The organism is Massilia sp. MS-15 (assembly GCF_020176695.1).
Classification (GTDB): domain Bacteria; phylum Pseudomonadota; class Gammaproteobacteria; order Burkholderiales; family Burkholderiaceae_D; genus Telluria; species Telluria hydrophila.
In genome coordinates, this window is record NZ_JAIWIA010000018.1 from 57,672 (window position 1) to 171,949 (window position 114,278).

Genomic DNA, 114,278 nt, shown 5'->3' on the forward strand with positions numbered 1-114,278 from the left:
AAGTTTCTGTGTAGAATGTGGGCATGAAAGCTGAGCTCAACCATTCCCGCTCGTACCGTGGATTGACCCAGGACGAGCGGCGCGCCGAGCGCCGGGCCCGCCTGGTCACGGCCGCCATTGCCGTATATGGCGAGCGCGGCTATCACCAGGCCACCGTCAAGGCGGTCTGCGAAGCTGCCGGCCTGACCGAACGCTATTTCTACGAATCCTTCGTCAACAGCGAAGCCCTGCTGATCGATTCCTTCAACCTGGTCACCTATTCGGTGCTGGGGGACGTGAAGCGGGCCGCGCGCGAAGCCGGCCGGGGACGCGTCGCGCGCCTGCGCGCCATGCTGCACGCTTATTTCTCCTCGCTGCAGCGCGAGCCGCAATCTGCGCGCGTGTTCCTGGTCGAGATCCGCGGCGTCAGCCGGGCGGTGGACCTGGCCTTCGACGCCGCCCTGCGCGCGATCGGGCACGAGGTGGCGCGCATCGTTGCCCCGCCCGGGCAACCCGGGGACGAATTGCTGCAGGCCGGCGTGGTCGGCGGCGTCATGCACATTGCGCTGCGCTGGATCGATGCGGGCTACCGGCCCGGGATCGAGAGCGTGGTCGATTCCGCACTGCAGCTGGGCATGCTGCTGTCGGCCAGGCCGGCGCGCGGCGCGCGGGCGCGCGCCGCCGGTGCGCTTACTGCGCCTGCTCCATCTGCGTGATGGTAGCGCGCATCTCGGTGTCGAACGCCGCCGGATCGGTCGCGCCATCCACCTTCGCCATCATGGCACGCCCCAGCCGGTTGTCGGCTTCGCCACGGTAGAGCGTGGCGCCATCGGGACGCCCGGCCAGCATGCCGGTGAAGCGGGTCGCCACCGCGACCTTGCCGGCCAGCGTGCCCGGATCCTTGTGCTGGGCCCCCAACATGATTGCCAGTGCCGCGTCGGAGCGCGAGATCACGCCCTTGTCGAGCGCCTGGACCCAGTAGTCCAGGCCGGCCGGATCCGCCTCGCGCTGGAACAGGTTGCGGTACAGGCCGGCAATGAATTCTTTGGCGCTGCCGGAGGTGTCGCGCGCTTCCGCGCTGTTGGCGAAGGCGTCCAGCATGGCGCGCACGCCCGGATTGTCGCGGTACTGGCTGGCCAGCGCGGCCGGCTCGGTGGCCGCCGACGATGCCGCCAGCTGGCGGCCCCAGTGTTCCAGTCCGGCCGGGTCGGCCGGGCAGCCGAAGTAGGCCAGGTAGACGTGCTGCAGGACCGGAGTGTACGGCTGCCAGGCCACGTTCGTGGCCGGTGCGCCGGGCGCGGCTTCGGCGGCAGGCTGGGCGCCGGGGGGCGCCTCGCGCTTGCCGCAGGCGGCAAACAGCAGCGGCAGGGCGATGGCGAGGGCAAGGGTGGCGGCGCGGCGCGGCGAAGTTGCCGAGCGGGCCGAGGGAGCGGAAGTCGCGGAAAAAGCGGAAAAAGCGGCTGGCTGCATGGAAGTCCGGTGTGGTTGAGATGCCGGAAGTATACGGGTCTTTTTGCTTCTTGCATGCAGGAATGTAGGAAAGATGGCGGCGCAGCCTGCGCCGCCATTCCTGGCCAGGGGTTTAGAACTGGTAGGACACGCCGGCGCTCAGGTTGGTCGCGTCGCTGGCAGGCTTTTGCACTTCGACGCGGGCCGAGACGGCCGGATTGAAGGCGTAGCTGAGGCCGACGCCGTACAGGGCCTTGGTGTCATGTTCTTTCGAGCGCCAGTTGTCGATGCTGGCCTTGGCTTCCAGGCGGTTCACGCCCAGGCGGCCGTACACGCTGACGCTTTCGCCCACCGGCAGGCTGCCGATCACCGACAGCGACAGCTGGTCCACCTTGGCGCTGGCGCGCACGGCGCCCGAGCGGTAGTCTTCGTCGAGCAGGCGACGATAGCCGCCTTCGACGGCGAAGTTCTGGTGGAAGTTGTAACCGACGAAGGCGCCGGCGCTGGTGTCGCGCTCGCCGATATCGTCGACCTTGGTGCGGCCGACATCGGCACCCGCATAGAAGGTATTGGGCTGGGCGGCGAAAGCGGCCGAGGAAGCGAGGACGAGGGCGGTGGCGGCTGCGATTTTCTTGAACATGTCATGCCTTTCTTGTTAGTGTGCGCTGGGGTTGATTCCCGAGCGCGAGGCGATTATTGCACTCAGGATAAACTTAACCTAGGCACAATTTGCAAATATTGTTTGCAAATGTAACCATGTATGCATGGATCGTTTGCCGATTGGGCAGGCTTGGCAAAGATTTAACGGCAGCGCGTCAATAAAAAAACCGCCCCGAAGGGCGGTCTGCGGTCCATAGGGTGGGCGGTCCCCCGCCCACGCGGTCCCCACTCAGATGTGCAGCGCATGTCCCAGCGCGCGCAGGCAGGCTTCCTGCACCGCCTCGCCCAGCGTCGGGTGGGCATGGATGGTGCCGGCCACGTCCTCCAGCAGGGCGCCCAGTTCGATCGACTGGGTAAAGCCGGCCGCCAGTTCCGAGACGGCGCCCCCCACGGCCTGCCAGCCGATGATGCGGTGGTCGCCCTTCCTGGCCACCACGCGCACGAAGCCATCCGTGCTGTCGATCGTCATGGCGCGCCCGTTGGCGCTGAACGGGAAGCTGGCGGTGATGATCTCGATACCCGCCTTGTCCGCATCCAGCGGCGACATGCCGACCACCACGATTTCCGGATCGGTGAAGCAGACGGCCGGAATCGCTGCCGGGGCGAAGTGGCGCCGCTTGCCCGATACGATCTCGGCCACCATCTCGCCCTGCGCCATCGCGCGGTGCGCCAGCATCGGCTCGCCGGCCAGGTCGCCGATCGCCCATACGTTGCGCATCGAGGTGCGGCACTGGTCGTCCACCTTGACCGCGCGGCCGTCCATGTCGAGCATCAGGTTTTCCAGGCCCCAGCCGGTCGTGGCAGGCTTGCGGCCCACGGCCACCAGCACGCGGTCCGCTTCCAGCACCGCATCCACCCCGGACGCGTCGCGTACCCGTACCCGGCCTTCCTCGTCGAGTCCCTGCACCGAGCAGCCCAGGCGCAGTTCGACGCCCAGGCGTCCCAGCGCCGCCGCCACCGGCTTGACCAGGTCGGCGTCGTAGGCGGGCAGGATACGGTCGGCCGCTTCGACCACCGTCACCTGGCTGCCCAGCTTGCGGTAGGCGGTGCCCAGTTCCAGGCCGATGTAGCCGGCGCCGACCACCACCAGGCGTGGCGGGATGCTGGCGGGGGACAGCGCCTCGGTAGACGAGATCACCGCTCCGCCGAAGGGCATGAAGGGCAGTTCGACGGGTTGCGAGCCGGTGGCCAGCAGCATGTGCTCGCAGCGGATGCGCACGCTGGCCTGCTGCTCGCCGTCCTGGCGCACCTCGACCGTCTTGCCGTCGAGGATGGTGGCCCAGCCGTTTACCAGCCTGACCCCGTTCTTCTTGAGCAGGGCGCCAACCCCGCCGGTGAGCTTCTTGACGATGCCGTCCTTCCAGGCCACCGTGCGCTCCAGGTCGATGCGCGGTTCGCTGGTGGTGATCCCCAGCGGCGAGGTCTCGGCCGCATAGCTGCGCGCCTTGCAGAATTCCTCGGCGGCGTGGATCAGGGCCTTGGACGGGATGCAGCCGATGTTCAGGCAGGTGCCGCCGGGCGAGGCGCCCTCGACCAGCACGGTCTGCACGCCGAGCTGGCCGGCGCGGATCCCGGCCACGTAGCCGCCGGGACCGCCGCCGATGATCAGGAGGGTGGTATTGATGGTCTCCATGCGCCTTTACTCCACGAAGATGGTGGCCGGGGTTTCGAGATAACCGCGGATGGTCTGGATGAACTTCGCCGCCACCTGGCCGTCGATGACGCGGTGGTCGAACGACGAGGACAGGTTCATCATCTTGCGCGCCACCATGGCGCCATCCTTGATGACCGGACGGTCGACGATGCGGTTGGGGCCGATGATCGCCACTTCCGGACGGTTCAGCACCGGGGTGGTGACGATGCCTCCCAGCGGGCCCAGGCTGGTGATGGTGATGGTGGAACCGGTCAGCTCCTCGCGCGTGGCGCGGCCGGCGCGCGCGGCATCGGCCAGGCGCGCCACTTCGGCGCTGGCTGCCCACGGGTCGAGCGTCTCGGCATGGCGCACCACCGGCACCATCAGGCCGGCCTCGGTCTGGGCCGCGATGCCCAGCTGGACGCCGTCGTACTGGGTCAGCATGTTGTTGGCGTCATCGTAGCGCGCGTTCATCATCGGGTACTGGCGGATGGCCAGCACCACGGCGCGCATCAGGAGCGGCAGGAAGGTCAGCTTGCCGCGCTCGGCGCCATACCTGGCGTTGAGCTGGGTGCGCAGGGCTTCCAGTTCGGTGACGTCGACTTCTTCCACATAGGTGAAGTGCGGGATGTTGCGCTTGGCTTCCTGCATCTTCTCGGCGATCTTGCGGCGCAGGCCGATCACCGGTGTGGCGCGCTCGCCTTCCAGCTTCGCGTAGCGGTTGTCGCGTCCGCCGGCCTGGGCGCTGCCGCGGTGGCCCGCCACGTGGGCGTCCAGGTCGGCGTGCGTGATGCGTCCGGCCGGGCCGGAGCCATGCACGAACTGCAGTTCGACGCCCAGGTCCCAGGCACGCTGGCGCACGGCCGGCGCCGCCAGCGGCTTCTCGCCTTCGGCGCGCAGCGGCACCGGGCCCTTCTGGTAGGCCTGCGTTTGCGGGCCCGCGGGCTTCGCCGGCGGCGGGGCCACAGGCGCCGGGGAGGGCGCGGCCCTGGCGGACGTGCCCTGGGCCGCTTCGGCCTGCGCCACCGCTGCCAGTTGTGGATCGCCCACTTCCTCGGCCGGGGCGGTGGCGGCGGCGGACTTCACCGGCTCCTGCCTTGCCTTCTCGGCCGCGCTCTTGCCAGTGAAATTCCCGGCGCCTTCGACCTCGAGGCGGATCAGCTCCGCGCCCACGGCGAGCGACTGGCCCACGGCGCCGCCCAGCGAGGTGATGACCCCCGCCACCGGCGAGGGAATCTCGACGGTGGCCTTGTCGGTCATGACATCGGCCAGCACCTGGTCTTCCTTGACCGTATCGCCCGGCTGCACGTGCCAGGCCACGACTTCGACTTCGGCGATGCCTTCGCCGAGGTCCGGCATCTTAATGACGTGAATCCCCATCGGTTCAACCCTCCATCGCACGTTTCAGGGCCGCGCCGACACGGTCGGGGCCCGGGAAATAAGCCCATTCCTGCGCATGCGGATACGGGGTGTCCCAGCCGGTGACGCGCTCGATCGGCGCCTCCAGCTGGTAAAAGCAGTGTTCCTGGACCAGGGCCGCCAGCTCGGCGCCGAAGCCGCTGGTACGGGTGGCTTCGTGCACGATCACGCAGCGGCCGGTCTTCTTGACCGAATTGACGATGGTCTCGAGGTCGAGCGGCCAGATGCTGCGCAGGTCGATCACTTCGGCGTCGACACCGCTCTCGCGTGCCGCCGCTTCCGACACCCAGACCATGGTGCCGTAGGCCAGCACGGTGACGTCGTTGCCCGGGCGGACGATGGCGGCCTTGTCCAGGTCGACCTTGTAGTAGCCGGTCGGGACGTTGCCGGCCGCATGGCCGGACCAGGGCACGACCGGACGGTCGTGGTGGCCGTCGAACGGGCCGTTGTACAGACGCTTCGGTTCCAGGAAGATCACCGGATCGTCGTTCTCGATCGAGGCGATGAGAAGGCCCTTGGCATCGTAGGGATTGGACGGCATCACGGTGCGCAGTCCGCACACGTGGGTGAAGAAGGCTTCCGGACTCTGGCTGTGGGTCTGGCCGCCGTAGATGCCGCCGCCGCAGGGCATGCGGATCACCATCGAGGAAGTGAACTCGCCCGCCGAGCGGTAGCGCAGGCGCGCCGCTTCCGACACGATCTGGTCGGTCGCCGGATAGAAATAGTCGGCGAACTGGATCTCGACCACCGGGCGCAGGCCGTAGGCCGCCATGCCGACGGCGGTGCCGACGATGCCGCCTTCCGAGATCGGCGCGTCGAACACGCGCGACTTGCCGTATTTCGCTTGCAGGCCATCCGTGACGCGGAACACGCCGCCGAAGTAGCCGACGTCCTGGCCGTACACGACGACGTTGCCGTCGCGTTCCATCATCACGTCCATGGCCGAGCGCAGCGCCTGGATCATGGTCATCGGCATGCTGTTGCTGGCCTGGGCCTGGTGCTGGTCCCGGTCCTTCTCATTCGCTTGATCATCGCGCGCCATGCTCATACTCCCAGTTCCTGACGCTGCCGGCGCAAGTGCTCCGGCATGTCCTTGTAAACGTCCTCGAACATCGTGGCCGCGCTCGGGGCGCGCTCGTCGCCCAGGATGCCGTAGGATTCGGCTTCCTTCTGCGCGGCGAGGATCTCGGCCTCGAGTTCGGCCTGCACCCTGTCGTGCTCTTGGTCCGACCACCAGCCCTGTTTCGTGAGGTACTGGCGCAGGCGCTGGATCGGGTCGCCCAGCGGGAAGTGCTGGAAGTCGTCGGCCGGGCGGTAGCGCGAAGGATCGTCCGAGGTCGAGTGCGGACCGGCGCGGTAGGTGACCCATTCGATCAGGGTCGGGCCGAGGTTGGAGCGGGCCCGTTCGGCGGCCCAGCGCGAGGCGGAGAGCACGGCCAGGAAGTCGTTGCCGTCCACGCGCAGCGACGCAATGCCGCTGCCGATGCCGCGGGTGGCGAAGGTGACGCTCTCGCCGCCGGCGATGGCCTGGAAGGTCGAGATCGCCCACTGGTTGTTCACCACGTTCATGATCACCGGCGCGCGGTACACGTGGGCGAAGGTGAGGGCGGTGGAGAAATCGGATTCGGCGGTGGCGCCGTCGCCGATCCAGGCCGAGGCGATTTTTGTATCGCCCTTGATGGCCGAGGCCATGGCCCAGCCCACGGCTTGCGGGTACTGGGTGGCGAGGTTGCCGGAAATCGTGAAGAAGCCGGCGCGGCGCACCGAGTACATGACCGGCAGCTGGCGGCCCTTGAGCGGATCGCGCTCGTTGGACAGCAGCTGGCAGATCATCTCGACCAGCGGCACCTGCTTGGCCATCAGGAGGCTTTGCTGGCGGTAGGTCGGGAAGTGCATGTCGCCGTCTTCCAGGGCCAGGGCCTGGGCCGTGCCCAGGGCTTCCTCGCCGAGCGACAGCATGTAGAAGGACATCTTCTTCTGGCGCTGGGCGATCACCATGCGCGCATCAAAAATGCGGGTCTTCATCATGGTGCGCAGGCCGAAGCGCAGTAGTTCGGGCTCGACCTCGGGCACCCACGGACCGACGGCGTCGCCGTTCTCGTCCAGGACGCGGATCAGGCCATTGGCGATGTCGCTGGTGTCGAGCGGCGCGACGTCGATGGGTGGACGCCGGACCGAACCGGCGGGACTCAACTGCAGATACGAAAAATCGGTCTTGCATCCCGGGCGGCCGGTAGGCTCCGGTACATGCAGCGACAGAGGCTTACTCTGACTCATAAACGCTACCCCTTTGTAAGGTGAATTGCGGCAAGCATGATACGGCGAACGGCCGCGCACACGAAGCTTTTGACCAAGTATTTTTATTTTGCTGTGCAGCATAACTGGCGCGCCCAGCCGGGGGAGCAGCGCCCGATTGCCGGGGGCGTGCGGCGTCTGTAGTATGGGACTGTGCAGCACAACGCCCATGCCCGGGCTCACACTCGATATGCCGGAAGTCATGCAGAAAACCGCGGTCATGTTGCTGACGCTGCTGATGGCGCTGGCGGGGATCGGCTTGCCGATCTGGCTGGCGATCGAGGAATCCGAGCGCCAGGCCTTCAAGGCCGAAAGCGCGCATGCCCTCGGCTACGCGCGCGACGTCGTGCTGCGCGCCAACGAGACCGGCCAGCAGGTGCAGAACATGGGGGAGCGGCTGGCCCCGCATGCGGCTGCGCCATGCGCGCAGGCCAGCCTGGACGAGATGCGCGAAATCGACCTCGGATCGACCTATATCCAGGCGGTCGGCTACGTGCAGGGCGACAGCATGCCCTGTTCCTCGATCCTCGGCACGGCGCGCCGGCTCGACCTGGGACCGCCCGACTACGTGAGCGCCGACGGCGCCCGGATATGGCGCGCGGCGCGCTTCCCGTTCGCGCCGCAGGAACGCTTCCTGGTGCTGCAGAACGGGATGTTCGCCGCCATCCTGCACGCCCAGCTGGCGCTCGACACCGCCAAGAGCGAGCCGGACGTGGCGCTGGCCGTGCTGCCCTTCGACTTCCCGCAGCCGGTCAGCGCGCGCGGCGCGGTCGACCCGGCCTGGCTGGCGCGCCTGGGCAAGGCGCGCGAGGCGGTGTTCGTGGACGGCGAGCAGCTGGTGGCCGTGGTGCGCTCGGACCGGTTCCGGGTGGCCGGGGTGGCGGCGCTGCCGCTGCACTACGTGCAGGGACGGTCGGAGGCACTGGCGATGCGCCTGGTGCCGGCCGGGCTGGCGGCCGGCGTGGTGCTGAGCCTGGCGATCCTCTACCTGGCGCGCCTGCAGATGGCCTTGCCGTATGCCGTCAGGAACGCGCTGCGCCGGCACGAACTGTTCCTCGAGTACCAGCCGGTCGTGGACCTGGCCACCGGCGCCTGGATGGGGGTCGAGGCGCTGGTACGCTGGCGCCGGCCCACCGGCGAGATCGTGATGCCGGACCTGTTCATCCCGATCGCCGAGCAGAACGCGCTGATCGTGCGCCTGACGCGCCAGGTGCTGGACCGGGTCTGCCGGGACACCGGCTTCTATCTCGAGATGCACCCCGACTTCCACATCGGCATCAACGTCGCGCCGGCCGATTTCCACTCCCCCGGCTTCGTCGAGCTCCTGCAGGAGACGCTGGGGCGGATGGGCGCGCGCCCTTCCAACCTGATCCTGGAAGTGACCGAGCGCGGCCTGCTCGACCCGGTGGTGGCGCGCCAGACCTCGGGTGCGCTGCGCCGGCTCGGCTTCGCGCTGGCGATCGACGACTTCGGCACCGGCTATTCGAGCCTGTCCTACCTGGAGTCGCTGGAGCTGGATTTCCTGAAGATCGACCGCAGCTTCATCGAGGCAATCGGCACCGGCGCGCCCACCAGCCAGGTGGTCGGGCACATCATCCGCATGGCCAAGGACCTCGGCCTGCGCATGATCGCGGAAGGGGTGGAGAGCCATGCCCAGGCCGATTTCCTGCGCGCCCAGGGCGTGCAGTATGGGCAGGGCTGGCTGTTCGGGCGGCCGATGTCCTTCGTCGAGGTGGTGCGGCAGATGGAAGACATGGCGCGCGCGCAGCCGGTCCACGCCACCGGCTGAACCGGGCAGCCATCTTCCCGGAAGGGGGGAGGATGCAGGGGGATGCGCCCGGCGCCGGGCGGGGGCACCACCCAGCCATGCATCCACTCTTCATCGATGGACATGGTCGGCGCCGGAAAACCGGGGCCCTCCTTGCCGTTCTGGTCCTAGCGCAGCACCGGCAACTCGATGTAGCTCGGGTTGGCCGCATCGTGGTGCAGGGCATTGTCGGCCACCACGCCGTCCTTCTCGCGCTCGTTCGGGCCGCCCGTGTTCAGGTTGCGCACGAACTTCGGAAAGTTCGACGAGCTCACCTCGACGCGGATCCGGTGCCCCGCGCCGAACTGGATCGCGGTCGCGATCGGGCTCGGGCGGATGGTGGCGACCTCGCCGGCCTTGAGCGGTTCCGGACGCTCGAAGCCGTTGCGGTAGCGGGCCCGGAAGATGGTGTCGCCGATGATCCAGGCGGTGCCGTCCGGCGCGACGTCGACCAGCTTGACGGCGAAATCGGTGTCCTTCGCGTTCGACGAGACCTTCAGCACCGCGTCCACGAAGCCGGCCACGCTCACCGCTTGCGGCAGCGGGTCGCTGGTGTAGACCAGCACGTCGTTGCGGACCTCGACCGGGCGCTGGTCGAAGGCGCCGGGCACCACGATGCCGCCGTTGCAGCAGTCGCCGCCGCCGATCGTCTGCACCGGGTTCATCGGGTCGTAGCGGTAGCGGTCCGGCGCTTCGCCCGCCGCCGGCGCTTCCATGCTGAGCCGGCCGTCGCCGTGCAGCGAATTGGCCCGGCCGCCGGAGCGCAGGTAGAGGCGCATCGGCCTGGCGTTCTGCGGCGGCCAGGTACTGGCGCCCTGCCAGCGGTTGGCGCCCATCTCGTAGTAGCGCACGTGCGGGGTGCTGGCCGGGAAGGCCTTGGCGTCGCCCTTCAGCCAGCGGTCGAACCAGCCGTACACGGCGCCGTCGACGTCGAAGCTGGTGTCGCCCATGGCGCGCGCGCCGACCGTGGTGTCGGGCCCCATGCGGGAATAGGCGCAGTGCGGGATCGGTGCCACCACCGCGTACTGGTTGGCGCTCGCCTCCTTGTCGGTGCCGGCGGCGCGCGCATGGTTGAACAGTTCCAGGTTGGGGCCGATCGAGACGTCGTACCAGCTGTTGAACCACAGGGCCGGCACGCCCCAGCCCATGCCTTCGTGGTACAGCCCGCCCTGGCGCCAGCCCTGATCGGCGGGGCTGCGTCCGATGAACTGTTCGAAGGTGGCGGGCGGCTCGCCCAGCGAGGACAGCATCTGGTCCACCGGCAGGTGCCTGACCTGCTTGTTCCAGTCGACCGGCGGCTTGCTCGGATGCAGGTCGTTGTAGGCCTCGACCCGGGCGCGCAGGCGCTCGTCCTGGATGGCGGCAGGCAGGCGCGCGCGCAGCGGGTTGTCGACCCCGTACAGCCAGACGAAGAACAGGTTGCGCGGCACGCCGCCGGTGTACCAGTTGCCCTGTTCCTGGAAGCGTCCGACCTTGCCGATGCCGGCCCCGGCCGACATCGGCACCATGGCCGCATGCGCCGGGTGGTTCAGGCCGGCCAGGGCCAGCTGCCATTCGGCCGAGGACGAGCAGCCCAGGGTGCCCACCTTGCCGTTCGACCAGGGCTGTTGGGCGATCCAGGACAGGGTGTCGTAGCCGTCGGTCTGCGGGTTGCCGAGGATCTGCCAGTCGCCTTCCGAAAAATAGCGCCCGCGCTCGCTCTGGACGATGAAGACGTAGCCGCGCTTGACCGACTCCAGCACGTAGCGCTGGGTCGAGCCTTTCAGCTTGCCCTCGTTGTAGGGCGTCTTCCACAGGATGACCGGCAGGCGGCCGGTGGCGTTCTTCGGCAGGTAGATGTCGGTCGAGAGCCTGACCCCGTCGCGCATCGGCACCATCACGGACAGCTGCTTGCCGGCGATGCGCGCCAGTTCGCGCTCCATGGCCTCGGGACTGTATTTCGCGTAGTCCTGGGCCAGGGCCAGGGTGGTGGCGTCGCCGGCCAGCAGGGCCAGGGCAGTCAGGGTGGCGGCAAACTTCTTCAAAGGCGGTCTCCTCGGGTGGAATGGACGTTGCGATGCGTAGACACTTTAGCAAGCGCGCGCCAGGCAGGCCAGCGCCGCGTGCAGCGCCACCCCCGCGCTGCGGCTATTTGGCGTCTTTACCCGCGCGGCGCAGCCGGTAGCCCAGGCCCAGCAGGAGCAGCCAGGCCGGCATCATCCACACCGATACCCGCAGGCCCGGGGTCAGGTACATCACCAGCACGATCCCGGCCAGGAACGCCAGGCACAGGTAGTTAGTGAGCGGGAACAGCGGGCTGGGGAAGGCGGTGGCCTGGCTGGCGGCGGCCCTGGCGCGGCGGAAGCGCAGGTGGCTCCAGCAGATCATGCCCCAGTTGATGACCAGGGCGGCCACGGCCAGGCCCATCAGCATGCCGAAGGCTTCGCGCGGCAGGAAGTAGTTGATGCAGATGCAGATGCCGGTGGCCAGCGCCGACACGCCCAGCGCCGCCAGCGGCACGCCGCGCCGCGACAGCTTGAGCAGGGCGCGCGGCGCATTGCCCTGTTCGGCCAGGCCGAACAGCATGCGGCTGTTGGCGTACACGCAGCCGTTGTAGACCGACAGGGCGGCGGTGAGGACCACCAGGTTCAGCACATTGGCCACCAGGGTGCTGTCGAGGGCGGCGAAGATCAGCACGAAGGGGCTGCCCCCCAGCACCACCTTCTGCCACGGGTAGAGCATCAGGAGCACGGCCAGCGCGCCGACGTAGAAGATGGCGATGCGCCAGATGGCCTGGTTGATCGCGCGCGGGATGGTGCGGCCCGGGTCGTCGGCTTCGGCAGCGGTGATGCCGATCATTTCCAGCCCGCCGAAGGAGAACATGATCACCGCCATCGACAGTGCCAGGCCGGCGAAGCCGTTCGGGAAGAAGCCGCCGTGGCGCCACAGGTTGTCCACGCCCGCCTGCGGGCCGGCGCTGTCGCTGAGCAGCAGGTAGCAGCCGAACACGATCATGCCGACCACCGCCGCCACCTTGATGATCGCGAACCAGAATTCGAGCTCGCCGAAGGCCTTCACGTTGAGCAGGCTGAGCGCGTTGACCAGGCAGAAGAAGCCGAGCGCCGAGACCCAGGTGGGAATCTCCGGGAACCAGTACTGGACGTAGATGCCGAGCGCCGACAGCTCGGCCATGCTGACGAGGATGTACATCACCCAGTAGTTCCAGCCGGAGACGAAGCCGGCCATCGGACTGCCGTACTTGCTGGCGAAGTGGCCGAAGGAGCCGGCCACCGGCTCCTCGACGATCATCTCGCCCATCTGGCGCATGATCAGAAAGGCGACCAGGCCGGCCAGCGCATAGCCGAGCAGGGCCGAAGGGCCGGCCTGCTGGATGGTCTGGGCCACGCCCAGGAACAGGCCGGTGCCGATGGCGCCGCCGAGGGCGATCAGCTGGATGTGGCGGTTCTTGAGGCCACGCTTGAGGGTGGCGCCGCCTGGTTCGGCAAGGGTGTGCTGCAGTTTGTCCATCGTCGGCCTTAAGGTGGGTGCTGCGAAAGTTGCCTTAAAGCCAGCGATTCTACTGCATCGCGCGCCGACGTGGACGCCGGGCCGGCGCAAAGCCGCCGCCGGCCGGCGCCGGGCCCGGCCGCGCCGGTTCAGTAGCGGCGGTAGCCGCCACGGCCGAGCGGATAGCGGCGCGCCATGCGGCCGCCGAACTTCTTCCAGAGCAGGCCTGCAAGGGCCATCATGATCATCTTGCGCATGTGGTTCTCCTTCGCGAAAACGGGCCGCGCGGCGCGCGGCATCGGAACCAGCCTAGCAGGAAGGCGGACCGCGTGGCGCAGGCCTTCAGCCCGGCATCGTGAAGAAGGCCAGCATGCCAACCATGGCCGCGCCCAGCATCAGCAGCACGAAGCCGGACAGGCGCGCCAGCGCGCCGAGGCGGGCGCCCTGCGGGCGGCTGCGCAGCAGGTAGAGCCCGATCCCGAGCGGCGCCGCCGCCACCACCGCCGAACTCATCCAGCGCGAACGGCGGTACAGGCGCGCTTCGCTGTCGAGGCGGTACCAGTAGTAGGGCAGGAAGCTGAGCAGGAAGGCGCAGAGCAGGGTCCACCAGGCCGGCAGGTGCAGGCGGGTGGCGCCGGACAGGGCTTCGGTCATGCCGCAGGCAAACATCAACATCAACAGCGCGTACAGGGTGTTCTTGGGAGTCATTGCAATGAATCTGGAGCGAAGGCGCCGAGCATAGCACCCGGCGCGGGGCACGAAATTCAACAAAACTCACCACCGCGCACGAATATGCATATTGCCTACGATGCGGCCATTTCCGCATCGCGCAGGGGCAGGGCGCGCCGCGCGGCCCAGGCCTGGCGCGGTCGCATGTCGATGCGCCCACCGTCCGGCGATTCGTGGGCCGCTTCCGCTGCGCCCGCAGGTGCAGCGTAACGACCTGCACGCAGTATAGGAAGATACGACCGGCGGATCTGCCCCCTCGGCGGGGGGAAGGCGCGCGCTGGGACCACCCGCCGCGCCGCCCGGCACGCCAGTGCCCGGTTCAGGCGCCTGGCGTCGCCGCGGCGCCGAGCGTGGCCAGCACCTCGTCCAGCGGCGCCGGACGCGCGAACAGGTAGCCCTGCATGCAGGGACAGCCGTGCCGCACCAGGTAGTCGGCCTGGTGTTCGGTCTCGATGCCTTCGGCCACCACGCGCAGGCCGAGGTGGTCGGCCATCGCCAGGATCGACTGGACGATGGCGGTGCCGTTGACATCGTTCGGCGTGTCGCGGATGAAGCTGCGGTCGATCTTCAGCTCGTACAGCGGCATCTTCTTCAGGTAGGCCAGGTTCGAATAGCCGGTGCCGAAGTCGTCCACCGAGAAGCGGATCCCGAGCGCGGCCAGCGCGTGCATGCGGGCGATGGTCTGGTCCAGGTCCGACACCAGCAGGCCCTCGGTGACTTCGAAGATCAGCTGGCGCGCCGGGGCGCCGGTCTCGCGCAGCACCGCGGCGACCTGCTCGACGAAGCCGGGCTGGCGGAACTGGGCCGGGCTGACGTTGATCGACAGCGGCAGCGGGTGGCCGGCGCGCTCGAGGCGCAGCCACGCCTCGCAGGCCTGGCGCAGCACCCAGTTCCCCAGCTCGACGATCAGGCCGCTCGCCTCGGCGATCGGGATGAAGCTGTCCGGCGCCACCATGGTGCCGTCCGCGCGGCGCCAGCGCATCAGGAGTTCGGCGCCGACCGGCTGCCGGCGCTGGTCCACCTGCAGCTGCAGGTGCATGGCCAGCTCGCCGTTGGCGAGTGCGCGCGCCAGGTCGCGCTCGATGCCGAGTTTCTGCTCGGCCTCGGCCAGCATGCCCTGTTCGAACAGGGCGACCCCGTGGCGTCCGGCCGCCTTGGCCTGGTACATGGCGACGTCGGCCTCGCGCAGCAGGTCGTTCGCGCCTTGTGCGCAGCGCTGCAGCAGGGTCACGCCGATGCTGCCCGAGGGACGGTAGTAGTGTTCGCCGATCGCCACTTCCTCGCCGAGCGCGCCCAGCACCTTGTGCGCGATGCGCATCGCGGTGCCGCTAGCGGTCTCCGGGTCCTTGCCCAGACCGCCCAGCAGGATCACGAACTCGTCCCCGCCCAGGCGGGCCACGGTGTCGTCGGCGCGCACGCTCGCCACCAAGCGCGCCGCGGCGTGCTTGAGCAGGGCGTCGCCGGTGGCGTGGCCGCGTGCGTCGTTGACCTGCTTGAAGTTGTCGAGGTCGATGAACAGCACCGCGCCCAGGGCGCCGCCGCGCTGGCGCGCCGCCACCAGCGCTTCCAGGCGCTCGGTCAGCAGGCGCCGATTGGGCAGGCCGGTCAGGCCGTCGTAGAAGGCCAGCCGGTGGATCGCCTTGGCCGAGTTGCGGCGCTCGGTGATGTCGCGTCCCACCACGACCCAGTGGGTATTGCGCCCGCCCTCGCTGGCGAAGGGCACCATCTCCACTTCCAGCCAGTAGGGTTCGCCGGCCCGGTCGTAGCTCACCAGTTCGGCGCGCACCGCCTCGCTGCGCGCCAGCGCGGCCTGGATGCGGGCGACTTCGGCGGGGTCGGTGTCGGGCCCGGCCAGGATCTGCATGCTCTGGCCGACGATGTCCTCGCGCCGGTAGCCGGTGCGGCGCTCGAAGGCTTCGTTGGCGAAGATGATTGGCTGGGTCACGCCTTCGCCTTCGACCGCGCGTGCAATCAGCACCATGTCGTTCAGGCGCGCCACCGCGGCCGAGGTCAGGCGCAGCTCGGCGTTCAGTTCGACCAGCCTGGCCTGCTTGGCCTCGAGCGCGGCGGCGCCGCTGCGTACCTCGTCCAGGGTCTGGGCCAGTCCCTTGAGCAGGGCGCCGCAGCAGACCGTGAGGACGGCGCCCACGCACAGGTAGTTCAGCGCCACGGCGATGCTCGGCAGCAGGGCGCCGTCCGGCACGCCGTTGACCAGGAAGCGCGCCTGGCCGGTGATGCCCAGCACCAGGATGGTGGCGCCGCACAGGCCCAGGATGGCCAGCGCCGGGCGGATGCCGAGCAGGATCACCGCCAGCACCGGCGGCCCGATCAGGTAGAGCTGGCTGACGCCGCCCACGCTCAGCATCAGGCCAACGCCGACCAGGTACATGATGGCCAGCAGGTGCAACACGCGCCAGGCGTAGGCCAGGTGCCTGCTGCGCCAGACGCCGAACAGCCAGGCCAAGGCCAGCATGTCCATCAGCGCGATCGGCCACAGGCCCTGGACCAGCGCGAAGGCGGCGCTTGGAATGGCGGCCGCCGTTCCCAGCGCCAGGGTGGCGCCGATCAGGGTCGCGAAAATGCGTGAGCGCCAGTGCGCCAGGTCGTGGTTCTCAGTCATGCGTTGCAGCGTACGCATGCCGGATGGTTCTTCAGCGCACTATGATTTGGTTAGGGGAAACAAGATATCTGAAGTCATCGGCCGGCACCGAGGATCCGGGACGATTGTCGCACGTCCCTTATGGCGGCCGCAGCCGCTATCGTGCGCTGTCCGGGCGCCGCGTGGCGGCCGGCTCAGGCCTTATGCGGCAGGCCGAGCTGGCGGTTGGCCGGCACCGCGATGTCGATCAGCTTCGGGGGCGGCAGGTTCAGGGCGCCCATCAGGGCCACGAAGTCCTTGCGCGAGCGTGCGGCCAGGCGTGCGTTGTGGCGCTTTTCCCAGCCGATGGTGGTCACCGACTGGCCCTTGTAGTCGTGGCCCGGCCAGACCCTGGTGGCCTCGTCCAGGGTGAACAGCTTGCGCGTGATGCTGTCGTACAGGGCGGACGCGGAGCCGCCCTGGAAGTCGGTGCGCCCGCAGCCGTCGACCAGCAGGGTATCGCCCGAGAACAGGTTGCCGCGCCACAGGTAGCACATGCTGCCGGCCGTATGGCCCGGCGTGTGGATGACGGCGATCTCTTCGCCGGCGCCGAAGGCGATCCGGTCGCCGTCCTCGAGCTGGATCTCGGCCGGCGCAATGCCGCAGCCGCTCGGCACGCAGGCCCGGGCGCCGGTCAGGGCGCGCAGGCGGCCGGCCGAGGTGACATGGTCGGCATGGGCATGGGTTTCCAGCACGTGGCTCAGGCGCAGCCCGAGGCGCTCGATGTGGGCCAGGTCGCGCTGCCAGTGGCGGTCGACCGGATCGATGATCGCCGCCCCGGCGTCGCCCGGCGCCGCCAGGATGTAGGTATAGGTCGAGGATTCGGCGTCGAACAGCTGGATCGGATTGACTTGCATGGGCTTCTCCTGGGTGCGCCGACGTTGTACCACAGCTTGCGGGCCGGGGGAAGACGCCGGAGGTTCAGCGCCGCGCGGGTTCCGGCGCCGGCGCCGGCGCCGGCGCACCCTGGCGCGAGACCAGGATGCGGTCGATGCGGTTGCCGTCCATGTCCATCACTTCGAAGCGGAAGCCCTCCCAGTCCACCAGGTCGGACGGCTTCGGGATGTAGCCCAGCTGGTAGAGCAGGAAGCCGGCCAGCGTGTGGTAGGCGCCTTCATCCTCGCCCGGGAAGGCGAGCCCGGTCTCGAGCAGGTCGCGGAAGCGGTCGAGCGCCACGCCGCCATCGAGCAGCCAGCTGCCGTCGGCGCGCTGCACCGCGTCCGCATCGTACTCTTCGCCCGCCACGGTGACGTCGCCCACCAGCGCGCTCATCACGTCGCTCAGCGTGACCATGCCTTGGATGTCGCCGTACTCGTCGACGATCAGGGCCAGTTCGGCGCGGTTCTTCTTGAACATCTCGAGCAGGGCCATCGCGCTTACGGTCTCCGGCACGTACAGCAGTTCCTGCACCGCGCCGTCGAGGTCGATGGTATCGAAGCTGCCAGTGCGCACCGCCTGCCCGAACAGGTCGCGCGCCGTCACGTAGCCGAGGATGTGCGAGCGGTCGCCGCGGCAGACGGGAAAGCGGCTGTAGGGATTGGCGGCGATGGTTTCCAGGTTGTGGCGGCGCGCGTCCTCGAGGTCGAGGATCACCAGGTCCACGCGCGGCGTCATCAGGGATTTCAGGTGCTGGTCGTCCAGGCGCAGCGCGCGCTGCACGATGTCGTACTCGGTCTTCTCGAACACGCCGGTGTCGGCGCCTTCCTTGATCATGCCGGTGATGTCTTCCTCGGTCGGCGCTTCCTCCTTCGCCTCATGGATGCCGACCAGGCGCACGATGGCGTTGGTGCTCATGGAGAGGAAAGCCACGAAGGGCGACATCAGCACCGACAGCAGGCGCAGCGGCTGGGCGATCAGGATCGCCATGGTTTCCGGGAAGGCCATGGCGATGCGCTTCGGGACCAGTTCGCCGAAGATGATCGAGGCCACCGTAATTACCAGCACCACCGTCGCCAGCGCCGCTTCGCGCGCATACGGCCCGACTACGGGCAGCTGCTCGAACTGCGGGGTCAGGTGGCTGACCAGCGAGGCTTCGCCGAAGGCGCCGTTGAAAATGCCGATCAGGGTGATGCCGACCTGCACCGTGGACAGGAAGTGGCTGGGGTCGTCGGCCAGCTTGAGCGCGGCGCGTGCGCGCCGGCTGCCTTCCTCCGCGCGCCGCTCGAGGCGGATGCGCTTGGCCGAGACCAGTGCCAACTCGCTCATGGCGAACACTCCATTCGTCAGGATCAGAAGGGAGATGATCAGTATGTCGGTCAGCACGGGCGCGGGGCCTCCGTCGGACAAACCGGGCCGCGGCCGGGCACGCCAGGAGCGGCGCACGCCGCATCATCGCATGCCGGCCGCGCTTCGCGCCACACGAATTGCCAAATCAGCATCAAGGGCCGCGCGCCCGGAATCAGGGACGGGTGGGATCGAACTGCTTCGCGATCCCGGCCCAGCAGGCCTGGTAGTCGCCCTGCAGCTGGGGCGAGGCCAGGGCCGCCGCGGTCGGGACCAGCACGTTGCGGGTCTCGAACATGAAGGCCATGGTGTCCAGCACCTTGTGCGGGCGGCTGGTGTCGGCGCTGCTGGCCTTGTCGAAGGTGGCGGCGTCCGGGCCGTGCCCGCTCATGCAGTTGTGCAGGCTGGCGCCGCCGGGCACGAAGCCCTCGGCCTTGGCGTCGTAGGCGCCGTGGATCAGGCCCATGAACTCGCTCGCCACGTTGCGGTGGAACCAGGGTGGGCGGAAGGTGTCCTCGCCCACCAGCCAGCGCGGCGGGAAGATCACGAAGTCGAGCGTGTCCACGCCTGGCGTATCGCTGGGCGCCTGCAGCACCAGGAAGATCGACGGGTCCGGGTGGTCGTAGCTGATCGAACCGATCGTGTTGAAGTGGCGCAGGTCGTACTTGTAGGGCACGTAGTTGCCGTGCCAGGCCACCACGTCCAGCGGCGAATGCCCGATCGGGGCGCGCCACAGGCCGCCGCAGAACTTGGCCACCAGCTCGAACTCGCCTTCCAGGTCTTCATAGCGGGCGACCGGGGTCAGGAAGTCGCGCGGGTTGGCCAGGCCGTTCGAGCCGATCGGCCCCATGTCCGGCAGGCGCAGCAGCGCGCCGAAGTTCTCGCAGAGGTAGCCGCGCGCCTCGCCGTCCGGCAGGCTGACCTGGAAGCGCACCCCGCGCGGGATCACGGCGATTTCCTGTGGCGCGATCTCGAGCAGGCCGAATTCGGTGGCGATCGCCAGCCGGCCCTGCTGTGGCACCACCAGCAGCTCGCCGTCGGCGCTGTAGAAGTAGCGCCCCGCCATGTCGCGGTTGGCGGCATACAGGTGGATCGCGCAGCCGCTCATCGCCTCGGCCGAGCCGTTGCCGGCCATGGTCACCCAGCCCTCGATGAAGTCGGTGGGCACGCCCGGCATTGGCAGCGGGCTCCAGCGCATCTGGCTGGGCGGCGCCGGGGTGTCGAAGCGCGATACGATGCGGCCGGCCGCCAGCGGACTGAAGCTGCCATGCACGGCGCCCGGGCGGATCCGGTACAGCCAGGAGCGGCGGTTATGGGCGCGCGGGGCGGTGAAGGCGGTGCCGGAGAGCTGCTCGGCGTACAGGCCGTAGGCGACGCGCTGGGGCGAATTGCGGTGCGCGGGCAGGGCGCCGGGCAGGGCCTCGGTGGCGAATTCGTTGCCGAAGCCGCTCATGTAGGCACTGGCGGCCGGCGCGCGTTCGACGGACTGGCTCATGGGAGTTCTCCTGGTTGGGAATCGCCGCCACTGTAGAAGAAATCAAGGGGTTTTACGAGATGAATAGAAGAATGTAGACTATTCATATACTAAATACTACTGGCAGCGCAGGCGGGCCGCGCCCACAATGCATCCTGCCCGCACATCCATGATCGAACCGCATGCCATCGACCTGAACCTGCTGGCGGTGTTCCAGGAAGTCTATCGGGAACGGCAGATCTCCTCGGCCGCGCGCAGGCTGGGCCTGAGCCAGTCGGCGGTCAGCAATGCGCTGGCCCGGCTGCGCCGCGCCTTCGGCGACGAGCTGTTCGTGCGCACGGCGAGCGGCATGCAGCCGACGCCGCTGGCGGCCCAGATGGCCGAGCCGATCGGGGCGGCGATGGCGCAGGTGGCGCTGGCGCTCAACCAGCGCAGCCGTTTCGACCCGGCCAGCAGCCGGCGCCGCTTCGTGCGGGCCATGACCGACGTCGGGGAGATCCATTTCATGCCGGCCCTGACCGAGCGCTGCCGGGCCCTGGCGCCGCAGGTCGAGATCAGCTCCCTGCGCGCCGGGGCGCTGGCCTTGAAGGAAGCGATGGAAAGCGGGCGGGTGGACCTGGCGGTGGGACCCTTCGAGGATATCTCGGAAGCGCTGTACCAGCGCCAGCTGTTCCGCCAGCCCTATGTGACGATGATGCGCAGGGGCCATCCGCTCGCCCGGGGTGAGCTGAGCCTGGAGCGCTTCGTGCAGGCCGAGCACCTGTTGGTCGATGCGAGCGAAAGCCCCTACGACCGCATCAACGCGCTGCTGGCGCGCGCCGGCGTGGGAGGCGAGCGGGGTGCCGCCGTGCGCTTCCGGGTGCCGCATTTCACCGCGGTGCCCTACATGGTGGCAGGCTCGGACCTGGTGGTCACGGTGCCGCAGAAGCTGGCCGAGCGCGCCGCCCAGCCCTTCGGCCTGGAATGGGTGCTGCCGCCGCTGGAGCTGCCCGCGCTGCAGACCAACGTGTTCTGGCACCGGCGCTACAACCAGGACCCGGGCAACCAGTGGCTGCGCGGGCTGCTGGCCGAGCTGTTCGCCGAATAGCAACATCGCATTACCCCGGCCGCCAGGAGACGGTGGCCACCCGACAACGTCATACAAGGAACAAGAAATGGCAGACCTGTTTGAGAATCCGATGGGATTGGATGGCTTCGAGTTCGTCGAGTTCGCCTCGCCCACCCCGGGCGTGCTGGAACCGGTATTCGAAGCGCTCGGCTTCACCAAGGTGGCGCTGCACCGCTCCAAGCAAGTGGTGCTGTACCGCCAGGGAGGCATCAACTTCATCGTCAACAACGAGCCGAAGAGCTTCGCGTCCTACTTCGCCGCCGAGCATGGTCCGTCCGCGTGCGGCATGGCCTTCCGCGTGAAGGATGCGCACAAGGCGTATGCGCGTGCGCTCGAACTCGGCGCCCAGGCGATCGAGATCCCGACCGGCCCGATGGAACTGCGCCTGCCGGCCATCAAGGGCATCGGCGGCGCGCCGCTGTACCTGATCGACCGCTACGACGAAGGCGGCAGCACCGGCAAGTCGATCTATGACATCGACTTCGAATGGATCGAAGGCGTCGAGCGCAACCCGGTCGGCCACGGCCTCTCGATCATCGACCACCTGACCCACAACGTCTACCGCGGCCGCATGGCCTTCTGGGCCGGCTTCTACGAGAAGCTGTTCAACTTCCGCGAGATCCGCTACTTCGACATCAAGGGCGAATACACCGGCCTGACCTCGAAGGCGATGACGGCGCCGGACGGCAAGATCCGCATCCCGCTGAACGAAGAGGGCAAGGCCGGCGGCGGCCAGATCGAGGAATTCCTGATGCAGTTCAACGGCGAAGGCATCCAGCACATCGCCCTGCTGACCGACGACCTGATCGCCACCGTCGACAAGCTGCGCGCGGCCGGCGTGCCCCTGATGGCGCCGCCGCCGGACACCTATTACGAGATGCTCGACGAGCGCATCCCGGGCCACGGCCAGGACGCCGCGGCGCTCAAGATGCGCGGCCTGCTGCTCGACGGCGCGGTCCAGGATGGCAAGGCGCGCCTGCTGGTGCAGATCTTCGGGGTGCCGCAGCTGGGCCCGGTGTTCTTCGAGTTCATCCAGCGCAAGGGCGACGACGGCTTCGGCGAAGGCAACTTCAAGGCGCTGTTCGAGTCGATCGAGCGCGACCAGCTGCGCCGCGGCGCGATCGCGGGCGCCCCGGCTACCGCCTGAGCCAGGCACGGACGCGCGGCGGGCGCACGCCGGCCGCGCGCTTTTGCTATGCTGGACCTTTTGCGCCCGTCCAGTCCATGCTCGCCGCCTTCACCATCCTGCTGCTGTTCCAATGCCTCGGCGAAGGCATCGTCTTCCTGTTCCAGCTCCCGATTCCCGGCCCGGTGGCCGGCATGCTGCTCCTGATGGCGGCACTGGCCGCCTGGCCGCCCTTGCAGGCCAGGATCGAAGAGGCAGCCGATGCGCTGCTGTCCCACCTGTCCCTGCTGTTCGTGCCGGCCGGGGTCGGGATCGTCGCCACCGCCGCCCGTGGCAGCGGCCACTGGCTCGCCATCCTTGCCTCGCTGGCCGCGAGCACCGTGCTGACCCTGGCCGTCACCGCACTGCTGCTGCGCGGGCTGGGAAAGGACGGCGATGCCTGACCTGCCCGCCTTCGGCGAACTGGCCCGCTTCTGGGTCTACCTGTCCGCCTCGCCCTTGCTGGGGCTGACCATGACCCTGTGCGCCTACCTGGCGGCCTACCGCATCACCGCCGTTTTCAAGGGCGCGCCGCTGGCCAATCCGGTGGCGATCGCGATCGGCCTGCTGGCCCTGGCCCTGTGGCTGTCCGGCATGTCCTACCAGACCTATTTCGCCGGCGCCCAATTCGTCCATTTCCTGCTCGGTCCGGCCACGGTGGCGCTGGCGCTGCCCCTGGTGCGCCAGTTGCCGCGCCTGCGCCGCTCCCTGCTGCCACTGTCGTGCGCGCTGTTATGCGGCTGCGTGGTGGCGATCGTGTCCAGCGTCGCCGTGGCGCTGCTGCTGGGCGCCACGCCCGAGCTGGCGGCCACGCTCGGTCCGAAGTCGGCCACCTCGCCGATCGCGATGGCGGTGTCCGAGCGCCTGGGCGGGATCCCGGCCCTGAGCGCGGCGCTGGTGATCGGGACCGGCATCTTCGGTGCCATGACCGGCCCCTGGCTGTTCGACCGCCTGCGCATCGCCTCGCCGGCGGCGCGCGGTTTCGCACTTGGCCTGTCGGCGCACGGCGTCGGCACCGCGCGCGCATTCCAGACCAGCGCCGAGACGGGCGCGTTCGCAGGCCTGGCCATGGGGTTGAACGGCGCCCTGACGGCACTGCTGGCCCCCTGGCTGGTGCCACGCGTGATGGCCTGGTTCGCCTGAAGGAGGGGTGCCCGGGAAAGGGACGCAAAAAAGCCGGCCGCGATGGCGGCCGGCGGCATCCGGCTTGCCCGCAGCGGGGGGCTCAGGCGGGGTTCGACTTCCAGGTCTTCTTCGGTGCGAAGGCCTTGGCGGCGAACAGCGCGCTGGCCAGGCCGACCACCACCGCGGCGGTGCTGCCCGAGAAACCGACCACGTGTTCCTTGGCCAGCTTGCCGGCCTTCGGTCCCACCAGTTCCATGCGGCGGCGGGTCATCTTGGCGCCCATATCGGTCAGCATTTCGCGGCTCAGCTTGGCCTCGGCGTGGGGCAGCAGGGTGGTTTCCTCGTCGGCCACGTGATGCATCACGTCGCGCATCAGTTCCATCACCAGCTTGTCGTGGCGCGGATCGGCGCCGCTGGTGCGGCGCAGTTCGGCGATCAGGCGGCGCATCTCGTCGTGCTCCGGTTCGGCCTTGTGCATGAAGGGTTCGCCCGCATCGCGCTGGCGCATCACCGGGTAGAAGATCTCTTCCTCGAGCGTGGCGTGGATCTCGAGCGCATCGCAGATCGTGTCCGCCAGCGCCTTCTTCACCCGCGCCGGCTTGTCCTTCTCGTACTGGTGGAAGGTGACCATCACGTGCGAATGGTCGAAGCGGATCATGTTGGTGATCGTCGGGCTCAGCTTGTTCAGGTTAAACATCGGTACCCCCTGTATGGTCATATAGCCAACATGGTAGTGCGCCGTGGCGCGTGCTTACTGTAGGAGCGCATGCCGCGCCCATGTCAGCATGGAGCGAAGGGCGCTGCGGGTGCAGGCTCGCGCCCTCGTTATAAAAATCTTCCCTCTCCTTGATCAGATTCAACAATTTCAGCGACATCGTTAATTGTCGCCCTAGTCCTACACCGGCACGCGCGAACACCTGATCCCCACTGCCGGGCCACGCTGCGAAGATGAATCCATGGGTTGCCGGACACGGCGACACCCGACGGGCGACGCTCCGGCGCGCCGTTTCACTCATCAACGGAGGAATTGTTCATGTTTGCACATAACAAACGCCTGCAATATACGGTCCGCGTCAGCGAGCCGAATCCGGCCCTGGCCAACCTGATGCTGGAGCAGTTTGGCGGACCGCAGGGCGAACTAGCCGCGGCCATGCGCTACTTCACCCAGGCCGTATCCGAGGACGATCCAGGCCGCAAGGACATGCTGTACGACATCGCCACCGAAGAGCTGAGCCACCTGGAAATCATCGGCCACATCGTCGCGATGTTGAACAAGGGGGCCAAGGGCCGCCTGGCCGAGGCTGTCGACAGCGAGGCCGACATGTACAAGGCGATCACCGGCCCCGGCAACGACAGCCACATCACCCAGGTACTGTACGGGGCCGGCACGCCACTGGTCAACTCGGCCGGGGTCCCCTGGACCGCCGCCTACATCGATTCGATCACCGAGCCGACCGCCGACCTGCGCTCGAACATTGCCGCCGAGGCGCGCGCGAAGATCGTCTACGAGCGCCTGATCGCGCTAACCGACGACCCGGGCGTGAAGGAAGCGCTGGGCTTCCTGATGACGCGCGAAGTGGCGCACCAGAAATCCTTTGAAAAGGCGCTGTACGCCATCGAGCCGAATTTCCCGCCGGGAAAAATGCCGGCCGATCCGCGCTTCGCCAGCGTGTACTACAACATGTCGCAGGGTCCGGGCGAGATGCGCGGTCCCTGGAACCAGGGCGCCGACTGGGACTTCGTCACCGACCGCGAGAAGCAGCAGGCGGTGGACGGCGGCTCCGGCGAAGCCGAGGTGGCGCTGCCGAGCGGCGACATCGACATCCTCAAGCAGATGGCGATGCGCACCATGTCCGACCCGATGTCGACCCCGCGCACCGGTGCGGAACTGGGCATGAGCATGCAATCGGACAGCAGTGCTACGATGGGCGGGACGTCGGGCAATGCGATGGGCCGGGCGACCACCACCAGCAAGGGCGGCGAGCTGGATGACACCGGCATGAGCCATCCGGTCGACAAGGGCGTGTCCAAGTCGATGAAGGCGATGAAGTCAGGCAAGAAATAGGAAAGCGCCGCGCGCGCCGGGCCCAGCCTGTCGCGCGCGGCCGAAACTGGATAGTGCATGGATTCTCATACGGACAAGTACCATGACAGGCGCCTGATGTCCTTGCGCGGCCTGCTGCGCGTGCTCAGCCTCCGGCGCGTGCTCGGCTTCCTGGTGTGCGGCGTCGGCGGCGTCCTCCTTCTTGGCAGCCTGGCCGAACAGGTCATGAACGCCGATCCGCGCATGCACCGCGCCCTGCTGGGTGGCGCCACGGCGGCGGCGGCGACGGCGCTCGGGACCTTGCCCGTCCTGCTGGCGCAGAATTTTTCAAAACGCGCCTACGATTCCTTCCTCGGCTTCGGCGCCGGCGTGATGCTGGGCGCCACCGCGTTCTCGCTCGTCATTCCCGCGATCGCCGCGGCCCGTTCGGCCGGCGCGGGCAGCTGGGAAGCGAGCCTGATGGCGGGCGCCGGCATCATGGCCGGGGCCGGCGCCATTCTGCTGCTCGGGCGCGCCGTACACGCCGAGGGACTCCTGGCCGAAGGCGAGGCAGGCGTCTCACTGCGGCGCGCCTGGCTGTTCGTGTGGGCGGTGGCCCTGCACAACCTGCCGGAAGGCCTGGCGATCGGCGTCGGCTACGCCGGCATCGACCTGGAAAAGGCGAATGCCCTGGCCACCGGGATCTCGATCCAGGACGTGCCGGAAGGCCTGGTGGTTGCGCTGGCCCTGCGCACGGTGGGCTACAGCCGCTTGAGCGCGGTCGCGATGGGCGCGGCCTCGGGCCTGATCGAGCCGGTCGCGGCCGTCGTCGGCGTGGCCCTGATCGGCATCGCGTCCGGCATGCTGCCCTTCGCGCTGGCGGCCGCGGGCGGCGCCATGCTGCTGGTGATCGCCAACGACGTGATTCCGGAGATGCGCCAGAACGGCAACGGGACCGTGGCCAGTATCGCGCTGGTGTTCGGTTTCGTCCTGATGACCGTGCTCGATACTGCTCTCTCCTGAAAACATTGACGTGCAGAATATGATGAGCGTAATATGATGATCGTCATATTTACTCTTGCCCGTCCATGAGCCTCTCGTCCAAATCCAGCAAGCGCGAGCAATCCCATCACCGCATCGTCGAAGTTGCCAGCCGGGCGGTGCGCCGCCATGGCTGCGCCGGCGTTGGCGTGGCCGAGGTCATGAAGGAGGCCGGCCTGACCCACGGCGGTTTCTATGCCCATTTCGGCTCGCGCGACGCGCTGCTGGTCGAGGCGATCGAGCATGCGGGCGGCGTCAGCAGTGCGATGCTGGACGAGCGCATCGCCACCCGCGTGCAAGAGGGGGAGGCGCCGCTGCGGGCCCTGATCGCGCTTTATTTGTCGGACGAACAATTGACTCGGCCTGAGGAGGGCTGCGTGGTGGCCGCGCTGGTAGGAGAGATGCCGCGCCTGGACGAAGTAGTGCGCGCCGCGGCCGGCCAGCGCCTGGACCGGCTGGTGCGGCGCGTCGCCGCCGCCTTGCCCGAGGGCGCGCAGCCGGCGCTCGCTGGCGTGATCGCCGGCGCATTGCTCGGGAATCTTCAGCTGGCGCGGGTGCATGGCGATACCCAGGAGGGTCGGGCGGCGCTGGCGGCGGCAAGGGAGCTTCTTGTCTCGCTGTTCATTCCCGCTGGCGAAACCTGACCCGCAGCGCTGGTCGTATCACTTTGCTTCGGGGATTGGAATATGATGGTGATCATATGACGGGTTTCATATTTATCGAATGGCAGTCTGGTGTAGCTTGTCGTATCGAACCAGGCGCAAAAACGCCCCGCAGCGACAGGCGCTGCGGGGCGTGGTGAACTGAAACGGGCGCGGCCTTGCCGCGCCGCCGCCTTAGTCCCGGATCTCCAGCGCCCGGTTCAGGCTCAGCGCCGCCAGCGAACCGACCGCGCCCGACAGCAGGTAGAGCGACACATAGCCGAGGCCGAAGTTGGCCGACAGTCCCAGCGCAACCAGCGGCGCGAAGGCGGCGCCCACCAGCCAGGCCAGGTCCGAGGTCAGGGCGGCCCCGGTATAGCGGTATCGCTGCTTGAAGTTGGCGGTCACGGCGCCGGCCGCCTGTCCATAGGACAGGCCAAGCAGGGTGAAGCCCACCAGGATGAAGATGTTCTGGCCGGTTTCGCCGCCATCCATCAGCGATGGCACGAAGCCGGAGAAGATCGCGATCAGCGCCGCCAGGGTGCCCAGCGTGGTACGGCGGCCGACCTTGTCGGCGATCAGGCCCGAGACGGCGATCGCGATCGCCGCCAGCACCGCGCCCCACATCTGGATCTGCAGGAATTCGCCCATCGGACGGGTGTCGTAGAGCTGGATCCAGGACAGCGGGAACACCGTCACCAGGTGGAACAGTGCATAGCTGGCGAGCGCGGCCAGGGCGCCGATGGCGATGTTGCTGCCCTGCGATTTCACCAGTTCGCCGACCGGGGCCGGATCCAGTTCATGCGCATCCAGCAGGCGCGAGTATTCGCTGGTCGAGACCAGGCGCAACCTGGCAAACAGGGCCACCACGTTGATCGCGAAGGCGCAGAAGAAGGGGAAGCGCCAGCCCCAGACCAGGAAGTCGTCCTGCGACAGGTTGGCCACCAGGTAGGCGAACAGGCCGGCCGCGATCAGGAAGCCGACTGGCGCCGCCAGCTGGCCCAGCATTGCATACCAGCCGCGCTTGTTTTCCGGCGCCGACAGGGCCAGCAGCGACGGCAGGCCGTCCCAGGAACCGCCCTGGGCGATGCCCTGGCCGATGCGCATCAGGGACAGGATGACGATCGAGGCCACGCCGATGCGGCTATAGGTTGGCAGGAAAGCGATCACGCAGGTGCAGGTGCCCATCAGGAACAGCGCGATGGTGAGTTTGATTTCTCGGCTGAAACGCGTCTGCAGCCACATGAACATCACGGTACCGAAGGGGCGCGCGATGAATGCGAACGAAAAAATCGTAAATGAGTATAGTGTCGCTTCCAGCCGGTCAGCCCACGGGAAAAATACCGCGGGAAAAACCAGGACGGAAGCGATGGCGTAGACGAAGAATTCGAAATATTCCGAGGCGCGGCCAATGACCACGCCAACGGCGATTTCTCCCGGATGGATTTCGCCGTCCCGGGCATTGATGTTGCGGGCCCCGCTGGCAGGGTGGGTAATGGGAGCGGCACCTGCGCCGCCGTACGTCGTCGTGCTTTGCATATCTTCGTCTCCTTGGGTCTGCCCGGCCTGCAGTAGCCTGTGCGCACCCTGTTTTTATTTGCCATGCGCTTGTTAAATACGGCAATGCCGTAATTGCAATATAGCAAGGGTGGGACAAAGTGTCCAATGGCTGCCGTAGGCCGTTGGCGTTACAGTAGCATGTTCTTATTCCCATGTAACGTTAGATACCTAGCATGATTCCTAAAATTGTCCGCCGCGGACTACCATTACTCCCGCTTGCGCTGCTATCCGGCTGCAATACGGTCGTCATGAATCCCACCGGCGATATTGCAAAACAGCAGGCAGACCTGATCACGATCTCGGTGCTGCTCATGTTGATCATCATCGTGCCGGTGATGATCCTGACGGTCCTGTTCGCCTGGCGCTACCGCAAGGGCGCCAACGCGAAATACGAGCCGGACTGGGACCACTCGACCAAGCTCGAGCTCGTGATCTGGGGCGCGCCGCTCCTGATCATCATCGTGCTCGGCCTGATCACCTGGGTCTCGACCCACAAGCTGGACCCGTACCGTCCGCTCGACCGCATCGACGAGCACCGCCCGATCCCGGCATCGACCAAGCCGCTCGAAGTGCAGGTCGTGGCGCTCGACTGGAAGTGGCTGTTCATCTATCCGGAGCAGGGCATCGCATCGGTGAACGAACTGGTCACCCCGGTGGACGTGCCGATCCGCTTCAAGATCACCTCGTCGACCGTGATGAACACCTTCTACATCCCGACGCTGGCCGGCATGATCTATGCGATGCCGGGCATGGAAACAACCCTGAACGCCGTGCTGAACAAGCCGGGCGACTACAAGGGCCTGTCGGCCAACTTCAGCGGCGAAGGCTTCTCGCACATGCACTTCGGCTACAAGGGTGTGAGCGCGGGCGAGTTCGACGCCTGGGTCGCGAAGATGAAGACCAATCCGGGCGTGCTCGACCGTGCCGACTACCTGAACCTGGAAAAGCCCTCCGTGCGCGAGCCGGTGCGCTACTACGGCCAGGTGGAGACCGCGCTGTTCAACCGCGTGCTGAACCGTTGCGTGGCCGAAGGCAGCGTCTGCATGAACGAGCAGATGGCCAGGGACCACAAGCGCAACGAGGTCGCCGCCGCCGTGCGCAAGCTGCCGAAGGACGGCGCGGGCGCACAGATCGCCGGTCTGGAAGTGTGCGAAATCCCGGAAGCGGCGGCAGTGGCCGGTGCAACCAATAACATTTCTGTGAAGAAGTAACCATGCAAGACTCATTCGACTTGACGAAGCTTATCTTCGGTCGGCTCAGCTGGGACGCGATTCCGTTCCACGAGCCGATTCTGCTCGCGACCTTCGCCGGCGTGATCGTGGGCGGCGTGGCCCTGGCGGCCCTGATCACCTACTTCCGCCAGTGGGGCAACTTGTGGAACAACTGGTTTACCAGTATCGACCACAAGAAAATCGGTATCATGTACATGATCCTGGGCATCATCATGTTCCTGCGCGGTTTCGCCGACGCACTCATGATGCGCGCCCAGCAGGCGTTCGCCTTCGGCTCCAACCATGGCTTCCTGCCGCCGGACCACTACGACCAGATCTTCACCGCCCACGGCGTGATCATGATCTTCTTCGTGGCGATGCCGTTCGTGACGGGCCTGATGAACTATGTCGTGCCGCTGCAGATCGGCGCGCGCGACGTGGCCTTCCCGTTCCTGAACAATTTCTCGTTCTGGATGACCACGATGGGCGCCGTGCTGGTCATGGCCTCGCTGTTCGTGGGTGAATTCGCACGTACCGGCTGGCTGGCCTATCCGCCGCTGTCGGGCATCCTGGCAAGTCCGGGTGTCGGCGTCGACTACTACATCTGGTCGCTCCAGATCGCGGGCGTCGGTACCTTGCTGTCCGGCGTCAACCTGATCGTCACCATCGTCAAGATGCGCGCGCCGGGCATGGGCCTGATGAAGATGCCTGTCTTCGTCTGGACTTCGCTGTGCACCAACATCCTGATCGTGATCACCTTCCCGATCCTGACCGCCGTGCTGGCCATGCTGGGCATGGACCGCCTGTTCGACACCGCGTTCTTCACGAACGACCGTGGCGGCAACGCGATGATGTACGTGAACCTGATCTGGATCTGGGGCCACCCGGAAGTCTACATCCTGATCCTGCCGGCCTTCGGCATCTTCTCGGAAGTCGTCTCGACCTTCTGCGGCAAGCGCCTGTTCGGCTACACCTCGATGGTGTACGCGACCTGCGTCATCATGGTCCTGTCCTACCTGGTGTGGCTGCACCACTTCTTCACCATGGGCAGCGGCGCGAGCGTGAACTCGTTCTTCGGCATCACCACGATGATCATCTCGATCCCGACCGGCGCGAAGATCTTCAACTGGCTGTTCACCATGTACCGCGGCCGTATCCGCTTCGAACTGCCGATGATGTGGACCGTGTCCTTCATGCTTACTTTTGTTATCGGCGGCATGACCGGCGTGATGCTGGCGATTCCCGCGGCCGACTTCGTGCTGCACAACTCGCTGTTCCTGATCGCCCACTTCCACAACGTGATCATCGGCGGCGTCGTGTTCGGCCTGTTCGCCGGCTTCAACTACTGGGCACCGAAGATGTTCGGCGTCAAGCTGAACCAGTTCTGGGGCAAGGTCTCGTTCTGGCTGTGGTCGATCGGCTTCTGGGTCGCCTTCACCCCGCCGTACATCCTGGGCTTCATGGGCTATACCCGCCGCATGAGCCATTTCGAGGACCAGTCGGTGCAATGGCTGTTCCAGATCTCGCTGGTCGGTACCCTGATGATCGCCGGCGGTATCGGTGCGCTGCTGCTGCAATGCTTCTTCACCTGGAAAGACCGCGCCAAGCTGCGCGACGTCACCGGTGACCCGTGGGATGGCCGTACGCTGGAGTGGGCGACTTCGTCGCCGCCGCCGGACTACAACTTCGCCTTTACCCCGGTGGTGCACGACAACGACACCTTCGCCGACATGAAGAAGAACGGCTACCAGCGTCCGCTGAAGGACTTCGTGCCGATCCACATGCCCAAGAACACCTGGGCCGGCTTTGGCATCTCGGCACTGTCGATGGTGGTTGGTTTCGGCATCATCTGGCACATGTGGCTGCTGGTCGGCCTGTCCTTCGTCGCCATGATGGCCGCGATCATCGTCCACACGTTCAACTACAAGCGCGATTTCTACATTCCTGCGGAAGAAGTGGCCCGCACCGAAGAAGCGCATACCCGTCTGCTGAAGAGCTACGTCTGAAACAACCATGGCAAATAATGCAACCATTCCCGGCGGTCTGACCGCCGACGAGGTGACCGCGCGCTACCTGGTGCGCGAGCACCATCCGGAGCACGGCACCCTGCTGGGCTTCTGGATCTACCTGATGAGCGACTGCCTCATCTTCGCGTCCCTGTTCGCCACCTATGCGGTGCTGGGCCGTAACTACGCCGGCGGTCCGACCGGCGCCGAGCTGTTCGACCTGACGCTGATCGCCATTAACACCGGCTTCCTGCTGCTGTCGTCGATCACCTTCGGCTTCGCGATGATCGCGGCCCAGGCCAAGAAACTGAAAGCGACCCTGCTCTGGATGGGCGTGACCGGCCTGCTGGGCGCAGCCTTCCTGTCGCTGGAACTGTACGAGTTCTACCACCTGATCCACCAGGGTGCGGGCCCGCAGCGCAGCGGCTTCCTGACCGCGTTCTTCGCGCTAGTCGGTACCCACGGCCTGCACGTGTTCTTCGGCGCGATCTGGCTGGTGACCCTGATGGTGCAGCTGAAGAAGCACGGCCTGACCATGGAAAACTTCCGTCGCCTGCAGTGCCTGTCGCTGTTCTGGCACTTCCTGGACGTCGTCTGGATCGGCGTGTTTACCTTTGTCTACCTGATGGGAGTGCTGCCATGAGCGACCACATCCACCACCACGAGCACGACCACGATGGTCACACCAGCTTCGTCACGCACTACGCGATGAAGGACTACGCGATCGGCTTCGTGCTGTCGCTGATCCTGACCGCGATCCCGTTCTGGCTCGTGATGGGCCACGTGCTGCCGCCTGAAACGACGAAGTACGTGATCATGGGCTTCGCCGCCGTGCAGTTCGTCGTGCAGATGATCTACTTCCTGCACATGAACTCGAAGTCGGAAGGCGGCTGGAACATGATGGCGCTGATCCTGACCGTCGTGCTGCTGGTGATCGTGCTGGCCGGTTCGATCTGGGTCATGACCCACATGAACGCCAACATGATGCCTTCCATGGGTGGCGCAAGCGATACCACCCACGGCATGCACGATATGCAGTAAGTGCAGCAGGCACGGTAGTCAATGCAGCACCCGCGCGCCCAGCAGGCAGGCCCTGCCGCCCACCCACCCCGCAGCGCATTCGCGCGGCGCGCGGTGGCGGTAGCAAGCCTGCTGCTGGCCGCGCTTTTTCTTGCGCTCGGCACCTGGCAGGTCGTCCGTCTCCAGTGGAAGCTGGCGCTGATCGAGCGCGTCGAATCGCGCGTGCATGCGGCGCCCGTCGCCGCACCCGCTCCTGCGCAGTGGGCGCAGGTTGCCAAGGAGTCCCACGAATACCGGCGCGTACGCCTGGCCGGGCACTACCTCTACGAATTCACCGCTCCCGTCCAGGCGCTGTCCGAACTGGGCGCGGGCTTCTGGCTGCTCACGCCGTTCTGCACGGACGAGGGCCATATCGTCTTCATCAACCGCGGCTTCATTCCCGCGGCCAGCAACAAACCGGGCACCTATCCGGCCCGCCGCGCCGCTGCCGATCCCTGCGCGAACGGCGGAGCGCGCGTCGAGATCAGCGGCCTGCTGCGCATCAGCGAGCCTGGCGGCGGCTTCCTGCGCGAGAACGATCCGGTCAACAACCGCTGGTACTCGCGCGACGTGCGGGCCCTGGCGGCCGCGCGCGGGCTGCCACAGGTGGCGCCGAACGGCGCTCCTGTGGTCGCCCCGTTCTTCGTCGATGCCGGCAAGGGCCAGGATCCGGCCGGTGCGCCCGAGCGCGCCGTCGGCGGCCTGACCGTCATTGCGTTCACCAACAATCACCTGGTCTATGCCCTGACCTGGTATGCGCTGGCCCTGATGGTGCTGGGCGCGTGGTTGTGGGTCCGCCGTCACGGCGCCGCAGTCGGCGACGACTAGTGCGCGACGACTGACCAACGGGGCAAGACATGATCCAGAACCCCCTCGATTTCTTCGCCAAGGCAGGGCGCAGCTCGCCGCAGGCCGCCGCCGCCAGCGTCGAGTTCGCCGCCGGGCACAAGAACATGCTGCAGCTGATCGAGCTGCGCTGGATCGCCGTGATCGGCCAGATCACCACGATCGCCGCGGCGATCCTGATCTTCGGCATCGCGCTGCCGCTGCTGCCCATGCTGCAGGTGCTGGCCTGCCTGATCGCGTTCAACGTCGCCAGCCACCTGCGCTGGCACGAGCGGCGTCCGGTCTCGAACGGCGAGGTATTCATGGCCCTGCTGGTCGATGTCGCCAGCCTGACGGTGCTGCTCTACCTGTCGGGCGGTACCACCAACCCCTTCGCCTTCCTTTACCTGCTGCAGGTGATCCTGTCGGCCGTGCTGCTGGAAGCGCTCTGGACCTGGACCATCGTGCTGGTCACCATCGCCTGCATGGCCGGCCTGGCCATGTTCGCCCAGCCGCTGGCCCTGCCGTTCGACCACGCGCGCGGTATCGCCAGCCTCTACATCCAGGGCCTGCTGGTGTGCTTCGGCTTGAACGCGGCGCTGCTGGTGATGTTCATCTCGCGCATCTCCGACACCCTGCGCCAGAAGGCCGCCCAGCTGGCCTCGCTGCGCCAGCACGCGGTGGAGGAAGAACACATCGTACGCATGGGCCTGCTGGCCTCGGGCGCGGCCCACGAACTGGGCACCCCGCTGGCGACCGTCTCGGTGATCCTGGGCGACTGGAAGCGCATGCCGCAGTTCCGCCAGGACCCGGGCCTGCTGGAAGAGATCGCCGAAATGCAGACCCAGATCCAGCGCTGCAAGACCATCGTCAGCGGCATCCTGCTCTCGGCCGGCGAGGCGCGCGGCGAATCGGCGGTGCGCACCACGGTGCGCAACTTCCTCGACGGACTGGTCGAGGCCTGGCGCGCGAGCCGTCCGGTCGCCGCCTTCCAGTACAATAACCGTATCCTGGAAGACCGTCCGGTCGCGTCCGACTCGGCGCTCAAGCAGACCATCGACAACCTGCTCGACAATGCGCTGGAGGCCTCGCCCGGCTGGGTCGGGCTGGATGCCTGGATCGCGGACGGCAGCCTGTTCGTCGCCGTGACCGACCGCGGTCCCGGTTTCGCACCCGAGATGCTCGGCCAGATCGGCAAGCCCTACCAGTCCACCAAGACCAAGCCCGGTCACGGCCTGGGGCTGTTCCTGGCCGTGAACGTGGTGCGCAAGCTGGGCGGCTCGGTGACGGCCGTGAACCGGGAGCAGGGCGGGGCCCAGGTAACGCTGAGCCTGCCGCTGTCGGGCATCGAACTGGAAGAGGAAGACATTTGACGGATAATTTCGAGCGCCTGCTGCTCATCATCGAGGACGACGAGGCGTTCGCGCGTACCCTGAGCCGCTCTTTCGAGCGGCGCGGCTACCGGGTGCTGGTGGCGCCCGGACAGGACGAAGCGGCGGCACTGCTGGAAGCGCATACGCCCGGCTACGCCGTGGTCGACCTCAAGCTGAAGGGACAGTCCTCCGGCCTGGCCTGCGTCCAGCTGCTGCACGAGCACGACCCCGACATGCTGATCGTGGTGCTGACCGGCTTCGCCAGCATCGCCACCGCGGTCGAGGCGATCAAGCTGGGCGCGGTCCAGTACCTGGCCAAGCCGTCCAATACGGACGACATCGAGGCCGCCTTCGGCCACGTGGCCGGCAATACCGAGGTCGAGGTCACCAAGCGCTCGACCTCGATCAAGACCCTGGAGTGGGAACGCATCCATGCGGTACTGGCCGAGACCGACTTCAACATCTCGGAAGCGGCGCGCCGCCTCGGGCTGCACCGGCGCACGCTGGCGCGCAAGCTCGAGAAGCAACGGGTGAAATAGGGAGCGGCATGCGCGCCTGGCTGCTTCTCCCGCTGGCATTGCTGTTCGTTGCCGCGCCGCCGCGGGCGGCCGCCGCGCCCCAGTCCGATGCCCTGGAAGCGGGCCGCAAGGCCTTCAAGCGCTGCGCTTCCTGCCACCAGGTCGGGCCCGGCGCGCGCAGCCAGTTCGCGCCCCACCTGAACGGCATCGTCGGGCGCCGCGCCGGCGCCCTGCCGGACTTCGCCTATTCCCCCGCCATGAAGCGGGCCGGTTTCGTCTGGACCGAAGCGCGCCTGCGCGCCTTCCTGGCCGACCCGGACAAGATAGTGCCGGGCAATAAGATGCGTTTCTGGAACATCATGGGCGAGCGCCAGGTCGGCGATCTGGCCGCCTACCTGGCGACGCTGCCGCCGGCCGGCGATGCCCGGCGCTGAAGACCGGCTGGCCGGCCGGGTCGTGGGGCTGGCGCTGCGCCCGCCCGGTTCGGCGGCACCGGTAGCGTCCACCCACGTGCTTGCCTGCGCCGGGACTGGCCTGGTAGGCGACCGGCACGCCGACGCCCGCTCCCCGCGCCAGGTATTGCTGGCCGCCAGCGCCGCCTATGGCGAACTCGGACTGGCCCCGCTGGCCCTGCGCGAAAACATCCTGGTGGACGTCGATGTCGCGCGCTTGCCCTCGGGCAGCTTGCTGCGCATCGGTGCGCATGCCATCCTGCGACTGAGCTTCCAGTGCGAGGCCTGCGGCGCGCTCGAGCGGCAGCGCCTGGGGCTGGCGCGCGCGCTCGGGACGCGGCGCGGCATGCTGGCCAGTGTCGCCACGGGCGGCGAGATCCGGCTGGGCGACCCGGTGCGGATTCTGGCGCAGCGCCTGCCGGCCCTGGCCGAAGACTGGCGCACCCGGGTGTTGCAGGTGCTGGCCGCCGTCCCGGAGGGAATGGTGGTCGACTATGCGCTGCTGGCCCGCCTGGCCGGCATCCAGTCCAGTTATTGCCGCGCGTTTCCGCGGCTGCTGGGCCGTCCATGGCCTCGCCGCCAGGGCGCTGCCGGCGCAAACGCTGCGCCATGCAGCGAAGGCCGGGACAGTGCCGCCGCGCTGGGATGGCGCCGGCTGGCACGGTGTGCCGCCCGCCGGCTGGGCGCCGGGCGATTGAACCCGGGCAGTTCGCTCATCCGCCGAGCTTGCTGAGCGCGAACGCCGCGAGGAAACCGGCCACGGTGATCAGCCCGGCGAAGTCGTGGGTCTCCTCGAAGGCCTCGGGGATCATGGTATCGACCAGCATCGCCAGGATGGCGCCCGCCGCCACCGCCGTGGTCGCGGCCACGACCTGGGGCGAGAAGTGGCGGAACACCGCATAGCCGACCAGGGCCGCCACGCCGGAGGCGAGGGCGATACCACCCCAGATGCCGAAGATGTAGCCTGCCTTGCGGCCCGCGCGCTTCATGCCGGCCGCGCTTGAAATGCCTTCCGGGATGTTGGAAACGAAGATCGCCGCTAACGTCGCCATGCTGACCTTGCCGCCATCGAGCATCGACAGGCCGATCACGATCGATTCCGGGATCCCGTCGAGCAGGGCGCCGACCGCGATCGCACGCCCGCTGCCGTCGCCGCCCCCGGCCGGTGGCTGGCGGCCGGAGCGCTTGCGGTGGCGCGCGCCGTGCCGGGACAGCAGGCGGTTGACCAGCGTGTAGACGGTGGCGCCGCCCAGGAAGCCGGCGGCGGTCGAGACAAAGCCGCCGGTCTGGAAGGCGTGTTCCATCAGTTCGAACGAGAGCGCCGCGATCAGTACGCCGCTGCCGAAGGCCATGATGGCGGCGATCAGCCGCTGCGGCAGCGGCAGCCGGTAGCCGGCCAGCGCCCCAAGCAGCAGCGCGCCGCCCGCCAGCAGGCCCCAGCCCCCCGCTTGCAGCCAGTGTGGCATCCACGTTCTCCCTCGTATCGGTCCAGCCTGGCCTCCAGCCGTGTTTGCAATGATACGTCCGCAAGCTGCCGTGGATGAGGCACAATTGACATTTTGTACAACTTCGACTGCCGATGGACAGTATCCGCCTCTCCACCCCCGACGACAGCGCCGCGCTGGCGGCGATCTGGCGCGCCAGCGTGCGCGCGACCCACGATTTTCTGTCCGAACAGGATTTCCAGGACCTCGACCGCCTGGTGAGCCGCGACTACCTGCCGGCGACGGCGGTCTGGGTCGCCCTCGACGCCGCCGGCAGGCCGCAGGGCTTCCTGGGGCTGAGCGGCGCGCATGTGGATGCCCTGTTCATCGACCCTGCCTGCCGTGGCCAGGGGATCGGGCGCCGCCTCCTGGCGCACGCGGAGGCGCTGGCAGGTCGGCTCAGCGTCGACGTCAACGAACAGAACGCGGCGGCGCTCGGCTTCTACCGGCACCTGGGCTTTCATGCCACCGGCCGCTCGCCACGCGACGATGCGGGCCGCCCCTATCCCTTGCTGCACCTGCGCCAGGCCTGAGCGCAGCAAGACCCTTGCGTGGATGTGTCAACAAGTACATTCGAACAAATTGGGTTGCCTTCAGAATATTTTTAGTCCATCATAGCCGGGTGGCGCCAGTCTGCGACAGCCCGGCGCCCGATCAGCGATGAGGCGGTTGAGTCCGTTTCTTTACGTCCCCCGCGTCATGCCGGGGGACTTTTTTCGGTGCCGCGGCCATGCCCGCCGCGGCTGGCGCCACGCGGCGCCTGCCGGCCCACCGCCAGCCGCGCGCCCGGTGCGCCGGCGTGCGACCCACCGGAGGAAACTTGAGCGAACCATTCCCCGATCTATCTTCCAGGACGACCGCAGTTTCAGACACACGCCGCCTCGTCTCCCTGCTGGCCGGTTCCACCCTGCTGGCCGCCGGCAGTCTGGTGCAGGCCGCGCCCGGGCCCGCGAAGTCCGCGCTGCCGGCAGTGGCCGACTTCCAGAAGCTGAGCGGCTCGCGTGCCGCGCGCTGCAGCGTCGCGCTCGAGCCCGCCCTGCGCAGCCTCGGTACGCCGGCCCTGCGCCAGTGCGCGTGGAGCGGACGGGTCGAGATGCTGTACTGGCAGGACATCGCCGACATCCCGCATAGCTGCCTGCCGACCGCCGCCATCGCCTGGCACCGTCTCGGCGCCGGCGCGCACGCGGTGCTGCGTCCGTGGAGCGGCAGCTGGAGCGGCCAGTCGCTGCAGCTGCAGTACAACGGCGTCGAGCATGCCGGCATGGTGTGGCGCCAGCCCGATGGCGGCTGGTCCGCCGTCCTGTGGCGCTGGCGGCCGTCCGAGCGGCTGGCCACCCGCAACTGGCAGCGTGGCCACTGGAAGGACGTGGCGGCCGCCGTGCGCGCGGTCGACGCGGCCAATCCGGCGCCGCCGCGCACGCCCCTGATGATGGCCTGGCTGGATGCGACCAATGGCAAGCCGCGCGCCATCGACGGCGATGCCTGGCGCTGGGTCAGCGCCGATGCCTGCCTGTCCCTCCAGACCGCCAGCCTCGGCCAGGCCCAGCTGCACCTGCCGCATTCGCGCGACGATGCCCGTCTGGAACAGCGCAGCGCGATGCAGGTCCAGCTGGCGCGCCGCTTCCCGCAGGCGCAATGGCTGCGGCCGTTCACCCTGGTCGAGCCGGCGATTTCCGGCGACCGCACTGGCGCCAAGTTCCTGGCGGTATGGCAGGAAGGCGCGGCGGTGCGGGGCCAGTTGTGGATTCCGCTGCGCGACCAGGGCGGCATCGTGCGCGCCCGTATCTCCAGCGCGCTGCCCGCGGCCGGCGGCACGCGCGCGGCCGAGTCCGGCAAGGCGCGCGCGGCCCTGATCGAACGCGAGCTCGGTGCGCTTGCCCATGCCTGGGAGGCACGCCATGAGTGACGAACTGACCACGCCCCTGTGGCTGCTCTCGCCGCTGGCGGTCCTGGGCGCCGGCCTGATGCTGGCCCTGGTGGCGGGCATGCTGCTGCAGCGGCTGCGGATTCCGAAGCTGTACGGCGCGGTGCTGGCTGGGCTGCTGCTGGGCGCCACCGGCGCCGAGCTGATCGACCGTGCCTTGCTGGCCCAGTTCCAGGAACTGCTCAATGCCGCCGCGGCCCTGGTGCTGTTCGAAGTCGGACGCAAGATGGATCTGGCCTGGCTGCTGCGCAGCGGACGCCAGGGCGGCAGCCTGCTGCTGGCGACTTTCGCGCGCCTGGTGGCGGTGGCGCTCACGATTCGCCTGCTGGGCCTGCCCTGGGGTGCGGCCATCTTCATCGCCTCGATCCTGATCGCGGTGAACCCGGTGATCGTCAATTCGATGGTGGCCGACGAAAACGCCAGCGGCACCAGCACCTTCGCCACCGCCAACATGGTGGGCCTGAGCAGCCTGGTGGCCCTCCTGGTGCTGGCCCTGACCATGGCCTGGACCCGCAGCCAGGGGCTGGACGCCGGTACCAGCTTCGGCGAAGAGCTGATGCGCCAGGGCGGCAAGCTGGTGCTGGGCGCCGGCATTGCGCTGCTGTCCTATGGCCTGTACGCGGCCGCCACCCGGCTGTGCAAGGTGCCGGCCACGCTGCGTCCCGGCATGCTGCTGGCGGCGCTGCTGATCGACCTCGGCCTGTGCTCGATCTCGTCCTCGAGCGCGCTGCTGTCCCTGTTGCTGATGGGCCTGCTGCTGCGCAACGTCGAGCGCCGCGACAACGTGTTCCAGGCCCAGCTCAAGACCGCGCAGGACATCGGCTACGTGCTGCTGTTCCTGATGTCGGCGGCCCTGGTCGACCTGCAGGGGCTGGCGCAGGGCTGGACGCTGCTCGGCGCGCTGGCCGTGTTCGCGGTGCGTATCGGCGCCACCCGCCTGGCCCTGTGGCCGGGCAGCGCCTGGGACCGCAACAAGAAGCATGCGATGGCGCTCTCCATGTGCTCGCTGGTGAGCTACGGCGGGCTGGTGGTCGACACCACCCTCAATGCCTACACCGGCCTGGACCAGGCCTCCACCGAACTGATGGGCGCGCTACTGGCCCTGAACGTGCTGCTCGCCCCGGGCCTGACCTGGCTCGGCCTGCGCATGGCGGGCGAAACCTACCGCCCGCTGGGCGAATCGAGGAAGGACGGGGTGCATCCATGAGCGAGATCCTGATCAACGACGAGGCCGCGCGCCGCCTGCTGGAAGCGCAGGCCCAGGCGGTATCGGGCAAGGGGCCGGCATTCCTGCCCGACTTCACGCCTTCGACCGTGGGCACCATGGGCATCGAGCTGGAGCTGATGGTGCTCGACCGCCTCACCTACGACCTGTTCCCCGCCGCGCCCGACATCCTGCGCGTACTCGACAAGCAGGACAAGCCCTGGGTGCACACGCCCGAGATCACCACCTCGATGCTGGAAGTGGCGACCTCGATCCTGGGCTCCTTCGGCGAGGCCGAGGAGCAGCTGGAGCATATCCGCGCGACCGTGCAGCGCGCCGCCTTCGACGTGGGCGCCTCGGTCTCCGGCGGCGGCGCCCATCCGTTCCAGCGCTGGAACGAGCAGCGCATCTACCCGAAGGAGCGCTACTTCGAGTCGGAGCGCAAGTACGGCTACCTGGCCAAGCTGTTTACCGTGTTCGGCATGCATGTGCACATCGGCGCCGGCAGCGCCGACGAAGCGATCCGCCTGTGCGCCTGGCTCACCCAGCGCGCGCCGCTGTTCATCGCGCTGTCCGCGAATTCCGTGTGCTGGCAGGGCGAGGTATCGGGGTTTTGCAGTTCGCGCAGCAACGTGGTGGGCGCCTTCCCGATGAGCGGCATCCAGCCGCACGACTTCCGCAGCTGGCAGGACTTCCGCGACTATTTCGACCGGCTGGCCGGCTTTGGCATCGTCAACAGCATCAAGGATTTCTACTGGGACGTGCGGCCCAAGCCCGAGTACGGCACCATCGAGCTGCGCGTGCTCGACACCCCGCTCAAGCCGGTGTACGCGGCCGCGCTGGCCTGCTATGCGCGCGAGCTGTGCCTGGAATTCGCCGACCAGGCCGGCGCCTGGCCGACCAACGGCAGCCGCGAGCTGTACACCTGGAACCGTTTCAACGCTGCGCGCGACGGCGTCGTTGCCGTGTACATCGATCCGGAAACCGGCGCCTCGACGCCGGTGGCCGAAGTCATCCGCGCCGACCTGGAACGCCTGGGCCGGCGCTCCAGCGATCCGGGCTTCGCGCGGGCGCGCGAGGTGATTGGCGACCTGATGCGCGATGGCGGCCAGGCCGGCCTGTTGCGGCGCCACCTGGCGGCTGGCGGCGGCATGAATGACCTGGCCCGGGTCGCCAGCGAGATCTTCGAGGCCAGGCCCGCGCCAGCGCGCGCCTGACGCGGCCGGCCGGCTACAGCTGGGCCAGCGGCAGGCTGCCGGCCGCCTCGTCCACGCCCAGCTGGGCGATCAGGCGGTCGAGGTTACGCTCCAGCTGCAGCAGGGTTTCCAGGTCGAGGCTGGCGAGGGCGTCCGGCAGCACGCCGGCGAAGGGCAGCGGCGCGCGCCGCAGGATGTCGGTGCCCGCCGGCAGCACCTGCAGCGCCACGTTGCGCCGGTCGGTGCCCGCCCGGCTGCCGCTCACATAGCCGCGCTCGACCAGGGCGCGCACCAGGTTGCTGGCGGTGGACTGGTGGATATCGAGCTCGCGCGCCAGTCCGGTTGCGCCGATGCCGGGATGGCGCTCGATCACCGACAGCGCCCACAGCTGGGCGCCGCCGAGTCCTGCTTCGCGCTCGACCTGGCGGAAATGGGTCTTGACGGCATTGAACACGATGCGGAACTGGCGCAGTACGCGCATCGGACGATCGTCGGCGATGGCGGGCGCTGCGGGACCGGTGGAAAGCGCGGGAGTGGCGCTGGGGTCGGGGGTGGCGGACATGGCGAGATCATAGCGGAAATCCGGCCCCGGCGGGCGCCGGCCCCGTCCTTTGCGCCGCCGAAACGTGGCGCGGCGGCGGCGGCCTTTTGCTAGGATGACCGCATGAAACGCCTGCTCGCCCATCCGCTGTTCCAGCGGTGGCGCGTGGTGTCGCGCGCCGCTGTCGCGACTTCCCTGGCCGGGTTCGCGCTGACCGCAATCCTGTTCGGCGTGGCGCGCCAGTTGGAGGGGGAAGGCGCGCGCGCCGAGTTCGAACAGCGCACGGCGGTGCGCATGGCAGCGGTCACGCGGGCGTTCGACGACGCGCTGCGCGACCTGCGCGCGCTGAACCTGCTGTTCGCGGCCAGCGGCGGTGCGATCACGCGCGCAAGTTTCGATGCCTTCGCCCGCCCGCTGGCGGCGCGCAATGCCTATCTGCTGGCGCTCGAGTACCAGCGATTCATCACGCATGCCGAGCGGCCCGCCTTCGAGGCCGCGCGGCGCCGCCTGTGGCCGGACTACGCGGTGCGCGAACGGCTGCCTTCGGGCGCCCTGGCCAGGGCCGGCGTGCGGGCGCGCTACCTGGTCACCGATTACGTGGCGCCGATCTCCGGCAATGGCGACGCGTTCGGCTACGACGCCTGGTCCGGCGCCGAAGAGCGCGCCACGACCGAGCGCGCGATCGACAGCGGCGCGCCGACCGCCACCCCGGTCCTGCGCCTGCTCCAGGGTGAAGGCGCGCTGCGCGGGGTGCTCCTGATCATGCCGGTCTACCGTGCCGGCGCCGTGCCGGCGGAAGTACGCGCGCGCCGCGCCGCCGCCCTCGGCACGACCCTGGCCGTGCTGGATGCGGGCATGCTGGTCGGCACCAGCCTGGAGGATGCGCGCCTGCTGTCCGGCGGCGATGGGCTGGTGCTGCACGGACGCGACATTCGGGGCGCGCGGGTGCCCGTGTTCAGCCACCCGGCTTCGCAGCCCAGGCTGGCGCCCTGGGAGCGCTGGCTGGGCGGGGGCGCGGACACGCTCACGCGCAGCTTCGAGGTCGGCGGCGTGCGCTGGGAGCTGACCGCGCTGCGTCCGCCGCGGACGCTGGACAGCCAGGTCGGCTCGCTGTCGATCCTCGGCTACGGCTGCGTGCTGACACTGGCGGCGGCCGCCCTGGTGCAGCAGCGCAGCGTGCGCACCCGCCGCATCGAATCCCTGGTCGAGCGCCGCAGCGCCGACCTGGCCCGGGCCGCCGGCGCGCTGCGCCTGCACCAGCGCGCGATCGAGTCGGCCGCCAACCCGATCCTCCTGATCAGCGCCACGCGCCCCGGCTACCCGATCGAATACGCCAACCCGGCCTGCGAACGCCTCCTGGGCTACGGGCCCGGCGAACTGCTCGGCAGGCCGCTGGCGGTGCTGGCGCGCCCCGGCAGCGACGAGCCGGGACTGGAAGAATTGCGCCAGGCATTGCACGCATGCCGCAAGGGCCACGCCCTGGTGCGCCAGGCCACCCGCGACGAGCGCGAGCTGGTCAGCGAGGTGTACATCGCCCCGGTCAATAACGAGCATGGCCTCACCGAGCATTTCGTGGTCACCACCTACGACGTCACGGTGGCCAAGCGCTACGAGGCGGAACTGGCGCACCAGGCGCGCTACGACACCCTGACCGGACTGGCCAACCGCGCGCTGCTGGCCGACCGCATCGAGCGCGCCATCGCGGCCGCCGGCAGCCTGCCGGTGTGGGCGGTGGCGCTCGACATCGACCATTTCAAGCTGGTCAACGATACGCTCGGCCGCCGTCTCGGCGACGAAGCCCTGCGCGCCCTGGCCACCCGCATCGCCGCCGCACTGCGCCAGACCGACACCGCGGCGCGCGCCGGCGGCGACGACTTCATGCTGGTGCTGACCGGCTGCAGCGACGAGCGCCAGGCGGCGGCCCGGCTGCAGGCCGTGCGCGAGGCCATCGCCGAACCGCTGCAGGTCGACGGCCACACCCTGGTGTTCGGTTCCAGCGCCGGCGTGGCCGGCTATCCGGCGGACGGGCGGGATCCGGAAACCCTGGTCAAGCATGCCGAAGTCGCCATGTACCGCGCCAAGCAGACCGGCCGCAACGCGGTCCAGTTCTATGCGCCCCACATGAACGCCCACGCCACCGACCGCCTGGCGCTGGAGGGGGCGCTGCGCGGGGCGCTGCGCGAGGACCAGTTCGTGCTGCACTTCCAGCCGCAGGTGGAACTCGGCAGCGGGCGGGTGGTGGGGACCGAGGCCCTGATCCGCTGGCGCCACCCGCAGTTCGGCACCGTGCGCCCGGAACGCTTCATCGCGCTGGCCGAGGAGACCGGCCTGATCGTCCCGATCGGCGCCTGGGTCCTGCGCGCCGCCTGCCGCCAGAACGTCGACTGGCAGCGCGCGGGACTGGGGCGGCTGCGAATCGGCGTCAACCTGTCGGCACGCCAGTTTTCGGAACCCGACCTGGTGCAGACGGTGCGCCAGGTGCTGGACGAGACCGGGCTGCCGCCCGACTCGCTCGAGATCGAGCTGACCGAAAGCATGATGATGGCCGACGTCGAGGCCGCGATCGAGACCATGCGCTGCCTGAAGGCGATGGGCGTGAAGCTGTCGATCGACGATTTCGGCACCGGCTACTCGAGCCTGTCCTACCTGAGGCGCCTGCCCGTCGACGTGCTCAAGATCGACCGCTGCTTCGTGCGCGACATCGCGGGCAGCGCCGATGGCGCGGCCATGGTCGGCGCCATCATTTCGCTCGCCCATGGCCTGCGCATGCAGGTGATCGCCGAAGGCGTCGAAACCCTGGCCCAGCTCGACTACCTGCGCGGCTGCGGCTGCGACGAGGTCCAGGGCCACATCTTCAGCCGTCCGGAACCGGTGCACGCGGTCGAGCGCCTGCTGCGCCTGGGCAGGGTCGAGCCCAGTGGGCTGCAGGCCTGAACGGTCGGGGGCATCACACAGGCGTGGCAAGCGAAGCGGACCGTGCGTACGGCCCCGGTCGGCTATACTTGCCGCATACACAAGGCGGGCCGGACGGCCGCCCCGTTGGCATTCGCAGCAAGGAACCATAGTGGACCAGGATAACAATACCGAACCCCGCATCGAGCCCGCGCCGGGCAGGCAGGCGGGCCCGCAGCGTCCTCAGCCCGGGCAGGACCAGCGCCCCGGCCAGCGTGGCCGCGCCATGTTCGAGGATGCCCGGGCCCGGGCCAGGTCCGGCTACGCCATGGCGCAGGCACGCCTGCGCGACCGGCCGCGCGCCGAGCAGGCGCTCTTGATCGGACTGTGGACCCTGGCCGCCGGCCTGATGGCCTTCTTCCTGTACCTGGTGATCCTGATCCCGCTCACCCCCGGCATCGACGACCTGCGCCAGGCCAGTACAGCGCGTCCCAGCGTGATCCTCTCGAGCGACGGCAAGGAACTCGGCACCTTCGAGAAGGGCCTGCAGGAACGGATCAAGCTGTCGCAGATCTCACCGCACGTGATCAAGGCCCTGATCTCGACCGAGGACCACCGCTTCTACGACCATCACGGCGTGGACTTCCGGCGCGTGGCCGGCGCGCTGCTGGCCACCCTGAAGGGCGATGCACAGGGCGGCTCGACCATCACGCAGCAGCTGGCGCGCAACATGTTCCCCGACGAGATCGGCCGCGCGCGCAGCATCAACCGCAAGATGAAGGAACTGATCACGGCGATCAAGATCGAGAACACCTACAGCAAGACCGAGATCCTGGAAGCCTACCTGAACACGGTGCCTTTCCTGTACAACGCCTACGGCATCGAGATGGCCGCGCGCACCTATTTCGGCAAGCCGGCGGCCAAGCTCGATGTGCTGGAGTCGGCCACCCTGGTCGGCATGCTCAAGGGCACCCATTACTACAATCCGGTGGCCAATCCGGAACGCTCGAAGACGCGCCGCAACGTGGTGCTGTCGCAGATGGCCAAGCACGGCGCCTTTAGCGAAGCGCGCTATCGCCAGCTGGCCAAACGGCCGCTGCGGGTGCGCTTCGCGCGCCAGAACGACCGCAGCGGCCGCGACGACCACTTCACCGCCTACGTGCGCAAGTGGCTGCTCGACTGGGCCGAGGAAAACGACTACGACCTCCAGCTCGACGGCCTGGTGGTGCACACCACACTCGATTCGGAACTGCAGGCGGCGGCGGAGCGCGCGGTGGAGCGCCAGGCGAATACCCTGCAGGCGATCGCCGACGTCGAATGGGCGCAGTCCGGGATGCCGCGCTCGACCTCGGCCGGCATGTACACGGCCATGCGCAGCGAGGTGAATCCCTTCGCCTACTACTGGAGCACGCACGCGCGCGAACTCGACGCCTTCGTGCGCGAGAGCGGCGAGTACCGGCGCGCGGTGGAGGACGGCGAAGCCCCGGCCGCGGCGCTCACGCGCCTGAAGGCCGACCGCGCATTCCTGCGCGAGCTGAAGGCCGCCAAGTCGCGCCTGGAGGCCGGCTTCGTCGCCATGGACCCGCACAGCGGCGAAGTACGGGCCTGGGTCGGCAGCCGCAGCTTCGAGCGCGACCAGTTCGACCACGTGGTCCAGGCCGCGCGCCAGCCGGGTTCGACCTTCAAGCCGGTCGTGTATGCCGCCGCGCTGGAAGCCGGCATCCCGCCCGAGCAGACCTACCGCGACGTGGTGCAGGACATCCGGGTCGGCGGCACGGTGTGGCGCCCGACCGACATGTCGGGCAGCAGCGGCGGCCTGATGACGATGCGCGACGGCCTGGTGTTCTCGAAGAACACCATTACCGCCCAGGTGATGCAGCAGGTCGGCGTTTCGCCGATCGTGCGCCTGGCCCAGGGCATGGGGATCCGCCAGAGCAAGCTGGAGGCCGTGCCCTCGCTGGCCCTGGGCACCAGTCCGGTGACCCTGCTGGAAATGGTCAGCACCTACAGCACCATCGCCGCCCAGGGCGAATACCGCAAGCCGGTGTTCGTGCGCCGGATTACCGACCGCGAAGGCAAGACGGTTGCCGATTTCGCCCCGGAGGCGCCGCAGCAGGTCCTGTCGCAGAATGCGGCGCTGGCCCTGGTGGACATGCTGCGCGGGGTGGTCAACCGCGGCACCGGCGGCGGGGTGCGCTACCGCTTCGGCATCCGCGGCGACGTGGCGGGCAAGACCGGCACCACCCAGAACAACACCGACGGCTGGTTCATCCTGATGCACCCGAACCTGGTGGCCGGGGCCTGGGTGGGCTTCAACGACAACCGCGTACGCATGCGCAGCAGCTACTGGGGGCAGGGCGGCCACAACGCGCTGCTGCTGGTGGGCGACTTCATGCGCGCCGCCCTCGACAGCGGGCGGATCGACGAGGAGGCCCTGCTGCCGGGCGGCCGCACGGCGCCGCCGCCGCGCCCGGCCGAGGAGCTGGAAGACATCGAGGAAGGCCCGGGCGAACTCGAGATCGAAGGCACAGTGCCGTTCGAGGGCGAGGTGGCCGATCCGGAACCGATCGAGGACGAGCCGGCGCCACCGCCCCAGCTGTCGCCGCCGCCGGCTCCGGTGCCGGCCCAGCCGGTTCCGGTACAGCCGGTACCGCTGCCCGAGATCGCCCCGCCGCCGACCAGCGTCGAGGGCGCCGAGCGCGAGGCGGAGATCATCATCTAGCGCGCCGCCCGGCTGCGCCCCGCGTCGCCTGGCTTGGGCGGCCCGGACCGCAGCAGCGGATACGGGTTGAGCGCGCCGTTCACACCGTACACGCCGTAGTGCAGATGGGGCGGGGTAGTGCGGGCATTGCCGGTATTGCCGACGTAGCCCAGCACGCGCCCCTGCTCGACCCGCATGCCGGGCGCCACGTCCGAGAAGCGGTCGAGGTGCGCGTAGTAGTGGCGCTGGCCGCCCGGCCCCAGCATCCACACCACCTGGCCGCCGAGGCGGTTGGTCCCGACCCGCAGCACGATGCCTTCGGTGCTGGCACGCACCGCCGTGCCGCGCGCGGCGAAGATATCGATGCCTTCATGGCGCCGTCCGCCGCCGCGGGCGGCGTGCCAGGTATCGCGCAGGGCGGCCGGCCGCAGCCCGGCGACCGGCATGGCCAGCGCGGACGGGGCCGGCATCGCGGCCAGGCGCATGGCATAGCCGGCCTGGCGCAGCCACGGGCCAAGCAGTCCCCATGCCAGCAGCAGGAGGACGGCAAGCAGCAGGCTACGCAGGAAGCTTCGCATGGCGGGGTGCGGGTTCGTGTCCGATCCCTCCCAGGTTGGGACGGGAGCGTGGAATAACAGGGTGCCCTGGCTGCGCCGGCGCAGCCAGCGGCGGCGTCAGTCAGCGCCGAGCGCCGCGGTGCTGGCGCGCACCGCGCCGCCGGGAGCGCCACCCGGTCGCAGCGGGAAGGCCAGGGTAAAGGTGCAGCCCTGCCCCTGGCCCGGGCTGTGCACCGAGACCCGCCCGCCATGCAGGGCGCTGAGCTCCTTGACCAGGGCCAGGCCCAAGCCCAGGCCGCCCTGGGCGCGGTCGATGCTGGTCGGTCCCTGTACCAGGACGTCGAAGATCACCGGCAGCAGTTCGGGCGCCAGCCCGACCCCGCTGTCGCAGACGTCGACCACCACCTCGCGCCCGTCCTCGCTGTGGCGGCAGCGCACCGCGATGCTGCCGCCGGCCGGGGTGTACTTGATGGCGTTATGCAGCAGGTTGTCGACGATCTGCTCGAGGCGGGTGCGGTCGCCGTCGACCCAGGCCGGCACCAGCGCGATGTCCCACCGGTGGCTGCCGGCATCGACCAGGCGCTTGGCTTCGACACAGCCGCGCAGCACCTCGGCCAGGTCGACCGGTGCATGCTGCAGCACGATCTTGCCGGACAGGATACGCTGCACGTCGAGCAGGTCGTCGACGATGCGGGTCAGGTGGCGCAACTGGCGCCGGCTGATCTCGCGCGCGTTGGCGGCCAGCTCCGGACGCAGGTTCGGCATGTCGAGCACGCTCATCGCGCCCGAGATCGCGGCCAGCGGGTTGCGCAGTTCGTGGCCCAGCATGGCCAGGAAGCCATCCTTGGCCTCGCTCTGGGCCTCGGCCATGCGGCGCGCGCGCTGCTCGCTCACCAGCAGCTGCTCGCGTTCGTTCTGCAGGGCCTGGCGCGCCGCGCTCTCGCGCGACAGGGCCTGGCTGGTGTAGTGCAGGCCGTCGAGCAGGGCATCGACTTCGTCGACCTTGGTCAGGCGTGGCCTGGCGATGGCGCCGCGCGCCAGCGAATTGGCGACGCTGCCTGCCTGCTGCAGCGCGGCGGTCAGCTTGTTGCCGAGGAAGACAGCGATCAGGAGCGCGAAACCCATCAGCACGATCAGCGCCAGGGTCGCGTACAGGGCCGCGGTGCGCGCCGCCGACTCGATCTCGGCGACCGGCACCCCGATCACGATGGTCCAGCCGGTGGCCGCCGAGCGCGTATACACGCCGTAGACCTCGGCGCCCTCGTGGCTGACGTGGCGCAGCACGCCGCTTCCGGCGTACAGCGCGGCGGTGCGCATCTCGGGGTGCATCGGTTTGCCGGCGACATCGGCGCCCTTGCGGTTGCGCGCGATGGTATTGCCGCGCGAATCGAAGATCCCGACCTGCCAGCCGGGTTCCAGTCCATTGTTGCTGAACAAACGCTCGAAGTAGCGGGTGTCGAATACCTGGCTGATCACGTAGCGCGGCACCAGGCCGGGCGGCGTCGGCACGTCGACCGAGACCACGGGGCGCTTCGAGGTCGCGCCGATGAAGTAGCCGGACACGCGCGTCTTTCCGCTGCGCAAGACCTCGGGGACGAAGGCCCGGCCGCTGCCCTGCAGCGCGGTGCCAAAGGGCTTCAGCGTATTGAAGACCGGCTGGAACTGGCTGTCGACCATGATGGTCCAGGACAGCGGATCGTTCTCGTTCAGGCGCGCCGCCAGCCGGTAGACCCGGGCCAGGTTGCCGCTCGCCAGGCTTTCGGAATTGGCCATGGTGCGCAGCAAGGCTTCCTTGACGGCGATCTCACGGTCGACCAGCAGCGCGGTGGCGCGCGCGGTTTCCTGGACCCGCTGGATGCGCGACTCGCGTTCCCAGTCGATCAGCATGGACACCCCGATCCAGAACGCGAGTGCGACCGGAATCAGGATGGCCGCTGCCATCAGGAACAGGTAGGTGCGGGTTTTCATGCTGCTGGCGCTCGCCCGGCGGTTCGGGCGGGCTTCATGTCGGATGTGCCCGCCAGCTTAACAGAAGCGTTTTGCTACTGGAAATGTTTTCTGTCCCGACTGGCCGTTTGCGCCCGCGGCGACACCCCGGGGCAGGCGGCCGCCCCGGGAGTACTGCGCCTCTCAGTGGTTCACGAAGCGCGTCCGGCGCGCATCCGGCACCTGCTCGTTGGCGGCCGCTCCATCGGCCGTCCCGGCTTCGCGCAGGCTGCCCTGCATCAGGACCTGCTGCGGGCGAGGCGCCGCCGAAATGCCGTGATCGGCAAACATCTGCAGGATGTCGAGGTTGATCGCCTGCTGGGTATCCATGTACAGGTCGTAGTTGGCGTCGAGCATGGTATAGACGATCTCGTACTCGATCCAGTTCTGGTCCACGGTCTTCAGGTGGGCACGGTCGAAGCGCAGCTGCGCATGCTTGCCGATCAGCGCGCGCAGCAGTTCAGGTACCTTGCCCGCCAGCGCCGGCGGCGTCTCGGGGCTGGCGCGCAGCGGGAACACGATGCGGCGCGTACTCATGCGCTTGTAGTTGAAGACCGTCTGGCGCAGCAGTTCCGCGTTCGCGACCACGATCTGCTCGCCGCTCAGCGCGCGCAGGCGGGTCGTCTTCAGGCCCACATGCTCCACCGTGCCGGAGAACTTGTCGACCGCAACGAAGTCGCCGACTTCGAAGGGCTTGTCGACGGCGATCGACATCGAGGCGAACAGGTCGCCCAGAATGTTCTGCACCGCGAGCGCGATGGCCACGCCGCCGATCCCGAGGCTGGCGATGAAGGTGGTGACGTTGATCCCGAGGTTGGACAGCATCGCCAGCAGGAACACCACCCAGACCGTGGTCTGCAGCAGCCAGATCACCACTGTGTGGGCGACCGTCACCTGCTGGTCGGTACGCCGGGCGTGCGTCGTGAAGTAGCGGCGCGCGCCGATCTTCACGGCGCGGTGGAGGAACATCGCGATCTGGATGCCGAGCGTGAAGAACCACAGGTGCGACAGGCGGGTGTTCCACGGCTCGGGCAGTTCGAGCACGGACAGACCGATCAGGATCGCGGTGGCGAAGATGGCGAGGGTGCCGGTGCGCGCCAGGGTCTTGCGCAGCACCTGGGCGATGGTGCGGTGCTGCCGCTCCTCGCTCAGGCGGCCGAGGCGGCGCCGGAACAGGACCAGGGCGCCATGCATCAGGATGTAGCTGAGCACGGCGGCGCCGATGGCGAACAGGGCATTGGGCAGGCTGATCTGCAGCGAAGAAAAGAAATGGTGGATATTGTTCAAACCGGACTCCTTTCGGTTGGCGCCAGCGCCGGCATCGGCCAGCGGCTGGCACGCCGGAACGCCAGGGCATGCGGCGGCCGGCCCGGGCGGGGCCTCGCATCGTGGCCAGGGAATGGGTACAAGGCGCCAGGCGCCAGGCGGCGGACGGCGGACAGTCTGGGCTGGGCCGGGCACCGTCGCGCTGCGCCGCCGCGCTTGTGCCGGCGCGCGCGCCCGGACGTGCATTCTGGCGCGCCCCGCATCGCGCCGCCGCGGTCTATCCGGTATGCGATGGCCCGGGCGGCGTTTCAGGATGTTACTGGCGTTTCAGGTGTGCGCGCACGGCTTCGGCGCTGGGACCGACCTGCTGCACGGCGCGTTCCAGCTCCTCCTTGGTGACGCCCAGGGCCTCGGTCCAGTGGCGCACCTCCCAGTCTTCGTGCACATTGATGCGGGCGCGGTCCTGCGGACCGTTGTTCTTCAGATTGTCGGACATGATGCTCTCCTTCGTGAACGATGCTTGCCTCCAGAATGCCAGCCAGGACCGGCGCGTTCCGTACGCTGTTTCACCGTACGCGACCGGTTTGTCCACGAATCGACCCGGCCGGCCGTGCCAGCGCCGCCGTTTTGAGGTAGGCTTGCAGCATTGCCAGCTCCGGCATTCGATGGAGGAAACCCGCATGTCCGCACCCTATGAAACCGCCCAGCCCGAACGCAGCGCCGTCGACGCCATGCCGGGCACCGTGATGCTCGATTTCGGCGCCAACTGGTGCGGCTATTGCCGCGCCGCCGAACCGCTGATCGATGAGGCGCTTGCCGGCAGCCAGGGCGTACGGCACGTGAAGGTGGAGGATGGTCCCGGCCGGCCGCTGGGGCGCTCGTTCCGGATCAAGCTGTGGCCGACCGTCGTCGTGCTGCGCGACGGCCAGGAAGTGGCGCGCGTGGTGCGCCCGGTGTCGAGCGACGAGTTGCGCGTGGCACTGGCCCAGGCCGGTGCCGCATGAGCGCAGGGGCAGCGACCGTCCCCGCCAACAAGCCGCGCACCGTCCTGTTCGCGAGCCTGATCGGCACCACCATCGAGTTCTACGACTTCTACATCTATGCCACCGCCGCGGTGCTGGTGTTCCCGCGGCTGTTCTTCCCGGCCGCCGATCCGGCCGCCGCCACCTTGCAGTCGCTGGCCACCTTCGCCATCGCCTTCTTCGCCCGTCCGGTCGGCTCGGCCGTGTTCGGCCATTTCGGCGACCGCATCGGGCGCAAGGCGACCCTGGTGGCAGCCCTGCTGACCATGGGCATCTCTACCGTATTGATCGGGCTGCTGCCGACCTATGCCGCGATCGGCACCGCCGCGCCCCTGCTACTGGCGCTGTGCCGCTTCGGACAGGGCCTGGGCCTCGGGGGGGAGTGGGGCGGGGCGGTACTGCTTGCCACCGAGAACGCGCCGCCGGGCAAGCGTGCCTGGTACGGCATGTTCCCGCAGCTGGGCGCGCCGATCGGCTTCTTCCTGTCCGGCGGCACCTTCCTGCTGCTGGGCCAGCTGATGCCGGACGAGGAATTCTTCCGCTACGGATGGCGCATTCCCTTCCTGGCCAGTGCGCTGCTGGTGCTGGTCGGCCTGTACGTGCGGCTGAAGATCACCGAGACCCCGGATTTCCAGAAGGTGCTCGACCGCAACGAACGGGTCAAGGTACCGGTGCTGGCCGTGCTGCAGGACCACCGGCGCGCGCTGGTGCTCGGCACCCTGGTCGCGCTCGCGACCTTTGTCGTGTTCTACCTCATGACGGTGTTCGCCCTGAGCTGGGGCACGACCAGGCTCGGCTTCTCGCGCCAGCAGTTCCTGCTGCTGCAACTGCTTGCCGTGGTGTTTTTCGGCCTCACCATCCCGCCCTCGGCGCTGCTGGCCGACCGCTACGGCAGGCGCATGGCGATGATCCTGGTGAGCGCCGCCATCGCCCTGTTCGGCCTGCTGTTCGGCCCGCTGTTCGGCGCCGGCACGCTGCTGGCCGTGAGCGGTTTCATGGTGCTCGGCATGTGCCTGGTCGGGTTTACCTACGGGCCGCTGGGAACGCTGCTGGCCGAACTGTTCCCGCCGGAGGTGCGCTATACGGGCGCCTCGCTCACCTTCAACTTGGCCGGCATCCTGGGCGCCTCGCTGGCTCCGTATGCCGCCACCTGGCTGGCAACGAACCATGGCCTCGCTTTCGTCGGCTATTACCTGAGCACGGCTGCGTTGCTGAGCCTGTTCGCTTTGCTCGCGATTGGCCGCGGGAGAGCGCAGCGGCCCATCAACACTGCCGCGTCCTGAGGGCTTTACCACTGTAAATATTGCTTGCCAACATGCATATGTCTGCACCAAAATGTATTGACGGTCAATACGGGTGCAACATATGCAACAGGCAGGTATCGAAGGAATCGGCGTCCTGGAACGGGATGCGCAGCTGGCCGATGCGCGCGGCGACACCCGCCGTGCCGGCCAGTTATGGGAAAGCGTGCTGGCACGCATCCCGCACCATGCGCGCGCCTTGCGTTCGCTTTCGCACCACGCCTTCCAGGCCGGCGACCTGGCGCGCGCCCGGGCATTGCTGGAGCGCCTGGTGGCGGCCGATGGACGCGACATCCAGCAGTGGCTGAACCTGTCCGTGGTCTGCCTGGCGATGCGCGACGAGGCGGCCGAGGAGGACGCGCTGCGCGGCGCGCTCACGGTCGATCCGTACGACCTGGTGGCGCTGGTGCTGCGCAGCCGGCTCTACATCCGCCAGGGCCGGCGCCAGGAAGCGGCCGGCGCCTGCGCCGCGGTGGCCGCGGTCGCGCCGCCGCTGCACACGCTGGCTCCCGACCTGCAACCCGCCGTGCGTGAAGCGCTGGCCTGGCACCATGACTACCAGCAGGCCTTCGGCGGCTTCATGGACGAGTTCCTGGCGCCGCGCGTGCGCGAACTGCAGGGCGAACTGGGCAGCGAAGCGGCGCGCCGTTTCCACGACTCGCTCGACGTGATGCTCGGGCGCAAGCGGCGCTACGACCCGCAGCCGCAGCTATTCCACTACCAGGGCCTGGCGCCGCTGAGTTTTTTCGAGCGCGCCGATTTCCCCTGGCTCGATGCATTCGAGGCCGCCACCGATGCAATCCGCGCCGAATTCCTTGCCGTCCAGGGGCAGCAGGAAGGCTTCACGCCCTACATCAACTATGGACGGGACCAGCCGCTGGCCCAGTGGGCGGGACTGAACGGCTCGCTCGACTGGAGCGCCTTCCGCCTGATCGACAATGGCGCGCCGGTGGCGGACAACGCGTCGCGCTGCCCGCGTACCATGGAGCTGCTGGCCCAGGCCCCGCAGCCGGAACAGCCGGGACGAACGCCCAGCGCGATGTTCTCGGTACTCAAGCCGCGCACCCGCATTCCGCCGCACACCGGCGTCAGCAATGTGCGCCTGGTCACCCACCTACCGCTGATCGTCCCCCCCGGCTGTGGGTTCCGGGTCGGCAATGACACGCGCGAATGGGAAACAGGCAAGGCCTGGGTGTTCGACGACACCATCGAGCACGAGGCGTGGAACGACAGCGGGCAGGTGCGGGTCGTGCTGATCTTCGACATCTGGCATCCGCAGCTGTCGCAGGCCGAACGCAGCCTGATCTCGGCGATGAGCGCCGGGATGAACGCGTTTACCCGCAGCGCCGGCGGCTACGACCTCTAGCGCGGGGGGGCGGCGGCAGGACAGTCAGAACGAATAGACCATCGTCAGCGAGGTCTGCGTGTCCGTGTTCTTCTTGCCAGCCGGCACGCTGCTATCGCTGCGGGCGCTGAAGCCGGCTTTCATCTGCATCGTCGAGTTGATCTTGGTACTGAGCGAGGTCTCGGCCACCGAGTGGGTGTTCGAGGTACCCTTTTCCACGCTGACGGTCTGGGCGAAATAGGCCGAGGGACTGACGCGCCAGCGGAACTGGGCCGCGCCGCGCACCGTCAGGCCGTTCTCGTCTTCGCCGGTGGCGCGCTCGCCCGCGAAATAGCCGGGACCGATCTCGACATCGAGGGTCTTGTTCGCCGAGTCGTACCAGCGCGAACCATGGCCGATCGCGAGCGACGAATAGCGGGTGTAAGCGCCGAAGCGGTCATTCACGTGGGAGCCGAGGATGAAGGCGCGCTTGCCTTCGCCGAGCAGCTTGAGGGACGCCTTGGCCGAGGCGGCGAAGCGTTCCGCCGACTTGCTGCGCGCGAGCCGGCCATCGTCGTCCTCGTATTCGTCTTCCTTGAAGAAGCCACTGACGATGAATTCATGGCTCCAGTTGGCAGTCTCGTGGCGGGCGTCGACCTTGCCGGTGATCGACGTGCCGGTGGTGTTGCCCGAGGTCGCGATCGCACCCACTTCCGCCGAGGTGAACCAGCCGCCTTCGGGAATCTCGGGCAGGTCCATCCTGATCGGACCGTGGACATCGCCGACAGGCGGCAGGTCCGGCCCAGCCAGGACCGGACCGGAGAGGGCGCACAGCAGCAGCGCCGGCGCATGTGCCAGGAAGCGTAAGGATTTCATAAGCATCGTGTTGCCGACAGATGCCAGACATTGTAACGTACAGCCTGCCAGATTCGGACAAAAAGATGCTTTTCGACACATTCGGTCCGACGGCGGCGCAGCCTGGCGCGTACCTGTCAGCTTGCCGTGCTAGGTTCCCACGTAGACAATCTTAAACGTGAACAGCGCCGCGATCACCCACACCACCGGCGCCACTTCGCGCGCGCGCCCGGTCAGGAGCTTGAGGACCGCATAGGTGATGAAACCGAAGGCGATGCCTTCCGCGATCGAGAAGGTAAAGGGCATCACCAGTGCGGTGACGGCTGCCGGGATGCTCTCGGTGGAATCGCCCCATTCGACTTCGCCAAGGTCGGACAGCATCAGGCAGGCCACGAACAGCAGGGCCGGCGCAGTGGCATAGGCCGGCACCACGCCGGCCAGCGGGGCGATGAACAGGCAGGCCAGGAACAGCACCGCCACCGTCAGCGCGGTCAGGCCGGTGCGCCCCCCGGCCTGCACGCCGGAAGCACTTTCCAGGTAGGCGGTGGTGCTCGAGGTGCCCAGCACGCTGCCGGCCACGATGGCGCCGCTGTCGGCCAGCAGGGCCTTGTTCAGGCGGTCCATCTTGCCTTCGACCAGCAGGCCGGCGCGGCGCGCCACGCCCATCAGGGTGCCGGTGGCGTCGAACAGCTCGACCAGGAAGAACACCAGCACCACGTTCAGGATGCCGACCGAGAGCGCGCCCGGGATGTCGAGCTTGAACAGCGTCGGCGAGATCGATGGCGGCAGCGAGAAGATGCCCTGGTAGGTGTTCCCGCCGAAGAAGAAGGACAGCACCGTGACCAGCACGATGCCGATCAGGATCGCGCCCTTTACCCGCAGGCGGTCGAGCGCGACGATGGCGAAGAAGCCGACGATGGCCATGATCGCCGGCGGCTGGTGCAGGTTGCCGGCCTTGACCAGGGTGGCCTCGCTGGCCACCACGATGCCGGCGTTCTTCAGCGCGATCAGCGCCAGGAACATGCCGAGGCCGACCGTGATGGCGACCCGCATCGATTTCGGGATGCCGTTGACGATCATGCCGCGCAGGCCCAGCAGCGAGACGAGGATGAACAGGCAGCCGGAGATGAACACCGCGCCCAGCGCCGCCGGCCAGGCCACGCCCATGCCCAGCACCACCGCGTAGGCGAAATAGGCGTTCAGGCCCATGCCCGGCGCCATCGCGATCGGGTAGTTGGCATACAGGCCCATCACCGCCGTGCCCAGTGCCGCCACCAGGCAGGTGGCGACGAACACCGATTCCTTGGGCATGCCGGCGTCGCCCAGGATGGAAGGGTTGACGAAGATGATGTACACCATCGTCAGGAAGGTGGTCAGGCCGGCCAGCAGTTCGGTACGCACGTCGGTGCCGCTGAGGGTAAGCTTGAAGAATCGGTCGAGCATCGTGGGCTCCATGGTTGCGCAGGCTGAAGCATAACATTGCGGCGTGCCCGGGTGCGCATCGGCATGCCAATGCGCTAACATGGGGCCTCCACCAACCACGATCGATGCACATGCCGAAGAACAAGCGTCCGCTGCCCCGTACCTCCAACAATCCGCGCGAGCCCGACCATGCCGCGCTGGCCCAGGAACTGGCCGAGCTCGCCCTGGCCATCGCCGAGCGCGAGGACGCGCCCGGCTTCGGCTCGGCCCCGGAGCGCGAGGAAGAGTTGCTGGCGGCGGTGCGCAAGCTGCTGCGCAAGAAGCGTGACGAAGCCCTGTACGAGGCGATCGAGCTGGCGCGCTACACCGATCCCGAAGCCTGCCGCCTGCTGCGCGGCCGCATCGAGGAAGAGGCGGCCAACCTGCGCCTGCGCCGCGAGGACAGTAAGGGCGGGGGCGAGGGCGGCGCCGTCGAATACGAGATCGACGCCTTCCTGATCCCGCTGTTCGTGCGCAGCACCGGCGGCCTGCGCGCCGAGGATGGCTTCCAGGACCCGCAAGCGTTCGAGGCGCTGGCCAACAGCTTCCTGCTGGCTGGCCTGGAAAGCGCGGGCGCCAGGCTGGTGCTGGTCCAGCACGCCTATGACCTGGCCGAGATCGACCACGTGTCCTACTCGACCCTGCAGGAAATGCTGCGCGAGGCCGCCGCCTCGCTGCTGGAAAAGAAGCTGCAGCCGGCACCCACCATCGAGGCCAGCATCCGTGGCTGGACCGGCGAACGCTTCGCGCCCGACGAGTCGGCGCTCGAGCTGCGCTTCCTGCTCGGGTTCTCGCTCAAGCGCGCCGACGATCCGTTCTATGCGGTGCCGGCCGACGAAGCCGGCGCTGACGACTGGTACGCCGGGCGCGAGGCGCGCTACCGGGCCTGGACCGCGGATGCGGCGCCGCTGGTGCGGCGCCTGCTGGCGCGCGAACCTGACGCGCTGCGCGTCGATTTCCTCTACCAGGACCTGTTCTTCGGCGCCAAGGAGCAGGGCGTGGCCGAACTGGGGACGCTGGGCGTCCTGTCCGAGGTGGCGCGTACGCTCGCCGCCAAGGAGCTCGAGGCCGACCAGGTACGCGCGGCCGTTGCGCCGCTCGACGGGGGTGAGCACATCGTCCTGCGCGTTAACCTGTACGCGCTCGACGGCGGCAATCCCTGGGGCAGTGTCGAGATCCCGGTGGACCTGGCCGCCGACCTGGGCGCCGAGGTCGACAACCTGTGCGATGCGCTGCTCTCGCTCGGACTGGAAGGCGTGTCGGTGGCGACCGGTTTCAGCGAGGACGGCCATCCGGAAGGCGCCGAACCCTACCAGCCCGGTTAAGTCCCCCGCTAGGTCCCGGCGGCGGATCCGCCATTGGCTGCCTTCCTACCGACCTGACAGGCACCTGCCACGCCCCCGGCTCGGGCAACGCCTCCTCCGTCCCGAATGAAGAGCCGCGTTCCCGCGACGCGGATGGACCCGGGACGCGGCGGATTCCCGATGGCGCACGGTAAAAAACAGGATGACTTTTCGTAGTTAATTTTCTTGTAAAAATGTAGGACCAAACCTACATAAACGTGTCCTCACGACAAGTTCTCCTATGAGAAGGCCCATAACATAGCGATCAAATATTTCTTTTGTCGAAATGTTGTGGTGCGCAAACGAAAATATTGGAAAATTTGCATGTTACGATTTCGGGGTCCGACGTGCGCGATCGCGCAGTCGGGGACTGGCGAGAGAGAGAGAAACTGCCAGGCTTTGCCAACAAAATAGAACGCCATGAAGGCGAAAGGAACTGAAGATGCCGACCTTGATCGTGTTTTGCCACCTGCGCTGGGATTTCGTCTTCCAGCGCCCGCAGCACCTGATGACCCGTCTGGCGGAACACTACGATATCCTGTTTGTCGAGGAACCGGTGTACAGCGAAGGGCAGGCTTACCTGAAGAAGACGGCGGTCGCGCCGAACATCACGGTGTGCCAGCCGCATACCGCGATCCACGCACCAGGATTCCACGACGACCAGATTCCCACCCTGCAGACCCTGCTGGCCGACCTCGTGCCCGAAGGCGTGCAGCCTGTGGTCTGGTTCTACACCCCGATGGCGCTGCCGCTGCTGCAGGGCCTGCATCCGTCGAAGATCGTCTATGACTGCATGGACGAACTGGCTATGTTCAAGAATGCGCCGAAACAGCTGCTGCAGCGCGAAAGCGCCCTGCTGAACATGGCCGACGTGGTCTTCACCGGCGGCCCGAGCCTGTACCAGTCCAAGCGCGACCGCCATGCGAACGCGCACTGCTTCTCCAGCAGCGTCGACGCCAGGCATTTCCGCCAGGCCCAGGACTGCGCGATCTCTCACCCCGACCAGGCCGCCATCCCGCATCCGCGCCTTGGCTTCTATGGCGTGATCGACGAGCGCCTGGACGTCGAACTGGTGTCGAAAATGGCCGACGCCCACCCGGAATGGCAGATCGTGATGGTCGGCCCGGTGGTCAAGATCGACCCGGCCACGCTGCCGAAGCAGCCGAACGTGCACTACATGGGCCAGCGCAGCTACGACCAGTTGCCGCAGTTCCTGGCCGGCTGGGACGTCTGCCTGCTGCCGTTCGCCATGAACGACTCCACCAAGTTCATCTCGCCAACCAAGGTGCTCGAGTACATGGCGGCCGAGCTGCCGGTAGTGTCGACCCCGATCACCGACGTCAAGGTTCCCTACGGCGACGTGGTGGCGGTCGCCGAGACCCCGGAACAGTTCATCGCGGCCTGCGAGCGCCAGCTTGCATTGGGCGCAGGCGAACGCCAGGCGATGGCCAAGCGCATGCGCGAAGTGGTTGCCGGCACCTCGTGGGACCTGACTGCGGTCCGCATGCACGAACTGATCGAAAGCGCCGTGCCGGGCCGCCATGCGCGCCTGCCGGCCGTGCAGGATGCCGTGCGTGCGGACGTGCGTCCGGTCGTCGCCACGCCGGCGCCGGTCGCAAAGTCGGCCTGACAGCGTAAGCGGCCAGCGCCGGCGCTGCCGGCACTGGCTGGCGACGGCACGGCGGCGGTCCTTCGGGATCCGCCGCCGTGTTTTCTTGCGTCTTCGTCGACATCGGCATCGTGGTCCCGTGCCGCACTCAGTGCCTGACATGACTGCCCGCCGGCGATGCGCGAGACCATCAGGCGCCAGCTGTCAGGCATTACCAGGAAGATGCTGCCCAGGTACGCCCCGATCGCAACCTGGAACACCAGATAGGTGCGGCCAGGCTTCTTGAGCACCTGCTCGTCGATCCGGGTCACGGTGCGGCGCGACAGGCAGCTCCTGGTTCGAGCGCGCGTGCGGGCCAGCGCCAGTACTCATGCTAGTGCGAGTCGGAGTTCGAGTCCGAGTCCGGCGCCCGCCCGGTCTCGAGCGCGGCCTCGATGGCGGCGATCGAGGCCGGCTTGGTCAGGTGGGCGTCGAAGCCGGCGCGCGCGCTGCGCGCGCGGTCGGCCTCGCCGCCCCAGCCGGTCAGCGCCACCAGGCGCACCCCCGCATGCTGAGGCGTGCGCCGCACCGCCTCCGCCACTTCGTAGCCCGACATGCCGGGCATGCCAAGGTCGAGGAAGACGACCTCGGGCCGGAAGCCCGCCATCATGCGCAAGGCCTGGTGGCCATCGTTGGCGACCAGCGCCTCGTGGCCCAGCTGGACCAGCAGGGCCGACAGCGTCTCGGCGGCATCGCGGTTGTCGTCCACCACCATCACCCGCCTGGCCAGGCGCTGCGCCGTGGCACTGGGATCGGCGTGGGGACTGGTATTGGCAGCCGCGTCGGCGCCAGCGTCGCTGCCCGCCTCCGGGGCGCTGGCCAGCGGCAAGCGCACCGTGAAGACGCAGCCGGCATTGGTGCCGTCGCTGGCCGCCGTCACGCTGCCTCCATGCAGTTCCACCAGGCTGCGCACCAGCGACAGGCCGATGCCGAGACCGCCCGCCGCATGGCGCCGGCCTTCGCCGATCTGGGTGAACATGGTGAACACGTCCTCCAGGCGCTCGGGGGCGATGCCGATGCCATTGTCGGACACCGCGATCACGGCGTGCCGGCCATCGCGCTCGGCCGCCAGCACGATGCTGCCGCCGCGCGGCGTGTAGCGCGCCGCGTTGTTGAGCAGGTTGGAGACCACCTGGGTCAGGCGCGTGGGGTCGGCATCGAGCATCAGCGTTTCCTGCGGCATGCGCAGGTCCAGGTGGTGGCGCGCACCCTCGAGCAGCGGCGTGCTGGTCTCGACCGCCGCCGCCAGCACGGTGGCCAGGTCGATCCGCTCGCGTTTCAGGGCGACCTGGCCGCGCGTGATGCGCGCCACGTCCAGCAAGTCGTCCACCAGGTGCACCAGGTGGCCGAGCTGGCGTTCCATGATATCGTGGATGCGCTCGATGGCCGCCCGGTCGCCGCCGTCGCGCCGGATGAACTGCAGGCCGCTGCGCAGCGGCGCCAGCGGATTACGCAGCTCGTGGGCGAGAGTAGCCAGGAACTCGGTCTTGATGCGGTTCGCTTCCTCCAGATCGGCCGCCATCGCGCGCAGCGCCTGCTCGCCGCCGCGGCGTTCGGTGATGTCGTTGAATACCACCGCCACCCGGTGCTGTTCGGGCGGTCCGATGCGCGCCGCATACACGTCGAACCAGCGTCCCAGCGAGCGTGCCTCGTTAATCTGCCGCACCGCCGTGCCGGTGGCCGCCACGCGCCCGTACAGCTCGATCCAGTGCGCTTCCAGGTGCGGTGCCAGCTGGCGGATGGTGCGTCCTACCGGGTTGGCCAGGCCGGTATGCTTGGAGAAGGCGGGATTCGCTTCGAGAATGCGGTAGTCGCAAGGCTGGCCGGCGTGGTCGTAGACCATCTCGATGACGCATACGCCTTCGTCGATCGAGTCGAACAGGGTACGGTAGCGCTCCTCGCTCAGGCGCAGCTGCTGCTCGGCCTTGAACTGGCGCGACGCGTCGATGATCACGCCGCGCATGCGCGGGGCGCCGTCTTCTCTGCTGAACACCACGTTGCCGCGCCCGATCACCCAGCGCCAGCCGCCTTCGCGGCGGCGCACCCGGAAGGTGGCGTCGTAGGGCGTGCCCTGCGCCAGCGCGCTGTCCAGCTGGACCCGTACCTTGGCCAGGTCGTCGGGATGGATGGCGCCGAAATACAGGTCGGCCGGCGCGCACGCGCGCAGCGCCTCGGGAATCCCGAACAGCTCGCCCATGCGCGCGTCGCCGGCGACCTGGTCGGCCGCGACGTTCCAGGTCCAGACCGCCAGTTCGGCCGCCGCGATCACCGATTCGAGGCGCGCGCGGGCATCGATCAGGGCCGTTTCCGCGCGGCGCTGTTCGGCCGCAGCCTGGAACGCATCGAGGTAGAAACGCAGCTTGGCACGCAGGATTGCCGGCGACAGCGGTTCGGCCAGCACCGCGATGGCACCTGCTTCGTACAGCGGATCGGACGGGAAGGGCGGCTCGGCCGGCACCCCGAGCGCGACTACCGGGGTATGGGTCGAACGGCGCGTGGCGCGCAACTGGCGGATGGTGGCGCCGAGGGCCTGCGCATCGCCGGCGTAGCCGACCAGCACCAGGGCGAAATCGCGGTGCCGGACCTGATCGAGGGCAGCCGCGGCCGAGCGCGCATGCACCACCGCGGCGCCGACCTCGGCAGCCACCTGCACCAGCACCGGATCCGGGGCCGGATGCGCGCACACGTACAGCACGCTGGCCTGCTCCGGCGCCGTCACGGCTTGCCCCTTCGGAGCGATGTGTTGCGCTTGCGCAAATCTGTTCTCATGGTCGCGTCAATCTACGATCAGGATGCCTTCCTGTCAACGCCCTTCGCTGGTGGCGCCAGCGCTTGCGCCGCCGCCAGCCGATTGCCGCTAGTATGTGCCGCATCGCGGGCCCGCTGCGGGTCCTGGCAGGACACGGACAAAGGAGCAGAGATGGAGCAGGAACATGCAGTGGGCCAGGAGAGCCAGTTTGAGGTGGCGGAAATCATGCGCGGCCTGTACGGCGATGGCATCATCGCCTGCCGCGCCGCCTTCGCGCCGGCCTTGATCGCGGAGCTGCGCGCCGACATCGACCAGCTGTTCGCGCAAGCGCTCGCGGTCGAGGGCGGCGCGCTCAACCGCGGGCCGAACCGCTATTACGTCGAGGTGCACCCGGAGCGGCTGCGGTCCTTCGTGGCGATCGCCAGCCACCCCTGGGTGCGGGCCGTCTGCAGCGCCGTGCTGGGGCCGGAGTACCGGATTGTCGAGGTTGGCTTCGACGTGCCGGGACCGGGCGCGATGCACCAGCCCTGGCACCGCGACTTCGCCGCGCCGCCCGAAACGGTGCGCGGCAGGCGCCTCAGTTCGCTCGCGTTCAACATCACGACCGTGGATGTCACCGAGGACATGGGGCCGTTCGAGATTGCGCCGGGCACCCAATGGGACCTGTTCGAGGGCGACCCGATGTTCCCGGACCAGTCGCTGTGGCCGCGCTACGAGGCCCTGGCCCAGCGCAAGCTGCCGAAGGTCGGCGATATCTCGGCGCGCTCGGCCCTGACCATCCATCGCGGTACCGCCAACCGCTCAGCGCTGTCGCGGCCGGTGCTGGTACTGGGAGCGGACGCGCCGGATGCGACCAATGCGATCAAGCACGACCTGCAGCTGTCGCGTGCCTTCTACGATAGCCTGCCCCATGCGCTGCGCCGGCACCTGGCATGCCGCGTGGTGAAACAGCTCGAGCCGATTCGCCAGGCGCACACGATCGAGGGCCTGAAGACGGGCGTCGCGATGGGGGGAGCGATGGGCGGGTAGCGATGCCGGCAGGGCCGGCAAGCGGGCCGCCGCCCGCGGCCCGGGCGCGCCCCGGGGACGATCGAGTCGACTATTCCTTGTCCGGCGCGCCCTGCGATGGCACCGGCGTCCTGAGCGCGTCGGGCAGCGCGCCGCCGATCCCGTCCTCGGGCACCTGGCCGACCCGCCGCGCTTCGTCCGAGTGCTGGTCGAGGCTCACTTCCTCGGCGACATCGAAGCGTCCGTCCTCGGCGCCTCCCTCGCCGGGAAGCAGGTTCTCGGAACGCTGTTCCTCGCCGCCGCCGGCGACCGGGTTCGACGGCGCGGCGGCCGGGGTCTTGCCTGCTGGGCTGGATGGGGTCATGCTGTCCTCCTGTTGACGGTTTCTCATGCCAGCATTATCGCGCCCCATCCGGCGCCCGGGCGCACGCTAGCCGCGCCGACCGGAGCGCGGCAGGTTCTTTTCCACGATCGCCCACACGATCAGGCCGTAGGCCAGCACCCGGATCAGGTAATGGGTGGGCGAATCCTCGCCAGCCTCATTCAGGACCGCCGAATACACGCGGTGCAGGCCTTCGATGAAGAAGGAGGCCGAGAAATACAGGAAGAAGCGGTCTCCCGTGTTGCGCCAGAAGCGCAGGAAGAACAGGGCGATGGTGAGCGAAGCCATCGAAATCGCGCCGTACATCATCTGGATCATCGCTTCACTCTTTCTCGTAGATCAGGCCGTACAGCAGCAGCAGGCAGGCCACCAGGGCACTGATCACGCGCAGCGGCAGGAAGTCCACGTTCGGGAACACGATCTTGTCAAAGATCAGGAACAGGTTATTGAAGGTCATCACCGCAAAGCACAGGCCGCTCCAGAACAGGAGGCGGTGGCGCGTGCGCCGGTAGCTGGCAAACAGCAGCCAGGTACAGGCCAGCGAGGTCAGCATGCACAGGGTATAGATGAGTTCGCCCATTTACGGATCCTTTCGCAGGCGGAAGGCGTCGGCGAACTGCTGCGCCTTCCGGTCGAGTGTGGAATGGATGAGGTTGGTAACGTCCACCAGGTGGCGCGCATACAGGTCGGCCAGGCCATCGATGCGTTCGCGCAGGGCTGCCGAGGCCGGGGCATAGCGGTAGCGGCTCGCTGGCGCCCCCATCTCCGCCCCGGGCTCAGGGTCTCCCAGGCGGGCGGCCATGCCGGAGCGGCACAGTTCCTCCAGCAGGCCGCAGGCAGTGCGTTCGCTGGTATAGAGGCGGCGCGCCAGCATGTCGCTGCTCCACGCCTGGCCTGGGTTCGCGCGCAGCAATAGCAGCGCTTCCAGGAAGGGCACGGAGGGCACGCTCGTGAGGACGAAACGGCGCAAGTCCTCGGGAATCGGCGGACGGTTCATTCGCTTCGGGTAAGCTTTCCCAAAAGGAATCTTTTGTTGAGAAAGTCGCAAGTTTAGCTCATTCTGGGTAGAAATAGCTTCAATCGTGCGCGGGTATAGCGCGTACTCTTTGACGAATCGCAAGTGCGCTCGGCTACAATGCGCGCTAACGATGTTCGTGCTCAACCCAAAATGATCAAATTCCGCGCCGTCTTCGCCAGTCTGCTGGCAGCCTGCAGCTTGCAGGCCAGTGCCGTACTTGCCGCCAGTCCCGCGAGCGCGGCGGGTGCCGCAAACTGCCCCGCGCACTACCTGGATGGCCGGCCGCCCGAGATCCGCAACCCGAAACTGGCCACGGCCACCCGCCCGCTGTGCTTCAGCGAGTTCGGTGTCATGCATTCGGGCGTGACCCGCACCGCGCTATGGTCGGCCGAACACCTGGCCGCCAACCAGGTGGCGGCCGCCCAGGGGCTCGACCGCGACAATGCCTTCCACCCCGAGCCGCGCCTGCCGCGCGGCCAGCGCGCCGAGCTGTCCGACTACGCACGCAGCGGCTTCGACCGCGGCCACCTGGCGCCGAACGGCGACATGCCGGACCGCACGGCGCAGCGCGAAAGTTTTTCGCTGGCCAACATGGTGCCCCAGGACCGCGACCACAACCGCCACATCTGGGCGCCGATCGAAGCAGCCGTGCGCAAGATGGCCAAGAAGGAGGGCCAGCTGTACGTGATCACGGGACCGGCCTTTCTCGGCAGCAGCCTGCGCCGGGTCGGCAACGTGATCGTGCCAAGCCACCTGTACAAGGTGGTGTACAGTCCGCGCCAGAAGGCGGGTGCGGCCTGGTTTGTCGAGAACCGCAGCGATGCGCCCATCCAGGTGATCCCGGTCGCCGAGCTGGAGCGCATCCTCGGCATCGAACTGCTTCCTTCGCTGACCCAGAAGCAGAAGGAACGCATGCTGGCGCTGCCGAAGATCCGGCAGAAGAAGTCGCGTTATTGACCGCAGCACAGACAGGAGCAAGCAGATGCCAGCGAAGAAACCATTCACCCCCTTTGCCAACGAAGCCGACGTGCTGGAGATCGGCGACCTGATGCTCGAGAACCGGCTCGACCGCATCACGGTTTCCGGGGATGTCGACCTGACCGCCGACAAGGCCGGGCTCGCGCTCGCGCGCCGGCTCCACGCCCAGCTGGCCGCCGTGGTCGAGGCGCTCGAGGCGCGCGAGCTTCCCGACCGGCTGCCGCCACCCGATGTCGAGACCGTCGACAATCCCTTTTCCTGATCCTTCCCCCTGCGCGGCGAATGCCGCCGCCGCGCGCACCATTCCGGGTGTCAAGGGTGCGCATACCCCGTCGCGATTGGAGTAACCTCGTTTGCCCTGAAACCAGCGCAGCGAGGAGCATCCGATGCCTAGCAAACCTTCCGAGAACGCGCCGCAGGATGGCCTGCAGATTCCCGTGATCGAGGAACAGCTGGCCGTCGGCACCCGCGTCGTCGAAACCGGCCGCGGTGTACGCATCCACAAAACGGTCTCGCAGCAAACGGTCACCATCGATGAGCGCCTCATGCGCGAAGAGGTGGACGTCCGGCATGTCCCGGTGGACCGGATCGTCGCGCTGGAAGAGGCACCTGCAAGCCGCTACGACGGCGATACGCTGGTGGTGCCGGTCCTCGAAGAAGTGCTGGTGGTGGAACGCCGCCTGCGCATCAAGGAGGAACTGCATATCACCCGCGTCCGGCACGAGGAGCACTACCACGACACGGTTCCGCTCAAGGCGGAACGCGTCGAGGTGGAACGCTTCGACGAGGCCGCGCCTTCCGCATCCGATACCCACCAATGATGGAGGAACGATCATGCAACATACTCTGGTAGCCGTTTTCGACAACAACACCGACGCGCGCAATGCGATGGACGAGCTGCTCGCGGCGGGCTTTCCGCGCCAGGACGTGCGCATGTCCGGCGACAGTAGCGCCGGCATCAGCGGCAGTGCGACTTCCACCACCACCACCACGTCCGCCACGACCAGCGACGCCGACACCGGTATCGGGAGCAGCATCAGGCACTTCTTCAGCGACCTGTTCGGCAGCGACGAGGAGGAAACCCGCCGGATGAGCCGCTACGAAGGGGCTGTCAGCGGCGGCAAGTGCGTGATCACCTTGAGCGCCGATTCGCTGCCGGAAGTCGAACGTGCCGCCGACATCGTCGAGCGCTTCGGCCCGGTCGACATCGACGAGCACTCCGACCAGGTCGTCGCGATGGCGTCCAGCGGCGCCATGCTGCAGGGCAGCCAGAGCCGCATGCAGTCCTACTCGGCGTCGGCGCAATCGGGCACCACCCAGCAGCAGGGCAGCATGGCGGGCGCCTCGCTGCAGCGCGACACCGCGATGGAAGCCGGCCGCGCCCATGCGACCCGGTCGGACGCGACCCGGTCGGACGCGACCCGGTCGGACGCGACGCGATCGATACCCGTTGTCGAAGAACAGCTGAAGGTCGGCAAGCGTGAAGTGCAGCGAGGCGGCGTGCGCATCTTCTCGCGTGTCGTCGAGACCCCGGTGGACGAGAGCGTGACCCTGCGCGAGGAGCACGTCGACGTGCAGCGCCGCGCTGTCGACCAGCCGATCAGCGCGGCCGATGCCGACGCCTTCAAGGAGCAGAGCATCGAAATGCGCGAAACCGCCGAGGAGGCTTTCGTGCAGAAGTCTGCCCGCGTCGTCGAGGAAGTTACCGTCGGCAAGCATGTTAACCAGCGCCAGGAGCAGATCCACGACACGGTGCGCCACACCGAGGTCGAGGTCGAGCGGCTTGGCGGCATGGACAACGACCGCGATTACCGCGACCACTTCCAGACCAATTTCGCCTCCAGTGGCGCCGCCTACGACGACTATGCACCGGCCTATACCTACGGGTCGCAGATGCGCAGCCGGTATGCCGGCCGCCAGTGGGACGAGGTGGAAAACGACCTGCGCACCGACTGGGATACGCGCAGCCGCGGTGGCGCATCGACCTGGGAAAAGATGAAGGCAGCCGTGCGTCATGGCTGGGATCGCATGACCGACGACGACAGCACCAACCGTCGATACTGAACCTGTGTGCGACTTCCCGAACGGCGCTGCGGCGCCGTTTTTTCTTTGCGTCCGGCGCGCCTCTTCAAGCGAAGATAACCTCAGGAAAAAAGCTTTCCACTCCGGCCCGGCATGCGCGCGCGCGCGCATCCGTGATTGATGTAATCTCAACTTATTGGCTGACGGCGAGGCCTTTGAATTCACCATTACGGAGGAACGACCATGCAACATACCCTTGTAGCCGTGTTCGACAACCGGACCGACGCACAGAACGCGATGAACGAGCTGATGTCCTCGGGCTTCTCGCGCGACGAGGTCCGGCTTTCCAACGCGGATCCTACCGGCATGACCGACAGCACCACCGGCCGCAGCGATACCCTCGGCGAACGCCACGACGACGACACGCTGGCCGATGGCACCGGCCTCGGCATCGGCGCCAGCATCAAGCACTTCTTCACCGACCTGTTCGGCGCCGACAACAGCCCGCAGGCCAGCAGGTACGAAGGCGCCGTGACGCGCGGCCACCACGTGCTGACCGTGCGCGCCGACTCGCTGCCCGAAGTCGAACGGGCCGCCGACATCGTCGAGCGCTATGGGCCAACCGACATCGACGAGCAGGCCTCCGGCAGCGGCGCGATGGCGTCGGGCACGATGGGCACGATGGGTCCGGGCATGTCTGAATCGATGCGCATGAGCGGCGCCGGCGGCATGCAGCAAAGCGCGTCGATGGCGGCCCAGTCGGGCACCGGATCCAGCCTCGGCGCAGGCAGCGCCGGAAGCATGGGCACCAGCACGGGCATGAGCGGCAGTAGCGGCAGCGCCACCGCGGGCGCGGCCACCGGCATGGGCGCCGCCGCGGCAGCGGGCGCCAGCAGCCAGCTCGACAACCCTGGCGACCGCAAGCTATTCCAGCAGCAGTCGCTGAACCAGGCCGAGCCGATGGGCACGACCTACCAGGAACCCCAGGGCAGCAGCGGCCTGGGCGCCACCGGCGGCACCTCGCTGCAGGGATCGACGCTGCGGGAGAACGCGGTGCAGGCCTCGTCCCTGGACGGCACCCAGGGCAGCTCGCTGCAGGGCTCCTCGCTGGAAGGCTCCGCGCTGCAGGGTGCCAGCGGGTCGATGCAGCGCGATACTGCCATGGGCGGCGGCACGGGCGGCGCCAGCAGCTTGACCGAAAGCCAGCGCGGCAGGTCGCGCATCTATTCGCGCGGCGCCGATACCGGGTCCAGTGGCCGCAGCCTCGACATCGGCAGCAATCTCTTTGGCGACGATGACGACTACTACCGCAACCACTTCCTGGCCAACTACCAGGACGAGGACTACGAGCGCATCAAGCCCGCTTACGCCTACGGTTCGGAAATGGCGCGCAGCGACAAGTACCGCGGCCGCCGCTGGGACGAAGCCGAGAGCGAGCTGCGCACCGACTGGGATGCGCGCCATGGCAGTTCCGGCACCGCCAGCGCCGCTGGCGCGGCCATCGGCAGCACCTGGGAAAAGATGAAGTCCGCCGTGCGTCGCGGCTGGGACCGCATGACCCTGGACGACGACGAGGACAGCTACTACCGCAGCCACTATGACACCCACCTGAGCAGCTCCGGCATGGACTACGACAGCGTCAAGCCGGCGTACACCTATGGCGCCGACATGCGCAAGAGCGAGCTCTATCGCAACCGGCCATGGGACGACATCGAGGGCGACATGCGACGTGGCTGGGATTCGCGGATCAGCGCCGGCACCGGCAGCAGCGCCACCACCACTGCGTCCGGCGCCGGCGCCGCCATCGGCGGGGCCTGGGACCGCATGAAGGCGGCCGTGCGCCATGGCTGGGACAGGATGACCGAGGACGACGACAACGCCTACCGCAGCCACTGGAACGCCACCTACAGCACCGCGCAGGATGCCGGCAGCTACGACGACTATAAGCCGGCTTACGCCTACGGTACCGAGATGGCGCGCAACGAGCGCTATCGCGGCCGCCGCTGGGACGAAGTCGAGAACGATCTGCGCAGCGACTGGGATACCCGCTATGGCGGCGGCCAGTCGACCTGGGAAAAGATGAAGTCCGCCGTGCGCCACGGCTGGGACCGGGTCACGTCGTAAGCGGGCCGCGACCGGCCACCCGGCTGAGGTAAGAAAAAATCGGCGCCCAAGGGCGCCGATTGCATGTCCGCCTTGCGGATTACTGCGCGAAGGCCTCGGCCGCCGGGTTGATTTTCACCGCTTCCGGACGGATGCCCAGCTTCAGGGCGCCGATCTGCTTGTCCTCGTCGAGCAGCGACTGCGGTTTCTGCGCATCGTAGGTGATCGGCGAGAAGGCGTCGCTGACCAGCTTGTCCTTCAGGCCGGCCGCATCCTTGGTGATGATCACCGCCGACAGGTTCTTGCTCGACAGGTGCTTCCGGATCGCGGCATTGACGTCGGCCACGCTCAGCCTGGCCAGCGCCTCGCGCATCATGCGCGTGAACTCCGGCGTACGGTACCACTGGGCATCGAGCGCATAGCCGAGTTGCTGGTCCTGGGTGGCGGTCATCACGAACACGTTTTTCATCAGGTAGTCGCGGGTGGTCTCGAAGTCCTGCTGCGACAGGCCGCCGGAGACCAGCTTGTCCAGCTCGAACAGCGCGGCGCGCAGGGCGAAGTGGCCGTTCTGCGGCGCCACCGGGCGGATCCAGACTTCGAACAGCTGCGCCTTGCGGCCCAGGTTCGGGTTCGGGAAGAACTGGAACATGCCGCGCGGGAAGGCTTCGATGTAGGCGTAGTCGCCGTAGTTCAGGCCGCGTTCCTCGCGGATGCGCTGGTACAGACGGGCGCTCGAGGCGCGGTGCTCGCCCAGCCAGGTCTTGGCCAGCCACAGGGCGGCGAAGTCGGGGTGCGAACGGGTCACCTCGATCGGCAGGCCGAACGAGATCGCGGTGGCGCGGGTATTCTTCTCGATGATTTCCACTTCCAGGCCGTTGGGCATGCGGCCGCGGAGCGGCGGCGTGGCCGGCAGGCCGGCACCGGCCGGCAGGCGGGCCAGCGCGCCCTTGAGCGAAGCCACCATCGCATCGCTGACGTCGCCCGAGATGCCGACCCGCAGCGCGCCCTGCTGGTAGGCCTGGCGGTAGAAGCTCTTCACGTCGTCCAGCGTGATCGCGTCGATGCCCTTGGCCGTGCCCAGCACCGGGTGGCCGTAGGGCGTACCGGCGAAGACATTCGCCTGCAGCCTCTCCTTGCCAAACTCTTCCTCGTTATTGTCCTTCAGGTCGAGCACCAGGGCGTTCTTCTGTGCGTCCTTCAGGCGCCGGAAGTCTTCCTCGCGGAAGCCCGGATCGACCAGCAGCGGCAGCGCAATGCCCAGGTACTGGTTCCAGTTGTCCTTGTGGGTCGAGCCGGTAAAGGTGGTCATCTCCTTGTCGGTCTGCTCGCTGAAGCTGGCCGCCAGCGGGAACAGGGCCTTGGTCACCTCGTCGATCTTGCGCTCGCGCGAACCGCTCGCGGCCACCATCGCCGCGGTCAGCGCGGCCAGGCCTTCCTTGCCCTTCGGGTCGTGGGCGGAACCGGCCGCGAACAGCAGCTTGAAACGGATCTGCGGCAAGGCCGATTTCTGCACCAGCACGTCGAAGTGCGCAGGGGAACCGGCGGCCTTCGCCCCTTGCGCGGCATCGGCCAGCTTCGGCAGGGTGCCGATGGCGGCCGGCAGGGCCTCGTGCGACAGGGTGGTGACCACCATCGCATTGTCCACCAGGTACTTGCGGGCCGCGGCCTGCAGGTCGGCCGGGGTCAGGCTGTCGACCACCCGGTAGTAGCGGTTCAGGGTGCCGTAGGAGCGCTCGAAGTGCACATAGGAGGCGAGGGTGGAGGCGATCGCCTCGGTATTGTCCAGCGAACGGATCAGGCCATACTTGTTGGCCGACTTGGCGTCGGCCAGCGCACCGGCGGTCACCGGCTCGTCGCGCAGCCTGGCCACCGTCTCCAGGATGGCGTCGCGCACGTACAAGGCGTCCTGCGGCTTCTTCACGCGCGCGCCGATGGTGGCCAGGGTCGGGTCGACCCGGTTCGGTACGAAGTCGAACAGCTGGTCGACCTTCTGTTCGTCCTGCACGAGGCGCTTGTACAGGGAGGAAGTGCGGCCGAAGCTGAGCGAGAGCAGCATCGACAGCGCGGCCTGGTCCTTCTGGCGGTCCGAGAAAGCGGGGGCGCGGAAGGCCACCGTCACCAGCGGCAGGGTCGGCGTCTGCCAGGCCACATGCCGGTACTGCGCGCCCTTCGGCGCCGGCTCGGCCGGCCCGTTCGACTTGAAGCTGCCGCGCTTCCAGGCACCCCAGTACTTCTCGACCATCGCCACCGCCTTGGCCGGCTCGACGTCGCCGGCGATGATCACGGTGGTGCGCTCGGGCCGGTACCAGCGGTCGAAGAAGACCTTCGAGTATGCATACTGGTTCGGCATGTCCTCGATGTCCTTCAGGAAGCCCATCGTGGTGTGGCGGTAGGTGTGGGTGCTGAAGGCGGCCTCGCGCTGGACCTCGAACAGCTTTTGCATCGGATTCGCGCTGTTCTTGTTGTATTCGCCCAGCACGGCGCGCGACTCGGTCTTGAAGGCCTCCACCGGATAGGACAGGTGCTGGAAGCGGTCGGCCTCGACCTTCAGCACGGTTTCCAGGTCTTCCTTGGCGAAGGTGGTGTAGTAGTTGGTCAGGTCGTCGCTGGTGTAGGCGTTCTGGCGCGCACCGGCCTTGGTGATGATGGCCTGGTACTTCTCCGGCGGATAGGCCGGGGTGCCGCGGAACATCATGTGTTCGAAGAAGTGGGCAAAGCCTGACTTGCCCGGTTCCACCTCGTTGCGCGAGCCGGTCTGCACCGGGATGTGCACCGAGACCAGGTTCGGGAAGCCGGTCGGCACCACGATCACCTTGAGGCCGTTCGGCAGGGTCTTTTCGCTTGCCTTGAAGGGCAGGACGTCGGCGCCGGCCGGCGCGGCGGCGGCCGCCTTCGTCGCCGGGGCGGCCATGGCGTGGGGGGCGAAGGCGAGCAGGGCTGCCAGCACAGCGGCCGGCATGGACGTCGCGAAAGGCGGCCGCGACAGGGTGGTTGTCAACACGTTCTCTCCTTTTGGGAATATTACTATCCGTCAAGGATAGATGATCCGACAAGGAAAGAACAGGGGCCGCCTTCAGGCCGCTTCGCTCAAGGGAAGGCTGATGCGGTTGCGGCCAAGGTGCTTGGCGCGGTACAGCGCGGCGTCCGCGGTTGCCACCAGCTCGCTGGCGGCGCTGTCCGGCCCCGCGATCGCGGTGGCGGCGCCGATCGATACCGTCACATGGCCGCCGGGGGTACTCGAGGGCAGGCACAATTGTTCAACCCGGCAGCGGATCCGCTCGGCAACGATGGCGGCGCCCTTGAGCGACTGGTTCGGCAGGATCACGGCGAATTCCTCGCCCCCATAGCGGGCCACGAGGTCGGTGGCCCGCATCTCGGCGGCCACCGCGCGCGCCACCCGCTTCAGGCAGTCGTCGCCGCCGAGGTGACCGTTGGCATCGTTGTAGGCCTTGAAATTGTCCACGTCCACCATCAGCAGCGAGAGCGGCTGTTGCTGGCGCAGGGCCCGGGACCATTCGGACTGCAGGGTGTCGTCGAAGCAGCGCCGGTTGGCCAGCCCGGTCAGGCCGTCACGGGTGGCCAGCTTCTCCAGTGCCACCTGGGCCATTTTTTCCTCGGTCAGGTCGCGCAGAGTCTGGACCACGGCCATCAGTTCGCCATCGGCGCCGGAGATCGGGCTGGCGTCGGCCGCCAGGTAGCGGCGGCGCCCGGCGCACGGCATGTCGAACCAGCTTTCCACGCTCAGGCCGGCTGCTCCCTCGGCCGTGCCGCCCGCCACCCCGTGCGGCAGGATGCTGCGCTGCGCTTCGCGCCGGCGCTGCAGCACCAGGTCGGCCAGGGTCGGGTGCCGGTGCTGGAAAAAACTGCGCCAATGCTCGGCCGTACCCAGCACGTCCCGGGCTGGAACCCCGGTCAGGCCCTCGCAGGCGCGGTTCCAGATCATCACCCGGCCCTCGGAATCGAGCACGAATACCGGAACCGACAGGGTGGCCACCAGTTGCCCGACGAAGGCCGCGTCCCTCACGGCGGCGGGCGGCATGCTGGATCGGTTGGCGGCTTCCTGGTGCGGTGTGCTGATCATGGTCGTCCTCTGCGGTTCCGGTCAGGCAGCTGGATTGCTGCCAACAGGAAACGATTCTGCTACCGCACAGGCGCGAACTTCTTGATTTTCAGCAATGCGCAGCGATCAGCCTGCCCGAGCCGACCGGTCCGCCGTACGCCGGTCACGCTTGTTCAATCCGATGGAGCCAGCCTGCGCGCGGGAAGCGTTGCGCATAGCACCGTGCCGCCGCGCCGGCCCGCTTCCAGGCTCAGCCTGCCGCCCAGGGCCGCGGTACGTTCCCGCATGCCGTCGACGCCGCGGCCGCGGCCGGTCGCGGACTCGGACCCGCCGGGCCCGATTCCATCGTCCTCGACGCGCAGCACGGTCTCGCCAGCTGCCTCCACCAGCGAGACCCTGACCATGCTCGCCTGCGCATGCCGTCCCACATTCGACAGCGCTTCCTGCAGGACGCGGAACAGGACCACCTCGCTCTCCGGGTCGCAGCCGCCCTCGGATGCCAGGCCGGCATCGAAACGATAGTCCAGTCCGTGCAGGCGGGCAAACTCCGCCACGTGGCGCTCGGCGGCCTGGCGCAGACTCTGGCCAGGGGCGATCGGACGCAAGTCGCGAACGGCCGTTCGGACCGAGCGCAGCGCGGCGTCGAGGGTGCCGATCGCCTGGCTCAGCTTGTCGAAGAGGACGGCGGAGGTGCCACGCACCGCCGCCTGCTGGAGCGCCAGTTCGACCCGCAGCGCGAGCAGGCGATGGCCCAGCTCGTCATGCAGGTCGCGCGCGATGCGGGCCCGTTCGGCTTCGCGTACGGACTCCTGCTGGCGGACCAGGCGGCATAGCACCTCGTGGCTGCCTGCCAGGGCGGCCTCGGCCTCGGCACGGGCGCCGCGCTCGGCCTGCAGCTGGCCGTCCAGGGCAAGGTAGCGATCGTGCGCGGCCTGGGCGCGGCGGTGCAGCAACAGGCCAAGGGCGGCGACAGCCAGGACCAGCAAGGTGGCCAGCGGCAACTCAGGCAGGGCGGCGCGCAAGCTGTTCCCGGCCAGGCTGGCAGCTGGCAAAGACACCGCGTCGCCCGGATGGGCAGCCACCCACGCTGGCGCGCCAATTAGGAATAGAGTGAACATGGTACTGGCATCCTTCTTACAGGCATTCGGAAGATTCCGTACGACCTTAGCGCTGCTTCGGCAAGTTAATCTTGCTTCTTCTCAACTTTTCAAGCGGTGGACCCGCGGGAGCGCTGCCGGCCCCCTCGTGTTGCGGGGATGGCGCGGGCGCCCGGGGGCAAGGTATAATGGAAGGTTGACGAGAGGCATACCGTGACTTACAGCATCAAAGAGATCTTCTACACCCTGCAGGGCGAAGGCGCCCACGCGGGGCGGCCCGCCGTGTTCTGCCGTTTTTCCGGCTGCAACCTGTGGACCGGCCGCGAAGCGGACCGCGCCAGCGCGGCGTGCAGCTTCTGCGACACTGATTTCGTCGGCACCGACGGCGAGCGGGGCGGCAAGTTCCGCGACCCGGACGCGCTGGCGGCCGAGATCGATGGCCTGTGGCCGGACACCCATGCTGCCAGCAAATATGTCGTGTTTACTGGCGGAGAACCGCTGCTGCAACTGGACGCTGCGCTGATCGCGGCCATGCACGCGCGCGGCTTTACGATCGCGATCGAGACCAATGGCACACTGCCAGTGCCGGACGGCGTGGACTGGATCTGTGTCAGCCCGAAGATGGGCTCGACGCTGGTCGTCGGCCGCGGCAACGAGATCAAGGTCGTGGTCCCGCAGGCCGGCCAGGACCTGGCCGCCTACGAAGGACTCGACTTCGAGCACTTCTACGTGCAGCCGATGGATGGCCCGCTGGCCGCCCACAATACCCGCATGGCGATCGAGACCTGCCGCCGCAACCCGAAGTGGAAGCTCAGCCTCCAGACCCACAAACTCCTGCAAATTCCCTGAATCCCAGATTTCCTGTCTCCGAGCTGACATGCTGACCATTACCCGCAAGCTGGAATTCGATGCCGGCCATCGCATTCCCGACCACAAGAGCCAGTGCCGCAACCTGCACGGACACCGGTATACCCTTGAGATCACCCTGACCGGCGCCGTCATTGATGTCGAAGGCAATTCCGACAACGGCATGATCATGGATTTTTCCGACGTCAAGACCCTCGCCAAGCAGCACCTGGTCGACGTCTGGGACCACGCCTTCCTGGTGTACGAAAAGGATGACCAGGTGCGCGAGTTCCTGGCCTCGCTGCCCGGCCACAAGACGGTGGTCATCGATTGCATCCCCACGGTCGAGAACCTGGCCCGGGTCGCCTTTGGCATCCTGAAGACCGTGTTCACCGACCGCTACGGCACCGGCCTGCGCCTGCACAAGCTGGTGCTGCACGAAACCCCGAACTGCTGGGCCGAAGTCAGCGATGCCTGAGATAGTGCCCATGCCGCCGCCCGAGGCCGGGATGGAGCCGGAGCCGGAGCCGGAGGGCGCACGCTACATGCGCCTGGCCCTCGAGCAGGCCCGGCTGGCCTGGGCCGAGGGCGAGGTGCCGGTGGGCGCCGTCGTGGTCAAGGACGGCGAAGTCATCGCCAGCGGCTACAACCAGCCGATCGGGCGCCACGATCCCAGCGCCCACGCGGAAATCGTCGCGCTGCGCGCGGCCGCCGACAAGCTCGGCAACTACCGGCTGCCGGGTTGCGAACTGTATGTCACCCTGGAACCCTGCGTGATGTGCTCGGGCGCGATGATGCACGCGCGCCTGGCGCGCGTGGTGTACGCGGCGCGGGACCCCAAGACCGGCGCCTGCGGCTCGGTACTCGACCTGTTCCAGGAAGCACGGCTGAACCACCATGCCGAAGTCCGTGGCGGCCTGCTGGCCGACGAGGCCGGCGCGATGCTCAAGGCCTTTTTCGCCGAGCGCCGCGCAGCTGCCCGCAAGCTGCCCCAGGCGGGGTGAGCGCCGGACCCGCCCGCGGCGCGTCCCATGTTTGCTTGCATGCCAAACCCAGCGCATAATCGTGCAATATCCTGCTGGATGTTGACATTCGCGTAGGTGCCACCCTGGGGAGACATGCCATGCCTGCTTTCACCAAACAATGGTTGCTGGATACCGGTTTCGCGGAAGTCCCCACATACTGGCCCGCCGAACCAGGCGACATGCTGTTTCGTGTGTTTGGCGACAAGAAGAAACTGCTTGGCGCCTGCTATTCGTTCGAAGTGCCGCGCTGCGTGTCGGAGGCGGAGTGGGATGCGAATATCGTCAAGTGGGACAATCTGTGTCGGTATGTCGCCAGGTTCAGGGTACTCGGCCATATTCCGATGTGGGTCGGCCGCATCGATCAGGATTTCTCCCGCCATGGGAGGGAAGAAGGGGTCGGCCCGGTCATCGGCGGCAATCCCCATGCGGTGCAGGCCTGGATGGAGCCCACGCAAGCCAACTTCATCAAGCTCGAACTCGTCGAGCCCGTGCGCCTGCTGCTGCAGGACAGGACGGTCGTGGCGAACCGCCATCCCAACCAGGTTCACTGAGACGCCGGTCGGGCGCCCGCCGCGCCATTGCCAGCCCGTGCGCAATGGTGTGCCAGCAATCTCGTAAGATTGGTCGTACGGCAGGACGAGCGCCGCCGATCTTGCGAAGGTGATATGCTGCTTACAAGTCGACCAAGCCTTGGCACAGGCTGGCGCCGACCCAAACTCCGATCAGCTGCCGCCGCGCCCAAGCCGGCGCCGAGATTGCCGCCATGCCTACGCTGAACGCCAACGGAATTCGCATCGCCTTCGACACTGCGGGCGACCCCAAAGCTCCGCCGCTGCTGCTGGTGCATGGGCTCGGGATGCAGCTGAGTGCCTGGCCCGATGAAGTCGTCGAAGGCCTCGTCGAACTCGGCTTCTATGTGATCCGCTTCGACAACCGCGATTGCGGGCTATCCACCAAGTTCGAGGGAGCCGGTGTTCCCAACCTGACCCTGGCCTGGCTCAAGTCGCGGCTCGGCTGGCCGCTGCGTCCCGCTTACCGGCTCGAGGACATGGCCGAGGACGCGCTCGGCGTGCTGTCCGCGCTCGGCGTGGCGCGCGCCCATGTGGTCGGGGTCTCGATGGGTGGCATGATCGCCCAGATCCTCGCGGCCCGCCATCCCCGGCGCATCCTGAGCCTGACCTCGATCATGTCGAGCAGCGGCCGGCGTGGCCTGCCCGGCCCGGAGCGCAAGGTGGGCAAGCTGCTGCTGCGCCGGCCGGCCAATCCGGCCGACATCGAGAGCATCATCGACCACGGTGTGGACGTCATGCGCGCCATCGGCAGCCCGGCCTATCCGACGCCCGAACGGCTGCTGCGCAAGCGGGTCGCACGCTCGGTGCGGCGTAGTTATTGCCCGGGCGGCATAGCGCGCCAGATGCTGGCCATCGCCGCTTCCGGCGACCGCTGCGCCCAGCTGGCCGCCATCGGCGTGCCGGCACTGGTGATCCATGGCGCCGCCGACCCCCTGGTGCCGCCCGCCTGCGGCGAGGATACGGCAAGCCGCATTCCCGGCGCCCGCCTCGAGATCATCGAGGGCATGGGCCACGACCTGCCGCCGCAGCTGGTCGAACGGCTCCTCGCCTTGATCGACGCCCACGCCAGGGGTAAGATGTTGCCGGATTCGACACCACGCTTATTCGTCAAGCAATAGTCGTCACTCACACCTCCTACACAGTGATCACCCAACAAATCGGCATCGCCATCGTGGCCCCGGCCGGCCAGGCGCTCGACCCACGCGCGGTCGAGCGCGGCGTGGCCCGCCTCGAACAGCACGGCTGCCTGGTCCACAATTATTACGAACACGGCGCCGCCCACCAGCGCTTCGGCGGCAGCGACGAGGGCCGCCTGGCGCAGTTGCAGGCGGCGATCGCCGATCCCGACATCCAGCTCATCATGGCGGTGCGTGGGGGCTACGGCTGCTCGCGCCTGCTGCCACAGATCGACTACGAGGCCCTGGCCGCGAGCGGCAAGCTGGTGGTCGGTTTTTCCGACATTACCGCGATCCACATGGCCCTGATGGCGCGCACCGGCGCGCTCAGCTATGCCGGCCCGATGCTGGCCGTCGATTTCGGCCTGCCCGAACCGGTGCAGTTCACGCTGGACGACTTCTGGCGCTGCCTGTCCGGACCGGGCCACTTGATCAGCGAGTCGGTCGCCGGCAACCCGCGCATCCAGGAAGAGGGCAGGGTCTGGGGCGGCAACCTGGCGATGGTTGTCTCGCTGCTCGGTACGCCGTATTTCCCGCGCATCGAAGACGGCATCCTGTGGGTGGAAGACGTGGCCGAACACCCCTATCGGGTCGAGCGCCTGCTGCTGCAACTGCACCATGCGGGCGTGCTGGAGCGCCAGCGCGCCCTGGTGCTGGGCGATTTTTCGGGCTACCAGCTGGCACCGAACGACAATGGCTACGATTTCGCCAGCATGCTGGCCCACCTGCGTGCGACGCTGCCGATTCCGGTCCTGACCGGCCTGAGCTTCGGCCACATCGCGCGCCGCGTCACCATTCCCTTCGGCGCCCAGGGCCGGCTGGTCTCGGATGCCGAGGGCTTCCGCCTGGCGCTGTCGGACTACCCGACCCTGCGCAGTGCCTCCGCCCAGCCGTGAAGGCATGACAGGGGCGCCGGTGGCCTTTGCCATGGGAGAAATGGTAGAATCACGGGTTATCCGGCAACACCGTTGCTAACTCCGCTTCTAAAGGTTTACTAGTGCTATCCACTGCCAATATCACGATGCAATTCGGCGCCAAGCCGCTATTCGAGAACATTTCCGTCAAGTTCGGCGAAGGCAACCGCTACGGCTTGATCGGCGCCAACGGCTGCGGCAAGTCGACCTTCATGAAGATCCTGGGCGGCGACCTCGAACCTTCGGCCGGCAACGTCAGCCTCGATCCGGGCGAGCGCCTCGGCAAGCTCCGCCAGGACCAGTTCGCCTATGAAGATGTGCGCGTGCTGGACGTCGTCATGATGGGCCACACCGAGCTGTGGAACGCCATCTCCGAGCGCGATGCGATCTACGCGAACCCGGAAGCGACCGACGAAGACTACATGCGCGCCGCAGACCTGGAAGGCAAGGTCGCCGAATACGACGGCTACTCGGCCGAAGCGCGCGCCGGCGAACTGCTGCTCGGCCTGGACATCGCCAGCGAGCTGCACCAGGGCCCGATGAGCGCCGTGGCGCCCGGCTGGAAGCTGCGCGTGCTGCTGGCTCAGGCCCTGTTCTCGAATCCGGACATCCTGCTGCTCGACGAACCGACCAACAACCTGGACATCAACACGATCCGCTGGCTGGAAGACATCCTCAACCAGCGCAACTCGACGATGATCATCATCTCGCACGATCGTCACTTCCTGAACCAGGTCTGCACCCACGTGGCCGACATGGACTATGGCACGCTGAAGGTGTACCCGGGCAACTACGACGACTACATGCTGGCCTCGACCCAGGCACGCAACCAGCAACTGGCGAACAATGCCAAGGCCAAGGAAAAGGTCGCCGAGCTGCAGGACTTCGTGCGCCGCTTCTCGGCCAACAAGTCCAAGGCGCGCCAGGCGACCTCGCGCGCCAAGATGATCGACAAGATCAAGATCGAGGAATTCAAGCCGTCCTCGCGCGCCTATCCGTTCGTGCGCTTCGAGGGCGAGAAGAAGCTGCACCGCCTGGCGGTGGAGACCGAAGGCCTGAGCAAATCCTACGATCGCACGCTGTTCAAGAACTTCTCGATCATGGTCGAGGCGGGCGAGCGCATCGCCATCATCGGCGCCAACGGCGCCGGCAAGACGACGCTGCTGCGCTGCATCGGCGGCCAGGAGATCACGGGCCTGGCGGCCGACCAGGGCCGCGTCAAGTGGGCCGAGAACGCCAATGTCGGCTACATGCCGCAGGATCCGACCGAGGAATTCGCCGGCGGCGAGAACCTCACCGACTGGATGGGCCAGTGGACGCAGGAAGGCGACGATGACCAGGCCGTGCGTTCGATCCTGGGCCGCCTGCTGTTCGGCGGCGACGAAGTCAAGAAATCGGTCAAGGTGCTGTCCGGCGGCGAGAAGGGCCGCATGATGTACGGCAAGCTGATGCTGGGCCGTCACAACGTGCTGCTGCTCGACGAACCGACCAACCACATGGACATGGAGTCGATCGAGTCGCTCAACATCGCCCTCGACAAGTACGCCGGCACCATGATCTTCGTCTCGCACGACCGCGAATTCGTGTCCTCGCTGGCCACCCGCATCCTCGAGATCCGCGCGGACGAGATCGTCGATTTCCGCGGCAACTATGAAGAGTACCTGACCAGCCAGGGTATTGCCTAAGCTGTCGTAGGGTGGGCGGCTTCGCCGCCCACGCGTTCAAAATACGTCATGTTGGCCCGCGCAGCGGATGGCATCCGTGCGTTGGACGCGTGGGCGGGAGACCCGCCCACCCTACGGTCCAGGGCTCAAGGGAGACAAGCCTTATGATTACCGCACCCATCAAGACTTACGAATACGACCGCCCCCAGGTCGGCGAGGCCTGCACCATCAACCCGGCAACCGCCGAAGCGTGGGCGCGCGTCCCCGCGACGCCGACCGCGAGTGAAAAGGCCGAACTGAAGGACCGCATCAGACGCCTGCTGAAGGAACGCGACGCGGTGCTGGTCGCCCACTACTATGTGGACGCCGAGCTGCAGGACCTGGCCGAGGAAACCGGCGGCTGTGTCTCCGATTCGCTCGAGATGGCGCGCTTCGGACGCGACCACCCGGCCCGGACCCTGGTCGTGGCCGGGGTGCGCTTCATGGGCGAATCGGCCAAGATCCTGAGCCCGGAAAAGACCATCCTGATGCCGGACCTGGACGCGACCTGCTCGTTGGACCTGGGCTGCCCGGCCGATGAGTTCGCGGCCTTCTGCGACCAGCACCCGGACCGCACCGTGGTGGTGTACGCCAACACCTCCGCCGCGGTCAAGGCGCGCGCCGACTGGATGGTGACCTCGTCGATCGGCCTGGACATCGTCCGGCACCTGCATGCGCAGGGCAAGAAAATCCTGTGGGCGCCCGACCGCCACCTGGGCGCCTACATCCAGAAGCAGACCGGCGCCGACATGCTGCTGTGGCAGGGTTCCTGCCTGGTGCACGACGAATTCAAGGGCGTCGAACTCGACCTGTTGAAGAGCGAGTACCCGGAGGCGAAGGTGCTGGTCCATCCGGAGTCGCCGGCTTCCGTGGTGGCCCAGGCCGACGTGGTCGGCTCCACCACCCAGCTGATCGACGCCGCCGTGAAGCTGCCGGCGACGACCTTCATCGTCGCCACCGACAACGGCATCCTGCACAAGATGCGCGCGGCGGCGCCGGGCAAGCACTTCATCGAGGCCCCGACCGCCGGCAACAGCGCCACCTGCAAGAGCTGCGCGCACTGCCCATGGATGGCCATGAATGGCCTGAAGAACCTGGCGGACGCGCTCGAGACCGGCGCCAACGAAGTGCTGGTCGACCCGGAAGTCGGGCGCCAGGCCAAGCGCGCGATCGACCGCATGCTCGATTTCGCGGCCGCCAAGAAGGCCAGTGCCCTGCCCAGCGGCGCCCTGGAGCACAACACCCAACTGTTCAATGGAGTAGGTCCCGCATGACGACGCTGCGCAATCCGCACGACCAATTCGACGAGAAACTGCAGTCGGCCTTCGAGGCCAATATCCTGGCGGCGCTGCTGGAAGACGTCGGCACCGGCGACCTGACCGGCAAGCTGGTGCCGGCCGACACCCGGGTGCGGGCGCGCGTGATCGTGCGCGAACAGGCCGTGCTGTGCGGCGCGCCCTGGTTCGAGGGCGTGATGCTGGCGGTGGATCCGGACATCGCGATCGACTGGCAGTATGCGGAAGGCGACCTGATGGCGACCGATTCCGTGGTCTGCCACATCGAAGCCAGCCCGCGCTCCCTGCTCACCGCCGAGCGCGCGGCCCTCAACTTCATGCAACTGCTGTCGGGCGTGGCCAGCGCCACCCGCCGCTACGTCGACCTGATTGCCGGCACCGGGGCAGCCATCCTCGATACCCGCAAGACCCTGCCGGGCCTGCGCCAGGCACAGAAATACGCGGTGCGCGTCGGCGGCGGCCAGAACCAGCGCATGGCGCTCTACGACGGCATCCTGATCAAGGAAAACCATATCGCGGCTGCGGGCGGCATCCGCGCCGCGCTGGACGCGGCGACGGCCCTGGCCTCGGGCGCCCCGGTGCAGATCGAGGTCGAGAACCTGGACGAGCTGGAGCAGGCGCTGGGCGCCGGCGCCCAGTCCATCCTGCTCGACAACTTCGACCTCGGGATGATGCGCGAGGCGGTGCGCATCAACGCCGGCCGCGCCCTGCTGGAAGCCTCGGGCGGCATCAAGCTGGAAACCGCGCGCGCCATCGCCGAGACCGGGGTCGACCGGGTCTCGGTGGGCGGCCTGACCAAGGACGTGCGCGCCACCGACTATTCGCTTCGGATCGTGGGCGCAGCATGATGGACTGGAGCAGACTGCGTATCGCGACCGGCGCCCGGATCCTGTGGCTGGCCCTGGGCCTGCTGCTGGGCTTGCCAACCCTGGCCAATGGCCTGCAAACCGGCAGCAGCGCCGACCTGTGCTTCGGCATCGGCATGGTGCTGGTCGGCGTGCGGGGCTTCCTGCGTCCCGTGATGTTCGGCAAGGCCGTGCGGATGGAGATGGACCCGCGCACCGCCCAGGTCTCGATCGGCACGCCGATGCTGCACGGCGCCCTGTCGCTGGTGATTTTCCTGGCGCTGGCGGCCGGCATCGCCATCCGCTACGTCCTGAAGGGCTGATCGCCGGCTTCCTGCGGCGGCCGGTTCAGACCCCGCTCTCGCTCGCCCGGGCCAACGCTTCCGCCTCCGGCGAGCGCAGGTGCAGCGGCTCGCCCACCCGGGCGGCGATCGCGTCGATCGCCGCCATTACCCGGTCCGGATGCGCGTAATGGCTCATGTGGCCAACGCCCGGCGCCAGTTCCAGCGCGCTGTCAGGCAGGCGCTCGTGCAGGCGTTCCGACTGGTGACCGGTATCGACCACGCGGTCGCGGGTGCCGGCCAGGATCACGGCCGGCACCTTCAGTTCGCCATAGTGCCGCGACATCGCCAGTGCGGACGGGATCATGAGCGCCGTCTCTGCCGCACTGGCACGCAGCTGACCCGGCCGCAATGCCATCCAGACAGGAAAGGCACGGAAGCGCCCCGGCACCGGCAGCGGCGCGAACATGCGTTTCGCCATCCCCGGCCACAGCAGGCGCGACACCAGCGGCGCTATGGTGTAGCGCAGCAAGTCCCCAAGCAGCGGAACGGCCGGTTGGGTCGAGGTCGCCACATCGAGCCGCATGCTCGGATAGTAGTAGCCCGACAGCAGCACCAGGCCGCGCACGAAGTCCGGCTGCTGCAGGCCCATCGCCAGCGCGACCATCGTTCCCCAGGAATGGCCCAGTACGATCGCGCTTTCCACGCCGAGCTGCGCGAGCGCGCGCAGCAGCAGCGCCGCCTGCTTCTCCGGCGTCCACACGGTGCTGCGCGGGCGCTCGCTGTAGCCGAAACCGGGCCGGTCGAAGGCGATCACGCGGTAATGCGCGGCGGCCTCCTGCAACAGGCCGCAGGTCTCGAAATCCTTTGCATACACCCCATTGCCGTGCAGCATCACCAGGACCGGACCGCTGCCGCGTTCCAGGTAGTGCAGGCGCAGGCCATCGACCTCGACGAAGCGCCCTGCGGGCGGGTTGTCCCGTTCCGCCTGCGCGGCTTTTGCGCGCACGTAGAAGAAGGATGCCGCCAGGCCGAGGCCGGCGAGCAGGGCGCCGCTGTGCAGGCCGCCGCGCGGCTTGCTGGATGAACGTGAAGCAATCACAGGATCTCCCGATGGTCGAGCCGGGCTGTTGAGGGGTCGGCCTGCCGCGCCGGCCCGGCGGCGAGCAGTTCGGCCACATGCGGCAGGATCCGCTCGGCCGATGCTTCGATCTTGAGGGACAGCAACTCGTCGGCGCGTGTGCGCCCGAGGTTGAGCGCGGCAATCGGCTTGCCGGCGGCGACGGCCATGCGGCAGAAGCGAAAGCCCGAATACACCATCAGCGAGGAGCCGACCACCAGCAGGGCATCGGCCGCCTCCATCTGCGCGAGGGCATGGGCGCTGCGCGGCGGCGGGATGCCGTCGCCGAAGAACACCACGTCCGGCGACAGCGTGCCTCCGCATTCCACGCAGTACGGCAGGTGGAAGTGCTCGAGCGCGTCCGGCTCGATCGCGGCGTCGCCGTCCGGCAGCGGCGCGGCGATCGCACTTGCCAGCGCGGGATTCGCTTCGTTCAGCAGGTCCTGGACGAAGGCGCGCGCGAACTGCGCCTTGCAGTGCAGGCAGACCACGCGGTGGATATTGCCGTGCAGTTCGAGCACGGCCTGGCTGCCGGCCTCCTGGTGCAGGCCGTCCACGTTCTGGGTCAGGAGAAAGCCGAAGCGGCCGCCATGTTCGAGTTCCGCCAGCGCGCGGTGGCCCACGTTCGGTACTGCCCCGGCCATGACCGGCCAGCCGACCATGCTGCGCGCCCAGTAGCGCCGCTGGATCGCTTCCGAACGCCGGAATTCCGGACCCTGCACCGGCAGGCGGCCGCGCCGGGTGCCGTCGCGGTCGCGGTAGTCGGGGATGCCGGACGCGGTGGACAGGCCGGCGCCGGTCAGCACCAGCGTGCGCGGATACCGTGCCAGGAAATCCGCCAGCCGCCCGGCATGGTGGTGGACGGTGTAGCCTTCTGCCATTGTGCGTGCTCCTCCCCTGGCAGCGATCCTACCATCCTCGCGCAGCGCGCCCGAACACGATTCCGGGCCGAACTCGTGGCCGGATTGCGGGCCGCGCCCGCACCGGCGCCGGCCGCCCGCTCAGCGGCGCGGCGGCGTCAGGACGCTCGGCAGCGCTTTCGGCAACGTATCGGGGAAGTCGCGCGAGTAGTGCAGGCCGCGGCTTTCATGGCGCGACAGCGCGCTGTTGACGATCAGGGACGCGACCTCGACCAGGTTGCGCAGTTCCAGCAGGTCGTGCGTGATGCGGAAGTTGCGGTAGTACTCGTCGATCTCTTCCTTGAGCAGCTTGATGCGGTGCTGGGCGCGTTCCAGGCGCTTGGTGGTGCGCACGATGCCGACATAGTTCCACATGAAGCGGCGCAATTCGTCCCAGTTGTGGGCGATGACGACTTCCTCGTCCGCATTGGTCACGCGCGACTCGTCCCAGGGCGGCAGGGCAGGGTTCGCGACCGGCGGCGCGGCCGCGATCTGGTGCGCGCAGGCGCGTCCGATCACCACGCACTCCAGCAGCGAATTGCTGGCCAGGCGGTTGGCGCCGTGCAGGCCGGTGCAGGCGGTCTCGCCGACGGCGTACAGGCCGGGGATGTCGGTGCGCCCGGCCAGGTCGGTGACGATGCCGCCGCAGGTGAAGTGCACGGCCGGCACCACGGGAATCGGCTGTTTCGTGATGTCGATTCCCAGCTCCATGCAGCGCGCATGGATGGTGGGGAAGTGCTCCTTGAGGAAGTCCGGGTCCTGGTGGCTGATGTCGAGGTGGACGTAGTCCAGGCCGCGCTTCTTCATCTCGAAGTCGATCGCGCGCGCCACCACGTCGCGCGGCGCCAGCTCGCCGCGTTCGTCGTGGGCCGGCATGAAGCGGGTGCCGGCCGCCGGTCCCGCCTCGGGCGGCAGCTTCAGCAGGCCGCCTTCGCCGCGGATCGCCTCGGTGATCAGGAAGGATTTGGCGTAGGGGTGGTACAGGCAGGTCGGGTGGAACTGGATGAACTCCATGTTCGACACCCGGCACCCGGCGCGCCAGGCCATCGCGATACCGTCGCCGGTGGCGGTGTCGGGGTTGGTGGTGTACAGGTAGACCTTGCCGGCGCCGCCGGTGGCCAGCACGGTGTGCTCGGCCTCGAAGGTCAGCACCTGGCCATTGCGCTCGTCCTGCACGTACAGTCCGTAGCAGCGCGGCTGGCCGACCAGGTGCGGAATGCCGCCATGCAGCGCGCCCTTGCCGGCCAGCTTGTCGGAGGTGATCAGGTCGATCGCGCAGTGGTGCTCGAACAGCGCGATGTTCGGATGCGCGCGCACTTTCTGTTCCAGCGTGACCTGCACCGCGTGGCCGGTGGCGTCGGCAGCGTGGATGATGCGGCGCTGGCTGTGGCCGCCCTCGCGGGTCAGGTGGAAACCGAGTTCGGCCGAGGCGTCGCGGGTAAACGGCACGCCCTGTTCGATCAGCCATTCGATGGCGGCGCGGCCGTTCTCGACGATGTAGCGGGTCGCCGCTTCCTCGCACAGGCCGGCGCCGGCCACCAGGGTATCCGTGATGTGCTGGTCGTGGCTGTCGCCGGAATCGAGGACGGCGGCGATGCCGCCCTGGGCCCAGTTGCTTGCGCCGTCGAGCAGCTCGCGCTTGGAAATGATCGCAACCTTGCGCGTCTGCGCCAGGTGCAGGGCCACCGACAGGCCGGCCAGCCCGCTGCCGACAATAGCGACGTCAAATTTCATGGCAAAGTCTTTGTGCAAAGGTATGACTATAGACGATTTGCCACCCCGGCGTCAGGCCGGCGGGGGGCGGGCATGGTCCGCGACAAGGCCGGGACAGTGTACGCGGCCGCACGGATGGGCCGACCCCGCCGGGCTAGCATCGCGTTTCAACCAACCAGCGAGGTATGCCATGACAGCACCCACCACCCCATCCATGAACGACCAGGCGCACGCGGCGGCCCTGCAGGACAAGATCGGCGCGATGCGCTTCGCCATGTTCACCACGCGCGACGCGCACGGCCACCTGGTCAGCCAGCCGATGACCCGCCAGGAGGTCGATAACGACGGCGGGCTGTGGTTCTACACCCGCACGACCACCGAGCTGTGGGACAACATCGCCCACCAGCCAGAAGTGAACGTCAGCTTCGCCGACAACGACAACAGCACCTACGTGTCGGTCAGCGGCGCGGCCGAGCGCGTGGTCGACCGTGCCCGCATCCGGGAGCTGTGGAATCCAATGGTCCAGGCCTGGTTTCCCGCCGGTCCGGAAGACGAGCACGTGGTGCTGGTGCGGGTGATGCCGCACGCGGCCGAATACTGGGACTCGAACGACAGCAAGATGGTGCGCCTGTTCGCCATGGCGAAGGCGGCCGTCACCGGCTCGACGCCGGACGTCGACGCCGAACACGGCAACATCCGCATGTGATCGCGGCAAGCCAGCGCCGGCCGCGCTTGCCGCCAGCCGGCCGCTGGCTTACATTGCTCCCTACTCAACAGTCATCCGGGAGCCGCATGACCCCGCTCGAAATCGCCGCCAACGCCTGCGTCGCCGTCTCGATCTTCCTTGCCGGGCGCAACAGCATCCACACCTGGTGGACCGGCATCGCCGGCTGCACCCTGTTCGGCCTGCTGTTCGCCGAGCACCGCCTGTATGCGGACGTGCTGCTGCAAGTCTTCTTTGTGGGCACCAGCGTGCTGGGCTGGTGGCGTTGGGCGCGCGGGAAGGCGGGCGCGCCGCTGCCCGTGACCCATGCCAGGCCGCGCACCCTGGCCTGGATGGTGCCGGCCGGGGTGGCCGCGAGCGCCGCCTACGGCGCACTGCTGTTCTACAGCACCGACGCCTACGCGCCCTTCGTCGATTCCGCGGTGCTGGTGTTCAGCGTGATCGCGCAGCTCCTGATGATGGGACGGCGCATCGAGAGCTGGCCGCTGTGGTTGCTGGTGAACACGATCGCCGTGCCGCTCTACGCCAGCCGCGGGCTGCACCTGACCGCGCTGCTGTACGCGGCCTTCTGGGTAAACGCGATCGTCTCCTGGCTCTGGTGGCGCAAGCTGGCGCGGCAGCAGGCCGCAGGGAGCGCGCCGGCCGCCACCGGCGCGGGCAGCGTGGCGCCGGCCCCGGTGGAACCCTGAATCCTGATGGAGGCCGCTGACGGCCCAGGCGCAAGCTCAGGCGGGCGGCAGGTCGGACGCGTCCTGGTTGCCGCCGGTCTCCGGCGTCCCCAGGCCGGTGCCGGTCGGGCTGGCCTGCCGCGCATGGGTGTCCTGCGGACCGCGTGCGGCGTGCGTCATCGCGCTGTCGGCCGTCGCCGGCGCATTGTCGGCTGCGTCTTCCCGCCGGTCCGGCACGGCCGGCCGCCCGTCCGGGGCATTGCGCGTCGCGCCGGCCTGGTTGCGGCTCAATCCATCGCCGCCACTGCCACCGGTCTCTTCCTGGGTTTCATGGGTGGGCGTGGCGCCGCGCTGTCCGCTGGCGGCGCCGCCGACGCCGAGGGTAGTGGAAGGGTCCTGCCCCGGTTCTTGCCCATTGTCTGGATGGTTCATCTTGCGCTCCTTGCTTGCTGGACGCCCATTATGCGGCGGCGGGGCAGGGCGCGGCGCGCGGCCTGGAACGGCTGCGGCCGCGGCCATTCAGCGATAGGACTGGTACACGCTGGCCTTGCCGCCATCCTTGACCAGCAGTACGTCGTAGGCATCCTTGCGCGCGCCTTCCATCCCGGGCGAACCCGCCGGCATCCCCGGCACCGCCAGGCCACGCGCTTTCGGCCGCTCGCGCAGCATGCGCCTGATCTCGCGCGCCGGCACATGGCCTTCGAGCGCGTAGCCGCCGACCCGTCCCGTATGACAAGACCCGTACTGCTGCGGGATGCCGAACTTCTCGCGGTAGTCCGACGGGTTGGCGACGTCCTGCGCCTTGACATGGAAACCTTCGGCTTCGAGGTGCCTGACCCATTCCTTGCAGCAGCCGCAGCTGGAGGTCTTGTAGACCTCGACGACAGGCTGCGTCGCGGGCTGGGCCGCACCGGCATACAGGGGCAGGGACAGCGCAAGGACGGCGCCCGCGCGCGCCAGGGAGAGGAAGTGATACGGCATGGACATCGTCGCTCCTGAAAGCTAGGGAAGAACCGCCATTATGCCGTAGCGTCCCTTGGTGGGTACGCGACCGCCTGTTATACTGTATATAAACACAGTATCTATCGCCGCCATGCCCAGTTTCCATCCGATCGACCTCGACCCCTTGCCGCAGGATTCGCCGCTGCGCCTGGCCGCCAGCGCGCGTGGCGCCGTGTTTCGCGGCATCGCCGACGAGCCGGTCACCGACGCGACATCGGACGCCGAACTGGCGCGCGAATACATCGGCCAGGGCGAGCTGAGCCCGAAATCGGTCGCCAACACCCAGAAGGAGCTGTACCGCTTCCTCACCTGGTGCCGCGAGGAGGCGCGCAAGCGCTTCCAGCAGCTGACCGTGGCCGACCTGAACGCCTACAAGGAATTCATCCGCAATCCGCCGCCGGAATGGGTCTCGGCCACCAAGTGGCCGCGCGCCGATCCGCGCTACCGGCCTTTCTCCGGGCCACTCTCGGACGCCAGCCGGCGCCAGGCCATGATCGCCGTCAAGGGCCTGCTGGGCTATGCCGAGCAGACCGGCTACCTGCGGCGCAATCCGGCGCGCCTGGTGCGCAACGTGCGCGCGGCGCAAGGCAGCCGCATCACGCGCTACCTGAGCCCGCAGGCGATCGCCCATGCGCTGGAGGCGGTGGCGGCGCGGGTGGCCGAAACGCCGGCGGCGATCCGCCAGCGCGAGCGCGACCGCTTCCTGCTGGTCGCGTTCGCCCAGACCGGGGCACGCCTGAACGAGATCGTCGGCGCCAGCATGGGATCGATCTACAGCGAAGGCGATGGCCGCTGGTGGCTGGACGTGATGGGCAAGGGCGCCAGGCCGCGCCGCCTGCCGGTGCCGCCGGCGATGCTGGCCGCGCTGCGCGACTACCGCCTGGCCTTCGGCTTGCCGCCGCAGGCCGGCCGCGCCGACCGCACGCCGCTGGTCCTGTCCAGCCGGCGCGAGGAGCCGGTGCGCATCACGGACGAAGCCGCGTCGGAAGCCCTGAAAGCGGTGTTCATGGCGGCTGCCGGGCGCGCCGCCAGCCAGGGCGACGACGACAGCGCCGCCGCGCTGCGCCTGGCCTCGACCCACTGGCTGCGCCATAGCATGCTCACCAACCACGCCAACAGCGGCGTGCAGCTCAAGACACTGCAGGACACGGCCGGCCACGCGAACATCGCCACCACGGCCGCCTATCTGCACAAGCGCGACCATGAACGCCACGACGAGATCGTCGGTTCCGGCGCGCGCTTGTTGCCCTGAGCGGGTGCGTGCGTGTTCGTCTCAGATCGGCAGTTCGGAGCTGCCGCCGGTCGAGCTGCCGAAGTTCTGCAGGTCGTCCAGCGACAGGCGGCGTTCATTGAGCGCCGCCACGATGGCTTGCAACTGCTGCGGATCCGGATGCAGGTAGACGATGCGCTGCTCGAGTTCATTGTCCCAGTACCTGGTGTAGGGGACATCGGTTTCCGCCATCACCCTGGCGTCGAAGCTGCCATCCATCATTTCGCCTACCAGCGTGACCCTGGCCGTGTCCGGCGTCGTGTTCTTGACCGTGATGCCCATGCTCGTCCTTTCGCGTGATCAGTTCGCATGCTGCATTCTGGCCCACGGAGGCGGGCGGATGCAAACGGCTTGCCGTCAGCCGTGCGCACCCGCGCCGCCGCTTCAGCGCGACGCGCCCATGCGCGGGGCGCCGCGGGCGCAGACGGGCGGGCCGTCGAGGAAGGTCCAGCCCCCTGGATAGCCGCCGCTGGCGCGCGCGAGCGCGACTTCGCCCTCGGGGCCGCACAGGGCTGCGTGCGCGGCGCGGCTCGTCGCGCTGAACACGATCTTCACCGGCGCGGCCGGCGAAGGATAGGCCGCCACCACGTCGCCATGCGCGGCGCCGTCTTCTCCGAGCGTACGTTCGATGAAGATCTCGGGCTCCGGTTCGTACCAGCCCGGCAAGGTGGCCAGCACGAAGCGCGCCGCCGGGCTGAACTCGACGTGCGTGTAGCTGCGCGCGTACTTCACCATGCCGGCCTGGGCCAGCAGGATCGCGGCCACCATCCCCAGCGGCCAGCGCGGCAGGCGCTGCAGGTAGACCAGGGCCAGGTAGAACAGCGGCATGCCGCCCCACATCGCATAGCGCATCATGCCGGACGCGCCGGAATTCCAGTTGACCGTGGCCAGCGAGGGAATCGCCATCGCCACGCTGAACAGGATGGCGGCCAGCGCATGCGGCAGCCAGCGCAGGCGCGGCCGGTCGCGCATCGTGGCCAGATGCAGCGCGACCAGCAGCATCGCCACCGGCAGGCCGACGATGGCGCCCTGGTTCAGGTCGAAGAAGAAGGACAGCAGCCGCGCCGGCGTCATCAGCGGCGGATAGGTGGAGAAATGCGCGATCACGCTCGGCATGCCGAACAGCGCCTGGTTGAACAGCACCGGAACGGCCGCCAGCGCCGCCACCAGCACCGATGCCAGCAGCGTGGGCAGGCCGAACATCGTGCGCAGCGCCGCACGCGCGGACAGGCCGTCGTGCGCGTAAAGATAAGCGGCGCGAATGAGCGGTGCGAACAGCGCGAACAGCACCAGCGGCGGATTCTGCATCGCCGCCACGCCGGCCAGCACGGCGCCGGGGAAGGGCCGGCCGGCAAGGGTCAGCAGCAGCGCTGAAAGCAGTGCGCAGGCGCTGAAGAATTCGGGACTCGACCAGTTCGAATACAGCAGCCCCCCGGAGAGCAGAAAGAACACGGTACCGAACATCGCGCGCGGCGCCGAGCCTGTGAAGCGGAACAGGGCCACCGCGAGGATCGCCAGCGCCGCCAGGTTCACCACCTGGAAGGCCTTGAAGGGCTTGCCGCCGACGGCGTCGATCAGCTTGAAGGGCAGGGCGGCCAGGGCCGGATAGGCGAAGAAGTGGATGGCGTAGTAGCCACCGTCGCTGCCGCGGATGAAGCCGGGGAAGGGATGCGGATCGCCGCGCTGCATGCCGCTGCGCAGCTTATCGTGCACGGCCACGAAGCCCGGTTCGGGCGACAGGGCGGCGGAGCGCTCGAGGTCGGCCAGGGTGAAGGCGGGGCTGCCATGGCTGGCGAGGGCGATCGTCATCAAGGCGTATTCCTGGAAGTCGCCGCTCTTCGACGGGCGGGTCAGCAGCAGGGCGGCAAGCGACAACAGGGCGATGAACAAGGCCAGGCGACCGGCGGGACGGGCCGGGAGGAAACGCTGCATGGAGGTGCGCTGCATGGGAATGATGAGGCAGCGCTGCCGGAGGCGGAAGCGGGCCATCTGGCCAGGCCGGGCGCTGCGGGATCCTTGTGACGGTGACGAAAACGGGGCAGATTCTAACTTGCTATCTCTACAATAGGAATGTTTCCGGTATGCTTATCCGGTTTGCGGCGCGGACTGGCGGCACGCGGCATGCTGGAAGCGAGAGCACGTTGCCCGACTGATTCGCTTTCCACGCCCGCGTCATAGCATGTTTCTTCCAAGATCAGCGCCTTTCTGGCATGTACGTTCCATATTTCACTCGACATTAGCATATATAATGTCGAGTGAGTGTGTTCCGGACCATGATCCCAGGAAGAGGCTAGCCTTCCCGGTCTCGGCACGGCCGACGCCTTGCCTCACCACTGCGTCGCCCCTCGAGAGCCGTCTGCCGCTGACATGCCCATCCTATTCGGCGCTGCCCACGTCGCCCCACCAGGCGCGGCACCACGGGCGGTTTCACACCGCCATCCATCAAGATGCGACCATGCACCGGCGAACAGCGGCGAAACGCGACGCTCCCAGCGCGCTAGGCCGGGGCTTGGACGCCAGCAGCGCGCAAGAATCTCGCCCGCCAGGCAAGCACCGCCAGGCACGTGCGAGGCCCGGGCGCCGCTTCGGATCACCCCATGCGCCTGGCCTGCGTGCAGCGGCCGGGTCCGGTGCCGGCCGCAAGTATCGGATAGATTGCGTGCGCCCGCGGCGGGCTACAATCGTGCGTTCTGTTCACGGAGGCCTTCATGCAGTGGAATCGCAGCATATCGTTGTTGTCAGCATGCCTGGTCCTCGCGGGATGCGTGAACTGGTTTCCGAGCGTCGGCGTCGCTTATCGCGGCAACGGCGACGAGCGGATCCTCGCGTTCATGCGCGGGATGTACATGTCCTCGGAAGAAGGCCTTGCCCGATACCTGCGGCGCGAGCTCGAACATGGATTGCAGCCCGGCCAGGGCATCGACGGGGATTATCTGGCGCGGCGTGGCGCCATCTGTGTCGAGGGAGCGCCACAGGTGTGCCGTTTCAACGGCGTCGCCAACGAACACTTCCGCGGCATGCCGAAGGAGAACGCCAGGCGCGCACGGCGCGTCACCACGATCGAGGCGCGTGTCATCCTGGAACAGCCGGTTCGCATCGAGGTCGCCAAGACGTATCGCTATCCGGACGAGGAGTGACCCGGTCGGCACAAATCACGTGCGCATTTCCGCAAGAACAGGGCTTGCGCGCTACGCATCCAGATAACGTATTTAACATAATATAGATTATGCGTACTTTGGCCGGCCAGCCGACATCAGGCTGATCACCGTGCTCAACGACGTGATCATTGCTGTTTTTCCAGGGTCGCACAGGAATCTCCTGCCTGGCCTGGCCTGGCATCAGGCCGCAGGCACCACCGCGGCATCCGGCACCTGCACCAGCGGTGCCGGCTTGGCCAGCGGCCGCTGCGGCGGTCCCATGCGCTGGTTCGCGTTCTCGATGTCCGCGGCGATCAGCCAGCGCCCATCCACCCGGCGCAGCACCAGCACGAACTTGCCGAAGTCCTGCCGCGACTGCGCCGGACCATAGGCTCCCACCATGTAGGCCAGGTCGCCGGACACGCGGTACTCGAGCGCGCGCAACGTGGTCGGCTGCCCGCCACCACCGGCATAGGCGCGGCGGATGCTGTCGGTCCCGCGCGCCGGCGCTTGCCCGCTGGGCAGCGCATAGCCATCCGGCGCGAACAGCGCGGCCAGCCCGGCGGCATCGTTGGCGGCCCAGGCCCGTTCGTAGGCGCGCAGCAGCTGGTCGACGTCGGCAGGCAGCGTGACCGAAGGCAGCTCCTGGGCGATGGCAGGCGCCGCGAATACGGCGGCAATGAACGGTACGGCGAACAGCTTGAGCATGGGACGTCCCCGGCGGTGATGTGGTGAATGCCGCCGATTCTAGCCAAGGCTGACGGCCCCGGCTACGGGAATCGGGTATGCATCGGGAGCGATCGTGCCGACCCACATATAAAGAAATGTCTCTGAGCACAGGTTTTTGGTGCACCGTTTGCCCGGGTGATGCGTTGATGGTCCACCGCGGGAGCAAGCCACCTTATCCATAACTTGGCGAAGCCGGCGTTTTCCTTTATACATACCCAGTTTCCATCCGCCGAGCCCACGACCGCCTGCATGAATGCCCTGCCCCCTTCCCTGCGCTTGACGGCCAGTACCGTCGTCAGCGCTACCTGCGTCGTCGCCCTGCTGTATTTCGGACGTGAAGTGCTCGAGCCGCTCGCGCTGGCCATGATCCTGAGCCTGGTGCTGGCGCCCCTGGTGCGCAGCATGACCCGGGCCGGGCTCGCGCGCATGCCGGCGGTGCTGCTGTCGGTGGCCCTGGTCGCCACCTGCGTGGGCGGGGTCGGCGCGGTGCTGTTCGACCAGCTGGTGACCATTACCCGCGACCTGCCGCAGTACCGGGCCGCGATCAAGACCAAGGTGGCCAAGGTCCGCGAAGTGGTGGAACGCCCGATCACCCGCCTCGAAGCCGAACTGAGCGCCGTGGCGCCGACGCCGGCCACCGAGGCGGCGCGCATCCGGCGCGGCAGCCTGGTGCTCACGCCGAACCAGCCGCTGCCGGTCGAGGTGCGCACCCCGCGTACCATGAAGGACACGCTGGGCCGGGTCATCAACCTGGTCTGGGGCCCGCTCGGCGAGGCCGGCGTGGTGCTGATCCTGCTGGTCTTCATCCTGCTCGAACAGGGGTCGCTGCGCGACCGCCTGGTACGCCTGGCCGGCCAGGCCGAGGTCAGCCGCACCATCCGTACGCTGGGCGACGCAGCCCAGGGCGTGTCGCGCTTCTTCTTCTCGCAGTTCGTCGTGAACAGCGCCTTCGGGCTGGTGATCGGCCTGTCGCTGTGGCTGGCCGGGGTGCCGCACGCGGTGCTGTGGGGCGTGCTGAGCGGGGTGCTGCGCTTCGTGCCCTACCTGGGCGTGCTGCTGGCGGGCGCCATCATCGCCGTGTTCGTGGCCGCGATCGACCCTGGCTGGACGCTGGCGCTTACCTGCATGAGCCTGTTCCTCGCCTTCGAGCTGGTGCTGGCCAACTTCATCGAGCCGAAAGTCTACGGGCACAGCTCCGGCCTGTCGCCGCTGGCGGTGATCGTCTCGGCCCTGTTCTGGGGCGCGCTGTGGGGGCCGGTCGGCCTGCTGCTGTCCACCCCGCTCACCCTGTGCCTGGTCGTGGCCGGACGCCACCTGCGGGCGCTGGCGCCGATCACCATCCTGCTTGGCGACGCGCCCAACATGTCGGACGCCGAGCGCTTCCACCAGCGCGTGCTGGCCGGCGAAGCCGACGAACTGACCAAGGATGCGCGCACCTATGTGCGCCGCTACAGCTTCGCGCGCTATTGCGACCACGTGCTGCTGCCCGGCCTGCGCATGGCGGTATCCGACCTCGGCACCGGGGCCATCGACAAGGCCCAGGAAGCACGGATGCGCGAAGTGATCGCGAACATCGCCGAAACGGTGGCGAGCGCGTCCGACATCGGCGCGCGCGGACGGCGCAAGGCGGTGCCGCTGCTGGACGCGAACATCGGCGCCCATTTGCGCCAGATGCGCGAGGCGCGTTTCGGCCGCTGGCAGGGCTCGCTCGACGTGCCGGTCGGCTCGATCGTGCTGTGCGCCGGCCTGCCGTCCGAGCGCGACGAGTTCCTGACAGAGCTGCTGGTGCGCGCCCTGCGCGAAGGCGACGTCGATGCGCGCAGCCTGGTGATCGGTACCCCGCTGGCGCGTCCCGATACCGGCGCCGAGCTGGTGTCGACCGTGTTCATCACCTATCCGCGCCAGGACAACTTCGAGGCCTGGCGCACCGCCGTGGCCGAACTGCGGGCGGATCTGCCGGAAGCCCTGATGGTGACGGTGCTGCTGCCCTACGACGAGCAACTGCCCAAGCGCGCGCTGGTGGAAGCCTACGTCGACATGATCCTGCGTTCCTTCGAGGAAGGCCTGGCCTTCGTGGCGCCGGACCGCAGCGGCGCGGCGCGCACCGCGGCGCCGCCCGCGGTCGCCGCCGGCGACGCCCTGCGTTAATCACAGGCGCGGGCGCCGCCACAATTTGTTGTTTTCCAGCGCTTGCCGGCTGAGAAATCGCAGGGTTTTCATGGAGTCTTTACGTTTTGCGATGGATCGCACGTAAAATGCTTTCCCATAGGCATGATTCTTTCACTTTGCATCCATAACGGCAGATATGAAATCGGTTCAACAAGAAGTCGACGAGCGCAGTAACCTCATCAGCAACAACAAGTTCGAGCTCCTGCTGTTCCGCCTCGGCGGCGACGAAACGGGCGAGCGCAGCGAACTGTTCGGCATCAATGTGTTCAAGATCCGTGAGATCGTGGCCATGCCCGAGATCACCGCCGTCGCCGGATCGATGCCCCATGTGCTGGGCGTGGTCAACCTGCGCGGCCAGATCATCCAGGTGCTGGACCTGCCGGCCATCGCCGGTGTCAAGCCGAAGACAGGGCTGAACATCATGCTGGTGACCGAATTCGCCCGCACCACCCAGGGCTTTGCCGTGGAGAGCGTGGAAGACATCGTGCGCCTGGACTGGAACCAGGTGATGTCGGCCGAGCGCACCGCCGGCAGCGGGATGGTCACCAGCATCGCGCGCCTGCCGGGCGAGAATGGCGAGCCGGGGCCGCTGGCCCAGGTACTCGACGTCGAAACCATCCTGCGCAACATGAACCCGGAGTCGGGTCCGGAAATCAACCAGCAGACGGTCGGCGCCAAAATCCTGATCAAGCCCGGCTCGGTGGTGCTCGCCGCCGACGATTCGCTGGTGGCGCGCGCACTGATCGAGCAGGGCCTGGAAGCGATGGGCCTGCCCTTCATCATGGCCAAGAGCGGCAAGGAAGCCTGGGACCAGCTCAACAGCATCGCCAACACCGCCGAGGCCGAAGGCAAGACCGTGCACGACAAGGTCGCGCTCGTGCTGACCGACCTCGAGATGCCGGAGATGGATGGTTTCACCCTCACCCGCAACATCAAGAAGAGCGCGCGCTTCGCCGGCATGCCGGTGGTGATCCACTCCTCGCTGTCGGGCACCACCAACGAGGAACACGTCAGGAACGTGCAGGCCGATGCCTACGTCGCCAAGTTCTCGGCCGAAGACTTGGCGGGCACGATCCGCCGCCTGCTTCGCCAGTAATTTGCTTCCCAGTAAGGCCAGGCGCCGCCGCCATACCGTGGATGGCCGGCGCCGGCCGTCCCGGCGCCGGCGCCTGCCGTGGCCGCCCTGTAACACACGCTAACATATTCGATCGCGTCGCTGCCGCCAGCAGATATAATATTGACAACAGGCGGAGCAGCGAGCTGCCTTCCCGACACGCGGGAAACCGGCGCCAGCGCCTTTCCGCAGAGAGCGATCATGCCCCAACGACGACGCGATGACGAGACCGCAGTAACTGCCGAGTACGCCTTTTTCCTGGCGGAGACCCGCGGCCTGCGTTTCGCCCTCGATTACCTCGACAACTGCCGCATTCCACGCGACATCCTGCTGCGCGTCATCGAGCAGCCCGAACGGCGGCGCCGCACCGAACGGCGCCGCTTCCCCAGGAACGACTGAGGTCCGCAGCGGCCGCGCCAGCCGACGCTACGCCGCTCCCGTATCGCCTGCGGCACACAATCACTTCCATCATGTTCAGGCAGTTGACGGTCGTGCCCGACCGTCAGCGCGCTGTACCTTGTTGCGAAAAACTGTTCCGCATCCTGGCGAAATCATCAAATTATGTTCTTTCCGGACAGAAAAATAGTTAGAATCGTGCAATTCTATTTGTAGCGGATAAACATGTGCGCCACGAATCGAGCCACGAGTCGCGCTACAAGTCGCGCTGCGCCCTGCGCCATGCGCGTGCGCTGCACCCGCCCTTCCGACATACACCCTGACCATCTTCCGCGCCCATGACCCTGCCTAGCTCCTCCCCCGCCCCAGCATCCGAACTCGACACGGCGCCTTCCGGCCCGGGTGCACTTGCCATCGTTTTCGTCGATACGGCGGTTGAGGGCTACCAGACCCTGCTGGCCGGGCTGGCGGCTGGTACCGAAATCCACCTGCTGGCAGCCGGAGAGGACGGCCTGACGCGCATGGCCGAGGTCCTGGATGGGCGGAGCAGCATCGACGCGCTCCACCTTATTTCACACGGCAGGCCGGGCGTGCTGTCGCTCGGCACCCTGGCGCTGGACGCCAATACGATGGCGGCGCGTGCCGCCGACCTGGCGCGCATCGGTGCCGCCCTGGCGCCGCAGGCGGACATCCTCCTGTATGGCTGCGATGTCGGCGCGGGAGCCGCCGGCGCCGGTTTCCTGGCGCTGCTGGCGCAGGCTACCGGGGCCGACGTCGCGGCATCCACCGATCCTACCGGGGCGGCTGCCCGCGGCGGCAACTGGACCCTGGAAGCCGCCCATGGCCCAATCGAGACGTCGCCGCTGCTGGACGCGGCCAGCGCCGCCGCCTTCGACGGCCTGCTGGCGCCCTTTCCCAGCGGTGTGCAAACCTTCGACGGCTATAACGAAGTCACCGACCTCATGCAGAACGGTTTCTTCCGCGTGACCGGTGCCATCGGCGGCAACCAGAACTGGAACGTTGCCGGCGACGTGAACGGCGCCTACATCGAGCAATACGACCCGATGGGCACCTTCACCGCCTACATCGAGGTGGCGCTGGTCAATCCCGGCAGCTTCAAGCTGCAGGGGATCAATGTCGGCGACTTCATGGGCAGTCACGTCAACACCAACAACTTTTCCAACATCCGCGTGGAAGGGCTGGCGAATGGACAACGGCAGTACATCACCACCGGCGTGGATAGTCCAAACAAGGAAGCGCAATACGGGATCGTGCTGGGCGCCAGCACGGATCTGCTGATCGATTCCTTCCGTATCTACTTCACCGGGGATGCGGACGATTCAGCCAGCACCCTCAACTTCACCAATTTCACCATCGGCAGCGGGTCGACCGCGCCTGTTTCGAATAATACGGCGCCCACCATCAGCGGCGCGACGCCCAACCAGCCCGTCGCCGATACCGGGACCATCCTGCCGTTCATCGGCATCGTGTTCACCGACCCGGATGCCGGTGCCACCGAGACCGTCACCATCAGGCTCGATTCCGCGGCCAAGGGCGCGTTCACGCCGTCTTCCCTGGCCGCGTCGGGTTTCAGCACCGTCGACGGCGGCCTGACCTACGTCCACGCGCCCGCCTCGCCGTCCGCGATCCAGGCGGCCGTGCGCACCCTGTCCTACCAGCCGGCACAGAACCGCGTGAAGCCCGGCTTGACGGAGACGACCACCTTCACCATCAGCATCAGCGACGGCGTGGCCCCGGCCGCCACCAACAGCGTGACCACCGTCGTGTCGCAGTCGGTGAACGACAACCCGGTGTTCCTCCCGGGCGGCACGGTGTTGTCCCTGGCCCAGAACGCGGCCGCCACCGACATCAAGAGCCTGTTGCGCGTCGCCGACGCCGATCCCGACCAGACCCTGACCTGGACGCAGTCGGCCGCACCCAGCCACGGCAACCTGACGCTGAGCGGCGCCACGGCCACAAGCGGCAGCGGCAGCATCGCGCCCGGAGGCATCCTGACGTACACGCCGCTGGCCGGCTTCGCCGGCAGCGACAGCTTCACGGTACAGGTGAGCGACGCCAGCGGCACCGCCACCCGCACCATCACGGTCAACGTCATGCCGGCCGCGCCAGGCGCGCCCGACCTTGCGCCCGCCAGCGACAGTGGCAACAGCAACACCGACAAGCTCACCAATGCCAGCACCCTGTCCTTCAGCGGCACCAGCGGCGACGCCGACACCAGCAGCACGGTGCGTGTCTTCGTCGACCGGAACGGCAACGGCGTCTACGATGCCGGCATCGACCCGAGCAATACCGCCATGCTCGCGAACGGCAACTGGACGGTCAACGGCATCAACGTCGCCGGCCTGGCCGATGGCGCCTACCGGGCCTACGCCCAGGTGCAGTCGGCCGACGCCACCCAGACCAGCGCCGCCACCGCCGGCGTCAACCTGACCCTCGACCGTAGCGCGCCCACGCTGGCGATCACCAGCAACCAGAGCACCCTCAAGGCCGGCGAAACCGCGACCATCACCTTCACCTTCAGCGAAGACCCGGGCGCGAGCTTCACCTGGGACGGCAGCAGCGGCGACGTTAGCGTGAGTGGCGGCACGCTGAGCGCCATCGCCGGCACCGGCACCACCCGCACCGCCACCTTCACCCCGACCGGCGGCGTCAACAGCGGCAGCGCCAGCATCACCGTCAGCGCCGGAAGCTATGTCGACGCGGCGGGAAATGGGGGCGGCAGCGGCGCCACGCCGGCGCTGAGCTTCGATACGCTGGCGCCCGCGGTGAGCGCGATCACGCGGGTCGGCCCGGCCACCAGCAGCGCCACGACCGCCAGCTACATCGTGACGTTCGACAGCAGCGTGAGCGGCATCACTTTGAACGACTTCCAGCTGACCGGCACCGGTACGGCCTCCGGCACCATCGCTGCGGTCAGCGGAAGCGGAAGCACCTATACCGTCAGCATCGCCGGCATCAGCGGCGACGGCACCCTGCGCCTCGACCTCAAGAGCAGCGGCACCGGCATCATCGACGACGGCGGCAACGCCTCCGGCGGTTTCACCGGCGGCCAGACCATCGTCTTCGACCATACGGCGCCCGCGGTCAGCACCGTGTCGGTGCCGGCGTCCGGCACCTATGGCCTGGGGGACGAACTGGTCTTCACCGTCCACTTCAATGAAGCGGTCGTGGTCGACACCAGCGGCGGCACGCCCGTGATCTACCTGGGCCTCGACACCGGCGGCGTGGTCCAGGCTTCTTATGCCAGCGGTTCGGGCAGCACCGCCCTGCGCTTCAGCTATACCATCGGCGCCGGCAATGCCGACAGCAATGGCGTCGCCCTGGGCACCGGCATCTCGCTCAACGGCGGCACGATCCGCGATGCGGCCGGCAATGCCGCGGCCATGGCGCTCAACGGCGTCGCGTCCACCAGCGGCGTGCTCGTGGCGGCGCTGGCGCCAAGCGTGCTCGCCATCGAGCGGGTGGGCCAGGCGCTCACCAACGCCACCAGCGTCGACTACACCGTCACGTTTTCGCAGAGCGTCACCGGCGTCGACGCGAGCGACTTCACCCTGAGCGGCAGTGGCGCGACCGGCAGCATCGCCGGCGTCAGCGGCTCGGGCAGCACCTACACCGTCACCGTCGCCAACATCAGCGGCAACGGCAGCCTGCGCCTGAACCTGAATTCCGGCGCGACCGGCATTGCCAACGGCAGTGGCCAGGCCCTGTCCGGCGGCTTCACGGACGGCCAGGCCTATACGATCGACCAGAGCGCACCGCTGCTCGCCGGCGCGATCGCGTTTTCCGATACCGCACTCAGGATCGGCGAGACCGCCACCGTCACCATTGTCTTCACCGAAGCGGTCACCGGATTCACCACGGGCGACGTCACGGTGCCCAACGCCTCGCTCACGAACCTGAGTTCGAGCGACGGCGGCCGCACCTGGACCGCCACCCTCACGCCCGCCGCCGGCGCCAGCGCCCAGTCCAATGTGCTGACCCTGAACCATGCCGGCATCGCCGACCTGGCCGGCAACGCCGGCAGCGGCAGCGCCAACAGCGGCAACTACGCCGTCGATACCACGCGACCGAGCCTGGCCGCCGGCATCGCCATCTCGGACACGGCGCTCAGGATCGGCGACACTGCCACCGTGACTTTCACCTTCACCGAGGCCGTGACCGGCTTTACCGTGGCCGACGTGAGCGTGCCGAATGCGACGCTTGGCGGCCTGAGTTCGAGCGACGGCGGCATCACCTGGACTGCCACCCTCACCCCCGTCGCCGGCATCAGCGACGCCACGAACGTTCTGCACCTTGACTACACCGGCATTGCCGACCTCGCAGGCAACGCCGGCAGTGCCATCGTCGCCAGTGGCAACTACAGTGTCGATACCGTGCGTCCTGCCCTGGCTGCCAGCATCGCGATCTCCGATACCAGCCTGACAGTGGGAGAGAGCGCCACCGTCACCTTCACGTTCACCGAGCCGGTAACCGGCTTTACCAGCGCCGACGTGGCCGCGCCCAACGCCACGCTCTCGAACCTGGGCTCGGCCAACGGCGGCCTGACCTGGACCGCGACCCTCACTCCGGCCGCGGGCGTGAGCGCCGCTTCCAATGTCTTGGTCCTGGACTACGCCGGCATCGCCGACCTGGCTGGCAACGCCGGCGCCGGCAGCGTCGCCAGCCCCGGCTATGCTGTCCGGACCACGGTGCCGACGCTGGCCGCGCCGATCGCGCTCTCCGATACCGCACTCAGGATCGGCGACAGCGCCACGGTCAGCTTCGTGTTCACCGAGCCGGTCATCGGGTTTACCGTCGCCGACGTGAGCGTATCGAACGGCACCCTGTCCGGGCTGTCCTCGGGCGACGGCGGCGTCAGCTGGACCGCCACCCTGACGCCCGCCGCCGGCGCCAGCGCTGCCGCCAATGTGCTGCGCCTCGACCTGGGCGGGATCGCCACTCTGTCGGGCAACGTGGGCAGTGGCAGCGTCGACAGCGGCAACTACGCGGTCGACACCGTCCGTCCGGCCCTGGCCGCTGCCATCGCCATCTCCGATACCGCGCTCAAGAGCGGCGACAGCGCCACCGTGAGCTTCACCTTCACCGAAGCGGTGACCGGTTTCACGACGGCGGACGTGACCGTGCCCAACGGCACCCTGACCGGCCTGGCTTCGGCCGATGGCGGCATCACCTGGACCGCCAGCCTCACCCCGGACAGCGGCGTCACGGACGCCACCAACGTCCTCACGCTGGATTACACGGGCCTGACCGACCTCGCCGGCAATCCCGGCAGCGGAATGGCCAGCAGCGCGAACTATGCCGTCGATACCACGGCGCCGCAGCTGGCCGCGCCGATCTCGATCTCGCACACGGCACTGCGGATCGGCGACAGCGCCACCGTCGGCTTCGTCTTCACCAAGGCGGTCAGCGGTTTTACTGTGGACGACGTCAGCGTGCCGGACGGCAGCCTGTCCGACCTGAGCTCAAACGACGGCGGCATCAGCTGGACCGCCACCCTGCATCCCGGCGCCGGCGCCAGCAGCACCGGCAATGTGCTGAGCCTCGACCTGGCCCGCCTCAGCGACCTGGCGGGCAACGCCGGTAGTGGTACCGCCAGCAGCGCCAGCTACGCGGTCGACACCCAGCGCCCGGCGCTCGCCGCCGCGATCGCGCTGTCCAGCACCACGCTGAAAGCCGGCGAGACGGCCACCGTCAGCTTCGTCTTTACCGAAGCGGTCACGGGCTTCACCGAAGCCGACGTCAGCGTCGCGAACGGCAGCCTGGCGAACCTGGGCTCGGCCGATGGCGGCGTCACCTGGAGCGCTACGCTGGTGCCCGCTGCCGGCGCTACCGGCAGCGGCGTCCTCAGCCTGGACCTGGGCGGCCTGGCCGACCTTGCCGGCAAGGCCGGCAGCGGCACCGCCAGCAGCCTCGGCTATTCGGTCGATACCCAGGGCCCGGCCCTGGCCGCGGCGATCACGGTGTCCGACACGGCGCTCAAGGCCGGCGACACGGCCACCGTCCGCTTTGTCTTCACCGAGGCGGTGAGCGGCTTCACCGTGGACGACGTCAGCGTGCCGGACGGCAGCCTGTCCGACCTGAGTTCAAACGACGGCGGCATCACCTGGACCGCCACCCTGCATCCCGGCGCCGGCGCCAGCAGCACCGGCAATGTGCTGAGCCTCGACCTGGCCGGCCTCAGCGACCTGGCGGGCAACGCCGGTAGCGGCACCGCCAGCAGCGCCAGCTACGCGGTCGACACCCAGCGCCCGGCGCTCGCCGCCGCGATCGCGCTGTCCAGCACCACGCTGAAAGCCGGCGAGACGGCCACCGTCAGCTTCGTCTTTACCGAAGCCGTCACGGGCTTCACCGAAGCCGACGTCAGCGTCGCCAACGGCAGCCTGGCGAACCTGGGCTCGGCCGATGGCGGCGTCACCTGGAGCGCTACGCTGGTGCCCGCTGCCGGCGCTACCGGCAGCGGCGTCCTCAGCCTGGTCCTCGGCGGCGTGGGCGACCTCGCGGGCAATGCCGGCCGCGGCACCGCCCGCAGCCTCGGCTATTCGGTCGAGACCCAGGGCCCGGCCCTGGCCGCGGCGATCCCGGTGTCCGACACGGCGCTCAAGGCCGGCGACACGGCCACCGTCCGCTTTGTCTTCACCGAGGCGGTGAGCGGCTTCACCGTGGACGACGTCAGCGTGCCGAACGGCAGCCTGTCCGACCTGGCTTCGCAGGACGGCGGCATCAGCTGGAGCGCGACCCTGGCGCCGGCCGCCGGCGCCAGCAGCGCCGCCAACGTGCTGACGCTCGACCTGGGCGGGATCACCGACCTGGCCGGCAACGTGGGCGCCGGCAGCGCCACCAGCGTCAGCTATGCGGTGGACAACGCGCGGCCGGCCCTGGCCGCGCCCATCCGCTTCTCGCAGAACACGCTCAAGAGCGGCGAGCATACGACCGTGAGCTTCAGCTTCACCGAGGCGGTGAGCGGCTTCACGGCCGAGGACGTGCGCGTGCCGGATGGCACGCTGCTGGGCCTGGCTTCGGCGGATGGTGGCTTTACCTGGACCGCGCTGCTGGTGCCGCATGCCGGCGCCCGCAGCAGCGGCAATGTACTGACCCTCGACTACGCGGGCATCACCGACCTGGCCGGCAACGCGGGCAGCGGCGTGGCCAGCAGCCCGGCATACGCGGTGAATACCATCGGGCCGGCACTCGCCGCGCCGATCGCCATTTCCGACAGCATGCTGACCAGCGGCGAGACGGCGGTCGTCACCATCGTGTTCACCGAAGCCATCACCGGCTTCACGCTCGACCGGCTAAGCGCGCCGAACGCCGTGCTCTCCGGCCTGGCCAGCAGCGACGGCGGCCTGACCTGGACCGTGGCCCTGGCCCCGCTGGCCGGTACCAGCGTGGCCGGCAACACTGTGAGCCTCGACCTGGGCGGCATCCGCAACCTGGCCGGCAACGCCGGCAGCGGCACCGCCGTCGGCGCCAGCTACACCGTCGACACGCAGGCGCCAACCGCCACCGTGAGCATCTCGGACACCGCGCTGGCGGCAGGCGACAACGCGCAGGTGACCATCGCCTTCAGCGAGCCGGTAAGCGGCTTCGACCCGGCGGCCGTGCAGGCCACGGGCGGCAGCCTCGGCGCGTTTTCCAGCACCGACGGCGGACGCACCTGGAGCGCGGTGTTCACCCCAACCGCGCAGACCAGCGCACCCGTCAACCACATCAGCCTCGACCTCGCCGGCGTGCGCGACATGGCCGGCAATGGCGGCGCCGGCAGCGTGGCCTCGCAGGCCTTCGCGGTCAATACCATCACCACGCCGCAGGTGGAGCCGCCGGTCACCGGCACCGTGGACGGCGTCCCGGTCACCCTCCAGACCGGAACGGTCGATCCCGCCACCGGCCTGCCCGGCAAGGTCATCACGGTTCCGATCGTGACGCCGGCCCGCGCCGACGATCCGGCATCCCCGCATGGCGGCCTGGCCGACATTCCGCTCGGCCTGATCAGCGCATCCGGGCCGCGCACCGATCTGCTGCTCAGCCTTCCGGTCGGGACCGGCATGCGCGCCGAGGGGCCGTCGGGCCTGCTCGACAATGGACAGGCGCTGGTCGACCTGATCCGCCGCATCGAGCAGCATGCCGGCGCCGACGCCGGCGCCCGCCAGGACCTGGCCGGGCAAGGCCGCGATTTCCTGTCCAGCCTGGCGCCCGACACCCTGCTGCAGTCCAGCACCCTGGTGCTCTCGGCAGCGCCAGGCACGGGCACGCCGCCGGACATCCTGCTCAGCAGCGGTGCGCGCGGCGCTCCTGGCCCGGGCCAGACCGCGATCGGCCTGGTGGTGGACGCCACCGGACTGCCGGCCGGCGCCACGCTGCAATTGAATCACGTGGACTTCGCGGCGATCATCGGCGCGGTCACCCTGCGTGGCGGCGAGGGCCGCAACCACGTGGTGGGCGACGGCGCCAGCCAGAACATCTTCCTGGGCGCCGAAGACGACATCCTGCTCGGCGGCGGCGGCAACGACATCATCAGCAGCGCCGGCGGCAACGACGTGCTGGACGGCGGGGACGGCGACGACATCGTGGTCGGCGGCATCGGCAACGACCGTCTTGCGGGCGGCGCCGGCGACGACGTCCTGCAGGGCGGGCGCAGCAGCGTGGGCGGCTGGCAGTTCTTCCTGGACGAGGCTGGTGTCCTGCAGGCGCGCCACGAGACGGCGCTGTTCGTGCCAGGCCAGGACGAGCGCCTGGCGCTGGGCGAACTGGACGGCGCGGCAAAGGGACTGTCCTTCCTCGCCGCCGACAAGGCGGCGCTGTCGGGCCTGTCGCTGCTGTACCACGCGGCCTTCGGCCGCGCCCCCGACCTGGAAGGCCTGGCCTACTGGGCCGGCACCGACCTGGGCACCGTGGCCGGGCAGCTGCTGCAGTCCACCGAATGGAGGGATGGCGCCGGCGCCGGGCTGTCCGATGCCGCCTTCGTCCAGGCGCTGTACCAGAACGCCTTCGGCCGCCCGGCCGACAGCGGCGGGCTGGCGTTCTGGACCGCGCAGCTGGCGGGCGCCGCGGGCACGCCGGCACTGGGCCGGGCCGAGCTGCTGCAAGCCCTGGCCCAGAGCCTGGAACACCGCCAGGCCTGGCATACCGCGGACGGCTACCTGATCGGCCTTGGGCGCGTCGGCCGCGAGCACGGCTGGATCGCCGGCAGCGGCGACGACCGGCTCGAGGGCGGCGCCGGCAGCGACCTGCTGGTCGGCGGCGACGGCATCGATACCGCCGTCTACGCCGGCAGCATGCGCGACTACCGCTTCATGATCGATCGCGCAGGCCAGCTGAAGGTGGCCAGCGCCGCCGGCAACGATGTCGACCAGTTGTCCGGCATCGAACTGGCCGAGTTCAGCGACGGCATCATCGACCTCGGTTTCCTCCAGGGCAACTCCGCCCAGATGGCGCAGCTGACCCGGCTGGGCTTGTTGTACCAGGCGCTGTTCGACCGCGCCGGCGACCTGGCCGGCCTGCAATGGTGGATGGGACGCGGCGACGACGGCGCCCAGCTGGTGCGCGACTTCACCGGCACGGCGGAGTTCAAGGCGCGCTACGCGGGCACGGACGACGCCGCCTTCGTCAAGGCGCTGTTCGACAATGCAGGCCTGGACGCGGCGGCTGCGGGCGGCACGGCCTACTGGGAGGCCTACCTGGCCACCCACGACCGTGCCGAGCTGATCGGCAACTGGCTGCAGAACGGCGAGGTCGCGAACGCCCAGTTCGCCGGCCAGGGCCTGTGGCTGTTCTGATGTGATCCTGGCATGGCCGGGGTGGCGCAACAACGCGCCCCGGCCGTGCGCGCGAAGGCGAATGACTTCGGGCCGCCATCTGGCTATAATCTCGCCCTTCGCACCCAGGATTTCGCCATGTCACTGCTTGACCACCAGCTTGAATTGCTGTCGCCCGCCAAGACCGCCGAGATCGGTCGCGAGGCCATCCTCCATGGCGCCGACGCGGTGTACATCGGCGGCCCCGCCTTCGGCGCGCGCCACAATGCCAGCAATCCACTGGAAGACATCGCCGACCTGACCGCCTTTGCCCACCGCTACCGCGCGCGCATCTTCGTGACCATGAACACGATCATGCACGACAGCGAACTGGAACTGGCGCGCCAGCAGATCTGGCAGCTGTACGAAGCCGGCGTCGATGCCCTGATCATCCAGGACATGGGCCTGCTTGAAATGGACCTGCCGCCGATCCAGCTGCACGCCAGCACCCAGTGCGATATCCGCACCGTCGAAAAGGCGAAATTCCTGGGCGAGGTGGGCTTTTCGCAGCTGGTGCTGGCGCGCGAGCTCACCGTCGAGCAGATCCGTAGAATCAAGGCGGAAGTGGACACCCCGCTCGAGTATTTCGTGCATGGCGCCCTGTGCGTGGCGTTCTCTGGCCAGTGCTATATTTCGCACGCCGACACCGGCCGCAGCGCCAACCGCGGCGACTGCTCGCAGGCCTGCCGCCTGCCTTACACCCTGAGCGACGGCCAGGGCCGTGTGGTAGCCTACGAAAAGCACCTGCTGTCGATGAAGGACAACGACCAGAGCCGCAACCTGGAAGCCCTGGTCGATGCCGGCATCCGCTCGTTCAAGATCGAGGGCCGCTACAAGGACATGGGCTACGTGAAGAACATCACGGCCCACTACCGCCTGCTGCTGGACGAACTGCTCGAGCGCCGTCCGGAATTCGCGCGCGCCTCCAGCGGCAACACCCGCGTGCTATTCACCCCCGACGTGGACAAGAACTTCCACCGCGGCCATACCGATTATTTCGCACTCGGCCGCCAGGACGACATCGGCGCCTTCGATTCGCCCAAGTACATCGGCGTCGAGCTGGGCACGGTGACCCGCATCGGCCCGGACTTCATCGAGCTGGCCACCAACGCGCCGATGGCCAATGGCGACGGCCTGAACTACATGAACAAGCGCGAGACGGTCGGCATCCAGGCGAATACGGCGCACAAGCTGGGCGAGGACGAGGACGGCCAGCGCTGGCGCGTGTTCCCGAACGAGGTGGTCAAGAGCCTGGCCGGCCTGAAGGTCGGCACCATCGTGCACCGCAACCGTGACCACCAGTGGGAATCGGCGCTGACCAAGAAATCCTCGGAACGCAAGGTGCGCGCCGACCTGCTGCTGGCCGACGTGCCGGACGGCCTGGTGCTGACCATCCGCGACGAGGACGGCATCGAGACCGTGACGAGCGCCGCGATCGCCCTGCAGCAGGCCCAGCAGGCGGCGCAGGCGGAAGCCTCGCTGCGCACCAATATCGCCAAGCTCGGCAACACGATGTTCGAGGCCGGCACGGTCGAGCTGCAACTGTCGCAGCCCTGGTTCGTGGCATCGAGCGCCATCAACGCCCTGCGCCGCGACGCCGTCGCCGCCCACGAGCTTGCCCGCCTGGCCGCCTGGGCGCGTCCGCAGCGCAAGGCAGCCAGCGTACCGCCGGCCGTGTATCCGGAACAGCACCTGAGCTACCTGGCCAACGTCTACAACGAACAGGCGCGCGCCTTCTACCACAAGCACGGTGTGCAGCTGATCGATGCGGCCTACGAGGCGCACGAGGAAGCGGGCGAAGTGTCCTTGATGATCACCAAGCACTGCCTGCGCTTCTCCTTCAACCTGTGCCCGAAGCAGGCCAAGGGCGTGCAAGGTGTGCAGGGCCAGGTGCGGGCCGAGCCCATGACCCTGGTCAGCGGCAACGAGCGCTACACCCTGCGCTTCGACTGCAAGCCCTGCGAGATGCACGTGGTGGGTGCAATGAAGGACAACATCCTGAAGCAGCCGCCGCCTTCGGCCGTGCCCTACAGCCCGCTGGTCTTCCACAAGCAGCGTCCGCGGGCCTGATTTGACCAGCTGGTAAAAAAACAAGGCCACCGACTTGCGCGGTGGCGTTTTGCTGCCTGCGGGGTGCGCCGGGCGGTTTCAGTCCACTGTGGCGCCGCTCTGCTTCACGACTTTCGACCAGCGCGCGTGTTCGGCCTGCACGAACTTCGCGAAGTTCTCGGGCGTGTCGCCCACGAAATCGGAACCGGTATCGGCCAGCACCTTCTGGAACTCGGGTCCCTTCATCACCTTGATCGCCTCGGCATTGATCTTCGCCAGCACCGGCTTGGGTGTCTTGGCCGGAGCAAAGAAGCCGTACCAGGCATAGGATTCGATCTGCGGCAGGCCGGCCTCGGCGAAGGTCGGCACATCCGGCAGCAACGGCGAGCGCTTGGCGCTCGAGATGGCGATCGGCTTCACCTTCCCGCTCTTAATGTGGGGCATGATCGCGATGGTGCTGTCGAACATCATCGGGATATGCCCGCCCAGCAGGTCGGAGATGGCCGGCGCCGAACCCTTGTAGGGCACGTGGGTCATTTCCAGCTTCGTGACGCTGGCAAACAGTTCGCTGGTCAGGTGCTGTGGCGTACCGTTGCCCGAGGAACCATAGGAAAACTGGCCTTTCTTCGCCTGGATATGGGCCATCAGCTCCTTCAGGTTCCTGGCCGGCACCGACGGGTGGGCCACCAGTACCAGCGGCACGCGCAGCAGGTTCGTCACCGGCGCCAGGTCCTTGAGCGGATCGAAGCTCATGTTGCGGTACAGGCTGGGATTGATGACGATCGGCGCGCTCGACGTGATCAGCAGGGTGTAGCCGTCCGGCTTGGCGCGGGTGACGGCGGCGGTCCCGATGTTGCCGCCGCCACCGGCCCGGTTGTCGATCACGAAGGACTGGCCCAGGGCCTGGGTCAGTCCCTTGGCAAGGGGGCGCGCCGCGATGTCGGATGGGCCGCCGGGGGGCCACGGCACCACCACCGTGACAGTCGAGGCCGGCCAGTTCTGCGCCTGCGCGCTGAACGAAACGACCGATGCGGAAAGGGCGCATGCCAGGGCGCAGGCAAGGTGTGTCGCGGTGCCGAAGAGTGCTCGCATAGTCTCCATCCTTTGTTAGAAAATTGACATGGACGGACAGTGTAGCGCATTCGGTGCACTGCCCGGCCTGTTCTCCTAGCCGAACAGCTTGTTCGCGGTGCGGGCGATCAGCTCGCCCTGGTGGCGTGCACCGCCCAGTTCGAGCTGGCTGGGCTGGCGCTCGCCCTGGCCGCCGGCGATGGTCGAGGCGCCATACGGACTGCAGCCGGTGATCTCGTCGAGCGTCATCTGACCGGCATAGCTGTACGGCAGCCCGACCACGGTCATGCCGAAGTGCAGCAGATTCGTGATGATCGAGAACAGGGTCGTTTCCTGCCCGCCGTGCTGGGTCGCGGTCGAGGTGAAGGCGCCACCCACCTTGCCGTTGAGCGCACCGCGCGCCCACAGGCCGCCGGTCTGGTCGAGGAAGGCCGCCATTTGCGACGGCATGCGGCCGTAGCGGGTAGGCGCGCCGATGATGATGGCGTCGTAGTCGGGCAGCTCGTCCACGGTGGCGATCGGCGCCACCTGCTGCAGCTTGAAATGGGCTTTGCTGGCGATCTCTTCCGGCACCGTTTCCGGCACGCGCTTCAGGTCCACCGTCGCGCCGGTGGAACGCGCCCCTTCGGCCACAGCATTGGCCATCTGCTCGATATGGCCATAGGTCGAGTAATACAGCACCAGTACTTTCGACATGCCCGCCTCCTGTCAGTCAATGGCAAGATCCCATTGTGCTGCAAATACGGCGCAGGCGGCACGCGCCTGGCGCGGCGCGGGGACCGCCTAGATCCAGTAGATGAACGCCGCCAGCGCCAGCACCAGGCCGACGCGGACCAGGTTGTAGACGCTGCGGTTCCAGGCCTTGACGCGGCGCCGGTACTGGCCCATGTAGAAGGAAATGCGGAACAGCTTGCTCACCAGGCCGACCTGGTCGCCGCTCTCGTTGGGCGAGGCGGCGGCGGTCATCAGGGTGCGGCCCAGCCAGCGGTTGACCGCCCCCATCCAGCGGTAGCGCATCGGCCGCTCAACGTCGCAGAACAGGATCACCCGGTCGCTCTCGCTGCCATTGATGGCCCAGTGAATATAGGTCTCGTCAAAGACCACGCCCTGCCCGTCGCGCCAGCTATGGCGTTCACCATCGACCTCGATGAAGCAGCGGTCGTCGTTCGGCGTGGCCAGGCCCAGGTGGTAGCGCATCGAGCCGGCGAAGGGATCGCGGTGCGGGTTCAGCTTGCCGCCCGGCGGCAGTTCGGCGAACATGGCCGCCTTCACCGAGGGAATCGACTGCAGCAGCGCATGGGTCTGCGGACACAGGCGCGCGGCCGATGGATGGCTGGCGTCGTACCACTTCAGGTAGAAGCGCTTCCAGCCATTCTTGAAGAAGGAGTTGAAGCCGGCGTCGTCGTTCTGCTCGGCGGCCTTGATCTTCTTCAGGGCCAGCAGTTGCTCGGCTTCGGCGCGGATGATGGGCCAGTTCTCCTGCAGGCGCGCCAGTTCCGGAAATTCGCTCACCGGGATGAAGGGCGTGCTCGGCACCCGGGAAAACTTGTGCATGAAGATGTTGATCGGCGCCATGAACGACGAATGATCGAACAGCTGGCGCCGGAACGGCAGACGGACCCGGCCGCGGAAGTGGATATGCAGGATCGACAGGATATAGAACCCGACCACGAACCACTTCATTGCATCCTCCGCCAACCTGGCTTGCCCGATAAGGGACGCAGGATA

96 protein-coding genes are annotated in these 114,278 nt (G+C 68.0%); 54 read left to right on the plus strand and 42 right to left on the minus strand.

All coding sequences use genetic code 11. The annotated features are described in order from the left end of the window. Positions 1 to 23 precede the first annotated feature (23 nt). Complete coding sequence (locus LCI23_RS07845; RefSeq protein WP_224945901.1) at positions 24 to 695, plus strand: TetR/AcrR family transcriptional regulator; 672 nt, start codon at positions 24 to 26, stop codon at positions 693 to 695. Here the strand turns inward: LCI23_RS07845 and LCI23_RS07850 are convergent. The 6 genes from LCI23_RS07850 to LCI23_RS07875 form a co-directional block, all read right to left on the minus strand. Beyond that, positions 670 to 1,449 carry a DUF4214 domain-containing protein gene (locus tag LCI23_RS07850; protein WP_224945902.1) on the minus strand — a complete coding sequence of 260 codons (780 nt, stop codon included), beginning with the start codon at positions 1,447 to 1,449 and terminating at the stop codon, positions 670 to 672. The two genes, LCI23_RS07845 and LCI23_RS07850, sit on opposite strands and share 26 nt — an antisense overlap. Before the next feature lie 112 nt (positions 1,450 to 1,561). Beyond that, positions 1,562 to 2,068 carry an outer membrane beta-barrel protein gene (locus tag LCI23_RS07855; RefSeq protein ID WP_224945903.1) on the minus strand — a complete coding sequence of 169 codons (507 nt, stop codon included), beginning with the start codon at positions 2,066 to 2,068 and terminating at the stop codon, positions 1,562 to 1,564. A gap of 249 nt (positions 2,069 to 2,317) precedes the next feature. Beyond that, positions 2,318 to 3,721, minus strand: coding sequence for a dihydrolipoyl dehydrogenase (gene lpdA, locus LCI23_RS07860; RefSeq protein WP_224945904.1), 1,404 nt, complete (start codon positions 3,719 to 3,721; stop codon positions 2,318 to 2,320). 6 nt (positions 3,722 to 3,727) lie between these two features. Then, positions 3,728 to 5,101 (minus strand): dihydrolipoamide acetyltransferase family protein, encoded by a 1,374-nt coding sequence (locus tag LCI23_RS07865; RefSeq protein WP_224945905.1) that lies wholly within the window; start codon positions 5,099 to 5,101, stop codon positions 3,728 to 3,730. Positions 5,102 to 5,105: 4 nt separating this feature from the next. Beyond that, entirely contained in the window at positions 5,106 to 6,116 is a 1,011-nt protein-coding gene (locus tag LCI23_RS07870; RefSeq protein ID WP_224946033.1) for an alpha-ketoacid dehydrogenase subunit beta, read from the minus strand. 68 nt (positions 6,117 to 6,184) lie between these two features. Further along, positions 6,185 to 7,417: a 3-methyl-2-oxobutanoate dehydrogenase (2-methylpropanoyl-transferring) subunit alpha gene (locus LCI23_RS07875; RefSeq protein ID WP_224945906.1), complete on the minus strand. Its 1,233-nt coding sequence runs from the start codon at positions 7,415 to 7,417 to the stop codon at positions 6,185 to 6,187. Between the two features lie 187 nt (positions 7,418 to 7,604). Here LCI23_RS07875 and LCI23_RS07880 point away from each other — a divergent pair, with 187 nt between their 5' ends. Continuing rightward, entirely contained in the window at positions 7,605 to 9,224 is a 1,620-nt protein-coding gene (locus tag LCI23_RS07880) for an EAL domain-containing protein (protein ID WP_224945907.1), read from the plus strand. Between the two features lie 146 nt (positions 9,225 to 9,370). Here the strand turns inward: LCI23_RS07880 and LCI23_RS07885 are convergent, their stop codons facing one another. The 7 genes from LCI23_RS07885 to hmgA form a co-directional block, all read right to left on the minus strand. Continuing rightward, positions 9,371 to 11,266, minus strand: a complete 1,896-nt coding sequence (locus LCI23_RS07885; protein ID WP_224945908.1) for a CocE/NonD family hydrolase — start codon at positions 11,264 to 11,266, stop codon at positions 9,371 to 9,373. Positions 11,267 to 11,369: 103 nt separating this feature from the next. Next, positions 11,370 to 12,749, minus strand: a complete 1,380-nt coding sequence (locus LCI23_RS07890; protein ID WP_224945909.1) for an amino acid permease — start codon at positions 12,747 to 12,749, stop codon at positions 11,370 to 11,372. A 321-nt stretch (positions 12,750 to 13,070) separates the two neighbouring features. Further along, positions 13,071 to 13,436, minus strand: coding sequence for a hypothetical protein (locus LCI23_RS07895; RefSeq protein ID WP_224945910.1), 366 nt, complete (start codon positions 13,434 to 13,436; stop codon positions 13,071 to 13,073). 340 nt (positions 13,437 to 13,776) lie between these two features. After that, on the minus strand, positions 13,777 to 16,077 hold the full coding sequence (locus tag LCI23_RS20620; RefSeq protein ID WP_307727713.1) for an EAL domain-containing protein: 2,301 nt from the start codon (positions 16,075 to 16,077) through the stop codon (positions 13,777 to 13,779). A 173-nt stretch (positions 16,078 to 16,250) separates the two neighbouring features. After that, on the minus strand, positions 16,251 to 16,952 hold the full coding sequence (locus LCI23_RS07915) for an MBL fold metallo-hydrolase (RefSeq protein WP_224945911.1): 702 nt from the start codon (positions 16,950 to 16,952) through the stop codon (positions 16,251 to 16,253). Positions 16,953 to 17,016: 64 nt separating this feature from the next. Continuing rightward, complete coding sequence (locus LCI23_RS07920; RefSeq protein ID WP_374041153.1) at positions 17,017 to 18,357, minus strand: hemolysin family protein; 1,341 nt, start codon at positions 18,355 to 18,357, stop codon at positions 17,017 to 17,019. 136 nt (positions 18,358 to 18,493) lie between these two features. Next, complete coding sequence (hmgA, locus tag LCI23_RS07925) at positions 18,494 to 19,813, minus strand: homogentisate 1,2-dioxygenase (protein WP_224945912.1); 1,320 nt, start codon at positions 19,811 to 19,813, stop codon at positions 18,494 to 18,496. A 148-nt stretch (positions 19,814 to 19,961) separates the two neighbouring features. Between hmgA and LCI23_RS07930 the strand changes: the two genes are divergently transcribed. The 4 genes from LCI23_RS07930 (at position 19,962) to LCI23_RS07945 (ending at position 23,208) form a co-directional block, all read left to right on the plus strand. Continuing rightward, positions 19,962 to 20,879, plus strand: coding sequence for a LysR family transcriptional regulator (locus tag LCI23_RS07930; protein WP_224945913.1), 918 nt, complete (start codon positions 19,962 to 19,964; stop codon positions 20,877 to 20,879). A gap of 67 nt (positions 20,880 to 20,946) precedes the next feature. Further along, positions 20,947 to 22,047: a 4-hydroxyphenylpyruvate dioxygenase gene (gene hppD, locus LCI23_RS07935; RefSeq protein ID WP_224945914.1), complete on the plus strand. Its 1,101-nt coding sequence runs from the start codon at positions 20,947 to 20,949 to the stop codon at positions 22,045 to 22,047. A 77-nt stretch (positions 22,048 to 22,124) separates the two neighbouring features. Continuing rightward, positions 22,125 to 22,469 (plus strand): CidA/LrgA family protein, encoded by a 345-nt coding sequence (locus tag LCI23_RS07940; RefSeq protein WP_224945915.1) that lies wholly within the window; start codon positions 22,125 to 22,127, stop codon positions 22,467 to 22,469. Between the two features lies 1 nt (position 22,470). Continuing rightward, positions 22,471 to 23,208, plus strand: a complete 738-nt coding sequence (locus LCI23_RS07945) for an LrgB family protein (protein WP_224946036.1) — start codon at positions 22,471 to 22,473, stop codon at positions 23,206 to 23,208. Positions 23,209 to 23,290: 82 nt separating this feature from the next. On the opposite strand, the gene LCI23_RS07950 is transcribed toward LCI23_RS07945, so the two are convergent. Next, positions 23,291 to 23,887, minus strand: coding sequence for a hemerythrin domain-containing protein (locus tag LCI23_RS07950; RefSeq protein WP_224945916.1), 597 nt, complete (start codon positions 23,885 to 23,887; stop codon positions 23,291 to 23,293). A 336-nt stretch (positions 23,888 to 24,223) separates the two neighbouring features. Here LCI23_RS07950 and LCI23_RS07955 point away from each other — a divergent pair, with 336 nt between their 5' ends. From LCI23_RS07955 to LCI23_RS07965, 3 genes are all read left to right on the plus strand, one after another. After that, positions 24,224 to 25,255, plus strand: coding sequence for a manganese catalase family protein (locus LCI23_RS07955; RefSeq protein ID WP_224945917.1), 1,032 nt, complete (start codon positions 24,224 to 24,226; stop codon positions 25,253 to 25,255). Positions 25,256 to 25,312: 57 nt separating this feature from the next. After that, the gene (locus LCI23_RS07960; RefSeq protein WP_224945918.1) at positions 25,313 to 26,236 is read left to right on the plus strand and encodes a ZIP family metal transporter; all 924 of its coding nucleotides are present in this window, start codon (positions 25,313 to 25,315) and stop codon (positions 26,234 to 26,236) included. A 65-nt stretch (positions 26,237 to 26,301) separates the two neighbouring features. Further along, positions 26,302 to 26,898, plus strand: a complete 597-nt coding sequence (locus LCI23_RS07965) for a TetR/AcrR family transcriptional regulator (protein WP_224945919.1) — start codon at positions 26,302 to 26,304, stop codon at positions 26,896 to 26,898. A 192-nt stretch (positions 26,899 to 27,090) separates the two neighbouring features. On the opposite strand, the gene LCI23_RS07970 is transcribed toward LCI23_RS07965, so the two are convergent. Next, positions 27,091 to 28,434 (minus strand): MFS transporter, encoded by a 1,344-nt coding sequence (locus tag LCI23_RS07970; protein ID WP_224945920.1) that lies wholly within the window; start codon positions 28,432 to 28,434, stop codon positions 27,091 to 27,093. Positions 28,435 to 28,628: 194 nt separating this feature from the next. Here LCI23_RS07970 and cyoA point away from each other — a divergent pair, with 194 nt between their 5' ends. The 9 genes from cyoA to LCI23_RS08015 are packed head-to-tail and all read left to right on the plus strand — an operon-like array spanning position 28,629 to position 36,632. After that, complete coding sequence (gene cyoA / locus LCI23_RS07975; RefSeq protein WP_224945921.1) at positions 28,629 to 29,666, plus strand: ubiquinol oxidase subunit II; 1,038 nt, start codon at positions 28,629 to 28,631, stop codon at positions 29,664 to 29,666. A 2-nt stretch (positions 29,667 to 29,668) separates the two neighbouring features. Continuing rightward, on the plus strand, positions 29,669 to 31,672 hold the full coding sequence (cyoB, locus tag LCI23_RS07980; RefSeq protein WP_224945922.1) for a cytochrome o ubiquinol oxidase subunit I: 2,004 nt from the start codon (positions 29,669 to 29,671) through the stop codon (positions 31,670 to 31,672). A 7-nt stretch (positions 31,673 to 31,679) separates the two neighbouring features. Next, positions 31,680 to 32,315 carry a cytochrome o ubiquinol oxidase subunit III gene (gene cyoC, locus LCI23_RS07985; protein WP_224945923.1) on the plus strand — a complete coding sequence of 212 codons (636 nt, stop codon included), beginning with the start codon at positions 31,680 to 31,682 and terminating at the stop codon, positions 32,313 to 32,315. Further along, on the plus strand, positions 32,312 to 32,713 hold the full coding sequence (gene cyoD, locus LCI23_RS07990) for a cytochrome o ubiquinol oxidase subunit IV (RefSeq protein ID WP_224945924.1): 402 nt from the start codon (positions 32,312 to 32,314) through the stop codon (positions 32,711 to 32,713). Before cyoC ends, cyoD begins: the two co-directional genes overlap by 4 nt. A gap of 21 nt (positions 32,714 to 32,734) precedes the next feature. After that, positions 32,735 to 33,559 (plus strand): SURF1 family protein, encoded by an 825-nt coding sequence (locus LCI23_RS07995; RefSeq protein WP_224945925.1) that lies wholly within the window; start codon positions 32,735 to 32,737, stop codon positions 33,557 to 33,559. A gap of 29 nt (positions 33,560 to 33,588) precedes the next feature. After that, positions 33,589 to 34,929 carry an ATP-binding protein gene (locus tag LCI23_RS08000; RefSeq protein WP_224945926.1) on the plus strand — a complete coding sequence of 447 codons (1,341 nt, stop codon included), beginning with the start codon at positions 33,589 to 33,591 and terminating at the stop codon, positions 34,927 to 34,929. Beyond that, positions 34,926 to 35,468 carry a response regulator transcription factor gene (locus tag LCI23_RS08005; RefSeq protein WP_224945927.1) on the plus strand — a complete coding sequence of 181 codons (543 nt, stop codon included), beginning with the start codon at positions 34,926 to 34,928 and terminating at the stop codon, positions 35,466 to 35,468. The genes LCI23_RS08000 and LCI23_RS08005 overlap by 4 nt, the downstream gene beginning before the upstream one ends. A gap of 8 nt (positions 35,469 to 35,476) precedes the next feature. After that, positions 35,477 to 35,881 (plus strand): cytochrome c family protein, encoded by a 405-nt coding sequence (locus tag LCI23_RS08010; RefSeq protein ID WP_224945928.1) that lies wholly within the window; start codon positions 35,477 to 35,479, stop codon positions 35,879 to 35,881. Continuing rightward, entirely contained in the window at positions 35,868 to 36,632 is a 765-nt protein-coding gene (locus tag LCI23_RS08015; protein WP_224945929.1) for an MOSC domain-containing protein, read from the plus strand. The genes LCI23_RS08010 and LCI23_RS08015 overlap by 14 nt, the downstream gene beginning before the upstream one ends. Here the strand turns inward: LCI23_RS08015 and LCI23_RS08020 are convergent. Then, entirely contained in the window at positions 36,613 to 37,365 is a 753-nt protein-coding gene (locus LCI23_RS08020; RefSeq protein ID WP_224945930.1) for a ZIP family metal transporter, read from the minus strand. The two genes, LCI23_RS08015 and LCI23_RS08020, sit on opposite strands and share 20 nt — an antisense overlap. A gap of 113 nt (positions 37,366 to 37,478) precedes the next feature. Here LCI23_RS08020 and LCI23_RS08025 point away from each other — a divergent pair, with 113 nt between their 5' ends. The 4 genes from LCI23_RS08025 to LCI23_RS08040 all read left to right on the plus strand — a co-directional run bounded on the left by LCI23_RS08025 (position 37,479) and on the right by LCI23_RS08040 (position 41,728). Next, a complete protein-coding gene (locus tag LCI23_RS08025; protein ID WP_224945931.1) occupies positions 37,479 to 37,916 on the plus strand; it encodes an acetyltransferase in 438 nt (145 codons plus the stop codon). A 287-nt stretch (positions 37,917 to 38,203) separates the two neighbouring features. Next, positions 38,204 to 39,289 carry a hypothetical protein gene (locus LCI23_RS08030; protein ID WP_224945932.1) on the plus strand — a complete coding sequence of 362 codons (1,086 nt, stop codon included), beginning with the start codon at positions 38,204 to 38,206 and terminating at the stop codon, positions 39,287 to 39,289. After that, a complete protein-coding gene (locus tag LCI23_RS08035) occupies positions 39,282 to 40,514 on the plus strand; it encodes a cation:proton antiporter (RefSeq protein ID WP_224945933.1) in 1,233 nt (410 codons plus the stop codon). The genes LCI23_RS08030 and LCI23_RS08035 overlap by 8 nt, the downstream gene beginning before the upstream one ends. Further along, entirely contained in the window at positions 40,511 to 41,728 is a 1,218-nt protein-coding gene (locus LCI23_RS08040; RefSeq protein ID WP_224945934.1) for a YbdK family carboxylate-amine ligase, read from the plus strand. Before LCI23_RS08035 ends, LCI23_RS08040 begins: the two co-directional genes overlap by 4 nt. A 13-nt stretch (positions 41,729 to 41,741) precedes the next feature. Here the strand turns inward: LCI23_RS08040 and LCI23_RS08045 are convergent, their stop codons facing one another. Then, positions 41,742 to 42,269, minus strand: coding sequence for a MarR family winged helix-turn-helix transcriptional regulator (locus tag LCI23_RS08045; RefSeq protein ID WP_224945935.1), 528 nt, complete (start codon positions 42,267 to 42,269; stop codon positions 41,742 to 41,744). A 102-nt stretch (positions 42,270 to 42,371) separates the two neighbouring features. Between LCI23_RS08045 and LCI23_RS08050 the strand changes: the two genes are divergently transcribed. Both LCI23_RS08050 and LCI23_RS08055 read left to right on the plus strand, forming a co-directional pair. Continuing rightward, complete coding sequence (locus LCI23_RS08050; RefSeq protein WP_224945936.1) at positions 42,372 to 45,182, plus strand: EAL domain-containing protein; 2,811 nt, start codon at positions 42,372 to 42,374, stop codon at positions 45,180 to 45,182. Between the two features lie 244 nt (positions 45,183 to 45,426). Continuing rightward, entirely contained in the window at positions 45,427 to 47,862 is a 2,436-nt protein-coding gene (locus LCI23_RS08055; RefSeq protein ID WP_374041155.1) for a penicillin-binding protein 1A, read from the plus strand. Here LCI23_RS08055 and LCI23_RS08060 read toward each other — a convergent pair. From LCI23_RS08060 to LCI23_RS08075, 4 genes are all read right to left on the minus strand, one after another. Then, positions 47,859 to 48,419, minus strand: a complete 561-nt coding sequence (locus tag LCI23_RS08060; RefSeq protein ID WP_224945937.1) for a M23 family metallopeptidase — start codon at positions 48,417 to 48,419, stop codon at positions 47,859 to 47,861. The genes LCI23_RS08055 and LCI23_RS08060 overlap by 4 nt on opposite strands. Before the next feature lie 96 nt (positions 48,420 to 48,515). Next, entirely contained in the window at positions 48,516 to 50,366 is a 1,851-nt protein-coding gene (locus LCI23_RS08065; RefSeq protein ID WP_224945938.1) for a sensor histidine kinase, read from the minus strand. A 162-nt stretch (positions 50,367 to 50,528) separates the two neighbouring features. Beyond that, positions 50,529 to 51,671: a mechanosensitive ion channel family protein gene (locus LCI23_RS08070; RefSeq protein WP_224945939.1), complete on the minus strand. Its 1,143-nt coding sequence runs from the start codon at positions 51,669 to 51,671 to the stop codon at positions 50,529 to 50,531. A 295-nt stretch (positions 51,672 to 51,966) separates the two neighbouring features. Then, entirely contained in the window at positions 51,967 to 52,146 is a 180-nt protein-coding gene (locus LCI23_RS08075) for a DUF3606 domain-containing protein (RefSeq protein ID WP_224945940.1), read from the minus strand. 184 nt (positions 52,147 to 52,330) lie between these two features. On the opposite strand from LCI23_RS08075, the gene LCI23_RS08080 reads away from it, so the two are divergent. The 3 genes from LCI23_RS08080 to LCI23_RS08090 all read left to right on the plus strand — a co-directional run bounded on the left by LCI23_RS08080 (position 52,331) and on the right by LCI23_RS08090 (position 55,339). Further along, positions 52,331 to 52,654, plus strand: a complete 324-nt coding sequence (locus LCI23_RS08080; protein WP_224945941.1) for a thioredoxin family protein — start codon at positions 52,331 to 52,333, stop codon at positions 52,652 to 52,654. Then, the gene (locus LCI23_RS08085; RefSeq protein WP_224945942.1) at positions 52,651 to 53,955 is read left to right on the plus strand and encodes an MFS transporter; all 1,305 of its coding nucleotides are present in this window, start codon (positions 52,651 to 52,653) and stop codon (positions 53,953 to 53,955) included. Before LCI23_RS08080 ends, LCI23_RS08085 begins: the two co-directional genes overlap by 4 nt. Positions 53,956 to 54,037: 82 nt before the next feature. Beyond that, the gene (locus LCI23_RS08090; RefSeq protein WP_224945943.1) at positions 54,038 to 55,339 is read left to right on the plus strand and encodes an aspartyl/asparaginyl beta-hydroxylase domain-containing protein; all 1,302 of its coding nucleotides are present in this window, start codon (positions 54,038 to 54,040) and stop codon (positions 55,337 to 55,339) included. A 24-nt stretch (positions 55,340 to 55,363) separates the two neighbouring features. On the opposite strand, the gene LCI23_RS08095 is transcribed toward LCI23_RS08090, so the two are convergent. Both LCI23_RS08095 and LCI23_RS08100 read right to left on the minus strand, forming a co-directional pair. Next, positions 55,364 to 56,173 (minus strand): YdiY family protein, encoded by an 810-nt coding sequence (locus tag LCI23_RS08095; protein WP_224945944.1) that lies wholly within the window; start codon positions 56,171 to 56,173, stop codon positions 55,364 to 55,366. A gap of 129 nt (positions 56,174 to 56,302) precedes the next feature. Next, the gene (locus LCI23_RS08100) at positions 56,303 to 57,595 is read right to left on the minus strand and encodes an NCS2 family permease (RefSeq protein WP_224945945.1); all 1,293 of its coding nucleotides are present in this window, start codon (positions 57,593 to 57,595) and stop codon (positions 56,303 to 56,305) included. Between the two features lie 110 nt (positions 57,596 to 57,705). Between LCI23_RS08100 and LCI23_RS08105 the strand changes: the two genes are divergently transcribed. Together LCI23_RS08105 and LCI23_RS08110 are read left to right on the plus strand one after the other, a co-directional pair. Continuing rightward, entirely contained in the window at positions 57,706 to 58,938 is a 1,233-nt protein-coding gene (locus tag LCI23_RS08105; protein WP_224945946.1) for a hypothetical protein, read from the plus strand. A 460-nt stretch (positions 58,939 to 59,398) separates the two neighbouring features. Continuing rightward, the gene (locus LCI23_RS08110; RefSeq protein ID WP_224945947.1) at positions 59,399 to 60,586 is read left to right on the plus strand and encodes a glycosyltransferase; all 1,188 of its coding nucleotides are present in this window, start codon (positions 59,399 to 59,401) and stop codon (positions 60,584 to 60,586) included. A gap of 352 nt (positions 60,587 to 60,938) precedes the next feature. Here LCI23_RS08110 and LCI23_RS08115 read toward each other — a convergent pair whose 3' ends face one another. Beyond that, positions 60,939 to 63,323, minus strand: a complete 2,385-nt coding sequence (locus LCI23_RS08115) for an ATP-binding protein (RefSeq protein WP_224945948.1) — start codon at positions 63,321 to 63,323, stop codon at positions 60,939 to 60,941. 201 nt (positions 63,324 to 63,524) lie between these two features. On the opposite strand from LCI23_RS08115, the gene LCI23_RS08120 reads away from it, so the two are divergent. Then, positions 63,525 to 64,382, plus strand: coding sequence for a phytanoyl-CoA dioxygenase family protein (locus LCI23_RS08120; RefSeq protein ID WP_224945949.1), 858 nt, complete (start codon positions 63,525 to 63,527; stop codon positions 64,380 to 64,382). A gap of 70 nt (positions 64,383 to 64,452) precedes the next feature. Here LCI23_RS08120 and LCI23_RS08125 read toward each other — a convergent pair whose 3' ends face one another. From LCI23_RS08125 to LCI23_RS08140, 4 genes are all read right to left on the minus strand, one after another. Then, the gene (locus tag LCI23_RS08125) at positions 64,453 to 64,725 is read right to left on the minus strand and encodes a hypothetical protein (RefSeq protein ID WP_224945950.1); all 273 of its coding nucleotides are present in this window, start codon (positions 64,723 to 64,725) and stop codon (positions 64,453 to 64,455) included. A gap of 66 nt (positions 64,726 to 64,791) precedes the next feature. After that, entirely contained in the window at positions 64,792 to 65,061 is a 270-nt protein-coding gene (locus LCI23_RS08130; RefSeq protein ID WP_224945951.1) for a DUF5985 family protein, read from the minus strand. Between the two features lie 4 nt (positions 65,062 to 65,065). Further along, entirely contained in the window at positions 65,066 to 65,323 is a 258-nt protein-coding gene (locus LCI23_RS08135) for a DUF5985 family protein (protein ID WP_224945952.1), read from the minus strand. After that, entirely contained in the window at positions 65,324 to 65,740 is a 417-nt protein-coding gene (locus LCI23_RS08140) for a hypothetical protein (protein ID WP_224945953.1), read from the minus strand. It abuts the gene before it with no gap. A 171-nt stretch (positions 65,741 to 65,911) separates the two neighbouring features. Between LCI23_RS08140 and LCI23_RS08145 the strand changes: the two genes are divergently transcribed. From LCI23_RS08145 to LCI23_RS08165, 5 genes are all read left to right on the plus strand, one after another. Beyond that, the gene (locus LCI23_RS08145; RefSeq protein ID WP_224945954.1) at positions 65,912 to 66,718 is read left to right on the plus strand and encodes a DNA/RNA non-specific endonuclease; all 807 of its coding nucleotides are present in this window, start codon (positions 65,912 to 65,914) and stop codon (positions 66,716 to 66,718) included. Between the two features lie 25 nt (positions 66,719 to 66,743). Further along, positions 66,744 to 67,001: a hypothetical protein gene (locus tag LCI23_RS08150; RefSeq protein ID WP_224945955.1), complete on the plus strand. Its 258-nt coding sequence runs from the start codon at positions 66,744 to 66,746 to the stop codon at positions 66,999 to 67,001. A gap of 124 nt (positions 67,002 to 67,125) precedes the next feature. Next, positions 67,126 to 67,560, plus strand: coding sequence for a DUF2382 domain-containing protein (locus LCI23_RS08155; protein WP_224945956.1), 435 nt, complete (start codon positions 67,126 to 67,128; stop codon positions 67,558 to 67,560). Between the two features lie 13 nt (positions 67,561 to 67,573). Next, complete coding sequence (locus LCI23_RS08160) at positions 67,574 to 68,803, plus strand: YsnF/AvaK domain-containing protein (RefSeq protein ID WP_224945957.1); 1,230 nt, start codon at positions 67,574 to 67,576, stop codon at positions 68,801 to 68,803. 201 nt (positions 68,804 to 69,004) lie between these two features. Next, on the plus strand, positions 69,005 to 70,885 hold the full coding sequence (locus LCI23_RS08165; RefSeq protein ID WP_224945958.1) for a hypothetical protein: 1,881 nt from the start codon (positions 69,005 to 69,007) through the stop codon (positions 70,883 to 70,885). Positions 70,886 to 70,964: 79 nt separating this feature from the next. Here the strand turns inward: LCI23_RS08165 and LCI23_RS08170 are convergent, their stop codons facing one another. The 3 genes from LCI23_RS08170 to LCI23_RS08180 all read right to left on the minus strand — a co-directional run bounded on the left by LCI23_RS08170 (position 70,965) and on the right by LCI23_RS08180 (position 76,042). Continuing rightward, positions 70,965 to 73,865 carry a pitrilysin family protein gene (locus tag LCI23_RS08170; RefSeq protein ID WP_224945959.1) on the minus strand — a complete coding sequence of 967 codons (2,901 nt, stop codon included), beginning with the start codon at positions 73,863 to 73,865 and terminating at the stop codon, positions 70,965 to 70,967. 72 nt (positions 73,866 to 73,937) lie between these two features. Next, the gene (locus tag LCI23_RS08175) at positions 73,938 to 74,903 is read right to left on the minus strand and encodes a sensor domain-containing diguanylate cyclase (RefSeq protein ID WP_224946038.1); all 966 of its coding nucleotides are present in this window, start codon (positions 74,901 to 74,903) and stop codon (positions 73,938 to 73,940) included. A 194-nt stretch (positions 74,904 to 75,097) separates the two neighbouring features. Next, positions 75,098 to 76,042, minus strand: a complete 945-nt coding sequence (locus LCI23_RS08180; RefSeq protein WP_224945960.1) for a sensor histidine kinase — start codon at positions 76,040 to 76,042, stop codon at positions 75,098 to 75,100. 192 nt (positions 76,043 to 76,234) lie between these two features. Here LCI23_RS08180 and queE point away from each other — a divergent pair, with 192 nt between their 5' ends. From queE to LCI23_RS08230, 10 genes are all read left to right on the plus strand, one after another. Continuing rightward, positions 76,235 to 76,870 carry a 7-carboxy-7-deazaguanine synthase gene (gene queE / locus LCI23_RS08185; RefSeq protein WP_224945961.1) on the plus strand — a complete coding sequence of 212 codons (636 nt, stop codon included), beginning with the start codon at positions 76,235 to 76,237 and terminating at the stop codon, positions 76,868 to 76,870. A 28-nt stretch (positions 76,871 to 76,898) separates the two neighbouring features. Next, positions 76,899 to 77,345: a 6-carboxytetrahydropterin synthase QueD gene (gene queD, locus LCI23_RS08190; protein WP_224945962.1), complete on the plus strand. Its 447-nt coding sequence runs from the start codon at positions 76,899 to 76,901 to the stop codon at positions 77,343 to 77,345. Between the two features lie 10 nt (positions 77,346 to 77,355). Further along, positions 77,356 to 77,871, plus strand: a complete 516-nt coding sequence (tadA, locus tag LCI23_RS08195) for a tRNA adenosine(34) deaminase TadA (RefSeq protein WP_374041156.1) — start codon at positions 77,356 to 77,358, stop codon at positions 77,869 to 77,871. A 119-nt stretch (positions 77,872 to 77,990) separates the two neighbouring features. Then, positions 77,991 to 78,443 (plus strand): hypothetical protein, encoded by a 453-nt coding sequence (locus LCI23_RS08200; protein ID WP_224945963.1) that lies wholly within the window; start codon positions 77,991 to 77,993, stop codon positions 78,441 to 78,443. 212 nt (positions 78,444 to 78,655) lie between these two features. Then, positions 78,656 to 79,582, plus strand: coding sequence for an alpha/beta fold hydrolase (locus LCI23_RS08205; protein ID WP_224945964.1), 927 nt, complete (start codon positions 78,656 to 78,658; stop codon positions 79,580 to 79,582). Positions 79,583 to 79,605: 23 nt separating this feature from the next. Next, entirely contained in the window at positions 79,606 to 80,535 is a 930-nt protein-coding gene (gene ldcA, locus LCI23_RS08210) for a muramoyltetrapeptide carboxypeptidase (RefSeq protein ID WP_224945965.1), read from the plus strand. Between the two features lie 101 nt (positions 80,536 to 80,636). Further along, positions 80,637 to 82,238, plus strand: coding sequence for an ABC-F family ATPase (locus LCI23_RS08215; RefSeq protein ID WP_224945966.1), 1,602 nt, complete (start codon positions 80,637 to 80,639; stop codon positions 82,236 to 82,238). 143 nt (positions 82,239 to 82,381) lie between these two features. Next, a complete protein-coding gene (nadA, locus tag LCI23_RS08220; RefSeq protein ID WP_224945967.1) occupies positions 82,382 to 83,530 on the plus strand; it encodes a quinolinate synthase NadA in 1,149 nt (382 codons plus the stop codon). After that, on the plus strand, positions 83,527 to 84,399 hold the full coding sequence (gene nadC / locus LCI23_RS08225; protein ID WP_224945968.1) for a carboxylating nicotinate-nucleotide diphosphorylase: 873 nt from the start codon (positions 83,527 to 83,529) through the stop codon (positions 84,397 to 84,399). Before nadA ends, nadC begins: the two co-directional genes overlap by 4 nt. Further along, positions 84,396 to 84,719 (plus strand): hypothetical protein, encoded by a 324-nt coding sequence (locus LCI23_RS08230; RefSeq protein ID WP_224945969.1) that lies wholly within the window; start codon positions 84,396 to 84,398, stop codon positions 84,717 to 84,719. Before nadC ends, LCI23_RS08230 begins: the two co-directional genes overlap by 4 nt. A 25-nt stretch (positions 84,720 to 84,744) precedes the next feature. On the opposite strand, the gene LCI23_RS08235 is transcribed toward LCI23_RS08230, so the two are convergent. The 3 genes from LCI23_RS08235 to nadB form a co-directional block, all read right to left on the minus strand. Then, on the minus strand, positions 84,745 to 85,779 hold the full coding sequence (locus LCI23_RS08235; protein WP_224945970.1) for an alpha/beta fold hydrolase: 1,035 nt from the start codon (positions 85,777 to 85,779) through the stop codon (positions 84,745 to 84,747). Continuing rightward, positions 85,776 to 86,678: an NAD-dependent protein deacetylase gene (locus LCI23_RS08240; RefSeq protein WP_224945971.1), complete on the minus strand. Its 903-nt coding sequence runs from the start codon at positions 86,676 to 86,678 to the stop codon at positions 85,776 to 85,778. Before LCI23_RS08240 ends, LCI23_RS08235 begins: the two co-directional genes overlap by 4 nt. Positions 86,679 to 86,798: 120 nt before the next feature. Beyond that, positions 86,799 to 88,430 carry an L-aspartate oxidase gene (gene nadB / locus LCI23_RS08245; protein WP_224945972.1) on the minus strand — a complete coding sequence of 544 codons (1,632 nt, stop codon included), beginning with the start codon at positions 88,428 to 88,430 and terminating at the stop codon, positions 86,799 to 86,801. Positions 88,431 to 88,599: 169 nt separating this feature from the next. Between nadB and LCI23_RS08250 the strand changes: the two genes are divergently transcribed. Continuing rightward, positions 88,600 to 89,115, plus strand: a complete 516-nt coding sequence (locus tag LCI23_RS08250; protein WP_224945973.1) for a pyridoxamine 5'-phosphate oxidase family protein — start codon at positions 88,600 to 88,602, stop codon at positions 89,113 to 89,115. An 86-nt stretch (positions 89,116 to 89,201) separates the two neighbouring features. Next, positions 89,202 to 89,822, plus strand: coding sequence for a nicotinamide riboside transporter PnuC (gene pnuC / locus LCI23_RS08255; RefSeq protein ID WP_224945974.1), 621 nt, complete (start codon positions 89,202 to 89,204; stop codon positions 89,820 to 89,822). Positions 89,823 to 89,858: 36 nt separating this feature from the next. On the opposite strand, the gene LCI23_RS08260 is transcribed toward pnuC, so the two are convergent. Together LCI23_RS08260 and LCI23_RS08265 are read right to left on the minus strand one after the other, a co-directional pair. Next, complete coding sequence (locus LCI23_RS08260; protein ID WP_224945975.1) at positions 89,859 to 90,233, minus strand: hypothetical protein; 375 nt, start codon at positions 90,231 to 90,233, stop codon at positions 89,859 to 89,861. An 87-nt stretch (positions 90,234 to 90,320) separates the two neighbouring features. Then, complete coding sequence (locus LCI23_RS08265; protein WP_374041154.1) at positions 90,321 to 90,788, minus strand: DUF411 domain-containing protein; 468 nt, start codon at positions 90,786 to 90,788, stop codon at positions 90,321 to 90,323. Positions 90,789 to 90,894: 106 nt separating this feature from the next. Here LCI23_RS08265 and LCI23_RS08270 point away from each other — a divergent pair, with 106 nt between their 5' ends. Beyond that, complete coding sequence (locus LCI23_RS08270) at positions 90,895 to 92,055, plus strand: tyrosine-type recombinase/integrase (protein ID WP_224945976.1); 1,161 nt, start codon at positions 90,895 to 90,897, stop codon at positions 92,053 to 92,055. A 21-nt stretch (positions 92,056 to 92,076) separates the two neighbouring features. Here the strand turns inward: LCI23_RS08270 and LCI23_RS08275 are convergent, their stop codons facing one another. Then, positions 92,077 to 92,355 carry a hypothetical protein gene (locus LCI23_RS08275; protein WP_224945977.1) on the minus strand — a complete coding sequence of 93 codons (279 nt, stop codon included), beginning with the start codon at positions 92,353 to 92,355 and terminating at the stop codon, positions 92,077 to 92,079. Between the two features lie 102 nt (positions 92,356 to 92,457). Beyond that, a complete protein-coding gene (locus tag LCI23_RS08280) occupies positions 92,458 to 94,005 on the minus strand; it encodes a hypothetical protein (protein ID WP_224945978.1) in 1,548 nt (515 codons plus the stop codon). 776 nt (positions 94,006 to 94,781) lie between these two features. Here LCI23_RS08280 and LCI23_RS08285 point away from each other — a divergent pair. Further along, positions 94,782 to 95,210 carry a hypothetical protein gene (locus LCI23_RS08285; protein WP_224945979.1) on the plus strand — a complete coding sequence of 143 codons (429 nt, stop codon included), beginning with the start codon at positions 94,782 to 94,784 and terminating at the stop codon, positions 95,208 to 95,210. A gap of 201 nt (positions 95,211 to 95,411) precedes the next feature. Here LCI23_RS08285 and LCI23_RS08290 read toward each other — a convergent pair whose 3' ends face one another. Beyond that, on the minus strand, positions 95,412 to 95,918 hold the full coding sequence (locus LCI23_RS08290) for an SgcJ/EcaC family oxidoreductase (RefSeq protein ID WP_224945980.1): 507 nt from the start codon (positions 95,916 to 95,918) through the stop codon (positions 95,412 to 95,414). Between the two features lie 270 nt (positions 95,919 to 96,188). Between LCI23_RS08290 and LCI23_RS08295 the strand changes: the two genes are divergently transcribed. The 5 genes from LCI23_RS08295 to LCI23_RS08315 all read left to right on the plus strand — a co-directional run bounded on the left by LCI23_RS08295 (position 96,189) and on the right by LCI23_RS08315 (position 111,500). Beyond that, the gene (locus tag LCI23_RS08295; protein ID WP_224945981.1) at positions 96,189 to 98,087 is read left to right on the plus strand and encodes an AI-2E family transporter; all 1,899 of its coding nucleotides are present in this window, start codon (positions 96,189 to 96,191) and stop codon (positions 98,085 to 98,087) included. 157 nt (positions 98,088 to 98,244) lie between these two features. Beyond that, positions 98,245 to 99,204, plus strand: coding sequence for a chemotaxis protein (locus LCI23_RS08300; protein ID WP_224945982.1), 960 nt, complete (start codon positions 98,245 to 98,247; stop codon positions 99,202 to 99,204). 219 nt (positions 99,205 to 99,423) lie between these two features. Continuing rightward, positions 99,424 to 99,621 (plus strand): hypothetical protein, encoded by a 198-nt coding sequence (locus tag LCI23_RS08305; protein ID WP_224945983.1) that lies wholly within the window; start codon positions 99,424 to 99,426, stop codon positions 99,619 to 99,621. A gap of 335 nt (positions 99,622 to 99,956) precedes the next feature. Then, on the plus strand, positions 99,957 to 109,412 hold the full coding sequence (locus LCI23_RS08310) for an Ig-like domain-containing protein (RefSeq protein ID WP_224945984.1): 9,456 nt from the start codon (positions 99,957 to 99,959) through the stop codon (positions 109,410 to 109,412). 117 nt (positions 109,413 to 109,529) lie between these two features. Continuing rightward, positions 109,530 to 111,500, plus strand: a complete 1,971-nt coding sequence (locus tag LCI23_RS08315; protein ID WP_224945985.1) for a U32 family peptidase — start codon at positions 109,530 to 109,532, stop codon at positions 111,498 to 111,500. 78 nt (positions 111,501 to 111,578) lie between these two features. Here the strand turns inward: LCI23_RS08315 and LCI23_RS08320 are convergent, their stop codons facing one another. The 3 genes from LCI23_RS08320 to lpxO all read right to left on the minus strand — a co-directional run bounded on the left by LCI23_RS08320 (position 111,579) and on the right by lpxO (position 114,233). Continuing rightward, a complete protein-coding gene (locus tag LCI23_RS08320; protein ID WP_224945986.1) occupies positions 111,579 to 112,571 on the minus strand; it encodes a tripartite tricarboxylate transporter substrate binding protein in 993 nt (330 codons plus the stop codon). Positions 112,572 to 112,646: 75 nt separating this feature from the next. After that, complete coding sequence (wrbA, locus tag LCI23_RS08325) at positions 112,647 to 113,246, minus strand: NAD(P)H:quinone oxidoreductase (RefSeq protein ID WP_224945987.1); 600 nt, start codon at positions 113,244 to 113,246, stop codon at positions 112,647 to 112,649. A gap of 87 nt (positions 113,247 to 113,333) precedes the next feature. Next, positions 113,334 to 114,233: a lipid A hydroxylase LpxO gene (lpxO, locus tag LCI23_RS08330; RefSeq protein WP_224945988.1), complete on the minus strand. Its 900-nt coding sequence runs from the start codon at positions 114,231 to 114,233 to the stop codon at positions 113,334 to 113,336. Between the last annotated feature and the right edge of the window lie 45 nt (positions 114,234 to 114,278).

Excerpts from the sequence above, each read along its gene's own strand:
- LCI23_RS08020 (WP_224945930.1), bottom strand. The coding sequence starts at position 37,365 with ATGCCACACTGGCTGCAAGCGGGGGGCTGGGGCCTGCTGGCGGGCGGC.
- LCI23_RS08085 (WP_224945942.1), top strand. The coding sequence starts at position 52,651 with ATGAGCGCAGGGGCAGCGACCGTCCCCGCCAACAAGCCGCGCACCGTC.
- LCI23_RS08080 (WP_224945941.1), top strand. The coding sequence starts at position 52,331 with ATGTCCGCACCCTATGAAACCGCCCAGCCCGAACGCAGCGCCGTCGAC.
- LCI23_RS08110 (WP_224945947.1), top strand. The coding sequence starts at position 59,399 with ATGCCGACCTTGATCGTGTTTTGCCACCTGCGCTGGGATTTCGTCTTC.
- LCI23_RS07855 (WP_224945903.1), bottom strand. The coding sequence starts at position 2,068 with ATGTTCAAGAAAATCGCAGCCGCCACCGCCCTCGTCCTCGCTTCCTCG.
- LCI23_RS07865 (WP_224945905.1), bottom strand. The coding sequence starts at position 5,101 with ATGGGGATTCACGTCATTAAGATGCCGGACCTCGGCGAAGGCATCGCC.
- nadA (WP_224945967.1), top strand. The coding sequence starts at position 82,382 with ATGATTACCGCACCCATCAAGACTTACGAATACGACCGCCCCCAGGTC.
- LCI23_RS07870 (WP_224946033.1), bottom strand. The coding sequence starts at position 6,116 with ATGCCGATGACCATGATCCAGGCGCTGCGCTCGGCCATGGACGTGATG.
- cyoC (WP_224945923.1), top strand. The coding sequence starts at position 31,680 with ATGGCAAATAATGCAACCATTCCCGGCGGTCTGACCGCCGACGAGGTG.
- LCI23_RS07915 (WP_224945911.1), bottom strand. The coding sequence starts at position 16,952 with ATGCAAGTCAATCCGATCCAGCTGTTCGACGCCGAATCCTCGACCTAT.
- LCI23_RS08150 (WP_224945955.1), top strand. The coding sequence starts at position 66,744 with ATGCCAGCGAAGAAACCATTCACCCCCTTTGCCAACGAAGCCGACGTG.
- LCI23_RS08065 (WP_224945938.1), bottom strand. The coding sequence starts at position 50,366 with ATGAAAACCCGCACCTACCTGTTCCTGATGGCAGCGGCCATCCTGATT.
- LCI23_RS08025 (WP_224945931.1), top strand. The coding sequence starts at position 37,479 with ATGGACAGTATCCGCCTCTCCACCCCCGACGACAGCGCCGCGCTGGCG.
- LCI23_RS08075 (WP_224945940.1), bottom strand. The coding sequence starts at position 52,146 with ATGTCCGACAATCTGAAGAACAACGGTCCGCAGGACCGCGCCCGCATC.
- LCI23_RS08250 (WP_224945973.1), top strand. The coding sequence starts at position 88,600 with ATGACAGCACCCACCACCCCATCCATGAACGACCAGGCGCACGCGGCG.
- LCI23_RS08295 (WP_224945981.1), top strand. The coding sequence starts at position 96,189 with ATGAATGCCCTGCCCCCTTCCCTGCGCTTGACGGCCAGTACCGTCGTC.
- lpxO (WP_224945988.1), bottom strand. The coding sequence starts at position 114,233 with ATGAAGTGGTTCGTGGTCGGGTTCTATATCCTGTCGATCCTGCATATC.
- LCI23_RS08240 (WP_224945971.1), bottom strand. The coding sequence starts at position 86,678 with ATGGCAGAAGGCTACACCGTCCACCACCATGCCGGGCGGCTGGCGGAT.
- queD (WP_224945962.1), top strand. The coding sequence starts at position 76,899 with ATGCTGACCATTACCCGCAAGCTGGAATTCGATGCCGGCCATCGCATT.
- LCI23_RS08010 (WP_224945928.1), top strand. The coding sequence starts at position 35,477 with ATGCGCGCCTGGCTGCTTCTCCCGCTGGCATTGCTGTTCGTTGCCGCG.
- LCI23_RS08230 (WP_224945969.1), top strand. The coding sequence starts at position 84,396 with ATGATGGACTGGAGCAGACTGCGTATCGCGACCGGCGCCCGGATCCTG.
- LCI23_RS07890 (WP_224945909.1), bottom strand. The coding sequence starts at position 12,749 with ATGGACAAACTGCAGCACACCCTTGCCGAACCAGGCGGCGCCACCCTC.
- cyoA (WP_224945921.1), top strand. The coding sequence starts at position 28,629 with ATGATTCCTAAAATTGTCCGCCGCGGACTACCATTACTCCCGCTTGCG.
- cyoB (WP_224945922.1), top strand. The coding sequence starts at position 29,669 with ATGCAAGACTCATTCGACTTGACGAAGCTTATCTTCGGTCGGCTCAGC.
- LCI23_RS07955 (WP_224945917.1), top strand. The coding sequence starts at position 24,224 with ATGTTTGCACATAACAAACGCCTGCAATATACGGTCCGCGTCAGCGAG.
- LCI23_RS20620 (WP_307727713.1), bottom strand. The coding sequence starts at position 16,077 with ATGACTGAGAACCACGACCTGGCGCACTGGCGCTCACGCATTTTCGCG.
- LCI23_RS07960 (WP_224945918.1), top strand. The coding sequence starts at position 25,313 with ATGGATTCTCATACGGACAAGTACCATGACAGGCGCCTGATGTCCTTG.
- LCI23_RS08280 (WP_224945978.1), bottom strand. The coding sequence starts at position 94,005 with ATGCAGCGTTTCCTCCCGGCCCGTCCCGCCGGTCGCCTGGCCTTGTTC.
- LCI23_RS08015 (WP_224945929.1), top strand. The coding sequence starts at position 35,868 with ATGCCCGGCGCTGAAGACCGGCTGGCCGGCCGGGTCGTGGGGCTGGCG.
- wrbA (WP_224945987.1), bottom strand. The coding sequence starts at position 113,246 with ATGTCGAAAGTACTGGTGCTGTATTACTCGACCTATGGCCATATCGAG.
- LCI23_RS08310 (WP_224945984.1), top strand. The coding sequence starts at position 99,957 with ATGACCCTGCCTAGCTCCTCCCCCGCCCCAGCATCCGAACTCGACACG.
- LCI23_RS08265 (WP_374041154.1), bottom strand. The coding sequence starts at position 90,788 with ATGTCCATGCCGTATCACTTCCTCTCCCTGGCGCGCGCGGGCGCCGTC.
- lpdA (WP_224945904.1), bottom strand. The coding sequence starts at position 3,721 with ATGGAGACCATCAATACCACCCTCCTGATCATCGGCGGCGGTCCCGGC.
- LCI23_RS07965 (WP_224945919.1), top strand. The coding sequence starts at position 26,302 with ATGAGCCTCTCGTCCAAATCCAGCAAGCGCGAGCAATCCCATCACCGC.
- LCI23_RS08145 (WP_224945954.1), top strand. The coding sequence starts at position 65,912 with ATGATCAAATTCCGCGCCGTCTTCGCCAGTCTGCTGGCAGCCTGCAGC.
- LCI23_RS08205 (WP_224945964.1), top strand. The coding sequence starts at position 78,656 with ATGCCTACGCTGAACGCCAACGGAATTCGCATCGCCTTCGACACTGCG.
- LCI23_RS08270 (WP_224945976.1), top strand. The coding sequence starts at position 90,895 with ATGCCCAGTTTCCATCCGATCGACCTCGACCCCTTGCCGCAGGATTCG.
- LCI23_RS08135 (WP_224945952.1), bottom strand. The coding sequence starts at position 65,323 with ATGGGCGAACTCATCTATACCCTGTGCATGCTGACCTCGCTGGCCTGT.
- LCI23_RS08300 (WP_224945982.1), top strand. The coding sequence starts at position 98,245 with ATGAAATCGGTTCAACAAGAAGTCGACGAGCGCAGTAACCTCATCAGC.
- LCI23_RS08000 (WP_224945926.1), top strand. The coding sequence starts at position 33,589 with ATGATCCAGAACCCCCTCGATTTCTTCGCCAAGGCAGGGCGCAGCTCG.
- LCI23_RS07845 (WP_224945901.1), top strand. The coding sequence starts at position 24 with ATGAAAGCTGAGCTCAACCATTCCCGCTCGTACCGTGGATTGACCCAG.
- tadA (WP_374041156.1), top strand. The coding sequence starts at position 77,356 with ATGCCGCCGCCCGAGGCCGGGATGGAGCCGGAGCCGGAGCCGGAGGGC.
- LCI23_RS08125 (WP_224945950.1), bottom strand. The coding sequence starts at position 64,725 with ATGACCCCATCCAGCCCAGCAGGCAAGACCCCGGCCGCCGCGCCGTCG.
- LCI23_RS08130 (WP_224945951.1), bottom strand. The coding sequence starts at position 65,061 with ATGATCCAGATGATGTACGGCGCGATTTCGATGGCTTCGCTCACCATC.
- LCI23_RS08095 (WP_224945944.1), bottom strand. The coding sequence starts at position 56,173 with ATGAAATCCTTACGCTTCCTGGCACATGCGCCGGCGCTGCTGCTGTGC.
- cyoD (WP_224945924.1), top strand. The coding sequence starts at position 32,312 with ATGAGCGACCACATCCACCACCACGAGCACGACCACGATGGTCACACC.
- LCI23_RS08040 (WP_224945934.1), top strand. The coding sequence starts at position 40,511 with ATGAGCGAGATCCTGATCAACGACGAGGCCGCGCGCCGCCTGCTGGAA.
- LCI23_RS07970 (WP_224945920.1), bottom strand. The coding sequence starts at position 28,434 with ATGCAAAGCACGACGACGTACGGCGGCGCAGGTGCCGCTCCCATTACC.
- LCI23_RS08045 (WP_224945935.1), bottom strand. The coding sequence starts at position 42,269 with ATGTCCGCCACCCCCGACCCCAGCGCCACTCCCGCGCTTTCCACCGGT.
- LCI23_RS08120 (WP_224945949.1), top strand. The coding sequence starts at position 63,525 with ATGGAGCAGGAACATGCAGTGGGCCAGGAGAGCCAGTTTGAGGTGGCG.
- pnuC (WP_224945974.1), top strand. The coding sequence starts at position 89,202 with ATGACCCCGCTCGAAATCGCCGCCAACGCCTGCGTCGCCGTCTCGATC.
- LCI23_RS08200 (WP_224945963.1), top strand. The coding sequence starts at position 77,991 with ATGCCTGCTTTCACCAAACAATGGTTGCTGGATACCGGTTTCGCGGAA.
- LCI23_RS08290 (WP_224945980.1), bottom strand. The coding sequence starts at position 95,918 with ATGCTCAAGCTGTTCGCCGTACCGTTCATTGCCGCCGTATTCGCGGCG.
- LCI23_RS07880 (WP_224945907.1), top strand. The coding sequence starts at position 7,605 with ATGCCCGGGCTCACACTCGATATGCCGGAAGTCATGCAGAAAACCGCG.
- LCI23_RS07930 (WP_224945913.1), top strand. The coding sequence starts at position 19,962 with ATGATCGAACCGCATGCCATCGACCTGAACCTGCTGGCGGTGTTCCAG.
- LCI23_RS07995 (WP_224945925.1), top strand. The coding sequence starts at position 32,735 with ATGCAGCACCCGCGCGCCCAGCAGGCAGGCCCTGCCGCCCACCCACCC.
- nadC (WP_224945968.1), top strand. The coding sequence starts at position 83,527 with ATGACGACGCTGCGCAATCCGCACGACCAATTCGACGAGAAACTGCAG.
- LCI23_RS08285 (WP_224945979.1), top strand. The coding sequence starts at position 94,782 with ATGCAGTGGAATCGCAGCATATCGTTGTTGTCAGCATGCCTGGTCCTC.
- LCI23_RS08100 (WP_224945945.1), bottom strand. The coding sequence starts at position 57,595 with ATGCTCGACCGATTCTTCAAGCTTACCCTCAGCGGCACCGACGTGCGT.
- LCI23_RS07950 (WP_224945916.1), bottom strand. The coding sequence starts at position 23,887 with ATGTTTAACCTGAACAAGCTGAGCCCGACGATCACCAACATGATCCGC.
- LCI23_RS08060 (WP_224945937.1), bottom strand. The coding sequence starts at position 48,419 with ATGCGAAGCTTCCTGCGTAGCCTGCTGCTTGCCGTCCTCCTGCTGCTG.
- LCI23_RS08035 (WP_224945933.1), top strand. The coding sequence starts at position 39,282 with ATGAGTGACGAACTGACCACGCCCCTGTGGCTGCTCTCGCCGCTGGCG.
- LCI23_RS08175 (WP_224946038.1), bottom strand. The coding sequence starts at position 74,903 with ATGCCGCCCGCCGCCGTGAGGGACGCGGCCTTCGTCGGGCAACTGGTG.
- LCI23_RS08140 (WP_224945953.1), bottom strand. The coding sequence starts at position 65,740 with ATGAACCGTCCGCCGATTCCCGAGGACTTGCGCCGTTTCGTCCTCACG.
- nadB (WP_224945972.1), bottom strand. The coding sequence starts at position 88,430 with ATGAAATTTGACGTCGCTATTGTCGGCAGCGGGCTGGCCGGCCTGTCG.
- LCI23_RS07875 (WP_224945906.1), bottom strand. The coding sequence starts at position 7,417 with ATGAGTCAGAGTAAGCCTCTGTCGCTGCATGTACCGGAGCCTACCGGC.
- LCI23_RS08055 (WP_374041155.1), top strand. The coding sequence starts at position 45,427 with ATGTTCGAGGATGCCCGGGCCCGGGCCAGGTCCGGCTACGCCATGGCG.
- hmgA (WP_224945912.1), bottom strand. The coding sequence starts at position 19,813 with ATGAGCCAGTCCGTCGAACGCGCGCCGGCCGCCAGTGCCTACATGAGC.
- LCI23_RS07850 (WP_224945902.1), bottom strand. The coding sequence starts at position 1,449 with ATGCAGCCAGCCGCTTTTTCCGCTTTTTCCGCGACTTCCGCTCCCTCG.
- LCI23_RS08320 (WP_224945986.1), bottom strand. The coding sequence starts at position 112,571 with ATGCGAGCACTCTTCGGCACCGCGACACACCTTGCCTGCGCCCTGGCA.
- LCI23_RS08260 (WP_224945975.1), bottom strand. The coding sequence starts at position 90,233 with ATGAACCATCCAGACAATGGGCAAGAACCGGGGCAGGACCCTTCCACT.
- hppD (WP_224945914.1), top strand. The coding sequence starts at position 20,947 with ATGGCAGACCTGTTTGAGAATCCGATGGGATTGGATGGCTTCGAGTTC.
- LCI23_RS08090 (WP_224945943.1), top strand. The coding sequence starts at position 54,038 with ATGCAACAGGCAGGTATCGAAGGAATCGGCGTCCTGGAACGGGATGCG.
- LCI23_RS08315 (WP_224945985.1), top strand. The coding sequence starts at position 109,530 with ATGTCACTGCTTGACCACCAGCTTGAATTGCTGTCGCCCGCCAAGACC.
- LCI23_RS08180 (WP_224945960.1), bottom strand. The coding sequence starts at position 76,042 with ATGTTCACTCTATTCCTAATTGGCGCGCCAGCGTGGGTGGCTGCCCAT.
- LCI23_RS07895 (WP_224945910.1), bottom strand. The coding sequence starts at position 13,436 with ATGACTCCCAAGAACACCCTGTACGCGCTGTTGATGTTGATGTTTGCC.
- LCI23_RS08275 (WP_224945977.1), bottom strand. The coding sequence starts at position 92,355 with ATGGGCATCACGGTCAAGAACACGACGCCGGACACGGCCAGGGTCACG.
- LCI23_RS08105 (WP_224945946.1), top strand. The coding sequence starts at position 57,706 with ATGCCGAAGAACAAGCGTCCGCTGCCCCGTACCTCCAACAATCCGCGC.
- LCI23_RS08305 (WP_224945983.1), top strand. The coding sequence starts at position 99,424 with ATGCCCCAACGACGACGCGATGACGAGACCGCAGTAACTGCCGAGTAC.
- LCI23_RS08160 (WP_224945957.1), top strand. The coding sequence starts at position 67,574 with ATGCAACATACTCTGGTAGCCGTTTTCGACAACAACACCGACGCGCGC.
- LCI23_RS08050 (WP_224945936.1), top strand. The coding sequence starts at position 42,372 with ATGAAACGCCTGCTCGCCCATCCGCTGTTCCAGCGGTGGCGCGTGGTG.
- LCI23_RS08155 (WP_224945956.1), top strand. The coding sequence starts at position 67,126 with ATGCCTAGCAAACCTTCCGAGAACGCGCCGCAGGATGGCCTGCAGATT.
- LCI23_RS07940 (WP_224945915.1), top strand. The coding sequence starts at position 22,125 with ATGCTCGCCGCCTTCACCATCCTGCTGCTGTTCCAATGCCTCGGCGAA.
- LCI23_RS08165 (WP_224945958.1), top strand. The coding sequence starts at position 69,005 with ATGCAACATACCCTTGTAGCCGTGTTCGACAACCGGACCGACGCACAG.